At 74.8% G+C, this 115,343-nt stretch carries 81 protein-coding genes and 2 pseudogenes (2 of these 83 cut by a window edge); 32 read left to right on the plus strand and 51 right to left on the minus strand.

Annotated elements, in window-relative coordinates; translation table 11 throughout:
* The 8 genes from ACN20G_RS28270 to ACN20G_RS28305 all read right to left on the minus strand — a co-directional run.
* Positions 1-44 carry the 5' portion of a helix-turn-helix domain-containing protein gene (locus tag ACN20G_RS28270; protein ID WP_424216046.1) on the minus strand. 151 nt of this gene lie to the left of the window's left edge, so 44 of the gene's 195 nt are visible here — the first part of the coding sequence; the start codon lies at positions 42-44; the stop codon falls past the left edge of the window.
* Positions 45-145: 101 nt separating this feature from the next.
* Positions 146-367: a hypothetical protein gene (locus ACN20G_RS28275; protein ID WP_424216047.1), complete on the minus strand. Its 222-nt coding sequence runs from the start codon at positions 365-367 to the stop codon at positions 146-148.
* Between the two features lie 79 nt (positions 368-446).
* A complete protein-coding gene (locus tag ACN20G_RS28280) occupies positions 447-803 on the minus strand; it encodes a hypothetical protein (RefSeq protein WP_424216048.1) in 357 nt (118 codons plus the stop codon).
* A 116-nt stretch (positions 804-919) separates the two neighbouring features.
* Positions 920-1,825, minus strand: a complete 906-nt coding sequence (locus tag ACN20G_RS28285) for a hypothetical protein (protein ID WP_424216049.1) — start codon at positions 1,823-1,825, stop codon at positions 920-922.
* The gene (locus ACN20G_RS28290) at positions 1,822-2,409 is read right to left on the minus strand and encodes a hypothetical protein (protein ID WP_424216050.1); all 588 of its coding nucleotides are present in this window, start codon (positions 2,407-2,409) and stop codon (positions 1,822-1,824) included. The genes ACN20G_RS28285 and ACN20G_RS28290 overlap by 4 nt, the downstream gene beginning before the upstream one ends.
* Entirely contained in the window at positions 2,406-2,966 is a 561-nt protein-coding gene (locus ACN20G_RS28295) for a hypothetical protein (RefSeq protein WP_424216051.1), read from the minus strand. Before ACN20G_RS28295 ends, ACN20G_RS28290 begins: the two co-directional genes overlap by 4 nt.
* Complete coding sequence (locus tag ACN20G_RS28300) at positions 2,951-3,214, minus strand: hypothetical protein (RefSeq protein WP_424216052.1); 264 nt, start codon at positions 3,212-3,214, stop codon at positions 2,951-2,953. The genes ACN20G_RS28295 and ACN20G_RS28300 overlap by 16 nt, the downstream gene beginning before the upstream one ends.
* Entirely contained in the window at positions 3,211-4,239 is a 1,029-nt protein-coding gene (locus ACN20G_RS28305) for a tyrosine-type recombinase/integrase (RefSeq protein ID WP_424216053.1), read from the minus strand. Before ACN20G_RS28305 ends, ACN20G_RS28300 begins: the two co-directional genes overlap by 4 nt.
* A gap of 183 nt (positions 4,240-4,422) precedes the next feature.
* Here ACN20G_RS28305 and ACN20G_RS28310 point away from each other — a divergent pair.
* Positions 4,423-4,743, plus strand: a pseudogene (locus tag ACN20G_RS28310) (chitinase); the annotation flags it as partial.
* A 138-nt stretch (positions 4,744-4,881) separates the two neighbouring features.
* On the opposite strand, the gene ACN20G_RS28315 reads toward ACN20G_RS28310, so the two are convergent.
* Positions 4,882-5,613 (minus strand): TetR/AcrR family transcriptional regulator, encoded by a 732-nt coding sequence (locus ACN20G_RS28315; RefSeq protein ID WP_424216054.1) that lies wholly within the window; start codon positions 5,611-5,613, stop codon positions 4,882-4,884.
* 165 nt (positions 5,614-5,778) lie between these two features.
* On the opposite strand from ACN20G_RS28315, the gene ACN20G_RS28320 reads away from it, so the two are divergent.
* The gene (locus ACN20G_RS28320; protein ID WP_424216055.1) at positions 5,779-6,297 is read left to right on the plus strand and encodes a nitroreductase family deazaflavin-dependent oxidoreductase; all 519 of its coding nucleotides are present in this window, start codon (positions 5,779-5,781) and stop codon (positions 6,295-6,297) included.
* Here the strand turns inward: ACN20G_RS28320 and ACN20G_RS28325 are convergent.
* The 6 genes from ACN20G_RS28325 to ACN20G_RS28350 all read right to left on the minus strand — a co-directional run bounded on the left by ACN20G_RS28325 (position 6,260) and on the right by ACN20G_RS28350 (position 13,330).
* The gene (locus tag ACN20G_RS28325) at positions 6,260-6,784 is read right to left on the minus strand and encodes a hypothetical protein (RefSeq protein ID WP_424216056.1); all 525 of its coding nucleotides are present in this window, start codon (positions 6,782-6,784) and stop codon (positions 6,260-6,262) included. The genes ACN20G_RS28320 and ACN20G_RS28325 overlap by 38 nt on opposite strands.
* 172 nt (positions 6,785-6,956) lie before the next feature.
* Positions 6,957-8,792 carry an alpha/beta fold hydrolase gene (locus ACN20G_RS28330; protein ID WP_424216057.1) on the minus strand — a complete coding sequence of 612 codons (1,836 nt, stop codon included), beginning with the start codon at positions 8,790-8,792 and terminating at the stop codon, positions 6,957-6,959.
* 236 nt (positions 8,793-9,028) lie between these two features.
* Positions 9,029-10,267: an LCP family protein gene (locus tag ACN20G_RS28335; protein ID WP_424216058.1), complete on the minus strand. Its 1,239-nt coding sequence runs from the start codon at positions 10,265-10,267 to the stop codon at positions 9,029-9,031.
* Positions 10,260-10,676: a hypothetical protein gene (locus tag ACN20G_RS28340; RefSeq protein ID WP_424216059.1), complete on the minus strand. Its 417-nt coding sequence runs from the start codon at positions 10,674-10,676 to the stop codon at positions 10,260-10,262. Before ACN20G_RS28340 ends, ACN20G_RS28335 begins: the two co-directional genes overlap by 8 nt.
* A 159-nt stretch (positions 10,677-10,835) precedes the next feature.
* Positions 10,836-11,906, minus strand: a complete 1,071-nt coding sequence (locus ACN20G_RS28345) for a terpene synthase family protein (RefSeq protein ID WP_424216060.1) — start codon at positions 11,904-11,906, stop codon at positions 10,836-10,838.
* Positions 11,907-12,127: 221 nt separating this feature from the next.
* A complete protein-coding gene (locus tag ACN20G_RS28350) occupies positions 12,128-13,330 on the minus strand; it encodes an MFS transporter (protein ID WP_424217382.1) in 1,203 nt (400 codons plus the stop codon).
* Between the two features lie 241 nt (positions 13,331-13,571).
* Between ACN20G_RS28350 and ACN20G_RS28355 the strand changes: the two genes are divergently transcribed.
* Positions 13,572-14,111: a hypothetical protein gene (locus ACN20G_RS28355; protein WP_424216061.1), complete on the plus strand. Its 540-nt coding sequence runs from the start codon at positions 13,572-13,574 to the stop codon at positions 14,109-14,111.
* A gap of 41 nt (positions 14,112-14,152) precedes the next feature.
* Here ACN20G_RS28355 and ACN20G_RS28360 read toward each other — a convergent pair whose 3' ends face one another.
* The 3 genes from ACN20G_RS28360 to ACN20G_RS28370 all read right to left on the minus strand — a co-directional run bounded on the left by ACN20G_RS28360 (position 14,153) and on the right by ACN20G_RS28370 (position 15,690).
* On the minus strand, positions 14,153-14,830 hold the full coding sequence (locus ACN20G_RS28360) for a restriction endonuclease (protein WP_424216062.1): 678 nt from the start codon (positions 14,828-14,830) through the stop codon (positions 14,153-14,155).
* Positions 14,827-15,036 carry a hypothetical protein gene (locus ACN20G_RS28365; RefSeq protein ID WP_424216063.1) on the minus strand — a complete coding sequence of 70 codons (210 nt, stop codon included), beginning with the start codon at positions 15,034-15,036 and terminating at the stop codon, positions 14,827-14,829. The genes ACN20G_RS28360 and ACN20G_RS28365 overlap by 4 nt, the downstream gene beginning before the upstream one ends.
* 201 nt (positions 15,037-15,237) lie before the next feature.
* The gene (locus ACN20G_RS28370; protein WP_424216064.1) at positions 15,238-15,690 is read right to left on the minus strand and encodes a VOC family protein; all 453 of its coding nucleotides are present in this window, start codon (positions 15,688-15,690) and stop codon (positions 15,238-15,240) included.
* A 124-nt stretch (positions 15,691-15,814) separates the two neighbouring features.
* Here ACN20G_RS28370 and ACN20G_RS28375 point away from each other — a divergent pair, with 124 nt between their 5' ends.
* Complete coding sequence (locus tag ACN20G_RS28375) at positions 15,815-16,111, plus strand: hypothetical protein (protein ID WP_424216065.1); 297 nt, start codon at positions 15,815-15,817, stop codon at positions 16,109-16,111.
* A 93-nt stretch (positions 16,112-16,204) separates the two neighbouring features.
* Here ACN20G_RS28375 and ACN20G_RS28380 read toward each other — a convergent pair whose 3' ends face one another.
* Complete coding sequence (locus ACN20G_RS28380) at positions 16,205-17,419, minus strand: hypothetical protein (protein ID WP_424216066.1); 1,215 nt, start codon at positions 17,417-17,419, stop codon at positions 16,205-16,207.
* A 258-nt stretch (positions 17,420-17,677) separates the two neighbouring features.
* On the opposite strand from ACN20G_RS28380, the gene ACN20G_RS28385 reads away from it, so the two are divergent.
* From ACN20G_RS28385 to ACN20G_RS28395, 3 genes are all read left to right on the plus strand, one after another.
* On the plus strand, positions 17,678-18,349 hold the full coding sequence (locus ACN20G_RS28385) for a hypothetical protein (RefSeq protein WP_424216067.1): 672 nt from the start codon (positions 17,678-17,680) through the stop codon (positions 18,347-18,349).
* 107 nt (positions 18,350-18,456) lie between these two features.
* Positions 18,457-19,029 carry a toxin-antitoxin system, toxin component gene (locus ACN20G_RS28390; RefSeq protein ID WP_424216068.1) on the plus strand — a complete coding sequence of 191 codons (573 nt, stop codon included), beginning with the start codon at positions 18,457-18,459 and terminating at the stop codon, positions 19,027-19,029.
* Positions 19,030-19,033: 4 nt separating this feature from the next.
* Positions 19,034-20,236 (plus strand): MAB_1171c family putative transporter, encoded by a 1,203-nt coding sequence (locus ACN20G_RS28395; RefSeq protein ID WP_424216069.1) that lies wholly within the window; start codon positions 19,034-19,036, stop codon positions 20,234-20,236.
* A gap of 17 nt (positions 20,237-20,253) precedes the next feature.
* Here ACN20G_RS28395 and ACN20G_RS28400 read toward each other — a convergent pair whose 3' ends face one another.
* The 3 genes from ACN20G_RS28400 to ACN20G_RS28410 form a co-directional block, all read right to left on the minus strand.
* Complete coding sequence (locus ACN20G_RS28400; RefSeq protein WP_424216070.1) at positions 20,254-22,188, minus strand: helix-turn-helix domain-containing protein; 1,935 nt, start codon at positions 22,186-22,188, stop codon at positions 20,254-20,256.
* 34 nt (positions 22,189-22,222) lie between these two features.
* Positions 22,223-23,611, minus strand: a complete 1,389-nt coding sequence (locus ACN20G_RS28405; protein WP_424216071.1) for an MFS transporter — start codon at positions 23,609-23,611, stop codon at positions 22,223-22,225.
* Between the two features lie 137 nt (positions 23,612-23,748).
* Complete coding sequence (locus ACN20G_RS28410; RefSeq protein WP_424216072.1) at positions 23,749-24,942, minus strand: alcohol dehydrogenase catalytic domain-containing protein; 1,194 nt, start codon at positions 24,940-24,942, stop codon at positions 23,749-23,751.
* A 286-nt stretch (positions 24,943-25,228) separates the two neighbouring features.
* Here ACN20G_RS28410 and ACN20G_RS28415 point away from each other — a divergent pair, with 286 nt between their 5' ends.
* The 8 genes and pseudogenes from ACN20G_RS28415 (at position 25,229) to ACN20G_RS28450 (ending at position 29,439) form a co-directional block, all read left to right on the plus strand.
* Positions 25,229-25,963, plus strand: coding sequence for a HemK2/MTQ2 family protein methyltransferase (locus ACN20G_RS28415; protein WP_424216073.1), 735 nt, complete (start codon positions 25,229-25,231; stop codon positions 25,961-25,963).
* Entirely contained in the window at positions 25,947-26,267 is a 321-nt protein-coding gene (locus ACN20G_RS28420) for a CDGSH iron-sulfur domain-containing protein (protein ID WP_424216074.1), read from the plus strand. Before ACN20G_RS28415 ends, ACN20G_RS28420 begins: the two co-directional genes overlap by 17 nt.
* Entirely contained in the window at positions 26,264-27,274 is a 1,011-nt protein-coding gene (locus ACN20G_RS28425) for an iron-containing redox enzyme family protein (protein WP_424216075.1), read from the plus strand. The genes ACN20G_RS28420 and ACN20G_RS28425 overlap by 4 nt, the downstream gene beginning before the upstream one ends.
* 98 nt (positions 27,275-27,372) lie before the next feature.
* Positions 27,373-27,726, plus strand: a complete 354-nt coding sequence (locus tag ACN20G_RS28430; RefSeq protein ID WP_424216076.1) for a PRC-barrel domain-containing protein — start codon at positions 27,373-27,375, stop codon at positions 27,724-27,726.
* 127 nt (positions 27,727-27,853) lie between these two features.
* Entirely contained in the window at positions 27,854-28,219 is a 366-nt protein-coding gene (locus ACN20G_RS28435; RefSeq protein ID WP_424216077.1) for a helix-turn-helix transcriptional regulator, read from the plus strand.
* A gap of 13 nt (positions 28,220-28,232) precedes the next feature.
* A complete protein-coding gene (locus ACN20G_RS28440; protein WP_424216078.1) occupies positions 28,233-28,643 on the plus strand; it encodes an STAS domain-containing protein in 411 nt (136 codons plus the stop codon).
* Between the two features lie 63 nt (positions 28,644-28,706).
* A pseudogene (locus ACN20G_RS28445) lies at positions 28,707-28,898 on the plus strand (ArsR/SmtB family transcription factor); the annotation flags it as partial.
* A 148-nt stretch (positions 28,899-29,046) separates the two neighbouring features.
* On the plus strand, positions 29,047-29,439 hold the full coding sequence (locus ACN20G_RS28450) for a VOC family protein (RefSeq protein WP_424216079.1): 393 nt from the start codon (positions 29,047-29,049) through the stop codon (positions 29,437-29,439).
* A 34-nt stretch (positions 29,440-29,473) separates the two neighbouring features.
* On the opposite strand, the gene ACN20G_RS28455 is transcribed toward ACN20G_RS28450, so the two are convergent.
* Positions 29,474-30,313: a hypothetical protein gene (locus ACN20G_RS28455; protein WP_424216080.1), complete on the minus strand. Its 840-nt coding sequence runs from the start codon at positions 30,311-30,313 to the stop codon at positions 29,474-29,476.
* A gap of 424 nt (positions 30,314-30,737) precedes the next feature.
* On the opposite strand from ACN20G_RS28455, the gene ACN20G_RS28460 reads away from it, so the two are divergent.
* From ACN20G_RS28460 to ACN20G_RS28480, 5 genes are all read left to right on the plus strand, one after another.
* Positions 30,738-31,421 (plus strand): HAD family hydrolase, encoded by a 684-nt coding sequence (locus ACN20G_RS28460; RefSeq protein WP_424216081.1) that lies wholly within the window; start codon positions 30,738-30,740, stop codon positions 31,419-31,421.
* Positions 31,422-31,724: 303 nt separating this feature from the next.
* Positions 31,725-32,960 (plus strand): hypothetical protein, encoded by a 1,236-nt coding sequence (locus tag ACN20G_RS28465; protein WP_424216082.1) that lies wholly within the window; start codon positions 31,725-31,727, stop codon positions 32,958-32,960.
* Between the two features lie 233 nt (positions 32,961-33,193).
* The gene (locus ACN20G_RS28470) at positions 33,194-34,171 is read left to right on the plus strand and encodes an acyltransferase domain-containing protein (RefSeq protein WP_424216083.1); all 978 of its coding nucleotides are present in this window, start codon (positions 33,194-33,196) and stop codon (positions 34,169-34,171) included.
* Entirely contained in the window at positions 34,168-36,060 is a 1,893-nt protein-coding gene (locus ACN20G_RS28475; protein WP_424216084.1) for a hypothetical protein, read from the plus strand. The genes ACN20G_RS28470 and ACN20G_RS28475 overlap by 4 nt, the downstream gene beginning before the upstream one ends.
* 694 nt (positions 36,061-36,754) lie before the next feature.
* Positions 36,755-38,935 carry a BTAD domain-containing putative transcriptional regulator gene (locus tag ACN20G_RS28480; protein WP_424216085.1) on the plus strand — a complete coding sequence of 727 codons (2,181 nt, stop codon included), beginning with the start codon at positions 36,755-36,757 and terminating at the stop codon, positions 38,933-38,935.
* Here ACN20G_RS28480 and fabD read toward each other — a convergent pair.
* The 6 genes from fabD to ACN20G_RS28510 are packed head-to-tail and all read right to left on the minus strand — an operon-like array spanning position 38,821 to position 46,806.
* Positions 38,821-39,690 carry an ACP S-malonyltransferase gene (fabD, locus tag ACN20G_RS28485; protein ID WP_424216086.1) on the minus strand — a complete coding sequence of 290 codons (870 nt, stop codon included), beginning with the start codon at positions 39,688-39,690 and terminating at the stop codon, positions 38,821-38,823. The two genes, ACN20G_RS28480 and fabD, sit on opposite strands and share 115 nt — an antisense overlap.
* Positions 39,691-39,728: 38 nt before the next feature.
* Complete coding sequence (gene car / locus ACN20G_RS28490) at positions 39,729-43,217, minus strand: carboxylic acid reductase (RefSeq protein WP_424216087.1); 3,489 nt, start codon at positions 43,215-43,217, stop codon at positions 39,729-39,731.
* 56 nt (positions 43,218-43,273) lie between these two features.
* On the minus strand, positions 43,274-44,467 hold the full coding sequence (locus ACN20G_RS28495; protein ID WP_424216088.1) for a cytochrome P450: 1,194 nt from the start codon (positions 44,465-44,467) through the stop codon (positions 43,274-43,276).
* Positions 44,468-44,510: 43 nt separating this feature from the next.
* Positions 44,511-45,323: an oxidoreductase gene (locus ACN20G_RS28500; protein WP_424216089.1), complete on the minus strand. Its 813-nt coding sequence runs from the start codon at positions 45,321-45,323 to the stop codon at positions 44,511-44,513.
* On the minus strand, positions 45,320-45,694 hold the full coding sequence (locus tag ACN20G_RS28505) for a nuclear transport factor 2 family protein (RefSeq protein ID WP_424216090.1): 375 nt from the start codon (positions 45,692-45,694) through the stop codon (positions 45,320-45,322). The genes ACN20G_RS28500 and ACN20G_RS28505 overlap by 4 nt, the downstream gene beginning before the upstream one ends.
* 23 nt (positions 45,695-45,717) lie before the next feature.
* On the minus strand, positions 45,718-46,806 hold the full coding sequence (locus tag ACN20G_RS28510) for a 12-oxophytodienoate reductase (protein ID WP_424216091.1): 1,089 nt from the start codon (positions 46,804-46,806) through the stop codon (positions 45,718-45,720).
* Between the two features lie 258 nt (positions 46,807-47,064).
* Here ACN20G_RS28510 and ACN20G_RS28515 point away from each other — a divergent pair, with 258 nt between their 5' ends.
* The 4 genes from ACN20G_RS28515 (at position 47,065) to ACN20G_RS28530 (ending at position 69,826) form a co-directional block, all read left to right on the plus strand.
* Positions 47,065-47,346 carry an acyl carrier protein gene (locus ACN20G_RS28515; RefSeq protein WP_424216092.1) on the plus strand — a complete coding sequence of 94 codons (282 nt, stop codon included), beginning with the start codon at positions 47,065-47,067 and terminating at the stop codon, positions 47,344-47,346.
* A complete protein-coding gene (asnB, locus tag ACN20G_RS28520; protein ID WP_424216093.1) occupies positions 47,334-49,325 on the plus strand; it encodes an asparagine synthase (glutamine-hydrolyzing) in 1,992 nt (663 codons plus the stop codon). The genes ACN20G_RS28515 and asnB overlap by 13 nt, the downstream gene beginning before the upstream one ends.
* Positions 49,322-69,301, plus strand: a complete 19,980-nt coding sequence (locus ACN20G_RS28525) for an SDR family NAD(P)-dependent oxidoreductase (protein WP_424216094.1) — start codon at positions 49,322-49,324, stop codon at positions 69,299-69,301. The genes asnB and ACN20G_RS28525 overlap by 4 nt, the downstream gene beginning before the upstream one ends.
* A 111-nt stretch (positions 69,302-69,412) precedes the next feature.
* Positions 69,413-69,826, plus strand: a complete 414-nt coding sequence (locus ACN20G_RS28530) for a peptidase inhibitor family I36 protein (RefSeq protein WP_424216095.1) — start codon at positions 69,413-69,415, stop codon at positions 69,824-69,826.
* An 81-nt stretch (positions 69,827-69,907) separates the two neighbouring features.
* Here ACN20G_RS28530 and ACN20G_RS28535 read toward each other — a convergent pair whose 3' ends face one another.
* From ACN20G_RS28535 to ACN20G_RS28555, 5 genes are all read right to left on the minus strand, one after another.
* Positions 69,908-73,255: a S41 family peptidase gene (locus tag ACN20G_RS28535; protein ID WP_424216096.1), complete on the minus strand. Its 3,348-nt coding sequence runs from the start codon at positions 73,253-73,255 to the stop codon at positions 69,908-69,910.
* 39 nt (positions 73,256-73,294) lie between these two features.
* Positions 73,295-74,935 carry a hypothetical protein gene (locus tag ACN20G_RS28540; protein WP_424216097.1) on the minus strand — a complete coding sequence of 547 codons (1,641 nt, stop codon included), beginning with the start codon at positions 74,933-74,935 and terminating at the stop codon, positions 73,295-73,297.
* A gap of 69 nt (positions 74,936-75,004) precedes the next feature.
* Entirely contained in the window at positions 75,005-77,143 is a 2,139-nt protein-coding gene (locus ACN20G_RS28545; RefSeq protein WP_424216098.1) for a TOMM precursor leader peptide-binding protein, read from the minus strand.
* 131 nt (positions 77,144-77,274) lie between these two features.
* Positions 77,275-77,433 carry a hypothetical protein gene (locus ACN20G_RS28550; protein ID WP_424216099.1) on the minus strand — a complete coding sequence of 53 codons (159 nt, stop codon included), beginning with the start codon at positions 77,431-77,433 and terminating at the stop codon, positions 77,275-77,277.
* Between the two features lie 135 nt (positions 77,434-77,568).
* Positions 77,569-79,911, minus strand: coding sequence for a TOMM precursor leader peptide-binding protein (locus tag ACN20G_RS28555; protein ID WP_424216100.1), 2,343 nt, complete (start codon positions 79,909-79,911; stop codon positions 77,569-77,571).
* 433 nt (positions 79,912-80,344) lie between these two features.
* Here ACN20G_RS28555 and ACN20G_RS28560 point away from each other — a divergent pair, with 433 nt between their 5' ends.
* Positions 80,345-81,967, plus strand: a complete 1,623-nt coding sequence (locus ACN20G_RS28560) for a thiamine pyrophosphate-binding protein (RefSeq protein ID WP_424216101.1) — start codon at positions 80,345-80,347, stop codon at positions 81,965-81,967.
* Between the two features lie 9 nt (positions 81,968-81,976).
* Here the strand turns inward: ACN20G_RS28560 and ACN20G_RS28565 are convergent, their stop codons facing one another.
* Entirely contained in the window at positions 81,977-84,751 is a 2,775-nt protein-coding gene (locus ACN20G_RS28565; protein ID WP_424216102.1) for a molybdopterin-dependent oxidoreductase, read from the minus strand.
* 171 nt (positions 84,752-84,922) lie between these two features.
* Between ACN20G_RS28565 and ACN20G_RS28570 the strand changes: the two genes are divergently transcribed.
* Positions 84,923-85,888, plus strand: coding sequence for an SDR family NAD(P)-dependent oxidoreductase (locus ACN20G_RS28570; protein ID WP_424216103.1), 966 nt, complete (start codon positions 84,923-84,925; stop codon positions 85,886-85,888).
* Positions 85,889-86,029: 141 nt separating this feature from the next.
* On the opposite strand, the gene ACN20G_RS28575 is transcribed toward ACN20G_RS28570, so the two are convergent.
* The gene (locus tag ACN20G_RS28575; protein WP_424216104.1) at positions 86,030-87,415 is read right to left on the minus strand and encodes a CoA transferase; all 1,386 of its coding nucleotides are present in this window, start codon (positions 87,413-87,415) and stop codon (positions 86,030-86,032) included.
* Positions 87,416-87,494: 79 nt separating this feature from the next.
* Positions 87,495-88,241 carry a TetR/AcrR family transcriptional regulator gene (locus tag ACN20G_RS28580; protein WP_424216105.1) on the minus strand — a complete coding sequence of 249 codons (747 nt, stop codon included), beginning with the start codon at positions 88,239-88,241 and terminating at the stop codon, positions 87,495-87,497.
* A gap of 152 nt (positions 88,242-88,393) precedes the next feature.
* Between ACN20G_RS28580 and ACN20G_RS28585 the strand changes: the two genes are divergently transcribed.
* Positions 88,394-90,130: an amidase gene (locus tag ACN20G_RS28585; protein WP_424216106.1), complete on the plus strand. Its 1,737-nt coding sequence runs from the start codon at positions 88,394-88,396 to the stop codon at positions 90,128-90,130.
* 13 nt (positions 90,131-90,143) lie between these two features.
* On the opposite strand, the gene ACN20G_RS28590 is transcribed toward ACN20G_RS28585, so the two are convergent.
* Positions 90,144-90,671: an NUDIX domain-containing protein gene (locus tag ACN20G_RS28590; protein ID WP_424216107.1), complete on the minus strand. Its 528-nt coding sequence runs from the start codon at positions 90,669-90,671 to the stop codon at positions 90,144-90,146.
* A 315-nt stretch (positions 90,672-90,986) separates the two neighbouring features.
* On the opposite strand from ACN20G_RS28590, the gene ACN20G_RS28595 reads away from it, so the two are divergent.
* Positions 90,987-92,627 carry an FAD/NAD(P)-binding protein gene (locus ACN20G_RS28595; protein ID WP_424216108.1) on the plus strand — a complete coding sequence of 547 codons (1,641 nt, stop codon included), beginning with the start codon at positions 90,987-90,989 and terminating at the stop codon, positions 92,625-92,627.
* Here the strand turns inward: ACN20G_RS28595 and ACN20G_RS28600 are convergent.
* From ACN20G_RS28600 to ACN20G_RS28610, 3 genes are all read right to left on the minus strand, one after another.
* Entirely contained in the window at positions 92,603-92,875 is a 273-nt protein-coding gene (locus tag ACN20G_RS28600) for a DUF5988 family protein (protein WP_424216109.1), read from the minus strand. The two genes, ACN20G_RS28595 and ACN20G_RS28600, sit on opposite strands and share 25 nt — an antisense overlap.
* On the minus strand, positions 92,856-94,925 hold the full coding sequence (locus ACN20G_RS28605; protein WP_424216110.1) for an acyltransferase domain-containing protein: 2,070 nt from the start codon (positions 94,923-94,925) through the stop codon (positions 92,856-92,858). Before ACN20G_RS28605 ends, ACN20G_RS28600 begins: the two co-directional genes overlap by 20 nt.
* Before the next feature lie 166 nt (positions 94,926-95,091).
* Positions 95,092-95,895, minus strand: coding sequence for a thioesterase II family protein (locus ACN20G_RS28610; RefSeq protein WP_424216111.1), 804 nt, complete (start codon positions 95,893-95,895; stop codon positions 95,092-95,094).
* A gap of 484 nt (positions 95,896-96,379) precedes the next feature.
* Between ACN20G_RS28610 and ACN20G_RS28615 the strand changes: the two genes are divergently transcribed.
* The gene (locus ACN20G_RS28615; RefSeq protein ID WP_424216112.1) at positions 96,380-97,696 is read left to right on the plus strand and encodes a hypothetical protein; all 1,317 of its coding nucleotides are present in this window, start codon (positions 96,380-96,382) and stop codon (positions 97,694-97,696) included.
* 220 nt (positions 97,697-97,916) lie between these two features.
* Here the strand turns inward: ACN20G_RS28615 and ACN20G_RS28620 are convergent, their stop codons facing one another.
* The 6 genes from ACN20G_RS28620 to ACN20G_RS28645 form a co-directional block, all read right to left on the minus strand.
* Positions 97,917-98,972: a ketoacyl-ACP synthase III family protein gene (locus ACN20G_RS28620; protein WP_424216113.1), complete on the minus strand. Its 1,056-nt coding sequence runs from the start codon at positions 98,970-98,972 to the stop codon at positions 97,917-97,919.
* Positions 98,969-99,406 (minus strand): PaaI family thioesterase, encoded by a 438-nt coding sequence (locus ACN20G_RS28625; RefSeq protein WP_424216114.1) that lies wholly within the window; start codon positions 99,404-99,406, stop codon positions 98,969-98,971. Before ACN20G_RS28625 ends, ACN20G_RS28620 begins: the two co-directional genes overlap by 4 nt.
* The gene (locus ACN20G_RS28630) at positions 99,403-100,383 is read right to left on the minus strand and encodes an amidohydrolase family protein (protein ID WP_424216115.1); all 981 of its coding nucleotides are present in this window, start codon (positions 100,381-100,383) and stop codon (positions 99,403-99,405) included. The genes ACN20G_RS28625 and ACN20G_RS28630 overlap by 4 nt, the downstream gene beginning before the upstream one ends.
* Positions 100,383-105,560, minus strand: a complete 5,178-nt coding sequence (locus ACN20G_RS28635) for a beta-ketoacyl synthase N-terminal-like domain-containing protein (protein WP_424216116.1) — start codon at positions 105,558-105,560, stop codon at positions 100,383-100,385. Before ACN20G_RS28635 ends, ACN20G_RS28630 begins: the two co-directional genes overlap by 1 nt.
* A gap of 130 nt (positions 105,561-105,690) precedes the next feature.
* Positions 105,691-106,782, minus strand: coding sequence for a methyltransferase (locus tag ACN20G_RS28640; RefSeq protein WP_424216117.1), 1,092 nt, complete (start codon positions 106,780-106,782; stop codon positions 105,691-105,693).
* A gap of 146 nt (positions 106,783-106,928) precedes the next feature.
* On the minus strand, positions 106,929-108,818 hold the full coding sequence (locus ACN20G_RS28645; protein ID WP_424216118.1) for an FAD-dependent monooxygenase: 1,890 nt from the start codon (positions 108,816-108,818) through the stop codon (positions 106,929-106,931).
* A 307-nt stretch (positions 108,819-109,125) separates the two neighbouring features.
* Here ACN20G_RS28645 and ACN20G_RS28650 point away from each other — a divergent pair, with 307 nt between their 5' ends.
* Both ACN20G_RS28650 and ACN20G_RS28655 read left to right on the plus strand, forming a co-directional pair.
* Complete coding sequence (locus ACN20G_RS28650; protein ID WP_424216119.1) at positions 109,126-110,049, plus strand: MBL fold metallo-hydrolase; 924 nt, start codon at positions 109,126-109,128, stop codon at positions 110,047-110,049.
* 221 nt (positions 110,050-110,270) lie between these two features.
* Positions 110,271-111,011, plus strand: a complete 741-nt coding sequence (locus tag ACN20G_RS28655; RefSeq protein WP_424216120.1) for a hypothetical protein — start codon at positions 110,271-110,273, stop codon at positions 111,009-111,011.
* Between the two features lie 11 nt (positions 111,012-111,022).
* On the opposite strand, the gene ACN20G_RS28660 is transcribed toward ACN20G_RS28655, so the two are convergent.
* Positions 111,023-111,418, minus strand: coding sequence for a hypothetical protein (locus ACN20G_RS28660; RefSeq protein ID WP_424216121.1), 396 nt, complete (start codon positions 111,416-111,418; stop codon positions 111,023-111,025).
* A gap of 164 nt (positions 111,419-111,582) precedes the next feature.
* Positions 111,583-112,491, minus strand: coding sequence for an alpha/beta hydrolase (locus ACN20G_RS28665; protein WP_424216122.1), 909 nt, complete (start codon positions 112,489-112,491; stop codon positions 111,583-111,585).
* A 153-nt stretch (positions 112,492-112,644) separates the two neighbouring features.
* Between ACN20G_RS28665 and ACN20G_RS28670 the strand changes: the two genes are divergently transcribed.
* Positions 112,645-113,703 carry an NAD-dependent epimerase/dehydratase family protein gene (locus ACN20G_RS28670; protein ID WP_424216123.1) on the plus strand — a complete coding sequence of 353 codons (1,059 nt, stop codon included), beginning with the start codon at positions 112,645-112,647 and terminating at the stop codon, positions 113,701-113,703.
* Positions 113,704-113,728: 25 nt separating this feature from the next.
* Here ACN20G_RS28670 and ACN20G_RS28675 read toward each other — a convergent pair whose 3' ends face one another.
* Together ACN20G_RS28675 and ACN20G_RS28680 are read right to left on the minus strand one after the other, a co-directional pair.
* Positions 113,729-114,838 (minus strand): sensor histidine kinase, encoded by a 1,110-nt coding sequence (locus ACN20G_RS28675; RefSeq protein ID WP_424216124.1) that lies wholly within the window; start codon positions 114,836-114,838, stop codon positions 113,729-113,731.
* A protein-coding gene (locus ACN20G_RS28680) for a response regulator transcription factor (RefSeq protein WP_424216125.1) crosses the window boundary here: on the minus strand, positions 114,831-115,343 show its 3' portion. Its footprint extends 249 nt past the window's final position; only the last 513 of its 762 coding nucleotides appear in the window; its start codon lies off the right edge, out of view; it ends in the stop codon at positions 114,831-114,833. The genes ACN20G_RS28675 and ACN20G_RS28680 overlap by 8 nt, the downstream gene beginning before the upstream one ends.

The raw sequence follows: 115,343 nt of genomic DNA on the forward strand, positions 1-115,343 counted from the left end.
AGGAGGGCGGCCAGCTTGGCGCGGGCCTCGGCCTTGAGTCTCATGATCGGCTCAACGACCGTGACCGGCTGGGGTCATGGGGCGGCCCCGCCACGGGGGGGTGTGGCGGGGCCGAGGGGTGCGTGCAGGGTTCGAGGGTAGCGGGTCAGCGGGCGCAGGGGCCGGTGAACCCGTACACCTCGCTGAGCGGGGCGATGCCGACCATGGGGGCGATGCCGCACACCTGCACGTCGTGAACGTCGAGGGCCGGGGCGATTCCGGTGTTGCCGGTGGTGTTGTGGTGGCCGGGGCCGTCGGCGGCGGCCGGGACGGCGGCGACGGCCAGGGCGGCGCCGGTGAGGGCCAGGGCAGCGAGGACGGTACGCATGGGGGTTCCTCCGTGGGGGGCGACAGGTGTCGACCGGCCCAACGAGCCGGGCGAGGAACCGTTTCAGCCATGGCCGGAATCAGGGCGTCTTGCCGTCGAGGAGGCCCCACATCACGTTCATGGCCTCGGTGCGCTCCTGCTCGGTGGCGTCGGGGTGCTCCCTGATCCGCCGGGCCTCGGCCATGGCGGCCTTGGCGCCGGCGGCCTCGGGGGTCTGCCCGTCAGGGTTGGCCAGGCCGTTGCGGTAGGCGCGGCGGATCTGCTCGACGACGCTGAGCCGGGGCTCACGGGCGGCGGTGACCGGTTCGCGGGATGCCGACGCCGAGGGGGTGGCCGGCGCGGGTGCGGCCTTGTCGGGGGCGGTGGTGCAGGCGACGACGGCCGGGCCCAGGAGGAGCGCGGCGAGGATGAGGGGGACGGTTCGGCGGGGGTTCACGGTTTCGAGGGTCAGTGGGGTGCCGGCTGTGCCGGTAGGGACGGGCGGCCTGACCGTTTCAGGACGGTCGGGAGGGTCGCGGCGGGACCAACGTCCCGCCGCGGGTGCTCGCACGGTCACACGAGGTGGTCGCCGTCGTGTCCGGTCAGCGCGGTGCGGCCGGTGCCGGTGCGGGACGCGAAGAACCCGTCCACCATGATGGCGTGCCCTATCCGCTCGGCGAGGTTGGCGCGGGCCATGACGGCCGCCTGGTCGTCGGCGTCGATGAGGTCGGCGCACGTGGGGCAGGCGTTGAACCAGCGGCCGGATCCGAGGACCATCGGGAACCCTCCGAACGCGGTGATCTCGACGACGAACGGGGTCACGTCGTAGTAGCAGACGGCGCGGTCCTTCTCGCACAGGTCGCAGACGACCGTGCCGCCCTTGGCCGGTACGAAATCCGGTAGGGCGCTGGCCTCTTCCGCCTCCTCCGGGGTGGCCGGGCGCCACCGCAGGGCCGGGCGCCACAGGTAGCGGCCGGTGTCCTCGTCGAGGAGGTAGGAGCCCACCGCGTAGGCGGTGGCCGGGTGCGGCTCCTCGAAGCGGATCGCGTCCGGCGGCGGCACGGCTTCCCGCCACTCCATCGCCTTGCCGTCCATCGGCCCGCCCACGTACGTGAACCGCTGGACCGGGCGCCGGGGTTCGGCGGTGACGGCACCGGTGATCGTGTTCTCGACGAGGTACCGGGTCCCGGCCTCGGCCTCGGCCTGCTCGGCCTCGGTCATGAGGGTGGCGGAGTGCTGGACGGCCGCGAGGAACTGCACCTGCGACAGGACGCGAGACCCCGCGCACTCGCGGTGCGACCACGCCACCAGCGTGGGGCGGCCGGGGGTGGCCTGCACGGACAGGGACACCACGTCGTCCGGGGGGCGGCAGGCCCGGCGGCACACTCGGCACTCGACGAGGCCGGGCGGGTTGGCCACGATGGCGTCGACTACTCGTTCGCCGAGCTGTCGGCGGACGGCCCCCGAGATTCTGATCACCGGGCCACCTGCTTCTCGGCGAGCGCTTCGAGGAGGGACCGCAGCACGTCCATGGCCGGGCCGACGAGGAACCCTTTCCTGCCGGGCGGGAAGTGGTTCTTCTCCGGGGTGCCCATGGTGTTGTTGGTGAGGCGGGTGCCGGACACGTCGTAGGCGTGGCCGTCGAGGGTGAGAGCCTGCACGTGCCGCTGCTCCAGCCGTCCGGGGATGGTCCGGAGCGGGGGCAGGCTCCCGCCCGCGACGAGTCGCCGGGTGGCCTCGGCCACCTGCGGGGTGTCCTGGCGGGTGGAGTCGATGGCGTACGACTCCATGCGCAGGGCGACGCCGACGGGCGGCCCGTAGGCGGTCGGGACGTGGCCGAGGAACGGCACGGAGCCGATGACCCGGATCGAGGCGGCGAGCGCGCCGACGGCCTGCTTGGGGTCGCCGGCCATGTGCCAGTACGCGCGGGGCAGGCCCATGGGCAGGACGACCGTCCCGGCCGGGGTGGTGTGCAGGGTGTACAGCTCGGCGTCCTCGTCCCACGCGGTCCGGGCGGTGAGCAGCGCGGCCAGGTTCTCGAGGACGGTGTGGTGGTCGGTCACTGCTGCTGCTCCCCGTCGGCGGGGGCGGTGCGGGCGCGGAGCGCGGCGTCCGTCCCGTCGGGCATGACGACGGCGGCGGCCTGCGCGAGGGCGGCCGACAGGGCGCGGGTGCGCTCGGGCTTGTTGTGGACCACGAAGGAGACGAGCGCGAGGAGTTGGGCGACAACGCGGGCCTGTTGGTGCTCGGAGACGATCCGGTCCCACACGTCCACGGGGGCGCCGTTCTCGGGGGCCCCGGTCGTCGCGGCGGCCACGTGGGACATGAGCAGCACCATGGCCCCGGTGGACCCGGCCGTGTCGGCGAGGAGGGGTTGGGCGCGGGTGAGGGTGTTCGGTCCGCCGGTCTCGGTGAGGAGGTGGCAGGCGCCGGCCGCGATCTCGCGCCAGGTGTCGGGTTCGTAGTCGGCGCCGGGTTCGTAGAACTCTTCGACGAGGTACCGGTGGTTCAGCTCCAGCGCGGCGGCCAGGACGTGACCGACGAGGGCGTGTCGGATGCTGTCGCGTACGAGGTCGGCGGATTCCGCGGTGCCGTCGAGGCGGATCATTCGGATGGCCAAGGCGGGGCTCCTACGGGCTTGTTGGGGCGTTGCGCCCCGAGTCGGTACAGGTGGGTGCTGCTGGTGATGAAGGCGCGTACCTCGGCGAGGTCGCTGTTCAGGTGGTCGGGGCGCACCGTGTGCCGGGGGCGTATGCAGCCCGGGGCGGGGGCGGCGAATTCGGCGACGAGGCGGCCGGGCCGCTTCCCGCTGGGGGTGAGGTCGAGGAGCACGGGGCCCTGCACGGTGGGCTGTTCGGGCGAATTCACGCGGCGCTCTCTAGGTCGAGGGTGCGGCCGTCGAGGAGTGTCCGGACGGCGGCGAGTTGTTGTTCCTGGCGTCTGTAGTCGGCATAGACGATGGCCATGTTCGTCAAGAATTCCTCAGCGTCGAGGGCGAGTTGTGCGCGCAGTTCGTCAACGTTCGGCGGGGTGACGCTGGGCACGATGACGAGCTGCCCGGCGCGGGATGCGCCGGGGAGCGCCGATGCTGTGGCGCGGGCCACGTCGGCGTCGGATTCGATGTAGACCTCGGTCGTGGCGACGGAATCGTGGCGGGCCTGGTCGCGGGCGGCGACGATGTCTTTCTTCACGCGATAGGTCCAGGTGATGAACCAGTGGCGGCACATGTGAATGGACGCGTCGATACCGGCCCGCTTCTTCGCCCAGTAGAGGAAGCGGCAGGAGACGAGGTTTCCTCCGACGAGTTTCCCGAGGACGTAGCCACCCGCCCGAATTTCCGGTTCGAGTTCTTGGATAAGGAAACTGTCAATAAAGACGTCGGCGGTCTTTCCGCCCTTCCCGTCGTAGACGGTGAGGATGCCTCCGGTGCCGGAGGGGTCGGGGATGATGTGCTCGCCACGGAGCCGTCCTATCTCGGCGGCCCGGAGGCCGGCGTACAGGGCGAGGAGTGTAGCGACGTACATGTGGCGGCAGTTCAGCCGGAAGAAGGAGAGTAGGTAGTCCCTTTGGCTTTCGGTGATGGGCTTCGGTCGGCGGGCGGTGCGGCGGGGGCGCCGGATGCCTGCGGTGGGGTCGGTGCCACCGGACCACTTTACGAATGCTTTTATCGCGCAGAGGTAGGTTCGGCGCGTGCCGGGGCCGCACTTCCGGTCCCGGAAATACTCGCGGATTCGATCGGCCGTTAGGTCGTGAGGGTCACTCAGCCCGTGGTGCCGACAGATTCGTTCGACCGTCGAGATGTATCTCTTGATCGTCAGGTCCGCGTATTCGTCTTGTGTGTCCGATCGCCACCGCTCATAAATATCGGTGCTCTGGAAATCGTGATCAGCCACATTCCCAATGTCCGATTTGACCCGTTCTTTGCCAAGGCACTGCGTGCCCGACTTTGTAGGGCCTGACGGCCCCTCATCTAGAGTCGAAGGGCTCGAAACCTCACAGGGTTCCCTTACCGCGTCCAGACACGTCGTCACGACATGCCACCGGCTATGGCTACGCGCTGCGTAAAGACGCGGCCATACTTCAACGGCAGCATGTACGGCTGCTCCGGCGACTCCTACTCCGCCGGGACCGTGCAGGGCTTCACCGCGCAGACCGACTGCCTGAACAAGGGCCTCGTGGTGCAGGGCACGACGATCAAGGTGCCCTACGACAAGCAGGTCCCCGGCCTGCCCGCCCAACCGGGCGCCGGCGGGGGCCACATGTCCCCCGCGCTGGTGGCCCAGGCGTGGAACAAGTACCAGGGCGGCCTCAAGGGGCTGATGACCTGGTCGATCAACTGGGACGGTGCCAAGAACTGGACCTTCGGCGACAACGTCAAGGCACTCCAGGGCCGCTGACCCCCGACGGACCCGGCCGGGCCCCTCGCACGATCGGGCCCCGCTCGTGACCGCACACCCGCCCGCGTGGGGCGGACGTCGGTCGCGGGCGGGGCCCGGTGCGTGTCCGGGGTCACGCGGCGTGGTCAATCGGGGCGGTCACGCGGGGCGGGCGTCCGTGCCGGTCGGTGTCTCCTCCGGGATCCCGGCCAGGGTGCCGAGCCGGGCCACCGCGTGCGCGAAGAACGCGTCGCGTTCCTCGACCACCCGCTGGAACTGGCCGAAGACCTCGAACGAGATCAGCCCGTAGAGCTGTGCCCACACCGCCGGCAGCGCCAGCGCCGCGTCGGCCGGCAACCCGCCGGCGAAGTCCGCGATCATCCGCGCCGCCTCCGCCTCCAAGCGGGTGGGCACCGGCTCCGGGGCGGGCGCGCCGGGACCCGCGTGGGCCCGACGGACCACGTCGATCAGGGCCTCGCCGCTGCGGGCGGCGGCGGGCACGGTGCGCTCGGCGGGGGCGTGGTAGCCGGGCACGGGCGAACCGTGGATCAGCGCGTACTCGTGCGGGTGGGCCAGCGCCCAGGCGCGCACGGCGCCGGCGACCTCCGCCCAGGCCCGCGCCGGGGACTCGGTCAGCGTGCGGTCCCGGGCCGCCTCGGCGGCGGCGCCCACGCTGTCGTAGGCGTCGACGATCAGCGCCGTGAGCAGCTCGTCGCGGCTCGGGAAGTAGCGGTAGAGCGCGGAGGACACCATGCCCAGGGCGCGGGCCACGGCCCGCAGCGAGAGCTTCGCCGCGCCCTCCTCGGCGAGCTGTCGGCGGGCCTCGTCCTTGATGGCGGTGGTGATCTCGGAACGGGCCCGCTCACGGGCCCCGCGCAGGGTGCTGGTCATGGGGTCAGTCTGACACGTTTTGGAGCGCCGAACCATTTCGAGAGCAGTGCTCTTGCTTTCGCGGGCGGGATGGGTGCACACTGATCTCACTGGAGAGCAGTGCTCTCGCGAAGGCAGTGAGCAGAGTCGCCGAGCAAAGCCGATCGATCCGCCGGGAGGCACCCCATGACGCACACCGAAACCCACGCCGACGCCCGCGCCACCGCCGGGGACGCGGGTTCCCACTACGTCCGCGCCGGCCGCGCCGCGGCCCTGTTCAACCGCTTCGTCGGGTTCCTGGCCCGGCGCGGGGTGAGTGTGGCGGGTTCGGCCGAGCTGACCGTGCTCGGCCGGGTCTCCGGGAACCCGCAGCGGATCCCCGTGAACCCACTGGAGATCGACGGCCGGCGCTACCTGGTCTCGGCGCGGGGGCACTCCCAGTGGGTGCGCAACATGCGGGCGGCCGGCGGCGGGGAGCTGCGGATCGGACGCCGGGTGCGCCCGTTCACGGCCACCGAGATCACCGACCCGGCGGAGCGGGTGGAGGTGCTGCGCGCCTACCTGCGGAAGTGGGGGTGGGAGGTCAACACCTTCTTCGAAGGGGTGACCGCCGACTCCGAGGACTCCGTGATCCTGGCCCGCGCGCCCAAGCACCCGATCTTCCGCATCACCGAGGGCGCAGCCGGTCGGCGGCGAGCACGGTGAGCGCGGGTCGGGTCGGGGTGTGGGTGTCGGCGAGCCGGTCGCCGACGGAGCTTCGGGCCCAGGGGGTGAAGGTGTGGAGACCCGGCACGGCGTCCTCCCTGATGCGGGTGTGGAGGGTGACGGTGGCGGTCGTGTGGCCGGCGATCCGGGTGTGGACGTGGTCCACCACGAGGGCGTGGCCGTCGGTCCCGATCCCGCAGGTGCTGGGAGCCGGGCCGGTGAACCGGCCGGGACCGGCGGGCGTGAAGGGGTTTCCGTGCTCGGCGTCGGGGGCCAAGCGGAGCAGCAGCGCGCGGGGTTCGGGGTCGTCGTTGTGGGCGGTGACGGTGAGAGTGAGGGGATCACCGGGGCACAGGGTGGTGGCGGAGACGGTGACGCGGTGGTGTTCCCCTCGGAACCAGAGCAGGTGTCCGGGTGGGACGGGAGCGGCGGGGGCCGGCTCGGGCCGGGGCCGCGGGGTGGGAGCGGTGGGACTCAGGGGGCGCACGGGGTGGCCCTTCTCGGTCGGGGACGCGGTGGTGGCGTCGACTGGTCGGGTCCGCGCGAGGACGTACGCCGGGACCCCGATGCCCAACGCGCGCGGCCCCCGACCCGGCCGCGTCCGGGGGATTCGATCATCCGAACGGGGGCGGGCGGGGGTGCGGGGAGCAGGGCGCGGGTCAGCCCAGGGGGAGGTCCAGGCGGGCCGCGGCGATCGCGGTGGAGCCGATGGTGGTGACGCTGCCGTCGACGCTCGCGTCGCGGTACAGGGGGTCGTTGCCGGTGATCACGAGCAGCAGGCGGTGGCCGGCGGGCACGTCGTGGCCGGCGGCCTGCAACCTCCAGCTCACGTTCCGATCCTGGCCGGGGGTCAGGTCGGTGAGGGTGACGGGTTCGTGGGTGATGACGCGGGCCGTGCCGTCGGGGGCCGCGTCGAAGAGGTAGGCGACGAGGGTGGTGGTCTCGACGGTGCTGCGCACGGCGAGGGTCAGCTCCGGGATGCCTCGGATCCGCCGGGCCGCGCCGCCGGCGCGCGGGGCGTCGAGGGGTTCACCGGCCCAGACCGCGAGGTGCCTGCGGTCGAACTTGTCGGTGGGGTAGATCTTCGGGTCGCCCTTCCACTCGGCCTGGCCGGTGGTGATGATCGCGTCGACGGCAACGGCCTCGGTGGGCCGTTCCACGGTGAACTCGCGCTTCCACCCGGTCTGTTCGGCGAGGGCCAGACCACCGTCGCGGCCGCCGGAGGCGGCGGCGGTGAGGTACCAGCGTTCCGTGGAGGTGGTGATCTCGGACCAGGAGGCGCTGGTCTCACGCCTGGCGGGCTCGGTGATCACCGGCTTGCCGGTGCCGGGGTCGGTACTCGTGGTGTAGGTGAACATAATCTGGCCTGCGACCGGGGACCACTGCGGGACCTCGTTGGGTGTGCCGAGGATGTGGTGGTCGAGCCAGGCGAGTGCCTCGTCCACCGGCTCGCTGGGGCCGCTGGAGGGGATAGTGAGGCCGGCGCCCTCGGGGGCGGCGTGGTCGCCGATCCACAGGTTGAGGTGCTTGGGCACGGTCAGTGCCTCGAAGTGCCCGACGAGTTGGTTGATCGGGAAGAGGGTCTCGTGCCAGGTGTTGGAGATGAAGGTCGGCACACCGCGCGCGTTGGTCTGCTCCACGTAGGAGCGCGGGGAGCGCTCACGGCCCCAGGCGATGACCTCGTCGAGGTTCTGGCCGGCTGCGAAATCGGCCAGGATCTGGCGGGTGGCGGGGTCGAACTTGCGCTCGGCCGGGCCGCCCGTGAAGGCCACGAGGGCGTCGACGGCGGCCGTGTGCCGGGTGTCGTTCTGGAGGAGGGAGTCGGCGAGGTCGCCCCAGGTGCTGAGGGCGACCACGGCGTCCACCCGGGCGGCCGGGTCGTGGGCGGCGACGAGCTGCCCGATGCCGGAGCCGTAGGACTCGCCGAGGAAGGCGATCCTGCTGGGGTTGAAGTGCTGCTGCGCGTAGTCGATGACGGTGGAGCCGTCGGCCCAGTCGGAGGGGCCGGCCACGTCGACGGTGCCGCCGGAGGTGAAGGGGGCGTCGATGAAACCGCCGCCGGGGATCGGGAAGGTGAGCCCGATGCCGCGCGGGGTGTAGGCGAGGACGTGGTAGCCGCGCAGGGCGAGGCGCAGGTAGGTGTACTCGAACAGGGTCCAGCCGAGGGGGGTCCAGCCGGCGGGGACGATCACCACGGGCCGGGGCTGGTCACCCTTCAGCTTGATCGTGTGGGCGGAGAGCCGGACGCCGTCGTCGGCGGTGATGCGCGGGAAGCCGATCGTGGCCGCCGCCTTCACCTTGTCGACGAGCTCCCGCAACTCGCCGGTGAGGACGGATTGTTCGGCGGACCCGTTGAGGGTGGCCACCAGGGCCTCGGACACGGCCGCGGCGGCCGGGTCGATCGAGGTGGGGGACGCGTAGACCCCCTGTCCGGCGATTTTGGCCAAGTGGGCCGGGGTGACGGGGGTGATCTGCTCGTCCTGCGGGTCGCTCACGTGCCGGTTCCTCTCCGTTGCTCCGCCCCGCGGACACGGGACGGCCCTGACGTGCCCGCGCCGGGACCTTCGACCGTCCCGCCGCACCGTGATCCTTGGGCTTCGGCCACCGGCGCGGACAGGGCGCACGGGATCGGACCGGAGGACCCGGCCGGCCGCGCGTGCCGCGGTGCGCGTGCGCGTGCACCGGCGCGGCCGGCCGGATCGAGAGGGTCCCGACTCCCTCTCGGTGGGCCTCAGTTGACGCAGGGAACCCCGGAGGACTCGACGGCCGGGCCCGCGGCGCCGTCCTGGTCCGCGTCGTGGGAGGGGGACGGGGCGGGCGTGGCGGGGGCTCCGGAGGGCGGCGCTGACGGGGAGGCGGTTTCGCCCGTGTCGGGCGGCGGGGTGTCGGCGAAGGCGTCCCGGACGATCTTCGGGAGTTTCTCCGCGTCCACGAGATTGACCGATTCCCCGCCCCGCGTGGCGTATCCGGTGATGGGCAGGGTGCGGAAGGCCACGTTGCCGCCGGTGAGGTTGGGGGCGCTGCGGGCGAAGTCCAGCACGTCCCAGGAGCTGTCGATGACGAGGTCCTTCTTCACCACGTCGAGCAGTCCGCGCAGTTTGCCGAGGTCCCCCCACACCCCTTGGCTCTTCAGCTGGTGCGTCACGGACAGCAGGAACGCCTGTTGCCGGTGGGTGCGGTCGAGGTCGCCGTTGGGCAGGTCGTAGCGCTGGCGGACGAAGGCGAGGGCCTGCCGGGCGTTGAGGTGGGAGACCCCGGCGGGGAAGTCGGCGCCCGAGTTCTTCTCCTTGACCGGGTGCTTGAGGCAGACGGTGATGGGCTGGAGGACCTGGGCGATGTCGTGGAAGCCGAGCAGGTTGGCCTCGGCGAAGTGGTCGATGGGCACGTCGAGCAGGGTGCGGACGGTGCGCAGGGTGGCCTCGCGGCCCGCTTCGCGGCTGCGGGCCTCCAGGTCGGCCCCGGTGACCCCGCGGGCGGCGAGTTTGTCGTGGGCCCCGCTGTAGGCGTTGCCGTATGCCTCCTTGATCTTGTGTTTGCCCTGGGGCGAGCCGTCGCCGTTGTAGGTCTCGACGTAGTCGTCACGAGGTATGGAGAACGCCTGCACCTTGCCGCCGCCGGCCGGGGTGTGCAGGAGTATGAGGGTGTTGGTGTTGTAGTAGCCGATCTTGCTGGATCCGGCGTGCAGCTCGTCCTCGACGAATTGTTTCGGCAGGTCGTTGCCGTTCATGTCCTTGCGGGAGTCGAGCCCTATGAGGAGCACGTTGACGGAGTTGTCGAGGTGCCGGGGACCGTCCCCGCGCAGCGCGTCGAGGGCGTCGGAGGTGGTGAGTCCTCCGACGAGGGAGTGGTAGGCGGCCCAGCTGACGCCGGTGACGGTCAGGACGGCCCCCGAGGCCGTCCAGACCAGGGCGCGGCGCAGTCGGCCGGGGCGGCGGGCCCGGCGGGGGCGTGCGGTCCGGCTCTCACGCATCGAGGGCCGCCTTCCGCCGGCGGCTGCCGGACCGTCGGCGGCGTCCGCCCGCCCCCGGGCGCAGGGTGTGCGCGGCGGCGGTGAGGAGGGCGGCGAGGATCCCGAGGCAGCCGGCGGGGAAGGAGTCGGTGGCCCAGCCGATGACGGCGGGGCCGTCGGGCGCCCCGTCCGCGATCAGGCCGACGCAGACGACGATGCCGGCGACGGCCAAGGGCGGGAACGGGACCGCGGACCAGGGGTCGCCGGCTCGGGCGGCCCGCCGGCCGGCCAGGCAGGCTCCGATGACGGCGCCGGCCGGCAACCACCAGGAACCGCCGACGAATCGTTCCGTCAACGCTCCGGCGAGGGCCGGGAGCACCAGGGCGGCACCCGTCGCGAGCGGTGGGGTCGTGGCCTGTCGTGACTGCATGAACGCACCTTCTGTGAGGCGGAAGAGGGTCCGGTGTCCCTGGCTTCCGCGCGTCGGTGCCCGTCCGGCACGCCGCGGCCGGCCGGGCCCCCCGGAAGTCAGAGGGCGCGCGCCCCGGGAAGGTTGCCCCGGTTCTGGATCTTTGACGTGGTTTTGACCTTATGGAGTGTTTGACGACTCCCCGGCCCGCTCGCCCCCCGCGTGCCGGGCGGTCTCGCCGAGCCATGCCGTGAAACCCGTGACCCAGTGCCGGAGGTCCTCGGCCCGGCGCACCAGGCGCGGGTGCGGCGGATGGGCGGCCAGGGTCTCGAAGCGGGCGGCCCGGGCGCGCAGCCGGCGGGCGACCCGACCGGCGGCCTCGGCGTGGTCCAGACCCCGCTCGCGGGCGAGCACGAGGACGAGGTTGTGGGTCTCTCCGGCGGCCAGTTCCCGGCGCCAGGACGCCAGGTCCCCGGTGTGGTCGACGATGTCGGCGGCGACCCCGCGCAGCTCCCGCTGCCATGAGCAGGCGTCCAGGTGGTCGGGGAGGCTGCGGTCGGCGAGGTGGTCGGCGATGTCGAGGATCTCGCGCAGGCCACCGATGACGCGGCGGGTGGCGAGGTAGGCGGCCTCGTCGGGGGCGATCCCGCGGCGCCGCCGCGTCTCCTCGTCGGCCAGGGCCTCGAAGTACTCCCGCAGCCGCCCGACCAGACGTCGGCGCACGGCGGGGGCCATGCCGCGCGCGGTGCGCGTCCACAGGTCCGTGAAGGCCCCGCGCAGGGCCTCGGCGGCCCGGTCGTGCGGGGCGGGCGGCGTGCCCTCGGGTTCCGGGCGCGGGTCCGGGATCCCGGCGAGGTCGTCGAGGAGTCGCAACGCGTCGGCGCCGCCCGGTCGGGGGCCGGGTCCCCGGTCGAGGTGGTCGTCGAGGAGGAAGCCCCACGCGTACCAGTGGGCGAGCAGGGTCAGCGCCTCCTCGTCCCCGTGCGGGTGGGCCCGGGCGGCGAGGGTCCCGTAGCGGGCCCGGCGCAGACCCTCGGCCGGGTTCGGGGCACCGGGGTCCGCGGGGAGCAGGAGGGAGTGTGCCCGGCACCAGTCCAGGACCCGCTCGTCGGCCCGGACCCCCCGGCCGCCGGGTCCGGCGACCACGCGCACCCCGATCCCGGGCCGGGGGTCGTCCGAGGGTCGGGGACGCGGGGTCAGGCCGACGGAACCCTCGTGGGTCGCCTGCTCGTAGGTCGACTGCTCGGACATGCCCCGCGCCCCCCGTGCTCTTCGTCCACGCGTCCGCTCCCCCGAACGGCCGGTGACCTTTCGTGGTGGAACGACGGCAGATCGTAGCGGAAGGTGACCGAAGGGGCGCACGCCCCGGCGCACCCCCGGGCCGCTGCCCTGCCGCCCCGGCGCCACCCCCGGGGCCCGGCACCGTCGGGGGACCGCACGATCGGGTGAGCCCCGCCCCGCGCGCGGGCTCGTCAGGGGGTGGGCGCCGGCTGCCGGCGGGGCAACAGGAAGGGGGTGGCCAGGGCGCACAGGCCGGCGGCCGCGAGGGCCGTGCGCGGTCCGCCGACCGCCGCGAGCAGCCCCCACAGGCCGGTGACCCCGGCGATGGCGGCCCGGCTCGTGATCGACCAGGCGGTCAGGGTGCGGGCGACCCGGTCCGGCGGGGTCCGTTCCAGGCGCCGGGCGGCCAGGACCGGGTTGAACACCCCGATGCACAGGATCATCCCGAACTCGACCAGGGCGACCAGCACGGGTCCGCCCGCGCCGGGCCCGACGAACGCGAGCGCGGGCAGCCAGCAGGCCCGCAGCACGCCGGCGGTGCGCAGCACCCGGTCCGCGCCGTGCCGGAGCACGAGGCGGGGGGCGAGTCGGGAGCCGATCAGGCCGCCCGCGCAGGGCAGCGCGAACACCAGCCCGTAGAGCCAGGGCGGCACCCCGTACTCGCCGAGCAGCAGCACGGCGAGCGGGGGTGCGGTGGCCATCACCAGGGCGTTGAAGAGCACCGCGTTCAGGAACAGCGGGCGCAGGACGGGATCGGACAGCAGGTGCCGCCAGCCCGCGAACAGGTCGCCGAGTCGGGTCCGGCGTGCCGGGTCGGGGGGTACGGGGCGGGGCTCGGGGCCGGGGACGGCCCGCAGGGCGAGTGCGGACAGCAGGTGACTGGCGGCGTTGGCGAGGACGGTGACGGCCGGGCCGAGGGCGCCCACGAGGGCGCCGCCGAGGGGTGGGCCGAGCATGGTCGCGGTCCAGGTGGTGCCCTCGAAGCGCCCGTTGGCCCGCACCAGTTCCTCGCCCGGCACGAAGGACTTCAGGAAGGCTCCGGCGGCGGCCGTGAACGCGATGTCGCTCGCGCCCACGACCACCGCGACGACCAGCAGCCACGTCAGGGAGAGCAGCCCGCAGGCGAGGGCGACCGGCACGCTGACCAGGGCCGCGGCACGCACCAGGTCCGTCGCGATCATCACCCGGCGCTTGCGCCGGAACTCCACCCACGGCCCCAGCGGCAGCGCCACGAGCGCGCCGACGGCCGGTCCGACGGCGGCGAGCAGCGCCACTTGGCCCGCCCCGGCGTGCAGGGCCAGGATCGCGACGAGGGTGAAGGCGTCGAACGCGAGCCAGGTGCCGAGCGCGCTGACCGCGTACGCCGTCCACAGCGCCCCGAAACCCCGGACCATCCGCTGTTTCGGCTGTTTCGCCCGCACCCGCGCGGTGGTGCCCCGCCCGTCGTCCTCGTCGCTCACGCCCGTCCCTTCCGTCGACCCGGGCCATCCCAGCGTGCCCCCGGCCCCGGGTCAAACCCGCCGGTTCGCAGCCGCGCCGAAATTCCCTGGGCAAACGGTGAAGATCATGTGAAACTGCAGGTCATTACGCCGGAAACACAGCTTCCGGTTGCTCGATCCGTGGTGGGGAAACTCCGTGAACAACAAGATCAAGGGGCTGCTGGCGGTCTCCGCCGGGCTCGGTGTCCTGGCCCTCGGCGGGCTGCTGAGCCCCGACCCCGAGGTGACGGTGGTCGACGACTCCGGGCTTCACGCCCTCGTCGACCCCTCGGACAGCGGGTGGCGCCCCGAACCGGAGGGCTCGGCCGAGGATGCCTCCTACACCGGGCCCGAGCCCGACGCGGACGCGGTGCTCGCGGACTTCGAGGGAGCCCTCGACGACGCGGAGGCCGGCCCGGGCACGGCCACGGCCGGGGCGCTGGACGTCGACGGGTGCGTGGTCGGCTGGACCGGCCTCCGGGCGCCGAGCGGCCCGGAGCTCACCGGGACGCTGGACGGGCTGGCCGAGCGGGACTGGCGCGTCATCCAGCGACGGAGCAACCCCGTTGCGGTGGAGTTGGTCAAGGGGGCCTGGCGCCTGCTGCTCACCCCCGAACCCCCCGGCGGCGGGTCCGTGCTCTCGCTGCTGGCGACGCACGGCACCCCCGAGTGCGAGGAACGCTGGGCGAACCGCTGAGCCTCGACCGCCGATCGGAGCCGGCGGTCAGGAGTCGGCGCTCAGGAGCCTCGGTGGGGGCGGCGCGGGGGCGGGATCGCGTCGAGCAGTTCCCACAGGGGACGGGTGTCGGCGGCCCACCGGGCGAGGACGGCGCGGTCCACGAGGTGCAGCCGCTGGGAGCGGGCGAAGGCGGCGGCGTTGGCGGTGACCCGCCCGTTGGTGACCAGCACGATCACGTCCCCGCCGTGCACGGGCCGGCCGGTGCCGTTCAGGACGTGCAGGTCGGGGGTGCCCACCGGGGACCCGGCCAGGCCCGCCCGCCGGTGCTTGCACTGGATGACCCAGAGCCGGCCGAGCGGGTCGGTGGCCTTCACGTCGGCCCCGTTGTCCCCCGCGCCCCCGCACCGGACGGCGTCGGCGCAGCCGTCACGCCGCATCAGGTCGCGGACGGTCTCCTCGAAGCGCGTGTGGTGCAGGGCGTCGATCTCGGGGAGGGCGTACCGCAGCCCGCGCAGCCGGGCCCGTTCGGCGCGGGCCGCGTCCCGCCGGCGGCGCAGCGCGATCGCCAGGGCGGTCAGTGCGGCGAGGACCAGGGCGACCAGAACCCCGGGGTGTTCTCGCAGCCACCGCAGCACCCCGATCAGCGCACCCGCCGCCAGGGCCAGGCCGCAGACGAACAGCGGCAGGTCCGGGGTGGGACGGCGGGGCGCCGGGCGGCGCGGGCGCCGGCGGGTCACCGGCTCGCCCGCGTGACGCCGTCGGCCACCTGCCGCACCAGGTCCAGGAGCGCCTGCCCGAAGGCGGTGGGCGCGAGCACGACACCGAGGGCGAGCACGATGAAGACCGTCAGCGCCTGGTCCCGACGGCTGCGGGCGTGCACCGTCCGCCTGATGCGCAACCACACGAGAACCGCCAGGACGAGCGCCACATCGAGTGTCAGCACCTCGCACCACTCCCCCGTCTCCGTGCGGTGGTGGCACGTGCCACCACCGTCGGTTCTGTGTAGCGGTCCGGCGAGGGCTCGCGCCGGCCTTCGGGGCGGAGTCGACGCGAACACGATCACCTGGCCGGATCCGGCGGGCGCGCGCCGCACCGGACCGCGCGCCCGGCGCCGCCCCGCACGCCCCGCCGAGCCGGGTCGCCCTCAGGCCGCGCAGAACTCGTTGCCCTCGGGGTCCGTCATGACCCACCAGTGCCCGGCGGGCCCCATGTCGACCTCGCGCACCCTGCTCGCGCCCAGGGACTCCAGCCGGGCCACGAGCGCGTCGAGGCCGCCGGGTTCGGCGTGCACGTCGATGTGCAGGCGGTTCTTGCCCTGCTTCGGCTCGGGCACGTCCGCGAACAACAGCCGCCGGCCGCGCCCGACCCCGCTGTTCTCGTCGTAGGGGTCCTCGGGGTGCCGGATGCCGGCCAGGCCCCGGAACAGGCGCCGGCCGCCGTGCTCCACGATCTGTTCCGGCTTCACGTGGCCCGCGGCCAGGAGCTGTTCGATGAGCTTGCCGGGGTCCTCCACCTCGTACTCCAGGGCGGCGGCCCAGAAGTCGGCGAGGGCGGGGGCGTCGGCGCTGTCGATCACGAGTTTCCATCCGAGTGTCATGCGCTCGTTCTACACGGGCCCACCGACAACGCGGTCCGCGGCACGGGCGCATCGCGCACCGCCCGGCGCCCGGTCCGCGCGATCCGGTCCGCCGCGACCGGGCGCGGCGCTACCGTGGGGACGGATGTCGGTCGAGAGCCCCCGGGAGTGGCGGATGAGCGAGCAGTCGGGTGCGGCGCGCGGCCGGCCGGCCCTCGATCCGGTCGGAGCGGCCTCGCTGCGCCGGTACGCGGCCGGGGTCGGGAACCCGGAGTTGGCGAGGGCGTTGACGGAGATCGCGGCGCACGGATATCCCGACCCGGCGACCGGGGTCGCGTGGGAGGTGCTGCGCGAGGCCCGTCTGGCGGCCGCGCGCCCGGCGAACGAACCCGACGTGCCGGGCGATTCGGGAGGTTCGGCCGTGGAGCCCCGCGACACCTGACGGATCGTGAGGCCGGCCGAAAATCGTCGGTCGGGCACGCGGATCGACCCGGGGCGGTCGGTTCGGGCCCGGTCGGTTCGGGGTCGGGCCCGGTCAGTTCGGGGTCGGGCGGGCCCGGGCGGGGCGGGGACGGGCGGCCGGGCCCTCGTCGTCCACGCGTCCGCCGGGACCCGTGCGCGGGTTCGGGATCGCGCGCGGGCGCGCGCCCCGGGTCTCGACGGCCCGGGAACGGGGCGGGGCGTCCGGGCGGGCCGTCTGGCCGGGCCTCAGCTCGCCGAACTCGTCGTAGCGGGCGGCGTAGCCGGGGGCGGTGTGCCGTCGGTCGGCGGGGGCCACGGCGGCCTCGACGGGCGGGGTGAAGCCGGCCCGGTGGGTGTGCCAGGGGGTGTCGGGTGCCTGCCAGCTCAGGCCGGTCAGGGCCACGGGGATGCCGGGCGAGGCGGTCCAGCGCAGCCAGCCGCCCTTGCGGTCGTGGGCGGGTTCGGGTTCGCCGGCCCGCCACCGGTGGGTGCGGACGCGGAAGACGAGGTGGGTGGCGGGGGCGTGCGGCTCGGGGTCGTCCAGGCGGGCGCGGACGCAGTCCTCGTAGGCGGCGCGGGCGGTGGTGTTCCAGCCCGCGTCGAAGGGCAGGTTGCCGTGGCCGATGTGGTGCAGCAGCAGGTCGGCGCGCTCCGCCGGGTCGCGGGCCGCGTTGTGGACGAGGCGGTGCAGGCGGCGGGGCAGCACGAGGCGCGCGCCCGCGTACAGGTCGCGGGCGTGCGGGTCGGGGCCGGGCCGGCGGGCCTCGCGGAAGCGGGCGGCGTGGGCGCGGACGGTGGCCTCGTCCTCGGGTCCGGGGGGTGTCGCGGGCGGCGGGCCGGCGAGGCCGAGGCGCTGTTCGAGGTAGGCGTTGGCGGCGCGCTGGCCCGCGACGAGGGGGGCGTCGAAGAGGTCGGCCCACCGGTCGGGGGGCGTGTTGTGGATGTTGCGGCCGGGGTCGGGGTCGCGGTAGCGGTGCCACCAGTGGGCGAGGTCGGGCGAGCGGGTGCCGTGGTCGATCCATGCCCCGGGGTGGGCCGCGTAGAGGGCGTCCATCAGCACCGAGGCCAGTCCGGTGCGCCGGTGTTCGGCTTCCACCTTGAGCATCCACACGGACAGCGCCAGGCCGTCGGGGTGGAGGAGGAACTCCAGGCGGCCGGCGGGGCGTCCGCCGACCAGGGCGAGCAGTTGGCGGCCGGTCCAGGGGCCGGGTCCGTCGTCCTTGCGGTCGGTCAGCCACAGGGCCAGTCCGGCCTCGTCGAGCCGCGCCTCGGCTCCGGCGCGGGTCATCGCGCCGTGCCCGCGCCGGCGGGTACGGTGTCCGCCGGCCGGGACGTCGGGAGCGGACGGTGTCCTTCCGCGGCCCGGTGTCGGATCATGGAGCCGAGCGGGTCGTGCGCGTGCCGCTCCTCGGGGTCCGAACTGCGCCGCCAGGTGCTGCCAACTGTGGTTCGTGCATAGCCAACCATGGTTGATCAGTGCAGGTCACCGAGATACTTTTTGTCCAGGCAGGATCTTGCCAATCCGCAAATCAGCCGGGGAGGCTGTGTGAACGACGGGCAGAGCCCCGATCCGGCCGGCACGGTGGCGAAGATCGAGCGCCTCCTGGCCCGGACCGGCCTCGACCGGGCCGACCACCTCGCCCCCGCGTCCCTCGCCGACCGGGCCGGATTGACCCGTGACGAGGTCGAACTCCTCTTGGAGGGTGCCTCGCCGCCCGAACGCACCGCCGGGGAATACGCCGTGGAACGGCTCCGCCGGCTGATCCGCACCCCCCGACCACGCCCCGACGGGACGGTCCGCCCGTACACTCTTCCCGAGATCGCCGCCGCCACCGCCATCAGCCGCAACGGCCTGGCCAAGGCCCTGGAGCGTCCCAGTTGGTCCAACCTCGAACACCTGGAGCCGCTGGCGGAGTTCTTCGACGTGCCACTGGAACGGCTCGTGGACTCGCCCCGGCGGGCCCTGGACCGGGTGTTGCGCGCCGTGCACACGGAACTCCTCGAACGGGTGCTGGGGGAACCGGAGGCGGCGGGCGAGGAGGACCGGGGGCTGCGTCGGCTCAGCGACCGCTTCCAGGTGGTCGGCATGGCCGCGCGCGGGGTGCCCGTGGCGGAGAAGCTGCTCGACGTGATCGGCGATGTCCTGCGGACCGCCGAGGAGGAGCGGGCCCGGGAACGGGCCCCGGAGGGACGGGGGAGGACACCGGGGCCGGCCTGAGGGCCCGCCGAACCGGACAGGGTCGCGCGGCGATCGCGATGGGCGCGGGCGCGGGACCGACAGGGGCGGCCGGCGGCCGCGCGGAGGGAACGGGCAGGGGGATGGGCGTGTCCCAGGACAGACGGATCGCGCGATTGTGCAGGGAGGTCGTCCGGCAGTTGCCGAGTCCGCCGCCCTCCGACCCCCGGGAGCTGATGCACGCCGTCTGCGCCCACTTCGCCCGCTGGCGCGGGGAGGTGGTCCGGCTCATGTTCCGGCCGTTCCCGCCGAACACCGTCTCCGGGGTGTGGATCCGGATCGCGCCGGCCGAGGGCGTCGAGAACCTGATCTGCGTCGAGGAGAACACCAGCCCCGAACACCAACTGGTGATCCTGGGCCACGAGATCTGGCACATGGTCGCCGAGGACGAGACCGGCCGCTGCTCGGGACGGCACCCGGCGCGCGCGGCGCGGGCCGTCGACCGGGACCTCGGACCCGGTCTCGACCCCGACCTCGTCGCCACGATCGACCTGATCGCGGCCGCCGCCGCGGCCCGCACCGACATCGGGGCCGACGACGAGGAGGCGTGGGCCGAACGCTGCGGGCTGGTGCTGGCCACGGCCCTGCGCCGGCGCCTCGCCGAACACGCCCCCGACGCCGACGGGGTCGCCGGCCGGATCCGCACCAGTCTGGGCGGCTGATCCGGTGGACGGACGGTACTACTACCTGCCCGCCCTCGCCTACGGCACGGTGTTCCTGCTGCGCCTGCCCGGCCGGATCCGGCACCGGCACGATCCGCAGGTCCGCGCCGTGAACCGGGTCATCGCCCTCGCGGTCCTGGCCTTCCTGCTCGCCGCGCCCCCCAGCATCTCCGCGATCAACCGGTTCACGGGCGTGCCGAACCTCGCGGCGCCGCTGGTGTACTCCACCCTGTGCGCGTTCGGCGGCGCCTGCCTGGTCCTCGTGGAGTACTGGCGGCACGGCGACGGCCCGCGGACCCGGCGTCGGGTCCGCGCGTGGTGCGGGGTGTACGTGCTCGTCGTGATCGTCCTGAACCTGTTCTTCGCGGTCGGCGACGCGCCCGAGGAACGGCTGCGGGACCTCGACACGCACTACGCCGACACCCCCGGCATCCGGGAGATGATCGTCACCTACCTGCTGGCCTACACCGGGGCCGCCGTCGTCACCACCGGCATGTGCCTGCGCTGGGCGCGCCGGCCCGACGTGCGGGGCTGGATGCGGGCCGGACTGCGGGTGCTGGTGGCCGGGTTCACCCTCGGGGCCCTGTTCGGGCTGGCGAAGTCCGCGGCGGTGGTGGCCCGCTGGTTCGGCCACGACCTGGACGCGCTCAGCACCTGGGTGGCGCCCCCGATCGTCTCCCTGGGCAGTCTCGCCCTGACCTGCGGGCTGTTGCTGCCGATGCTGGGCCCGAAGGTCGAACGCCAGTGGCGGGCCTGGCGCGAGCTGCGGGCCCTGCGCCCGCTGTGGGAGGCGATCCGACCGCACGGGATCGAGCCCGGGGCCCGTGTTCCGCTCCGGTCCGATCTGCCGCTGCGCCTGACCTACCGGCAGGTGGCGGTGGACGACGCGTTCCTGCGGCTCGGGGAGCGTCTGGACGACCGGGTGCGCCGCGCGGCCGAGGACCGGGCCTTCGCCCTCGGGCAGCCGGAGGAGCGGGCCCGCCGGATCGGGCTCGCGGTGATGCTGGCCGTCGCCGGCCGGCAGGGTCCGGGCGACCGGCCCGTGCCCGGGGAGGAGGCCGCCGCCGGGCGGGCCGCGCTCACCGCCGGCACCCGCAACCCGGGCGACCGGGCCCGACTCGCCGCCGCCCTCGCCTCCCCCGCGTACCAGCGGGCCCTGCCCGCGCCCGCGCCCGACGCCGGACCGAGGTCCCACGCCCGTCGCTGACCCGGGGCGGGCCCCGCTCAGGGGCCGCCGTCCTCGGCCAACAGGTGGAGTCGCAGGGCGAGTTGGTTCTCCACGGCCCGTTCCGCCGCGTTCCAGTCCGGGCCGAGCAGTCGCGCCACCCGGTCCAGGCGTTGCACGACGGTGTTGACGTGCACGTGCAGGGTGTCCTTGGCCCGGGTGTGGCTGCCGCCGGCGGCGTAGTAGGCGCGCAGGGTCCGTACGAGTTCGGTGCCGCGTCGGGCGTCGTAGTCCAGGACCGGCCCGAGCACCCGGCGCACGTACCCGGACACGTCCCGCCCCTCCCCCAACAGCAATCCGAGGAAGCCGAGTTCGGGCAGGGTAGCGCCGTCCCCGGCCCGTCCGAGGGCGTGCAGGGCGCGCAGGCAGCGCAGGGCGTCGGCGTGCGCTCCGGGCAGGGCGCGGGCGCCGGGGCGCTCCCCGGGGAGGGGCTCGGCCGCGCCGACCGTGACGGGCGTGCCCAGGGCCCGGGTCAGATCGCGGGCCAGGTCGCGGGGCGCGGGCGCGCCCGCGCCGACCGGTACGACGAGCACGACGTGACCCCGGCGCGGTCCCGACAGGCCGTCGAGGAGGCGGGCGCGGCGGGCCGCCTCCTCGCGCAGGCGCCGTTGCGCGCCGGGCTCGGCGTGCAGGACCAGCACCCGCTGCGGGTCGGCGAGGCGCACGCCCAGGCGCAGGGCCCGGCGGGTGGCGGCGGCGAGCCGTCCGGCCCGGTCCGGGTCCTCGGGCACGAGGTGCTCGGGGGCGAGGAGCTCGTCGAGGAGTTCGTCGAGGAGTTCGCCGCGCACCCGGTCCTCGGCCTCGGCCACGGTGCGACGCAACAGCAGGAGCAGGGCGGTGACCAGACCGGCGCGTTCGAACAGGCGCCGGTCGAAGGAGGGGAGTTCGGGCCGGCCGGTGAGGGTGATGCTGCCGAGGGGTTCGGAGCCGGCGGTGACGGCGCAGATCCAGGTGCCGTCGACGGGGGCGGCGCGGCCGGCGGCCCGCGCGGCGGCCAGGCCCCGGGCGGGCGGGGGCGTGGGGTCGGCGGCCACCCGGGCGAGTTCGGTGCCGTCGGTGTCGTGGACGAGGAGTCCGCCGTCGAGGAGGGCGGCTATCTCGGCGGCCACCTCCGTGAGCTCCGCGCCGCGCAGGACGAGGCCGGTGAGCCGGTCGTGGGCCTCGGCGGCGCGGCGCAGGGCCTCGCTGTGGGCGTGGGCGGTCTCGCCGGCGGTGCGGGTCTCCTCCAGCCGGCGGGCGCTGTCGATGGCGATGGCGGCGTGGTCGGCGAGGGAGGAGAGCAGGGCGACGGCGTCGGGGGCGAACTCGCGGGGCGTGCGGTCGGCGGCGTAGAGCACGCCGATCAGGTCCTCGCCGACCCGCAACGGCACCCCGAGGATCCCGCGCAGCCCCTCCTCGCCGACGCCCGCGTCGATGGCGTCGGTGTGGCGGAAGCGGGTGTCGGCGGGGTAGTCGCGGGTGTGGTGGGGGCGTGCGGTCTGGGCGACGAGCCCGCCGAGGCCCTCGCCCATGCCCAGGCGCAGTTGTTGGAAGCGGGCGGAGACCGAACCGTCGGTGACCCGCATGAAGGTGTCGCCGAGGGCGGGGTCGAGGAGGGTCAGGTAGGCCACGTCGGCGCGCAGCAGGAGGCGTGCGCGGCGCACGATGGCGCGCAGGACGGCGGCCGGGTCGCGCAGCCGGGCGAGGTCGCCGGCGGTGTCGAAGAGGGCGGCGAGTTCGGCCTCGCGCCGGTGGTGCTCGTCGAGGGTGCGGCGCACCCCGAGGGCGGCGGCCAGGGCCCGGTCGACGCGGGGGTCACGGTCTCCGGCGGCGGCCCGTGCCAGCGCCTCCGCCGGCGCCCCCCGGGCCAGCAGGTCCAGGAGGCGGGCGAACACGGCCGCGTCGTCACGGGGATCCTCGGGCACACGGCGGGTGTCGTCGGTCACGGCGCCCATCCTGACAGCGCCCCCGCCCGGGCCCGAGACCGGGTCAGGGCCGGGGCGCGGCCACCGGCCGGACCCCGGGGGCGCCCGTGCCCGCCGTGCCCGGCCCGGTGCCCCGCGCGCTCAGGTCGCGGCCCCGGGTCTCGCGGGCGACGAGCACGGTGAGGGTGGTGACGACGGCCGCCGCGCACAGGTAGCCGGCGACGGGCAGGCCCGAGCCGTGCTCCTTGAGGAGTTCCACGGCGATGATCGGGGCGAGGGCGCCGGCGACGATGGAGGCGACCTGGGAGCCCATGGAGGCGCCGGAGTAGCGCACTTCGGTGTCGAACATCTCGGAGACGAACGCGGCCTGCGGGCCGTACATGGCGCCGTGCAGCAGCAGCCCCGCGGTCACGGCGAGGGTGATGACGGCGGGTGAGCGGGTGTCGAGCAGTGCGAAGAAGGCGAAGGCCCAGGCGGCCATGCCGACGGAGCCGATCAGGGTGACGGGGCGGCGGCCGAGCCGGTCGGAGAGGGCGCCCCAGGCGGGAATGGTCACGAGGTGCACGGCGGAGCCGATGAGGACGGCGTTGAGGGCCACCGTCTTCGGCAGGCCGAGGTGGACGGTCACGTAGACGAGGAGGAAGGAGGTCAGGACGTAGTAGGAGATGTTCTCGCCGAAGCGGACCCCGATCACCGTGAGCACCTCGCGCCGAGACCGGCGCAGCACCTCGACGGCCGGCGCCGCGCCGACCTCCCCGCGTGCCGCGGCCTCCTCGGCCTTGGCGCGGGCGGCGAGGAACACGGGGGACTCGGAGACGGAGACCCGGATCCACAGGCCGATCACGACGAGGACGCCCGAGAGCAGGAACGGGATCCGCCACCCCCAGGCGAGGAACGCCTCCTCGGACTGCACGGCGGCCAGCAGCGCGAGGACCCCGGTGGCCAGCAGGTTCCCGCCGGGCGCCCCGGACTGCGGCCAGGAGGACCAGAACCCGCGGTGCGCGTCGGACCCGTGCTCGGACACGATGAGCACGGCCCCGCCCCATTCGCCTCCGAGCGCGAAGCCCTGGACCAGCCGCAACACGGTGAGCAGGACCGGGGCGCCGACGCCGATGGTGTCGTAGGTGGGCAGCAGCCCCATCGCGAAGGTGGCCCCTCCCATCAGCAACAGGCTCAGGACCAGCAGCCTCTTGCGCCCGAGCCGGTCCCCGTAGTGCCCGAACACCACCCCGCCGAGGGGGCGGGCGAGGAAGCCTATGGCGTAGGTGACGAACGCGATGAGGGTCCCGACGAGGGGGTCCCCGGTGGGGAAGAACAGCGTGTTGAACACGAGCGCGGCGGCCGAACCGTACAGGAAGAAGTCGTACCACTCGATGGTGGTGCCGATCAGACTGGCGCTGACGATGCGGGCGATGGAACTGCGGGGTGCGGGGGCGGGCGCTGCGGCGGCCATGGTCACCACTTCCGGCGGAGTCGGGCGGACGTGTCCTCGTGCCGCCACACCCTAGGAACCCCCGCTCCGCACATGTATGTGCGCGCACACCACACTCCCGCGCCCGCGCATCCCCCCGCCCACCACACCCCTCGCCGTTACGCGGCGGCCGGGCGGAGGAGGGTTTTGATCATGCCGTCCTCCTTGGCCCGGAAGCGGGCGTAGGCGTCGGGGCCGTCCTCCAGCGGGAGGTGGTGGGTGGCGAGGCCGTCGACGTCGAGGGGGTCGTGGTCGTCGAGGAGCGGCAGGATGTCGTCGGTCCAGGCGCGCACATTGGCCTGTCCCATGCGGAGTTGGACCTGTTTGTCGAAGAGGGTGAGCATCGGCAGGGGGTCGGCGGCGCCGCCGTAGACCCCGGAGATCGACAGGGTGCCGCCGCGTCGGACGAGGTCGATGCCGGTGAGGAGGGCGTCGAGGCGGTCCACGCCGGCGTGTTCCATGAGCGGGCGGGCCAGGACGCCGGGGAGTCGGGCGGTGATCCTCTGGGCGGCGCCGGCCGCGTGTGAGCCGTGGGCCTCCATGCCGACGGCGTCGATCACGGCGTCCGTGCCGCGCCCGTCGGTGAGATCGCGGACCGTGTCGCCGAGGTCGGCACCCAGCTCGCGCGGGTCGAGGGTGTGGGCGCCGTGGTCGGCGGCGGCGGAGAGCCGAGCGTCGACCCGGTCGACGCCGACGACGAGGGAGGCCCCTTGGTGCCGGGCCACCCGGCAGGCCATCTGGCCGATCGGGCCGAGGCCGAGGACCGTGACGGTGCCGCCCGGCGGGATGTCGGCGTAGGCGACGGCCTGCCAGGCGGTCGGCAGCACGTCGGAGAGGTAGACGAACCGGTCGTCGGGCGGGCCGGCGGGCACCTTGATCGGGAGGGTGTCGCCGAAGGGGACGCGCACGTACTCGGCCTGCCCCCCGGGTACCTGCCCGTACAGCTTGGTGTAGCCGAACAGGGCCGCGCCCTTGCCGTACTCGGTGACCTGGGTGGTCTCGCACTGCGAGTGCAGTCCCTGGTCGCACATGAAGCAGGCGCCGCAGGAGATGTTGAACGGCACCACCACCCGGTCGCCCCGGTGCAGGGTGCGCACCTGCGGACCGACCTCCGCCACGACGCCCATCGCCTCGTGGCCGAGGATGTCGCCGGGCTCCAGGTAGGCCCCCAGGACCGAGTACAGGTGCAGGTCGGACCCGCAGATGCCGGTGGAGGTGACCTTCACGATCACATCGGTCGGTTCCTCGATCCGCGGATCGGGAACCGTCTCGACCTTGACGTCCTCCCGCCCCTGCCAGGTGAGCGCACGCATGACGGACCTCCTGTGTTCGGTTGGGTGACCGGTCACGGGCGACGCGCGTCGCCGGGCGTCCGGCCGGCGCTCGGCGCCTTGCCCGTTTCGGGCCCCGCACACCTGCCGACCCGATTCTCCGGTCCCGATCCCGGCCCCGGTCCCGGTGGCCGTGCCCGTCCGCCCGGCTCCGCCGTCCACGGAACGAAACACAGCCCCCCCGGGTGTGGTGGCGCGCGCGGGGGCGGGTAGGCGCCGGCCACGGGCCGGTGCCCCACCGGCCCCTCGGACCCCGGAGGTGCCGTTCATGACCACCCAGCCCATCCACCCCCTGTCGGCCCTCGCGCCCCGGTGGTCCCGCCCCGTCTCCCGTCGCGCCGTCGCCGGTGCGCGAGCGCTGTTCGCGCTGCCGGGGGTGTACCGGCCGCAGGCGGACACCCGGATGCTGCTGGACGCCCTGGTCGCGGAGGCCCCCGGTCCCGCCGAGCGGGTGCTGGAGATCGGGACGGGCACCGGGGCCGTCGCGCTGGCGGCGGCCCGTCTGGGCTGCGCGGTCACCGCCGTGGACGTGTCCTGGGCGGCCGTGCTCAGCGCCCGTCTCAATGCCCGCCGGCAGCGCCTGCCCGTGGACGTGCGGCACGGGGACTTCGCCGCGCGGACGGGCGGCCGGCGCTTCGACCTCGTCGTCGCCAACCCGCCCTACGTGCCCTCCCCGCTGCCCGAACCCCCCGGTCACGGCGCCGCCCGGGCCTGGGAGGGGGGCGGTGACGGGCGGGCCGTCGTGGACCGGATCTGCGCCCTCGCCCGCCGGCTCCTCAACCCCGGCGGCCGGCTGCTCATGGTGCACTCCGCGCTCAGCGGTCCCGACGCGACGGTCGAGGCCCTGGGCCGGGAGGGCATGCGGGCGGAGGTCGTCGGAGTGCGGCACGTGCCGTGGGGGCCGGTGCTCCGCTCGCGACGGGACTGGCTGGAGACGCACGGCCTGGCCGAGCCCGGCTCCGCCACCGAACGCCTGGTGGTGATCCGTGGCCGGCGCGCCTGAACCTGGGCCCGCCCGCCGCGAGCGGGCCCGGCGGGTCCGCGTGGACCCCGAGGGGCCCGTCCTGGTGGACGGGCCGGTGGAGGTCGTCCGCGCGGACGGGACCGTCGCCCGCAGCGACCGGTTCGTCGTGGCCCTGTGCACCTGCCGGCGTACGCGCACCCCGCCGTGGTGCGACACCAGCCACCGCCCGCGCCGCCGACCGGACGGGCCCGCACCCGAAACCGGTGCCGCCCCGGGGCCCGGTCCCGCGCCCGAGACCCCCGCCGTGGCCGCCGTCGCCGATCCGCCGGAGGAACACCCGTGACCCCACCGCCCCGCCTGCCCGCCCCCGACCGGGGGCCGCTGACCGACGCCGTCCGAGGCGCCCTGCCCTCCCACGACCCCCGACGCCGGGCCCGGCTGCTCGACACGGTGGTCCGGTCCGCGCCCGCCGCCGACCCCTGGGGCGAGGACCTCCAGACCGCCCTCTACACCCTGTACGAACTGCACTACCGCGGCTTCGACGGGGTGCCCGACGAACGGGAGTGGGATCCGGAGGTGCTGCGGGCCCGCGCCGCGCTGGAGGCCCCGTTCCTCCGGGCCCTGCGCGACGGCACCGCCGGCGCGCCCCGGACGGCGGAGGCGGCCTTCGCCCCGCTGCTGGAGGAGCCCGTGGACCTGTCCGGCAGCGCCGGCCGCCGGCTGGAGGTCGACGGGGAACTGTGGCAACTGCGCGAGTACGCCGCCCTGCGCTCCCTCTACCACCTGAAGGAGGCCGACCCCCACGCCTGGGTCATCCCGCGACTGACCGGACGGGCCAAGGCCGCCATGGTCGCCGTCGAGTACGACGAGTTCGGCGCGGGCCGGGCCGAACGGATCCACGCCCGGCTCTTCGCCGACCTCATGGTCGACCTCGGCCTCGACCCCGCCTACGGCCACTACCTCGACCGGGCCCCCGCCCCCGCTCTCGCGACCGTCAACCTCATGTCGCTGTTCGGCCTGCACCGCGCGCTGCGCGGGGCGCTGGTCGGGCACTTCGCCTGCGTCGAGATCACCAGTTCCCCCGGCTCGCGCCGCCTGGCCCACGCCATGCGGCGCTGCGGGGCCGGCCCGGCGGCCGAGCACTTCTACGCGGAGCACGTGGAGGCCGACGCCGTCCACGAACAGATCGTCCGGCACGAGGTCGTGGCCGGCCTGATCGCCGACGAACCCGACACGGAACCCGACGTGGCCTTCGGCTGCGCGGCGACCCTGCTGACCGAGGACCGGCTCGCCGCCCACCTGAACCGGCACTGGAGCGCCGGCCGCTCCGCCCTCCGCCCGAACGCGTAGGGCGGGGGATCGGGGGCAGGCGAACGAACGTCGGGCGGTACGGCCCAGCGTGGTCGTCCCGTCGCAGAGCACACGGAACCGAAGGAGTTGTTGATCGCATGACGGAGAACGTGTGGGGCTACCGTGAGACCTCGGGCCGAGCGGCCGGTGTGGATCTGACGGGCTACAAGGTCGAGGCGACGGACGGTTCCATCGGCAAGGTCGACAAGCACTCGGACGAGGTGGGTTCCGCGTACATCGTGGTCGACACCGGCCCCTGGATCTTCGGCAAGGAGGTCCTGCTGCCCGCGGGCACGGTGTCCCGGATCGACACCCGGGACGAGAAGATCTTCGTGGAACGCACCAAGGAGCAGATCAAGAACGCCCCCGAGTTCGACAAGGACAAGCACCTCGGGAACCCGGACTACCACCAGCGGCTCGGCGGCTACTACGGCTCCCCCGACCAGCGGTAGCACCCGGCACCACCGGCAGGGGCGGGGACGACGGCGAAACGGCTGTCGTCCCCGCCCCTCCGCCGTGCCCACCGGTCCCGGGTTCCGGTTTGACGAAACCTGAATCACACGTCCTAGAATTTCGGACATGGACGCGGTCGGGCCCAGGACCAGCTGGACGTTCGTCACCCACCACGCCCGGATCCTCGCCATGATCCTGCGGGACCCCGAGATCCGAGTGCGCGACATGGCGGCGGCCTGCCAGGTCAGCGAACGCGCCGCGCAGGCCATCGTCACCGACCTGGAGACGGCCGGCTACCTCAGTCGCGCCCGCCACGGGCGCCGCAACCACTACGAGATCACCCCCGGCACCCTGTTCCGCCACCCGGCCGAGGGCCGGCACGAGGTCGCCGAACTCCTCGAACTCCTCGCCGACCTCGACCCGACCGGGCAGGCGCCCGCTCACGCCGCCCCCTCGAACACGACCGGTGACACGAGCCGCACCCGGCCTTGACGGGAGCAGAGCCATGACCAGCGATTTCGTCCCCGGCACCCCACCACCGCCGCCACCGCCGCCGCACGAACACACCGAGGACCTCCTGACCCCGTCGGCCCTGACCGTCACCGTCACCGTCGAGCCCGGCGCGCGGCACGCGCTGGCCACGGTGCGCGGGGAGATCGACATGGACGACGCCCCCGAGCTGCTGGCGGACCTCACCGCGGCCCTGGAGGCCGGCCCCACCGGCCTGGAGGTGGACCTCGCCGACGTCGGCTTCTGCGACAGCTCCGGCCTCAACGCCCTCCTCGTCCTGCACCGCAAGGCCGCCGAGACCGGCAAGACCCTCGCCCTGACCGCCCTCCCCCACCCCATCGAGCACCTCTTGGACCTCACCGGCACCAGATCGCTCTTCACCATCCGCCCCCGCCCGACCCCCTGACCGCCCGCGGCCGGGCTTCGCGCATGACGGATACGCAAGTGTGGACTTGCCTATAGTGAGGTGGTGGCCGACGACGAACTCTTCAAGGCGCTCGGTGACCCCACCCGCCGCGTCATCCTCGACGAACTCGCCCTGCGATCCGGACAGACCCTGTTCGAGATCTGCTCCCGGTTGAGCATGAGGCACGCGCTCGGCATCTCCCGCCAAGGGGTCTCCCAGCACCTGGCCGTCCTGGAGACGGCCGGGCTCGTCCGGACCCGTCGCGAGGGCCGCCACAAGTTCCACGACCTCGACACCACACCCCTGCGCCGGATAGCGGAGCGATGGCCTCCGACCGGACCCGTCCCCCCCCCCCCCCCCCCCCCCCCCCCGCACGCCCACCCGCAGCCACCGAGGAGACCCCGTGAAGATCCGACTGACGAGCGTTTTCGTCGACGACCAGGCCCAGGCCCTGCGCTTCTACACCGAAGTCCTCGGCTTCGCGAAGAAGCACGACGTACCGCTCGGCGGCACCGATCGGTGGCTGACGGTCACCTCGCCCGAGGACCCGCAGGGCGTCGAGCTCCTCTTGGAGCCCGCCGGACACCCGGCCGTCGGGCCCTACCGTGACGCGCTGGTCAAGGACGGCATCCCCCTCGCCCAGTTCGAGGTCGAGGACGTCCACGCCACCCATGAGCGCCTGAGCGCCGCCGGCGTGCGCTTCACCCAGAAGCCCATGGAGGCCGGCGGCGTCACCACCGCCGTCTTCGACGACACCTGCGGGAACCTCATCCAGATCGCCGACCAGTCCGGCTGAACGACCCGCGGTTCCCGGGCGCCCCGGCCCCGGATCACGCGGGTCCGCGGGGGCGGTCTCGGGGCGGTTCGGCCGTCGGGGTGGTGGGCCAGAGGGGGATGCGGCTGTCGGGGAGTCGGCCGCCCCGGCGCCACAGCGGCAGGGTGAACGCCGCGACGGGGACGAGGGAGCCCAGCCACACGAGCACGGTCCACGGGACGGACGGATCGTGGCGCATGGCCGGCACCCCGAACAGGAACGAGGTCACGCCGGCGGCGATGGCGCAGCGCAGGAGGTAGCGGGGCCGGCGGTCGGTCGGGACTCCGTCGCGGCCGGAGGTCCGCAGGAGGAGCGCGCAGCCGGCGGCGGTCAGGGCTCCGACGGTGCCGGCCGCGAGGCCGGCGAGGACGTGGTCGGCCGGGTCGTTGGCGGGGGCGGACCACGTCTTCTGGCGCCGGCCGGCCTCGTCGGTGATCGCCCACACCCTCCGGTCGCGCACCTCGGCGGTGACCCGGTCGCCGGGGCGTGCGTGGCCGGTGACGGAGAGGTCGGAGAGGAAGCCCAGGCGTACCGGCCCCTCGCGCAGGGCCACGGTGTGCCGCTGCCCGTCGTCCCGGGTCAGCACGGCCTTCTCGGGTCGTTTCGCGGAGTCGGAGCCCGGGAGGATCTCGGTGAGGACCGCGGGCAGGTGTGAGACGCAGTCGGTGCCGGTCGGGGTGTCGGGACCGCAGATCGGGGTCGCCCGCCGGTCGCGGTCGCGGGCGATCTCGCCCGGGACGTGGAGGGCGAGGAAGAGCACGGAGCCCAGCGTGACCAGTCCGCCCAGGACGAGGACGCTCCAGGCCGCCCCGCGCGACCGGAACGGGCTGAGCAGGGCGTAGGTGCCGACGTACACGCGGATCCGTTCCTGGGGGGAGGGGGGCGGTGGGTGGCCGCGGACGCGACCCCGACCGGGAGCGTAGACGGACCGCACACCCTCACGGTCGGGCATTTCGTCCCGATTCGGGTCCTTTCTTGGTCGGTGCGCGGTGGGTGGCGGCGCTGCCGGGACATGCCCGTGTTCCTTGGTGACCGACTCGAATGGAGGACACCGTGTGGCGGGTGTCACGAATTGGGTCTTGAGTGACGACAGTGACAAATGTTGTTCGTGTGCCGGAAACCGACAACCGAACAACATCGGGGAGGTCTCCGATCGCGGCCCCACGCGCCGCGGCTCTCACCTCGGACGGACCCGACGCTCACCCCGCCACCCGCTCCGACGGCGGCCCCTTCGCGGACCGTCCGTCCCGCGTCCACCACCCGACCCGAAAGGCGTTTCCATGCCCTGGGACTTCAGACCCCGAGCCATCGTGTTCGACAACGACGGCGTGCTCCTGAACACCGAGAGGTACTGCGCGGAATCCAAGCGGATCGTCCTGGAACGCCACGGAGTGGCCGTCGACGACGCGCTGATGGCCCGGCTCAAGGGCCGGCACTACTCGCTCGCCGGCGAGATCCTGGCCGAGGCACTCGGGCGTCCCGGAGAGGACGCGGCGTGCTCGGCCGAGGCCCGTGCCGAGCAGATCCGTCTCTACCACTCCGCCGGGATCGCCCCCCTGACCGGCTCCCTCGGCCTGGTGGCGGCGTGCGCGGCGCGACTTCCCGTCGCCGTCGCCTCGTCCTCTCCCCTGCCCGCCGTCCGACACGTCCTGGAACAACACGGATTCCTCGACCACATCCGGCCCGCGCACGTCGTCTGCTGCGACTCGCCCGGCGGACCGCACCCGCCGAAACCCGATCCGGACCTCTACCTGGAGGCGTGCCGCACGCTGGACGTCGACCCCGAACACGCCGCGGCCGTCGAGGACTCCGCCTCCGGGCTGCTCGCGGCCCGCGCCGCCGGCATGTACGTGATCGGCGTGGGACCCGCTCCCACACCGGAACTCACCGCCCTGGCCGACGAATGGGTCCTCGACCTCGCCGACCCCGGCCTCCGCGGCTGGATCGAGAAGGCGACCCCGTGAACATGCGAGGCCCTCTCCCGGTCGCCCGGAACGGCACCGAACCGCTCGTGCACCGCCACCGGCGGCACCGCGCGCGTCCTGCGGGACATCGGGCTGAACGAGGAGGCGATCGCCCGCCCCCGATGAGCCCTGCCGGGGAACCGCGGCACGCGGGCAGAAACGACACGCCTGCGCGGTTCCCCACCCCTTCGGTGAACATGTGGGTCGGGAGCCGAGGACCTCCGGAACGGCGGCTCCGTGCGCACGGCCGGGTCCCGCGCACGCGGGCCCGCGGCCTTCCGCCCGAAGGGGAGACAGCACGCCATGCGGTTACCGAACGCCTCGCTTCGTGGCGTGATCCGTGAAATGGGCTGGACCTACGCGGCGTTGGCCACGCGGGTCAACGAACGCACCCGTCAGCTCGGACACCACACCCGTTTCGACCGCAGCTCGGTCGCCCACTGGCTCCGCGGCGCCCACCCCCACGATCCCGTGCCCGAGATCCTGTGCGAACTGGCCTCGCACGCGCTCGGCCGCGTCCTCACCCCGCTCGACCTCGGCCTCACCCCCACCCGCCGCCCGTCCGCCGAGACGCCCGACCCACCCGACGTCAGGCGGGCGATCCAGGACATCCTCAACCGGAGAAGCCGCCCCGCGGCGGCGCACGCGCTCCCCAGCACCGGTCCGACCGGGCCGACCGCCGGCCCGACCTCGCCCGGACCCGTCCGGGCCCGGGCCGAGGGCTTCTTCATCGCCCATCTGGAGGTCTTCGGCGGCGCCGGCACCCTCCCCCTGCTCAGCGCCTACCTCGACGGACTGCTCACCCCGGCCGGCCCCGCCGACCCCCGCGAGCTCACGCACCTGGCCCGGGCCCTGACCGTGCTCGCGCGCGGCCAGCTCGACCAGTGCGCCTTCGCCGCCTGCGAACAGACCCTGAACTGCGCCGAACAGCTCGCGGGTCAGGCGCACGACCACACCGCCCGGGCCACCGCACTCCACCACCTCAGCCAACTCGCCGTCACCCGCGCCCGACTCGCCGACGCCTGGGCCCACGCCCGGAACGCCGAGGAGGCCGCGGCCGGCGCACCCCCCGCGATCCGTGCCCACGTGGCCGCGCAGACCGCCATCGTGCTCGCCGGCCGCCGCGACCCGCGCGCCCTGGCCGAACTCGACCGGGCGGTCGAACACCTCGCCGCCGACGACACCACCGCCCCGTCCGCCCCACCCGACCCCTACAGCCCCAGCGGCCCCCACATCCTGCACTTCCAACGCGCCACCGCCCTGCGCCTCCTGGGCCACACCGAGGCGGCCCACCGGGCGCTGGACGAGTCCGCCCGCCTGTGCCCGGCCGAGCAGGTCCGCACGACGCTCTTCACCCACATCGAACGCGCCCACGTGCACCGCGGCGAAGGCGACCACCCCGCCGCGAGCACCGCACTGCACACGGCCGCGACCCTCAACGACACGGTGCGATCCCCGCGCGCGGCGCGGGACATCGGCCGCCTGACCGCCGCGATCCGCGACGAGGGACGCGCCACGTCGCAGGCACCCGGGGAGTAACGCCCGCCCCGCGCACCTCGGATGGCGTACACCTGTGGCGGGTGTTGCGCATTGCGTCTTGAGTGATGGCAGTGGCGAATGTTGTTCGAGCGTCGGGTGTGAACGGACGCACAACACCACGTGCCGTCCACCGCCGAGCGGCCACCGCGCGCACGCGGACGCGAAGCCCGGGCCACGCCGCCGAACCACCGCCCCACCACGACCGTCCCCGATCCGTTTGGAGTTCCCCTCCCATGGACGACGAACCCGCCACCGTCTTTCACCTGTTCCCCGGCCAGGGGGACCCCGGCCTGGACTCCGTGCACCTCGCGGCGACCCGCTCCACCGTGCTCCGGGACGCTCTGGAGGAGACCTTCGAGGAGGTGCTGCACGTGGCCCGGGCCGAGGGACTGGACCACGGCGGGAGCGACCCCCACCGGTGGCGAACGGCGGACTTCGAACAGCTGGCCTCGGGCCCCGCCGGACTCCCCCAACTCCTCATGTACGCGACCGCCGTGGCCGTCCACCGTGCCCTGATCCGTACCGCGGGGCCGCCCGCGGGCCTGATCGCCGTGAGCTTCGGCGAGATCGCCGCGCTGACGGCGGCCCGGGCCCTGACCGTCGCCGACGGCACCCGCGTCGTGTGTCGGGCCACGGGAGCCTTCCGCGACTCCCCGGCCGGGGTGAACACCGTCCTGTGCGCCTCGTGGAGCGAGGTCACCGCCCTGCTGGCCCGGACCGGCAGACCCGATGTGGTCATAGCCTGCGAGAACAGCCCGCGCGAAACCGTCGTCTGCGGCTCCGCACCCGATGTCACGGAGGTCGAGAGGGCGGCGACGAGCGCGGGACTGCGCTGGACCCGCCTCCCCCTGCCCTTCCTCTCCCATCACCCCGCCCTGGCCCCCCACGCGGACGCGTTCGCGCGCGCGATCGCCGAAACGCCCTTCCGCCCCTGCCGGATACCGGTCCACTCCGCGGTGGCCCGGCGTGTCTACACCTCGGACGAGGACCTCGCGGCGGCGCTCGCCCGCTGTCTGGTGCACCCGGTCAGATTGCCCGACACCCTGCGCAGCGCGGTCGGCGCCGGACCCGCGGTGATCTTCGACACCGGAGGTCGCGGAGGCGCGGCCCGCGCCGCCCACCGTTGTCTCACCGACCTGCCCGCACGGGCCGTCACACCGGTCCGCGACCCGGAACACCCCTGGGAGCCCCGAACGGACCGCTCCGCATGAGCCGGCCCCCGACCGACCGACCCTCGGACGAACCGGTCACGAGGGAGCTGAGGGAGTTCGTCGAGAGTCCCCGACCGACGGACCCGGCCGGCCGCGTACGGCGGGCCATGGCCGCGGCCTACCGGCCGGACCCCCGGGACGCCGCGGTCGACGACCCCGACACCCTCCTCTACCGGCGGCTGCGCCGGCTGGTCCGGGCCCTTCCCGACGGTCGCACGGTCTTGGCGGACACCCCGCTGCTGACCGCGTTGGTGGAGGTCACGGCGGTACGCGACCCGTCCCTGTGCATCGCCGTCCTCGCCCACTACGGCATGGCCCTGCAGTCCCTGCTGACCCTGGCCGAACCCGACGCGCTCGCCGAACACCGCGCGGCCCTGCGCGACGGCACGGCGCACGGCGCCTTGCTCCTGACCGAGATCGGGCAGGCCGGCAGCCACCTCGCCCTGCGCACCACGGCCACCCACGATCCGACCGGCGGGGGCTTCGTCCTCCACACCCCCGACGACGGGGCCGCGAAATTCGCCAACGTCACGGCATCGGGTCATCGGACGATCGGCGTCGTCCACGCCAGGACCATCGTCGGCGGCCGCGACCGCGGTGTGTTCCCGTTCCTCGTGGACCTGGTGGACGAGTCCGGAGTCCGTCCCGGCGTCCGCATGTCCGATCCGGCGGAGCTCTCCGACATCGAACTCGGCTTCTCCCTGGTCCGGTTCGACCACCTGAGCCTGCCCGCGGCGCACTGGCTGAACGACGGTGCGCGCATCGACGCCGCCGGCGATTTCCACGATCCGCTGCCGACCCCCCACGCCCGCCTGCGGCGGAGCCTCTTCGCTCCCCGGATCCTGTGGACGGCCCTCCCCGCGGCGATGGCCGCGATGGCCCGGGCCGCCGTCCACGCCACGACCGTCCACTCCCGACACCGCCCGTCCAACGGCCCCCACTCCCCCGGTGAACCGGTCCTCCACCAGCGGTCGCAGGCCGAGTCGATCACCTCGGCCTGGGCGGACGCCTTCGCCCTCACCTGCGTCGCCCGAACCGGCGCGGCCCTCCGAGAAGTCGACGCGACCACGGACCCGGGCCTCCCGGCCGCCGCTCCGGGATTCACCGCGTGGGGAAGCGCGGGGCAGACCTCCGCCGCCCTCAAGGCCGGATCGGTCGCCCTCGTCGACCGCCTCCTCACCGAATGCCGGGCCCGCTGCGGATTCGCCGGAGCCCTCACCGTCAACCGACTCTCCGCCTACCACGGAATGGCCCGGGGCTTCACCCAGTCCGGCGGTGACAACCAGCTCATCCTCCACGAACTGGGCCACACCCTGCACCACGCGGCCCCCACCTCGGGCGACCCCGACCCGACCGACCGACCGGCGGTCCTCGCTCCCGACCACGTCGACTGGTGGCCCGACCTCGCCCGGCGGTGGACCGCGTCCGTCCTCGCCATGCCGGCGCTCCCGCCCGGACAGGAACACGAACGGTTCCCGGACCTGGGGACGGCCCACACCGCGCGCCTGATGGCCGACAGCGTCCGCGCCGAACTGCGTTTCGCGGGCAGCACCTCCACCCTGGACGTCCTGGCGGCCCTCGCCGCCCTCCACGGGATCAACGAGGCCCTCCGACACGGCACGGCCCTGGTCGCCCACGGGCTTCTCGACCGGGCTCGGCTCCAGGCCATGGCCTCCGCGCGCCGACGCCTGTGCGACCGGCTCCTGCCGACCCTGCCCCTCCTCGAACGGGCCTGGTGCCCGACGCACACGGCCCCGGGGCCACCGCTCGGGCGGGTCGACTATCCGGCCGCGCTCTGGACGAGCCTCGCGCCACGACACCTCGTCCGCCGGGCGTCACCGGGTGTGGGCACGCGGGAGACGGGCGCCGCGCCGGGCTCCGGTCGGTGACCGAAACCAGGTGGCGTCTCGGCGGCCCGGGATCCGCTCGGGGCCGGCCGTGTGCCCGCGAGGATCCGGGGCCGGGCTCCGCCCGGTCGGTGCACGAAGGCCGGTCCCCGCGCCCGTACCTTGTGGTTTCCGGCCTCGGGCGCCTCCTCCGTCGATACCGGGGCGCCCGGGTGGCGTGGTGTTCGACCTGGTGAGGCGGGGAGGTCACGGAGAGGGCAAGGGTGATTTCCGGCCTAGTGTGCCGGTGCCGGCGAGGTGGCTGGTTTCGCCCCTGCCAACAGCCGATATCGTCACCTAGCGTGACACATGTCCTACTCAACCGTGATTTTCGGGGAAGGTGCTGTGATGCGCGAGAACGCCGCTGTGCGGTCGGTGCCCGGGCAGGTGCACACGGTCGTGTCGGCGGTCCCCGGAAGACGGTCCGGCGCCGCGTTCGGGGCCGCGCGGAGACCCTCGACGCACCGGGGCTGATCGGGCACCGCGCCCCCGTGTGAGCCCCGCCGACGAGCCCGCCGACGAGCCCGTCGGGGTACGCGCGGTGGCGCGGCGCGCCCCGGCCGGCGGTCCCGCCCGGGGTGTCCCATGCCTCGGGTTCGGGCGCCGCCTCGTGACCGCACCGGGCGGGACCGACATGCCGTCCGGGCGCTGAGCGACACCACCGACCGTCCGACCGCACTCGGAAAAGAGCACCACGATGCCCGCATCCCTGGCACCCCGTCCGACGCCGCCCCCGCGATCGCCGGATCCGCACCCGCTCGTGCTGCACGTCCTGGGTCGGATGTCGGTGTGCGGGGGCGGGCCGGAGGTGGCGGTGGGACCGCCGATCAGAAGGCTGTTGCTCGCCCTGCTGGTCGCCGCGTCCCATCAGGTGGTTCCCGCCGATGTCCTCATCGAGGAGCTGTGGGGGGACAAACCGCCGAAGAATCCCCTCGCCGCCTTGCAGAGCCACGTCTCCCACCTGCGCGCCGCACTGCCCCGGCGGCCGGCCGGCGGCGGCCCGGACCACGCCCTGCGCCACCGGGCGCCCGGGTACGTGCTGCTGTTCCCGCCGTCCCAGGTCGACGTGCACCGGTTCGAACGTCGGGTTCACGCGGGGCAGTCCGCGCTGCGGGAGGGCGACGCGCGCACCGCCCGTGCGTGCCTCGCCGAGGCGCTGGCCCTGTGGCAGGGGTCCCCGTACCTGGAGTTCGACTCCTGCGCCCGGCTCGCCCAGGAGTCCGTCCGCTTGGAACAGCTCCGGCTCACCGCGCTGGAGAACTGGGCCGACGCCTGCCTGGAGTTGGGGGAGGCCGAGCAGGTGGTCGTCGAGTTGGACGGCGAGGTGCGCCGGCATCCGATGCGCGAACGGCTGGCGGGACGGCTGATGACCGCGTTGTTCCGGATGGGTCGGCAGGCCGATTCGCTCGCGGTGTACTCCCGGACCCGCGCGTACCTGAGCGAGGAGCTGGGGGTGGGGACCGGCGCCGAGCTCCGGCGCGTCCACTTGGCGATCCTGCGCCAGGAGATCGGCCCCGGACCGACCCGGACACCGCTGGGGAAGGGGCCGCGCGGCGTCCCGCCGGACGGCGGTGGGGACGGTGACGGGGGCGATGACGGGGACGGTCCTGATCGGGCCGCTGGTGGCGCCGAGTTCGGCGTTCCGGGGCCGCCGGCCCCACTCGTCGGCGTGCGGCCCGAGCTGCGGCGGCTGGTGAACGAGGCCCGGGGTGTACTCGACGGTCGGGAACACGTGACGTGCGTGGTCGGGCCCGTCGGGGTCGGCAAGACGCACCTGCTGACGGAGTTCGCCGCGCTGATGGCGGTGGAGCACCGGAACGTGGAGATCGTGACCGTGCAGGCGATCCCCGGCGAGGACGTCCCCCCTTACTGGCTGTGGACCCAGGTGCTCCGGCGTCTGTCGACCACCCGCTCCGACGCGCTCCGGGACGCGGCCGCGCCGCCGTTCGACGCCGTGCTGGGCGCGTTGGCGACCGGGATCGGGCCGGGATGCCCGGAGGACCGGGGACCGACCCCGTTCCTCGTGCACGACGGCGTGTGCGAGCTGTTGCGGACCCTGGCCGCGCGAAAGCCGATGGTGATCTGCGTGGACGACCTGCACTGGGCGGACCCGGCCTCGCTGGAGCTGCTCGACATGCTCGCCCGACGCCGGTACGGCGGGCGGATCGGGCTCGTGGTCAGCGCCTGGGACTGGAAGGTCCTCGGCGACGAGGGGCTGCGCCGGGTACTGCCCGAGATCCTCAGCGGCCCCAGGACGGGCGTGCTCAGGCTGAGCGAGCCGGATCGCGCGGTCGTCGATCCGGTGCCGGAGCGGACCGGGACCGCCCCGGGGGTGCCAGGGCCGCGTCGGTCCTCGCACCGGTGCTACTTCGCGGAGCGGGCCCTGCTGTGGGGGGCCTGCTCGGCCGAGTCGGATCGGGGTCCGGCGGGCGCCCACTGTTTACGTTCCCGTGCGGGACTGTCCGAGAGCCTGCGCCCGCTGCTGGCCCGGATGCCGGAACGGCAGCGGGCGCTCGTCCGGCTGTGCGCGTTGCTCGGCACGCAGATGGACCTCGGTCTGCTGCGCCGGCTGGCGGCGGACGAGCCGGTGGACACGGTGCTGGACCGGCTGCTGCGGGAAGGTCTGCTGCGAGGGGACCAGCACGACCCGGGCCGGGTGCACTTCGTGTGCGAGACGGTCCGGGAGGTGCTGGTGGCCGGCCTCACCGGTGAGGAACGCCGGCGGATGCGGGAGCGGATCGCCGCCGAGCTCTCGGACGGTGATCAGGCGGCGACGGACGAACGGGGCCCGGGGGCGGTGAGCTGTTTGACCATCCCGAGGAGGGACCGGCCGCCCACCTCCTCGCACTCCAAGGGCGAGTCCAGGCCCAGCAGATGACGGATGCTGTCGGCCCACCTCACCGGCCGGACCAGTTGTTCCCCGAGGGCCCGCACGAGATCCGCTCCGGTGTGGGGCCTCCCGGTGGTGTTGGCGATGACCGGGGTGTGGGGTTCGTGGAAGGCGAACCCTCGCAGGTACTCCTCGAATTCCCCGCGTGCCCCTTCCATGTACCGCGAGTGGAAGGCCCCGCCGACCCGGAGGGAGACGAAGCGCACGCCCCTGCGGGAGAGTGCTTGGTGGGCGAGGCGCAGCGCCCCGTCCGGGCCGGCGATCACGGTCTGGACGTCGGTGTTGAAGGCCGCCGGGTCGACGCCCTCGATCCAGTCCTCCTCCAGGATGTCCAGGAGTTGGTGTTCGGACAGGCCCATGACGGCGGTCATGCCTCCGGCGGGGGCCCGTGCCATGAGTTCGCCGCGCTTCTTGACCAGGCGCAGGCCGGTGCGGAAGTCGAAGACCCCGGCGGCCAGCAGGGCGTTGTACTCCCCCAGGCTGTGCCCGAGGCAGTAGTCGGGGCGGCGTTCCTCGCGGCGTTCCCGTTCGAAGGTGTGCAGGGCGTTGACGACGAAGAGCGCGGGCTGGGTGCACTCGGTACGGGCCAGCATGTCGTCCGGGTTGTCGCGGCACACGGCGGCGAGGTCGTAGCCCAGGAGTTCGCGGGCGAACTCGGTGAGCGCGGGGTACAGATCGAAGAGGTCTGCGCCCATCCCCCGGAACTGGGTCCCTTGTCCGGGGTAGAGGAGGGCGAACGGCATGGTGTCTCCCTGGGCGGGGTGTGGGGGCGTCGGGTCGGTCAGCCGGTGGCGGGGACGGATCGGGGTTCGTCGAGGAGCCCCAGTCGGCGCAGGTCGGTGACGTATTTGCGCACGAGGTCGGCCGACAGGTGGGGGATGTCGTGGTCGGGGCCCACCCGGGCGGCTCGGACGGCGGCGCGGAACCGCTCGGCGGGGACGCCCGACCCGGCGATGGCCGGCAGGGGGTGGGCGAGGGCGGGCAGCAGGGGCAGCGGGGAGTGTCGGCGGCGTGCCTCCGGCAGGGCGCGGAGCGCGGCCGTGAAGCGGGTGAGCCAGGTGGCGTGGTCCTCGACGCGTCGGATCGGGTGGCCCGCGTCGACGAGCCAGTCCACGAAGGTGTCCAGCGAGATCCCGTCGTCGTGCGGGTTCACCACGTGGAAGGTGTGGTGGCCCTCGGTGATGCCGGCGCCCAGGGTGGTGATCGCCTCGGCGGTGAAGTCGACGGGCAGGCCCTCGTGATGGGGCCGGGGGCCGGGGCGGTGGAAGGAACGCGGGGCGATGCCCGTGGTGAGGATTCCGAGGAGGAGTCGGGTGAGGAGGTCGGAGGTGTTGAGCTGGCCGCGATAGCGGCGGTGCGCGAGGACGAGGTCGGACCGGAAGACGGCCACCGGCAGGTCGAAGGAGTCGTGTGCCTCGCGGAGCAGGACCTCGCCGGCCCATTTGCCGGTCGCGTATCCGCCGGCGTGGCCCGCGTCGAGGGGCCGCGCCGGGATGGTGTCCCGGATGTCGGCGTCCTCGTCGAGGACGCCGGGCCCGGCGCCGGATCCGACGGCGACGGTGGAGACGTAGGTGACCGGTTTCCTCCGGGTGGTGAGCGCCAACCGGATCATTTCGGCGGTGCCGGCGACGTTCGGCCCGAACAGCTGGTCGTAGGGGAGCACGTGGTTCACGAGCGCGGCCGCGTGGACGATCGTGTCGACGGTGCCGGCCAGCCGGTCCCAGGTGTCCTCGGTCAGGCCCAGTCGTGGTGCGTCGATGTCCCCGGCGAGGACCTCCAGCGTTCCCTCGGCCGCCGCGCGGTAGCGGTGCGGGAGTTCGTCGTCGCCGCTGTCGAAGGCGGCGTCCAGCCGTTTCCGCGCGGTGTCGGCGTCCGCCGCGCGGACGAGGCAGATGAGCCTGCCGCCGTCGGCGGCGAGGCGCTCCAGCCATTGCAGGCACAGGAATCGGCCGAGGTAGCCGGTGGCCCCGGTGAGCAGCACGGTCCGCGCGGGGGTGTGGGCCCGGGGCGTGGTCGGGGCGGCGGCGAGTGTCCTCGGGTCGAGGAACGCGTCGAGCGCGAGGTCGCCGGCGCGGATCTCGCCCGTGGGCTCTCCGTGGACGGAGGCGAACGTGGCGCGCCGTCGCCCGGTGTCGCGCGCGGACTCGATGTGCCGTGCCACCGCGGCCAGGTCGCCGTCCGGGGCGATGATCACCGGGACCGGGACGGCGACGTGGAAGATCTCCTCCAGCAGCCGGGAGAAGGAGAGGGCGGACAGGGAGTCCCCGCCGAGGTCGGTGAAGCGCGTACCGGCGTCCACCGCGCTGTCCGGGCCGCCCAGCAGGGCCTGGGCGGCCCGGCCGACGGTCTCCGCCACCGGCCGGTCCGGGCCGGCCGACCGCAGGTCGAGCAGCCGCCGGTCCCGTCGCTCGGCGAGTTCCTCGTAGAGCCTCTCCAGGGCGTCGCCGTAGCGTTCCCGGAGTCTGGGGCGCAGGGGTTTGTGGCTGTCGGTGAGCAGGCCGTTCTCGGGGCTGAAGGGTTCGGTCTCGATCAGGAAGTCGCGGGGGATCTCGTACGGGGCGAGTCCGGCCTCGCGGGCGGTGCGCCGCAGCGCTCCCCGGATCAGCGGGTCGAGGGCCTCCGGGTCACCTCCGCAGCGGGCCACCGCGTCCTCGGCGGGCACCAGCACGGCCAGGAGGTGGGCGCGCTCGCTGTTGGCGTACACGTATGCCTGCCGGATGAGGGGGTCGCCCTGGAGGACGCACTCCAGGCTCGACACGGCCACGAACTCCCCCTGGGAGAGTTTCACGGTGTCCTTCACGCGGTCCACGTGGCGCAGGCGGTCGGGGCCGATCTCGGCGAACACGTCCCCGGTCCGGTAGTAGCCGTCCGCGTCGAAGACGGAGGCGGTGAGTTCGGGGCGCTTGTGGTAGCCGGGGAAGAGGGTGTCCGATTTCAGCAGGAGTTCACCGCGGGGGAACGGCAGGTCGGTGCCGTGGTAGCCCAGTTCGGGGACGTCCACGAGCTTGTAGTCGCGCACGGGCGGGCGCTGCACGACCTCGTCCAGGAGCACGCCGCCGGCCTCGGTGGAGCCGTAGCCGGTGTGCAGGGGGAAGCCGAGGCAGGACTCCATGAAGGCCGCCAGTTCGGCGGAGAGCGGCGCGGAGCCCACGAACGCCTTCGTGACGCGCCCGCCCAGCAGGCTCTCCCGCAGTTCCTCGCGGATCGCGTCCGTCGCGTCGCCGGGGTGGGCGGCCCGGCGGGCCAGTTCGCCGCGATACCACTGGAAGAGCATGTCGCAGACGCGGGGGACCATCGTCAGCTCCGTGGGGCGGACCAGCGCGATGTCCTCCAGCAGGGTCGACAGGTCGGCGCGGGCGGTGCAGTGGCCGACCCCGCCCCGGACCAGGGATCCCATCAGGGCGTAGCGGCCCGCCAGGTGGCTCTGCGGGAGGTAGAGGACGCTGACGGGGCTCTCGTCCGCCCCGCCGTAGCTGAATCCGTACCACGCGGTGCCGACCATCCGGTGGGTGTGCACCGCGCCCTTGGGGGCCCCGGTGCTGCCGGAGGTGTAGATGAGCAGGGCCGGCGGGTCCTCGTCCGGGGCGGGGGCGAAGAGGGGTGCGGGCGGGTGGGCGGCTCCCCGGTCGATCACCTCGGCGAGGGTCTCCACGACCACGGGGGCGCCGGCCTCGGCCAGTCGGCGACGGGCGAAGGCCACGGGGTCGGGACGGGCGCCGGGCCACCGGTCGTGGTCGCGGTCGTGGTCCAGCACGATCAGGTGGCGGACGGAGGGCGCGTCGAGGACGGCTTCGACGGCGGTGTCCAGGCGTTCGACGCTCGCGGCGAGGACGCGTGGCTCGGCCTCCGCGATGATCGGTCGCAGGGCCGACGGGGAGCCGCCGGTGGGCAGGGGCACCGGCACCACGCCGAGGTGCATGCACGCCAGGTCCAGGGTGGCGTGGTCGATGCCGGTGAAGCCGAGGGTGCACACGCGCTCGCCCGCGTCCAGCCGGTGCGTCGGGTCGTGGTGCCAGCGGGCCGCGACCGCACGGACCCGCCGCCACAGTTCCCGGTAGTCGATGGTGTCGAAGCGCGGGAGCAGCGCGCCCGTGGCCGGGTCCACGGCGCGTTCACCGAGGGCCGGCCGGTCCGCGTACCGCTCCATGACCGAGGCCATGACCTCGGCGAGCGTCCGGCCGGGGTCGACGTCCGCCAGTGCCTCGGCGAGTCCCCCGCCCGGTGCGCGCGCCGGCGCCGGCCCGTCGCTCGTCTCCGGTGGTTCGGCCATGATCGGTTCCCTCCTGTGGCGTCTCGGGGTGAGGCGTTCGGGTGTCGTCGGCGGGGTCACCAGCGGACGGGCAGTGCGGCCACTCCGCGCACGAGGCGTTCGGTCCGCCAGGAGAGCTCGTCCGCCGGAACCGCCATGGCCAGCCCGGGCAGGCGTCGGACCAGGACGTCGAGCACGACGCACAGCTCGGTCCTGGCGAGTTGGGCGCCCAGGCAGTGGTGGACGCCGTGTCCGAAGGTGACGTGCGGGATCCGGTCCCGGTGGAAGTCGATCTCGTCGGGCCGGTCGAAGACCTCGGGGTCGCGGTTGGCCATGCCGAGTTCGGCCACCACCGCGTCCCCGGAGCGGACGGAGCGTCCGCCGAGTTCCACGTCCTCGGTCGCGATCCGGGTGAAACCCGCGGTGGCGCTGATCGGGATGAAACGCGACAGTTCCTCGACCGCGGCGGGGACGAGCGAGGGATCGGCGACGAGCTGCGCCCAGAGCTCGGGGCGGGTCAGGAGGGTGTAGACGAAGTTGCCGATCTGGTTGGCGGTGGCCTCTTGGCCGGCGGAGAGCAGGCTGACCCCGAGGCCGATCAGCTCCTCCTCGCCGAGCGGGTCCTCCCCGTCGTCGGCGAGCAGTTCGCCGAGCAGGTCGTCGGTGGGGGTGGTGCGACGCGCAGCGATCAGGTCGGAGAGGTAGGCGTCCAGGTGGTGTCGGGCCCGGGCCGCGCCCGCCGGGTCGGAGAGCATCAGCAGGCCGTCGACCCACTCGGTGAACCGGTCCCGGTCGGTGAAGGGCACACCGAGCATCTCGCAGATCACCGTGATGGGCAGCGGCCAGGTCAGGGCCGCGGTCAGGTCGGCCGGCGCGCCCGCGGCCGTCATGGCGTCGACCAACCCGTCGACGATCTCCTCGATCCGGGGGCGCAGTGCCTTGATCCGGCGGATCGTGAACGCGTTCGCCACCCGGCGGCGCAACCTGGTGTGGTCGGGCGGGTCCATGCTGAGCATGGAGGTGGCCGGCAGGCCGACCGCGACCGTGCGCGGGATCTCGTCGCCCACGGCGGCGGCGCGGCTGAACCTGGGGTCGGACAGTACCGTGCGCACGTCGGCGTACCGGGTGACCAGCCAGCCCTCGCCCCCGTAGGGCAGGCGTACGCGCAACACGGGCTGCTCGCCGCAGACCCGGATCAGTTCCGGGTCGAGGTCGAGGCCCCGGACCGAGCCGAACGGGTAGACCCGCGCGGCCTCCTCGGTGGCGGTCATGACAGGAATCCTTTCGGGACGGGACAGAACGGGGGCGCGGTCCTCAGGCCAGGCTCGCGGTCTTGCCTCCGTCGATGACGATGTTGCTGCCGGTGATCCAGGAGGCGCGGGGGGAGACCAGGAAGCCCACCGCGTCCGCGATGTCACGGGCCTCGCCCATGCGTCCGAGGGGGATCTCGGCGGCCCATCGCGCGGCGAGTTCCTCGGGCGAACCGGCGTCCGCGCCGCCCGGGTGGTCGAGGATCCTGCGGCGGGCCGTCTCCGAGGCCGGCGTGTCCACGTTGCCCAGGCACGCGGAGACGACGCGGATGCGGTCCGGGGCCAGTTCGGCGGCGAGCCCCTTGCTGTACGTCTCCAGCGCGGACTTGGCGGCGGCGTAGTGGTAGAGCATCGGGTAGGCCGCGATGGTGGCCGTGGAGGAGAGGTGCACGACGACCCCGCCGCCGTTCTCCCGCATGGTGGGCACGAGCGCGGCGTTGAGGCGCACCGGGGCCAGGAAGTTGATGTCCATCGTGTACTGCCAGTCGGTCTCCGTGTCCAGCACGCTGTGGAAGGAGCGGCAGCCGCCCGCGTTGTTGACGATGATGTCCACGCCGCCCAGCAGGCCCAACGCGGTGTCCGCGAACTCGCGTACGCCGTCGGCCGTGCTGAGGTCCGCGGTGACGAACCCGGCGGCGGACGGCGCTTCCGCGTCCGCTCGGCGCGCGGTGGTGACCACGGTCGCGCCCGCGTCGAGGAGGGTGCGCACGATCGCGGCGCCGATGCCCCGGGTGCCACCGGTGACCACCGCGCGTTTCCCCGCCAGTTCCCCGGGGACCGGGACCGCGTCCGCGCCGGGTCCGTTGTGAGCGGTCACGGGGTCCCCTGCTCTGCGGGCACGGTGTACAGGCACTCCTCGACGCGGTCGATGAGGTCGCCCGTGAAGCGGAAGTACACCGTGGCGGGGCCCTCGCTGGAGGTGCCGTCGGACAGGGTCAGGTGGAGTACCTGCTGCTGGAGCACCTCGGTGGGTTTGGGGAACTGGCGGAGCACCTCGTAGCGCATCGACACGACGCCCTCGGCGAAGGACTCGAACCGGTTCAGCCTTTCCCTCAGGGGCTGTTCGCCCTCTCCGTCGTTCTGCCAGACCACGGCCGCTTCGGCGCACATGGCCCGAGCGGCGTCGAAATCACGGCTCTCCAGACATCGCAGGAAGAGGTCCGCCTGCTTTCCGGTGTCGTGCGGCATGGAATTCCTCTCTCCGGGGTTCTTCACAGCAGGCTCCGCAGGACGGAGGGGTGATAGGGAACGGCCCGCGCCAATTCGCCGCGCAGGGCGAGATCCGCCCAGTCCGGATTGGCCAGCAGTGACCTGCCGACGGCGACCAGGTCGAACTCGTCGCGGGCCAGCCGGGCCATCAGTTCCTCGATTTCGGTGGCGTCGGAGGGCCCCGTGAAACCCGAGGTGAAATCGCCGGTGCCGTACTGCTGGACCATCCCGACCGAGCCGACCGTCACCGCGGGTTTGCCGGTGAGCTTTCGCGCCCAGCCGGCCAGGTTGAGGCCGCTGCCCTCGAACTCGGGCAGCCAGTAGCGGCGGGTGGAGCCGTGGAACACGTCGACCCCGGCGTCGGCCAACGGGGTCAACAGTCGCGCCAGTTCGTCCGGGGTCCGCGCCGTGCGGGCCTCGTACCGGCCCAGTTTCCACTGGGACAGGCGGAAGAAGACCGGGAAGCCGGGGCTCACGGCCGCGCGGACGGCCCGTACGACCTCGGCGGCGAACCGGGCCCGCGAGCCCGGATCGCCGCCATAGGCGTCGGTGCGCCGGTTGGTGACGCTCCAGAGGAAGTTGTCGATCAGGTAGCCGTGTCCGCCGTGCAGTTCGACCCCGTCGAAGCCGAGTCGTTCCGCGGTGGCCGCGCCCGCCGCGTAGGCGGCCACGGCCGCGTCGATGTCCCGTGTGGTCATCGCTCGTCCGGCCGGCGCGCCGTCCAGTCCGATCCCGGAGGGGGTCTCGGCCGGCGGGTCGGTCGCGGTGCGGGCCGCCCCGGTGTGCCAGAGCTGCGGGATGATCCTGCCGCCGGCCTCGTGCACCCGGCTCACCACCCGGGCCCAGCCCGCCAGGGCCCGTTCGCCGTGGAAGTGGGGCACGTGGTCGTAGGCCCCGGCGGCGGGCCGGTCGATGTAGGTGCCCTCGGTGACGATCAGCCCGACGCCGTGGGCCGCCCGGCGGGCGTAGTACTCGGCCGCGTCCTCGCCCGGGACCCCCTCGGGGGAGGCCGTCCGGGTCATCGGGGCCATCACGATCCGGTTGGGCACGGTGAGCGTGCCCACGGTGAACGGTTCGTCCAGAGCGGCCATCGTTCTCCCACCTCGTGCCGGGCCGCCGCCCCCTCGGCGACGCGTCCGACACCAGCCTGCGGCGCCCCCCTTGCCGTCCCCTGTGCCCGCCGCCGGCGGCCCCTTGCCGATTTCCTTCGCTTTCCTTGCCGCCGGATTTCCGGGGCCGTGGCAGGGGTGTGATCCACTCGCGGACGAGGCAAGATGCACGCATCGGTGCGGGCTTTTCCGGGCCCCTCCGGACCGGGCCCTGACATTCGACGATCCGAGGAATGTGCCATGACCAGAACCGAGAAGATCACCCGCTTCATCGAAGAGCAGTTCCTGATCGAATTCGATGACGAAGTGACCCCGCAGAGCGATCTCTTCAAGGACGGGATCATCGATTCCTTCGGGTACATCCGGCTCATGGGCTTCCTGCAACGCGAGTTCGCGCTGGACATCAGTGGCGAGGAGTTCCTGCTCGACGTGCCCGCGACCCTGGAGGCCATCGACCGGTTCGTGGCCGACCGGCTCGACGACACCGGTCCACGAGTCGGGGGTGCCCCGTGTGCGGGGTAGCGGGCTTCCGCTCCACCTCCCCGGACGGCGACGACCGGGCCGGCGTCATCTCCGCGATGCTGGCTCGGATCGGGCACCGGGGCCCCGACGAGAGCGGGTACTACCTCGACGACACCCTGGCGATGGGCACGGTGCGGCTGTCGATCGTCGACCCCGTCACCGGGTCGCAGCCCATGTCCGATCCTTCCGAGCGGTATTGGATCTGTTTCAACGGCGAGTTGTACAACCACGTCGAACTGCGCGCGGAGCTCCGTCGGCTCGGCCGTTCCTTCCGTACCCGGTCGGACACCGAGGTCGTCCTCCAGGCGTGGCTCCAGTGGGGGCCGGACTGCCTGGGCCGCTTCAACGGGGCCTTCGCCTTCGCGGTGCGCGACGCCGCGGCCGACGAGCTCTTCCTGGCCCGTGACCGGTACGGCAAACGGCCCCTCTTCTACGTCGCCCGCCCCGACGGGCTGCTGTTCGCCTCGGAGATGAAGGCATTCGCGGCCCATCCCGGGTTCCGGTTCGCACTCGACCCGCACGAGCTGAAGTCGATCTTCGGCACCTGGACCCCGCTGCCGGACCGGTCCCCGTTCAAGGGCGTCCGGCAGCTCCCGCCCGGCGCCGTCCTGACGGTCCGGGGCGCGGAACACACGGTGCGGGTCCACGAGGAACTCGCCCTCGACGCGGCCCCGTTCGCCGGCACCGCGGCCGAGGCGGCCTCCTTCGTCCGCGACACGGTCCGCGCCGCCGTCGAGGTGCGGCTGCGCGCCGACGTGGAGGTCGGCGTGTACCTGAGCGGCGGCCTCGACTCCTCGATCGTCACCGCCCTCGCCGCCGACCTCTCCCCCTACCAAGTGCGGACCTTCTCGGTGGAGTTCGAGGACCGCGCCCTGGACGAGTCGGGCAGCCAGCGCTCGGTGACCGAACGGCTCGGCACCTCCCACTCCTCCGTCACCATCTCGGCCGCCGACATCGTGGAGAACTTCCCCGCCGCCGTACGGCACGCCGAGGTCCCCGTGTTCCGCACCGCGATCGTCCCCATGTACCTGCTGTCGCGCCACGTCCGCGAGGCCGGCGTCAAGACGATCCTCAGCGGGGAGGGCGCCGACGAGGCGTTCCTCGGCTACTCGCTCTTCCGCGAGACCATGCTGCGTGCCTCCTGGAACCGGCTGTCCGACGCGGAGCGGGACCGGCGGATCGCCGTGCTGCACCCCGAACTCGCCCACTTCGGGCCGGAACACCGGGGGCACGTGACGGCGCTGCTCGGCCGGTTCTCCGAGGAGCGGCTGCCGGGCCTGTTCTCCCACGAACTGCGCCACCAGAACGGCCGGTTCGTCCAACGGCTGCTCAAGGACCGGGACGAGCCCTTCGCGGACCTGCTCGCCCTGGTCGCGGACGCGCCCGGCTACGCGACCCTGTCCGCGGTCCAGAAGGCACAGTGGTTGGAGTTCAAGACCCTGCTCGCCGGCTACCTGCTGTCCAGCCAGGGCGAGCGGATGAGCCTGGCCCACGGGGTCGAGAACCGCTGTCCCTTCCTGGACCCGGCCGTCGTGCGGGCCGCGGCCTCGGTCAACCTCCGCTTCGACGACGGGTGGGAGGAGAAGGCGATCCTCAAGGAGGCGTTCCGGGACCTCCTGCCCCCGGACGTCCTGGCCCGGCGCAAACAGCCCTACCGCGCCCCGGGCAGTGCCGCCTTCCACGAGCACCGGCCCGACTACCTGGAACTCGTGCGGTCCGAGGCGGAGCTGGCGACGATCGACGGCATCGACCCGTCCTTCGCGAAACGGCTGGTCGACAAGGTGCTGTCCACTCCTCCGGCCGAGATCGGCACGAAGGAGGACCACGCGTTCGTCCAGTTGCTCTCGACCGCCCTGCTCAACCAACAATTCGTGAGGAACCGGGACGACTCGATGCGGACCCCATCCGACAGTGAGACGAAGCCGACCACCGTGGTCGACCGACGCGGGAGCCGGCTGCCCGCCGGGGGTCGGCGATGAGCGCGGACGCACGACCCGGGGCCGCGGGCGAGGACATCGCGATCGTCGGGCTCGGGCTGCGCCTGCCCGGCGCGGAGACCCTGCGGGAATTCGCCGGGCACCTGGTCGCGGGACGGTCCCTGATCTCCGAGGTGCCGCCCGAACGCTGGTCGAGGGAACGCTGGTTCGGCAGCCCCCGGCGCGGCGCGGAGAAGACCAACAGCGTGTGGGGCGGCTTCGTCGAGGGGGCCGACCGCTTCGACGCGGCCTTCTTCTCCGTCTCCCCCCGCGAGGCGGAGAGCATGGACCCCCAGCAACGGTTCGCCCTGGAACTCGCCTGGCAGGCGGTCGAGGACGCCGGGTACCGGGCGGGGGACCTGGCGGGCACGAACACCGGTGTCTTCATGGGGGTCTGTCATGCGGACTACCCGGAGCTGATGGAACGGGACGGCGCCAGGACCGACGCGTACTTCCCGACCGGCACCGCCTACTCGATCATCTCCAACCGGGTCTCCTACTTCCTCGACCTCCAAGGGCCCAGCATCACCAACGACACCGCGTGCTCCAGCTCGCTGGTGGCCGTCCACGAGGCGGTGTCCGCCCTGCGCAACGGCGAGTGCGGGCTCGCCCTCGCCGGCGGGGTGAACCTGTGCTGGTCCCCCAAGCACTTCGTCGCCTTCAGCCAGGCGGGCATGTTGTCGCCCACCGGTCGCTGCCGCGCCTTCGACCAGGGCGCGGACGGGTACGTGCGGGGCGAGGGCGGGGCGGTGCTGCTGTTGAAGCCGCTGGCCCGAGCCCTCGCCGACGGCGACGCCGTGCACGCCGTCGTCAAGGGCGCCGCCACCAACCACGGCGGTCGGACGGGCTCGCTCACGGTCACCAACCCGATCGCGCAGGCGAACCTCGTCGAGGGGCTGTACACCCGGGCGGGCATCCGCCCGGAGACCGTGTCCTACATCGAGGCCCACGGACCGGGCACACCGGTCGGGGACCCCATCGAGGTCCTCGCCCTCAAACGGGCCTTCCACAGCCTGCACCGGGCCCAGGGCACCGTCCCCGAGCCCGGCGCCACGGGCATCGGATCGGTCAAGACCAACATCGGGCACCTGGAGGGCGCCGCCGGGGTCGCCGGGATGCTCAAGGTCGTCGCCGCGTTCGCCGGCCGGACGCTGCCCGCGACCGTCGGGTTCAGCGAGCGGAACAAGCTGATCGACCTGGACGGGAGTCCCTTCCGGATCGTGCGCGACACCCAACCCTGGCCCGAGCCGCCGGCCGGCCCGGACGGCGCCCGGGTGCCGCGACGGGCCGGGGTCAGTTCCTTCGGCTTCGGCGGGACCAACGCCCACGTCGTCCTGGAGGAGCACCTGCCCGCCGACCGGCCGGAGCGCGCGCCGCGACACCGGGGTCCGCACGTGGTCCCCCTGTCGGCGCGGACCCCGGAACGACTGCGCGAGGTGGCGCGACGACTGCACGCGTTCCTGGAACCGCCCGCGGGCGAGGACCTCGCCGACCTCGCGTACACCCTGCGGGAGGGGCGGGAGTCGATGACGGCGCGCGTCGCGTTCCTCGTGACGGATCCGACGCGACTGCGCACGGCCCTGGCCGCGTTCGCGGACGGCGCGCTGCCCGAAGGCGCCGTCCACGACGTGACCGGACCGGAGGCCGAGGGCCCGGACGCCGGGATCGGGCCGGTCGCGGCCCGGTGGGTGGCCGGCGAGGACGTGGACTGGTCGGCCCTGCCCGGCCACGACGAGGGACGCCGCGTGCACCTGCCCACCTATCCCTTCGCCCGGGAACGCCACTGGTTCCGCCCGCGCCCCGCCGGGGAGGCGGGCCCGGCGGCCCCGGCGGTCGGCCCGGCGCACCCCCTCGTGCACCGCAACACCTCCACCCTCGCCGAGCAGCGCCACAGCTCCGTCTTCACCGGTGACGAGCCCTTCCTCGACGCGCACCGGGTCGAGGGCGCCCGGGTCCTGCCGGCCGCCGCCCAGGTGGAGATGGTCCGCGCGGCCGTGTCGTACGCCACCCGGCCCGAGGACCACTCCGGCACGGGGATCCGCGTGACGGACACGACGTGGCCGCGCCCGGTGGTGGTGGACGGGCGGCTCGTCGAGCTCCACGTGGTGATCACCGCCCGGCCGGACGGCACCCTCGGCCACGAGATCCGCTCCGAGCCCGAAGATGGGCCGCCGGTGGTGCACAGCCGGGGCACGGCCTCGGTGCTGCCGCCCGCGAGCGGGGGCACGCCCGAGGTCCTCGACCTCGACGCGCTGCGTGCCGCCTGCGACACCGCCCACGATCCCGCCCAGGCGTACGCCGCTTTCCGTCGGGCCGGCCTGGCGTACGGTCCGGCGATGCGGGGGCTCGACGAGATCCGGCTGGGCTCGGGCGAACTGCTCGCCCGGATCCGGCGGTCCGGCGCCGACGCCGCCGTGGCCCTGCCGCCGAGCGTGTTGGACGCGGCGTTCCAGGCCACGCTGCTGCTGCGGTCAGGAGCCGAGGCCGGGGCCGAGGCGGCGGGCCTGGCCCTGCCGCTGGCCCTCGACCGGCTCGACGTGTCGGGCCCGTGCGAGGAGGTGATGTGGGCGTGGGTCCGGCGCCGGACGGGCGGCAAGGGGTTCGACACCTTCGATCTCGACCTGTGCGACGACACCGGCACGGTGCGGGTCGCGCTGCGCGGGCTGACCCAGCGGACCGTGGCCGCGTCCTCGGACGCCCCCGCTCCGGTGCCGGGCGCCGGACCCCGCGTGGTGGCCGCCGCTCCCCGTTGGGTGGCGGCGCCGGTCGGGGAGGCGGGCGGGCCGGTCACGGTGCACGCCTTCCTCGCCGACGGGCCGGGGCCCTCGCCGGCGGCGCTGCGCGAGGCCGCGGGCATCGGGTTCACCCCGCTGCCCGCGGTCCGCCCCCGGAGCCTCGCGCAGGACGTGGACGCGGTCCTCGGGCTCGTCCTGGGGCGGGTGCGGGAGGTTCTCGGCTCCAAGCCCCGGGGAACCCACCGTTTCCTGGTCCTGGTCGACGAGCGGACCCCGCGGCACTTCCACGCCGCGCTGGTCGGCCTCTTCTCGACCCTGCACCTGGAACACCCGGCCCTCGCGGGTCGGGTGGTGCGCGTCGGCGGGCTCGCCGACGCCGACGCGGGGCGGGTCGCGGAACTCGTGCGGCGGGAGGCGGCCGATCCGGTCGTGACGGACTGCGAGGTGCGGCTCGCCCCGGACGGCACCCGGCGGGTGCGGCGTCCGGTCGACCTCGCGCGGGATCCCGGGCCGCGCGTGCCCGCCCTGCGCGAGGGCGGGGTGTACTGGGTGACCGGCGGCCTCGGCGGCCTCGGGCGGCACGTGGCGCGGTACTTCGCGCGGTGTCCCGGGGTCACCGTCGTCCTCAGCGGCCGGCGGGCCGCCGGGGAGGAGACCGCCGGGGCGCTCGCGGAGTTGCGAGCGGCCGGGGTGGACGCGCACTACCTGGCCGTCGACCTGGGCAGCGCGCGGGACGTGACGCGCGCGGTCGAGGCGATCACGCGCGAGCACGGAGCGCCGTGCGGCGTCGTGCACGCGGCCGGGACGCTGCGGGACGCCTACCTCCTCACCAAGGACCCCGGGGACGCGGTGGAGGTGCTGCGGCCGAAGGTGAGCGGGGCCCTGCACCTGGACGCGGCCACCCGGGACCTCGATCTGGACTTCTTCGTGCTCTTCTCCTCCGTCGCGGGGTTCTACGGCGGCGCGGGGCAGGGCGACTACGCGGCGGCCAACGCCTTCCTGGACGCCTTCGCCCGGCACCGGCGGGCGCTCGTCGACTCCGGTGAGCGGGCCGGGCGGACGGTGTCGGTGGGGTGGCCGCTGTGGGCCGACGGCGGCATGACGGTCGACGCGGTGACACGGGCCGCGACGGCGCGGGAACGCGGGTGGGAGCCGCTGCCCACGGAGGACGGCCTGCGGTTCCTCGGGGGCGTGCTGCTCGACGCGCCGGAGCACGTGGTCCTCGCGTACGGCTCCGACCCCTCCCTCGTGCCCGAGCGGCGCGGCGTGCCCGCTCCGCCGGCCCCCCGACCGGCCGGTGATCCCGGGCCCTCCGGGACGACGGTGGATCCGCCCGGCGACGAGCGGCTCACGGCGTACGCCACGGAACTGCTGCGCACGGTCCTGGGCGAGGTGCTGCACCACGATCCGGCCGCCCTCGGCACGAACGTCGGGCTGGTGGAGTACGGGATCGACTCGATCGGCATCCTGGAGGCCACCGAGCGCCTCTCCGACGTGTTCGGGCCGCTGCCCAAGACCCTCTTCTTCGAGTACGTCGACATCGAGGGGGTCGTGGGCCACCTGGTGGCCGAGTACCGGCCGGCGCTGGAGTCCCGGCTCGGTGCCGGGACTCCTCCCCCGGTCACCGCGCGGGAGTCGGGACCGGAGCCCGGCGGCGAACCCGAGCCCGAACCGTCCGTCGCCGAACCGGCCGCCCTCGAACCGGCCGTCCCCGAACCGGCCGTCCCCGAACCGGCCCGGGCGGGGCGCGGCGTGTCCGAGGACCGGCACGACATCGCGATCGTCGGGGTCTCGGGCCGCTACCCCGGCGCCGACACCCTCGACGAGTTGTGGGAGGTGCTGGCCGGTGGGCGCCACCTGTTCGAGCCCGTGCCGCGCCGCCGTTGGGACCATGACGCCGTCCTCAGCCCGGATCGCGAGGTGCCCGGCAAGAGCGCCATCCGGACCGGCACCTTCCTGCGGGAGATCGACACCTTCGACCCCCGCTATTTCCGTGTCTCCCAGCGGGAGGCGGAGCGGATGTCCCCGGAGGTCCGGCTCTTCCTCCAGGTCGGGGTGGAGGCCCTGGAGGACGCGGGGTACTCCCGGGAGACGATCCAACGACGGTACGACGGGGACGTGGGCGTGCTCGTCGGCACCATGAGCAACCACTACGGGCTGTACGGCTTCCAGAACGCCCTGACCCGCGGCGCGCCGGCAACCGGCAGCTACACGGCGACCATCCCCAACATGCTGTCGTACTTCTACGGGTTCACCGGTCCGTCGATCTTCCTCGACACCATGTGCTCGGGGTCCTCGACGTGCATCCACCAGGCCGTGCAGATGCTGCGGGCCGGGGAGTGCCGGATGGTCGTGGCGGGGGGCGTGAACCTGCTGCTGCACCCGTACAACCTGATCACCTCCTCGCACGAGCACTTCACCACCGCCACCTCGGACGTGATCCGCAGTTTCGGGCTGGGCGCGGACGGCACGATCCTCGGCGAGGGCGTGGGCGCCGTGGTGCTCAAACCGCTGGTCGACGCCGAACGCGACGGGGACCGGATCCACGGGGTCATCAAGGGCACCGCGCTCTCCAACGCGGGCGTCCGCAACGGGTTCACCGTGCCGAACCCGCGCATGCAGGCCCGCGCCGTCCGCAAGGCCCTCGCCGACTCCGGCGTGGACCCGCGCACCATCGGCTACGTGGAGGGCCACGGCTCCGGCACCTCGCTCGGCGACCCGATCGAGGTCCGGGCCCTGACCACGGCCTTCGCCGAGCACACCTCGGACACCGGGTTCTGCGCCCTGGGGTCGGTCAAGTCCAACCTGGGCCACCTGCTGCACGCGGCCGGCGTGCTCGGTCTGACCAAGGTGCTCCTCCAGCTCCGCGAACGCACCCTCGCGCCCTCGCTGCACAGCGGGGAACTCAATCCGGACATCGCGTTCGCGTCCACGCCCTTCCGGGTGCAGCGGGAGCCGGCCGCGTGGGAGCCGGTGACCACGACGGTCGACGGTGTCCGCACGGTGCACCCGCGCCGGGCCGGTCTGACCTCCATCGGCGCGGGCGGCATGAACTCGCACATCGTGATCGAGGAGTACGTTCCCGGGGTCGGGTCGGGGTCCGGGGGCGAGGAGCGGACCGAGCTGTTCGTCTTCTCCGCGATGACGGACGAGGCGTTGACGGCCGTCCTCACCCGGTTCCGGTCCTTCCTGGCGGCGTCCGAGGAGGTGGACCTGCCCGCGGTGGCCCACACCCTGCGGGTCGGGAAGAACGAGCTGCCGCGCCGCTGGGCCTTCCTCGCCCGGGGTCGGGAGGCCGTCCTGCGGGCGGTGGACCGCCGTCTCGCCGGGGACCTCGACCAGGCCGCCGCGCTCGCGGACCCTGATGCGCCGGCCCCGGCCGCCGACGAACCGGCCGCCCGTGACCTGGCCCTCGCCTGGACCGGGGGTCGGTCCGTCGACTGGGCCCCGCTGTCCGGGGCGCGCCCGCCGCGCCGTGTCTCGCTGCCGGCCTATCCCTTCGCCCGGGTGCGGTGCTGGACGGAGCCGGAGCCCGGCGCCCCCTCGGTGATCGCGCCGCTGGCCCTGAGCACGAAACCCCATCCGTTCCTCGGGGCCAACCACTCGGACGTGGCCGGGGTGCGGCACGTGCTGGACGTGCACCTCGCCGACCTGGCCGACTACGGCTGCCGGCAGGACAAGGTGCGCGGGATCGTCCCGACCTTCGTCATCGACCTGGCCCTGGCCGTCGCGAAGGTCTCCGGCTTCGCCGGCGCCCCGCGCGTGAGCGACCTGAGGTCGTACGGTCCGGTGCCGTGGGCCGAGACCGTCCGGCTGGTCACCACGCTCACCCCGGTGGGCGGGGACGCGGCCGAGGGTCTCGTGTCCCGCGAGGACGCCGACGGCGCCCGCACACCGGTCGCCGAGTTCACCGTGCGCTCCGACGCGGGGCGACCTCCGGCCGTGGTCCCGGTCGAGGACCTCGACGCGGGCGGGTCGGACCGGGACACGACGCGTGTGCTGGACCGGGAGGGGGTCCTGGCGGAACTCGCCGAGGGCGGCAGCACCCCCGATCCGCTGTCGTTCGGGATCCTCGGTGCCCGCCGGCCGTCCGCCGGACGGCTCGTGCTGGCCGTCGGCGTGCCCGAGCTCCGCCACGATCCGACGGCGCGGGGGATCGGGATCGCCCCGCACGTGCTGGCCGCCGTCGCCCACGGAGTGCACCTGGTCGCCAAGGGGCACGGCGAGTCCGACTGGTGGCGGAGCTTCCCGCACACGATCGGCGAGGTGCGGGTCCACGATCCCGCGCACGAGGCCGACGACGTGGCCCACGTGGTGCTCGACCTGCCCGCACGGGCCGGCGCGGACGGCGGCCGGATCCGGTTGACGGACCGGACCGGGCGCGTCCTGGTCGAGTTGCTGGGCGTCCGCTGGGGCCCCGGCGACACGGTCCCGGCCCGGCCCGCACGGGTCGCGGAGCAGACCGCTCCGACCGAACCGGCGCGGGAACCGGCGGGAGAGCCGGCGCGGGAGCCGGGCGAAGACGCGGGGCTCGTCGCGTTCGCGGCCGAGGAACTGCGCGTCCTGGCGGCGGGCCTGCTCAAGTTCGACGCCGCCGAACTCGACGCCCACACCGGGTTCGACGCCTTCGGCTTCGACTCCATCTCGCTCGTCGCCTTCGCCAAGCTCGTGAAGGAGTCCTTCGCCATCGACCTGACCCCGGCGGTGTTCTTCGACGTGACCACCCTCGGCGCCCTCGCCGCGCACCTCGTCGCGGGCTCCGCCGACCGGGTCCGGGCGCTCCGGACGGCGCGGGCCGGCGCCGGCGCCGAGCAGGCCCCGCCCGCCGGCACGGCTGTCGCGGGCCCGTCGCGGTCCGCGTGGGAGGCGCCCGGTGCCGAACGCGCCGGCGGCCCCGTGCCCGTCGCGGTCATCGGCGCCGCGGGCCGTTTTCCCGGCGCCCCCGACCTCGACGCCTACTGGTCCCGGCTGGTCGACGGCGAGGACTGCGTCTCCGCGTTCCCCGTCCACCGCTACGGCGAGGGCTACGCCCGGATCGTCCGGGAGGCCGACTTCCCGCACCACGCGGGCGTCCTCGACGAGGTCGACGCCTTCGACGCGTCCTTCTTCCGGATCCTCCCGCGCGAGGCCGAACTCATGGACCCCCAGCACCGGATCGCGCTGGAGGCGGTCTGGAGCGCCGTCGAGGACAGCGGTCACGCGCCCACCGGCCTGCCCCGGAACACCGGGGTCTTCCTCGGGGTCTCGGGCACCGATTACGCGCACCTGCTCACCGCGCACGGCGTCGCGCCGGACGCGTTCACGGCCACCGGCAACGCCCACTCCATGCTCGTGAACCGGATCTCCTACCTGCTCGACCTCCGGGGCCCGAGCCAGCCCGTGGACACGGCCTGTTCGAGTTCGCTGGTCGCCGTGCACCGGGCCGTGGAGGCCGTCCGATCCGGCACCTGCGATCTCGCGATCGCCGGCGGGGTCAACCTCCTGCTCGGCGTGGACACCTTCGTCAGTGCCCACCGCGCCGGCATGTTGAGCCCGACCGGCCGGTGCCGGACCTTCGCCCGGGACGCGGACGGCTACGTGCGGGGGGAGGGCGTCGGCGTCGTCGTCCTCAAGCCGCTCGACGCCGCCGAACGCGACGGGGACCCGATCCTCGGCGTGCTCGTCGGCAGTGCGGAGAACCACGGCGGGCGCGCCAACTCGCTCACGGCGCCGAACGCGGACGCGCAGGCCGAACTCGTCGCCGCCGCGATGCGCGGGGTGCCGGCGGACGGCGTGGACTACGTCGAGGCCCACGGCACCGGCACGGTGCTCGGCGATCCCGTCGAGGTGCGGGCGTTGCGCTCCGCGTTCTCGCGGCTGGGCGCCGGCGCCCGGGCGGACGTCGCGCTGGGCTCGGTGAAGACGAACATCGGGCACCTGGAGGCGGCGGCCGGGATCGCGGGGCTGCTGAAGGTGCTGTTGGCGCTGCGGCACGGGGTCCTCCCGGCCTCGCTCCACTGCGCCGAACCCAACCCCTACCTCGAACTGGACGGGGGGCCGTTCCGTCTCCTGCGGGAGAACGAGCCGTGGCGCGGGCACGAGGACGGCTCCCCGCGACGGGCCGGGGTCAGCAGTTTCGGCTTCGGCGGCACGAATTGTCACGTGGTGGTCGAGGAGTACCGGGCGACCGCCCCCGACGGCGCGGCCGGGCGGGAGCAGGGGCCCGCGAGGGTCGTGGTGCCGCTGTCGGCCCGCACTCCCGAGCGCCTGCGGGTGCTCGCCCGGGCCATGCTCGACCGCCTGGAGTCGGGCGGGACACCGCCCGCCCTGCCCTCGCTGGCCTGGACCCTCCAGAGCGGGCGGGAGGCGATGCGCGAGCGCGTGGGCTGGGTGGTCGGCTCGCACCGGGAACTCGTCGACCGGCTCCGGGCCTTCACCGGGGACACGGACGAGCTCGGCGACGGCTGCCGGGGCACCGTGACCCGACCCGCGAACCCGGCGCCCGTGCACCCGGACGGGGACCCGGCGCGGGCGCTGGCCGACTGGGTCGAGGGGGTGACCGTGGACTGGCGGGCCCTGTACGGGGGGTCGGCGCCGCGCCGCGTGCACCTGCCGACCTATCCCTTCGCCCGGGAGCGGTTCTGGATTCCGGAGCCCGACGGGCCCCGGCCACAGGCGGCGGCCGAGCCCGCGCCCGCGGCCCTCAGCCCCCGGACCTCTCTGCTCCTGCCCCGGTGGACCCCGGCGGCGGCCCCGGCATCGGGCAGGCCGCGGGGCGCCGCCCCGGACCGGCGGGTGGTGGTGCTGTGCGGGGCGCTCGCCGGTGCACGGGACGCCGTCCGACGGCGGGTCCCCCAGGCGCGGTGCCTGACCGTGGAGACCGACAGACGACGGATCGAGAACCGGTTCGAGGACGTGTCGCGCCAGGTGTTCGAGATCGTCCGCGAGCTCGTCACCACCGCCGCCGGCCGCACCCTCGTCCAGGTGGTGGCCCCCGCCGGAGGTGACGACGCGGTGCACACGGCCCTCGCCGGCCTGCTGCGGACCGCGACGGCCGAGGACCCCGGGTTGACCGCGCGGCTCCTCTGCCTCGATCCGGCCGGCGGGCCGATCCCCGACGGGGAGACCGTCGCGGACCTGGTGGCGCGGAACGCCGACGCCGAGGAGGACCTCGTGCTCCACCGCGACGGGGTCCACCGCGTGCGCTCCTGGGAGCGGGTCGAACCGTCCGCGACCGAGGACCACGGGCCGCCGTGGCGTGACGGCGGCGTGTACCTGATCACGGGCGGCGCCGGCGGGATCGGCTCCGCGGTCGCCTCGGCCGTCGCCCGGGACGTGGCAGGTCCCACGCTCGTGCTCACCGGCCGCTCGCCCCGGGACGCGCGCGTCGACGCGCTGCTGGCACGGTTGCGGGCCGCCGGCGCCGACGCCCGGTACGCGCGGGCGGACGTCTCGCGGCGGGAGGAGGTGCGTCACCTCGTCCGCGCCGTCCGGGAGGAGTCGGGGGGCCTGCACGGCATCGTGCACGCGGCCGGGGTGTTGCGGGACGCCGCGCTGGACCGCAAGACGCCCCGGGAATGGGAGGAGGTGCTGGCGCCGAAGGTGGCCGGTCTCGTCCACCTCGACCACGTCGTGGGCCCGGACCCCTTGGAGTTCCTGCTGGTCTTCTCCTCGGGCTCCGCGATCACCGGCAACCCCGGGCAGGCGGACTACGCCACCGCCAACGCCTTCGCGGACGCCTTCGCCGACCTGCGCAACGCGCGTGTCGCCACCGGGGAGCGTGCGGGGCGGACACTGTCGATCGCCTGGCCGCTGTGGCGGGAGGGCGGAATGCGGTTGGACGAGGCGGGGCTCGCACGGCTCCGGCGGAGCCGGGGGCTGGTGCCCATGGAGTCAGCCGACGGCATGGCGGCGCTGGCCCACGCCTGGGGCCTGGCCGTTCGGGGCGGACGGCCGGGCCCAGGGCAGGTGTGGGTGCACCACGGGGACCCGGCCCACCTGCCGGCCGCGCCCCGACCGGCGCGCACCGCCGACCCGACCCCCGACCCCGACCCGGCCCTCGCCACGGGCCCGGCCCTCGTCACGGGCCCGAGCTCCGGCACCGTCGAGGACGGGCACGAGGGCGAGTCGCTGCGGCTGCTGACGGAGGTCTTCGCCCGGATCACCGGGCTCCCGGCCGGCGCCCTCGCCCCCGACGACCCGCTGCACGCGGCGGGACTGGACTCGATCACGGTGGTGCAACTCACCAGGGAGCTGGGCCGCACACACGCCGAGGTGCCCAAGACCCTGTTCTACGAAGCGCCCACCCTGCGGGCGGTCGCCGCGCGTCTCGCGGCCGGCGGTCCCGCACGGCGCCCGGTCCTGCCCCGGCCGACCACGACCCCGCCCCCGCCTCCACACCCGGTCCCGGCCCCGCATCCGACCGCGACCGCGACCGGGCGGCGGGAGCCGATCGCCGTGATCGGCATGAGCGGGCGCTATCCGGGCGCGCCGGACCTCACCGCGTTCTGGGCGGACCTCAAGGCCGGGCGGGACCGGATCCGTGAGGTGCCCCCGGACCGCTGGCCGTTGGAGGGGTTCCACGAACCCGATCGCGCGACCGCGATCGCGACGGGCCGCAGCTACGGCAAATGGGGAGGGTTCCTGGACGAGTTCGCCGCGTTCGACCCGTTGTTCTTCCGGATCGCCCCCCGGGACGCCTACGCGATGGACCCGCAGGAGCGGTTGTTCCTCCAGGCATGCTGGGAGGTCCTGGAGGACGCGGGCCACGCCCCGTCCGAGTTCGCCGAGCGGCAAGGGCACCGGGTCGGCGTCTTCGCCGGGGTCACCAAGTCCGGGCACGGCCGGTACGGCGCGCGCCGGCTGCCGTCGGGGGAACCGGTCGTGCCGGCCGTGTCCTTCGCCTCGGTCAGCGCCCGCGTCTCCCACGTCCTGGACCTGCGCGGGCCGAGCCTGACACTCGACACGATGTGCTCGGCGTCGCTCACCGCGATCCACGAGGCGTGCGAGCACCTGTACCGGGGGTCTTGCGAGGCCGCCATCGCCGGCGGGGTCAACCTGTACCTGCACCCGCTCGACTACGTGGAGCTGTGCCGTTCCACCATGTTGTCCACGGGCCCCGAACCGCGCAGTTTCGGCAAGGGCGGCGACGGGTTCGTGCCGGGCGAGGGCGTCGGGGCGGTCCTGCTCAAACCGCTCTCCCGGGCCGTGGCCGACGGCGATCGGGTGCTGGCCGTGATCCGGGGCAGCAGCGTCAACCACGGGGGTCGCACGCACGGCTACACGGTGCCCAACCCCCGGGCCCAGGCCGAGCTGATCCGGGAGGCCCTCGACCGGGCCGGGGTCTCGGCCCGTGACATCGGCTGCGTGGAGGCGCACGGCACCGGCACGGAACTCGGGGATCCGATCGAGATCGCGGGGCTGAAGCTCGCCTTCGCCCGGGACACCGACGACCGGGGGTTCTGCGCGCTCGGGTCCGTCAAGTCCTCGATCGGGCACCTGGAGGCCGCCGCCGGCATCGCGGGCCTGACCAAGGCCGTCCTGCAACTGCGCCACCGCCGGCTCGTGCCGAGCCTGCACGCCGAGGAGCCCAACCCCGATCTGGACCTGGAGCGGAGCCCCTTCTTCCTCCAGCGCACGCTCGCCGACTGGCCCGGGGACCGCCCCCGGCTGGCCTCGGTCTCGTCGTTCGGGGCCGGCGGTTCCAACGCCCACGTCATCTTGGAGGAACACGTGCCCGAGTCCGACCCGGGTCCCCTGCCCGCGTCCGCGTCCGTCGGGGCGTCGACGGGGGGCGCGGCCGAACAGCTGATCGTCCTGTCCGCCCGCACCCCCGGGCAACTGCGCGCCCAGGCGGCACGGTTGGCGGACCACCTCGACGGGGCCGGGGCCGGGGTCGCCCTCCCCGACCTCGCCTTCACCCTCCAGGTGGGGCGGGAGCCGCTGGAGGAGCGGCTCGCCGTGGTCGTGTCCTCGGTGGCCGAACTCCGCGAGGTGCTGCGCGCGGATCCGGCGGGCGACTCCGGGGCCGCGCCCGGCGTCCACCGGGGCACCGTCCCCCGGGCGCACGGCGCCCCGACACGGCTCGCGGAGAGCGGCGACCTCGCCGAACTCGCCGCCCTGTGGACCGAGGGCACGGCGCCCGACTGGGACGCCCTGCACGCGCCCGCCGCACCCCGCCGGATCTCCCTGCCCACCTACCCCTTCGCCCGTGACCGGTACTGGGCCGGGGACCTCGAAGCGGTGGACACCCTCGCCCCGGACCGGCCGGCCGTGCCCGCCTCCGCCGGAACGCCCGGGCCGACCCCGCCGGTTCTCGACGCCGTCGGCGGGCCGGGGCCGGCGCTCGACGAGCGGGTGGGCCGGCTCGTGCGCGAGAACCTGGCCGCCGCGCTGGCCATGGACCCGGCCGAGATCGACGGCGGGCGCGCCTTCGCCGAGTACGGGCTCGACTCCATCCTCGGGGTCCGGTTCGTCCACACGCTCAACGAGGCCCTCTCCCTGGACCTGACCACGAGCGTGGTCTACGACCACAGTTCGGCCGACCGGCTCGTCACCCACCTGCTCGACGCCCACCGCGACGCCCTGACCCTCCCGGAGCCCCTCACCACACCGGCGCCCACATTCACGTCCACGCCCGTGCCCGCGCCCGTGCCCGCGTTCGCGCCGGTCCGCCCGGCTGCCGGTCCTCGCGAGCCGATCGCCGTCATCGGGATGAGCGGCCGGTTCGCGGGCTCGGACTCGCTCGACGAGTTGTGGGAGCACCTCGCGCGAGGCCACGACCTCGTCGGCGAGGCCACCCGCTGGCCCCTTCCGGACCGTGACCCGGCCGGGAACCCGCTCTGCACCCGGGGCGGGTTCCTGAACCGGATCGACGAGTTCGACCCGTTGTTCTTCAACGTCTCCGGGGTCGAGGCGGCCGTCATGGACCCCCAACAGCGCCTGCTCCTGGAGGAGTCCTGGAAGGCGCTCGAAGACGCCGGTCACGCCGGCGAGGCCCTCGCCGGCCGCACCTGCGGGGTCTACGTCGGCTGCTGGGAGGGCGACTACCGGAGGTTGATCGACGAGGACGCGCCCGCCCAGGCGTTCTGGGGGAACCTGGCGTCCGTCATTCCCGGCCGGATCGCGTACTTCCTCGACCTCAAGGGTCCGGCGATCGCGGTCGACACCTCGTGCTCCAGTTCCCTGGTCGCCATCGACCTGGCCTGCAAGGACCTCTGGTCCGGTGAGACGGACACCGCGCTCGCCGGGGGCGTGTACCTCCAGACGGGCCCGCGCCTGTACGAGCTCGCCGGCCGGGCGGGCATGCTCTCCCCGACCGGCCGGTGCCGGTCCTTCGACCGGCGCGCCGACGGGTTCGTGCCGGGCGAGGGGGTCGGCGTCCTCGTGCTGAAGAGGCTCTCGGACGCCCTCGCCGACGGCGATCACGTGCACGGCGTGATCCGCGCGTCCGGCACCAATCACGACGGGGCCACCAACGGGGTCACCGCCCCCAGTTCCCTCTCCCAGGAACGCCTGCTGAGCACCGTCCACGAGAGGTTCGGCGTCGACGTCGAGACCGTCCAGGTGGTCGAGGCGCACGGCACCGGGACCAGGCTCGGCGACCCGATCGAGTTCCAGGCCCTGACCCGGGCCTTCCGCAAGGGCACCCGGAAATCCGGCTACTGCGCCCTGGGCTCGGTCAAGACCAACCTCGGGCACACCCAGTACGCGGCCGGCGTCGCCGGCGTGATCAAGCTCCTCCTCGGCCTCCGGCACCGGCGGATCCCCGCCTCGCTCCACTTCGAACAGGCCAACGAGGCCATCGAGTTCGAGGGCAGCCCGTTCTACCCGAGCACCCGCACCCATCCCTGGCCCGCCCCCGCCGGCGGCGGTCCGCGCCGGGGCGCCGTCAGCTCCTTCGGCGCGAGCGGGACGAACGCGCACCTCGTCGTCGAGGAAGCGCCCGCGCTCCCCGCGCCGCGCACCCCACGCCCCTCCCCCGCGCCCCGGCTCATCGTGCTCTCGGCCCGCTCGCGCGAGCAACTCGCGCAGCAGTTGGCCCGTTTGGCCGCGCACTGTCGCCGCGACGGCACCCTGGACCACGGGGACGTCGGCCACACCCTCGCCGTCGGCCGCGCCCACTTCCCGCACCGCTACGCCTGCGTCGTCCACGACCTCGACGACCTGGTCCGGGTCCTGGAACAGGGCCTCGACGGGCCGCGCGCCCACACCGGCGAGGCCGGTACGTCGGGGTCGTCCGACCCGGCCGATCACGCACGCCCCGATGATCTGTCCGACCTCGCCGAGCGGTTCGTGCGGGGTGCGCGGATCGAGTTCGCACGGGTCCTGCCGGGTCCGGAACAGGGGCTGCGCCGCGTGCCGTTGCCCCCGTACCCCTTCGCCCGCGAGAGCCACTGGGCGACGCCGACCCCGCCCCCGCCGGCGGCCCCCCTGCCCCCGGCGGCGGAGACGGAGACGGAGACGTCCGACCATCCCGTACCGACCGGTACGGCTCTCGTTCCCGACGGCTCCGGCGCGGTGCGCGGGGTCGCGAGGTTGGCCGGCGACGAGAGCTTCCTGCGCGACCACGTGGTGCGAGGCCGACGCGTGCTGCCCGGGGTGGTGCACCTGGAGCTGGCCCGCGAGGTCGTCGTCCGCGCGCTCGACGCGGACCCCGCCGCCCCGTTCACGATGCGCGACGTCACCTGGGTGCGGCCCCTGGTCCTGGACGGCCCGGCCCGGGAGGTGGAGGTGGTGGCGCGACCCGCCGGGGCGGGCGCGGGGTTCACCATCGGGTCCCCCTCCGACGCGGCGGGCCCCTACTGCGAGGGCCGCGTGCTGCCCGCCGGCGCCGCCCGTCCGGACCCCGTCGACCTCGCCGCGCTCCGCACCGCCTGTCCGAGGCGCGTGGCGGGCGCGCGGATCACCGAGACGCTCGTGGCCGCGGGCATCGAGCACGGCCCGACGCTGCGCGCCGTCGAGGAGGCGTACGTGGGCCCGGGCACGGTCGTCGCCCGGTTGAACGCCCCCGAGGGGGCGGCCTCGTTCGTGTTGCCGCCCGCTTTGTTGGACTCCGCGATCCAGGCGTCGGCGGCCCTGTCGGCGGAGGGTGAGGCAGCGGGTGACGCGGCGGTGGGGCGTGCGGTCCTGGTGCCGTTCGCGCTGGACGAACTGACCGTGCTGGGCCCGTGCGCGCCCCGGATGTGGGCCGTGGTGCGGGCCGCGGACGGTCGGGGGCCGGGGAGCGGTCTCGGCCGGCTGGACATCGACCTGGTCACCGACGCGGGGGAGGTCCGGATCCGGATGGTCGGCTACACCTCGCGTGCCGTGCCCGAGCCGGTCCCTTCGTTGTTCGCCCCGGTGTGGGAGCCGGTGCGCACGGCCGTGAACGGGACGGCCTCGAACGGAACGAGGCCGGACGGGACGGGGCCGGACGTGAGCGGTCCGTCCTCCGGGGACCGGGTGCTCGTGGTGGGGGCGTCCGACGCGCGGTTCGCCGAGATCGCCCGAACCCACCCCCGCGCCCTCGCCTGGACCCCGTCCCCGACCGCCGACCCGGCGGAGCGGGCCGCCGCCCTGCGGTCCCTCGGCCCGATCGACCACCTGGTGTGGATCGCGCCCGACACGGCGCCGCGCGCGCTGGACGGCGACGGGTTCGGCGGCGCGTTGGAGGGCGGGGTGATCGCCGCGTTCCGCACCGTCAAGGCGCTGCTGGCCACCGGCCACGAGACGCGTCCCCTCGGCGTCACCCTCGTCACCCGGGGTGCCCTGCCCGGTCGCGCGGACGAGGCGCCGCGTCCCGCCCAGGCCGCGCTGCACGGCCTCTTCGGGTCCCTGGAGCAGGAGTACGGGCACTGGACGGTCCGTCGCGTGGACCTCGACGACTCCGGTGACGGGGTCGCGTTCGCCGACCTGCCCGCCCGCACCCCCGGCGGGCCCTGGGTCCGCCGCTCGGGCCAGTGGCTGACCCGGCGGCTCGCCCCCTGCGTCACGGCGCCCGCCGCGACGGCCCCGTACCGGGAGGGCGGCGTGTACGTGGTCGTCGGCGGGGCCGGGGGGCTCGGCGAGGCGTGGACCCGGCACGTGGTCGACCGCCACGGGGCCCGCGTCGTCTGGCTCGGTCGCCGCCCCTCGGACCCCGACATCGAGGCCCGGCTGCGGGCCGTCCGGGGCCGCGGCGAGGTGAGCTACCTCACCGCCGACGCCACCGATCCCGAGGCCCTGCGCGCGGCCCGCGAGGAGATCGTGGCCCGGTACGGACGGATCCACGGGGTCGTCCACTGCGCGCTCGTGCTGCGCGACCGGAGCCTGGCGGGCATGTCCGAGGCGGAGTTCCGCGCCGCCCTGGCGGCGAAGGCCGACACCAGTGTGGCCATGGCCCGGGTCTTCGCCCGGGAGCCCCTGGACTTCGCCCTCTTCTTCTCCTCCCTGCAGTCCTTCACGCCGGCCGCCGGGCAGGCCAACTACGCGGCCGGTTGCGCCTTCGCGGACTCCTACGCCCATCTGATGGCCGAGGAGTTGGGCTGCCCGGTGAAGGTGATGAACTGGGGTTGGTGGGGCTCGATCGGCAGCGTCTCCTCCCCGTTCCACCGGCGCGGCATGGCGCGCTGGGGCCTGGAGTCGATCGAACCACCGGAGGCCATGGCCGCCCTTGACACCCTCCTCACCGGCCCCCAGCCGCACCTGGGCTTCGTGCGGCTGAGCGATCCGGCGGCCCTCGCACCCGTCGACCCGACGCTGCGCACCACCGTGTACGGGCGGGCCGCCCACCGCGTGCCCGCGGCTGCGGTCACCGCCGCCGCCGACGCGCCCGAGGCGGACGACCGGCTGTTGCGCGCCACGGCCGAGTGGCGGCGCGCCGAACGCGATCCGCTGCTCGGCCGACTGCTCCGCGCACACCTGGAGGACCTCGGCGCGGTCCGCCCCGGGGACCCGCGCGGAACGGGCGCCGACGCCCCGCGGGACCCGCGCGCCCGCGCCGGGATCGCCGAACGGTACACGGCGTGGCTGGCCCACTCCCTGCGCGTGATGCCGGACGAGGCACCGCCCCTGGAGGTCCTGCGGCGCGAATGGGCGCGGCGGTGCGCCCAGTGGTCGACCGATCCGGACAAGGCGGCGGAGCTCGGGCTCGTCGACGCCACGCTGCGGGCGCTGCCGGCCGTCCTGACGGGTCGCGTCCCGGCGACGGACGTCCTGTTCCCGCGCGGCTCGGTCGAACTCGTCGAAGGCTGCTACCGCGACAACAGGGTGGCCGACGCGTTCAACCGGACCCTGGCCGCCGCGGCCTCCGGCATCGTCGCGGAGCGGCTGCGCCGGGCCCCGGGCGCCCGGATCCGGATCCTGGAGATCGGCGCCGGGACCGGTGGCACCAGCGTCGGCCTGTTCGCCGCGCTCCGGCCCTTCGGGGACGCGATCGAGACGTACACGTACACCGACCTGTCGAAGGCGTTCCTCGATCGGGCCCGGAGCCGCTTCGGACCGGAGGTCCCCGCCCTCGACTGTCGCCGTTTCGACGTCGAGCGGCCCCTCGCGGACCAGGGCATCGGGCAGGGCCACTACGACCTGGTCGTGGCGGCCAACGTCCTGCACGCCACCCGCGACATCCGGGCCACATTGCGCAACGCCAAGGCCGCGCTGCGCGACAAGGGGTGGCTGCTGCTGAACGAGCTGACCGCCTTCGACGTCTTCAGCCACCTGACCTTCGGGCTGTTGGAGGGGTGGTGGTTGGCCGAGGACGGGGCGCTGCGGGTGCCGGGCTCCCCCGCGTTGGCGCCGGAGGCATGGCGGGACGTGCTGCGCGACGAGGGCTTCTCCCCGGTGCTCACCCTGCTGCCCCGGGCGCGGGAGTTGGGCCAGCAGATCATCGCGGCGGAGGGCGACGGCGTCGCACGCCAACGGGTCCCGGCCCGAACACCGGCCGCGCCCCGGGCCGGCGTCCCGACGGTGCCGGTCCGAAAGCCGGTCGAAGTGCCGGTGCAAGTGCCGGTCCAGTCGCCGGTCCAGTCGCCGGTGCGGGCGGCTCCGGTCCAGGCGGCACCCGTGCCGGTGCCCGTCGCCGTGCCGGAGCCGTCGGCCCCGACGCCGGGCGTGACCGCCGTCGCGGCCCTGTCCGACCACCTCGTGGAGACGGCGGCCCGGATCCTGCGGATCCCGGTCGAGAAGATCGACCCGGCGACCCCCCTCACCGCTTACGGCATGGACTCGATCCTCGTCCTGCAGTTCACCAACGCACTGCGCCGGGATCTGGGCGAGCTGTCCTCCACCCTGCTCTTCGAACAGGACTCGATCGCGCGGCTCGTCGACCACCTCCTGGCCGACCGGCCCGAGGCGGTGACCGCCCTGGTCGGACCGGGGCCCTCGCAACCGCTGCCGGACCCGCCCGGGCCCGTGCCCCCATCCCCGCCCGCGCCCGGGCCCGTGCACCGGCCGGTGGACGAGGCGAACGTCCCCACGCCCACCATCGGGACGCTGTTCACCGAGGCCATGACGGCGGGACGCCCGGACCTGGCCGGGTCCCTGCTGCGGGCCGCCGCCCGGATGCGCCCCGGCTTCACCGCCCGGCCCGCCGGCCTGGCCCCGGACCTCCTCCACCTCGCCGAGGGCACGGAGGGGACCGCGCTGGTCTGCCTGCCGTCCCTCATCGCCCCCACCGGGGTCCACCAGTACCTCAGGTTCGCGATGGCCCTGCGCGGCCTGCGTTCGGTCTGGGCGGGCGACATGCCCGGCTACGCGGCGGACGAGCCGCTGCCGCGCACCCTGCCGGCGGCGGTGGACGTCTGGGTCGCGGCCTTGCGGGAGCGGTTCCCCGAACGGCCCTTCGCCATGGTGGCGTACTCCTCCGGGGGCTGGCCGGCGCACGAGATCGTGCGCCGGCTGGAAGCCGACGGCACTCCCCCGGCCGCCCTGGTGCTGCTCGACTCGCCCGCCAGGGCCCGCGCCGGTCTGAGCGCCGACATGAGCACCATCACGCGCCGACTCGTCGAGACGCACCCGCGGTTGCCGCTGGACGACGAACAACTCACCGCGATGGCCCGGTACGCGGAGCTCTTCGACGGCTGGCGACCGCTGCCCGTCGCCACCCCCACCCTGTTCGTCGGCGCCGCCGCGCCGGGCCCCCTGCGCGAGGTCCTCGGCGAGGACGCGGAGCCGCTGTGGCGGCCCGACTGGGAGGTCGAACACACCCGGGTCGAGGCCCCGGGCAACCACTTCTCCCTGCTGGAGGAACACGCGGAGTCCACCGCACACACGGTCCACCAATGGCTCCTCCACCCCGCCCGCCCTTGACCCGCAGGATCGGCCCGATCATGCGGACGAAAAGATTCCGGTATGGCTTGTTTATGATCATCGCCGCGACTCGGAGACGCCAAGTCCCCTGCCACCGGAAGGACTCCCACGATGGGTTGGAAGAAGATCGTCACAGGCATCACGGCACTGATGACCGCAGCGGGGGGTCTGATCGCGACCGCTCCCGCCGCCTCCGCGGCGGAGGCGTGTCCGGCCGACAGGCTGTGCCTGTATCGGAGCACCCAGTTCCGTGAACTGTCCTTCGTGGCCGCGAGCACGTCGGCGTGCTTCGATCTGGAGGGCTACGGCATGGGCCGGCTGTCCAACGGCATCGTCGCCTACAAGAACAACCTCCCGGTCAAGGCGACCACATACGCCTGGCTGAACGGGAAGACCCCGCGCCTGGAGGAGTTCTGGGCACAGCGGTACGTGATAAACCCCGGCAGTTCCTCCAGCGACACCGGTATGCGGTACAAGGGCGACCGTGCCTGGGTCTGCACGGGCAACCTCAAGCCCTGGGAGTAGCGGGGCCGCCCCGGGCGCGCCCGAGAGGCGCTTTCCGGGGCGTCGCGCCACCTCACCTCCCGCCGTCGGGCACACCGGGGGTCACGGGTGTCGTGGGCTCGGGGGTGGCAGGGGTGGGGGGGTGTGGGGTGGGGTGTGGGCGAGGGTGTGCAGGGCCAGTGCGATCGCCCGGTCCAGGGCCGGGTCCGCGCCGGCGGCGCGTTCGTGCGGGGTCGTGACGATCTCGATGTCCGGTTCCACGCCCCGGTTCTCCAGTTCCCAGCCGCCGTGTTCGGTCCAGAACGCGCCGCGCGGGTGGACCAGGCGGGTGCCGTCGACCAGGGTGTGGGCGATCTCCATGCCCCGGACGCCGCCCCAGGTCCGGGCGCCGACCACGGGGCCGAGGGCCCGGGCCCGGATCATGGCGACGGCGTTGTCCCCGTCCGAGCCGCAGAACTCGTCGGCGAGGAAGACCAGGGGGCCGCGTGGGGCCGGGTCGGGCATCGGGAGCGGGGTCGCGCCCCGGCGCGCGTGCCAGCCGAGGGGGGTGCGGGCGAGCAGTTCGAGGACGTGGGGCGCGAGGTGGCCGCCGCTGTTGCCGCGCAGGTCGACGAGGAGGGCGTCGGCCGTCGTCTCCGCGCGCAGGTCCCGGTGGAGTGTGGCCCAGCCCGTGGCGAGCATGTCGGGGACGTGCACGTAGCCGAGACGGCCGGGGGCGGCGGTGTGCACGCGGGCCCGGCGGGTCCGGATCAGGTCCTGGCCGCGCAGGGCGGTCTCGGAGGCCAGGGGGGTGACGGTCACCGTGCGTTCGGGGCCTGCGTCGGCCGGTCGGACGGTGAGTTCCACGGGGCGTTCGGCGGTGCCCCACAGCAGGGGCGCGGGGCCGGCGGCGGGGTCCACGGGCCGGCCGTCGATCCTCAGCAGGGCGTCCCCGGCGCGCAGTCCGGTGCCGGGCGCGGCCAGGGGGGAGCGGGCGGCGGGCACGGAGCTGTCGCCCGGCACGATCCTGAGGATCCGCCAGTGTCCGTCGGCGTCGGGGGCCAGGTCGGCTCCGAGCAGTCCGGCGCGCGGGCCGTGGTGGGGGGTGGGGCGGGGCCAGGCGTAGGCGTGGGAGGTGCGCAGGTCTCCGTGGGTGTCCCAGAGGAGGTCGAGGAATTCCTCGGGGGTGCCGATGCGGTCCAGGAGGTGCCGGCGGCGGGCCCACGGGCCGGGGTCGGGGCCGGGCCGGCCGGTGCCGAGGGTGGGGAGGTCGGGGTGCCAGACGTTGTCCCGCATCAGGCGTTCGTCCTCGGCGTGGCTCGCGGCCCATTCGGCGGGCGGGTCGACGGTGGTCTCGGTGCGGGCCAAGTCGACGGGCCGGGGTTCGAAGCACCGGGGTTCGGCGGGCCGGGCGGGGGGCGGGGTGAGGGGCAGCAGGGTGAGGGCGGCGCCGTCGCGGATCAGGACGGCGCGTCCGGCGTCCGTGACGGTGAACGCGTCGAGCCCTTCGTGACGGACGGTCACGGTCCGGGTGTCGGCGTGCCAGTGTTCGAGGACGGGGCGCGGCGGGGGTCCGGCGGGGGCCCAGCGGTCGCCGGTGGTGCCGGTGAGGGGGGCGCGGGTCCACAGCAGTCCGTCGGCGGTGCGGTCCAGGGCCGTGTAGGTGGCGCCGGGGACGGGGAAGGGCACGATCCGTTGGTGCAGGTCGGTGGTGTCGACGTCGGTGCGCGGCGGGCCGGGGGCGGGGGGCTCCGTCCTCGGCAGGGGGGTGAGGAGGGGGGAGGGGGTGTGGGCGGTGAGGGTGAGCAGGTGGGGGCGGTGGCAGTCGACGAGGGCGAGTCCGAGGATGTGGGTCTGGTACTCGGGGTCGAAGACGCGGTCGGAGAGGAACGCGAGGTGGGCGCCGTCGGGTGTGAACGCGGGTGCCAGGTCGCGGAATCGGCCGTCGGTGGCGTCGATGACCTCGGGGGTGCGGCCCGGGGTCGCGTCGGCGATCCGGAGGATTCGGATGCGGCGCAGGCCAGCGGGTCCGGGGTGGGACCAGGCGAGCCAGGAGGAGTCCGGGGAGTAGGCGAGGCCGGTGACCTCCTCGTGGGCGCTGTGGGTGACCTCGGTGACGGTGCCGGTGGTGGTGTCGACCAGGAGCAGTCGGCCGTCGTGGGCGGCGACGGCGGCGGTGCGGCCGTCGGGGGCCGGGCGCAGCTCCAGGACCCGGCCCAGCCGGCCGGCGGCCAGTACGCGGGGGCTCGGGGCGGGGGCCGGTGAACGCGTGGGGTGGGGGCCGGGGGCGGGGGCGATCTCCAGGGCGTCCGGGCCTGCGGTGTCGGAGACCCAGATCAGTTCGCGGCCGGTGTCCCCGAGGGCGGCCGGGAGTCGGCGGCGGACGCCGGGGCGGCCGGCGACGGCGTGGGCGGGGGCGTCGGGGTCGGTGAGGAGGTGGACGGTGCCGCGGACCTCCAGGACGCCGACGGTGCCGGGCGGGCCGGCGCCCACGGTGGTCGAGGGGTGCGCGGCGCTGACCCGGTGGGGTGCGCGGCCGGGTCGCGGGCCGGGGAGGCGGAGGTCCACGCGAACCGGTCGGGTGCCCTCCTCGGCGTCGGGCAGGAGCCAGATCTCGCCGGCGCTCTGGTAGACCACGCGGGTGCCGTCCCCGGCCGCGTCGCGGGCGCCGGTGTCGGGGTGGGCGTCGGTGGGGGTGTGGGGGCGGGGGTCGGTGCCGTCGGGGCGGCAGGACCACAGGCGGGAGCGGCCGTCGGCCTCGCTGAGGAAGCCGACGCGGGGGCCTTCGGGGTCGGCCCACCACACGGGGTGTTCCAGCCCGGTCGGGTACGGCCCGCCGTGGCCTTCCGGGACGAGGGGGCGGAACCCGGGTCGGTGCGGGCCGTCGGCGGGGTGGAGGGTGGGGTCGGTGATCCAGAGCCGGCCGGCGGCTCCGCCCCGGTAGCCCTTCCAGTGGGCGTTGGCGGGGAACATGGTGACGGTGCGCAGGACCGTGCGACCGTCGGGGCCCGCGGCGAGGTCGCCGACGGGTCCGTAGGGCAGGGGACGGGGGGCGCCGCCGGTGGGCGGGAGGGTCCAGGCACGGGTGTCGAGGGGGGAGACGCCGTGTTGGGCGGAGAGGACGAGGAGTTCGCCGTCCGGGGTCCAGCCGGCGACCCGGGTGCGGGGGTGTCCGAGGTGGGTGAGGCGACGGGCGGGCGCGGAGCCGTCGAGGGGGGCCAGGTACGCCTCGGGGGCGCCGTCGCGGTCCCAGGTCCAGGCCAGGAGCCGGCCGTCGGGGGAGATCCGGGGGTGGCCGACCTTCCCGGGTGCGCCGTCCGTGACCCGGTGGGCGGTGCCGCCGGTGAGCGGTGCGTGCCAGACGTGGCCGTCGGCGGTGAAGACCAGGTGGTTCCCGTGGAGGTGCGGGTGCGCGGCGTAGGGGAGGTCTCCGGCGGTCGGGCGGGGCCGCGCGGGGGTGGGTGAGGGCACGGGGTGGCTCCTGGGGCGGCGCGGGTGGGGTGGGGCGGGTTACGGGAGGCGGAGGTCGAGGGCCGCTTCGCCGGGCAGGGGGCGGCCGAGGAAGAGGCAGATCAGGGTGCGGGTTCGGGGGGCGTCGCCGGTCAGCAGTCGGTCCATGGCGCGGGCGTCCATGCCGAGGGCCGGCCCGCAGCCGAGGGCGTGTGCCCGGGCCGCCAGGTGGGCCGCCTGGGCGCGGGCGCCGGCCTCGGCGAGCGCCGCCCGGTGGGCCCGCGGGCCGTGGGCGGCCATGGCGGGGCCCGGGGTCCAGCCGAGCACCGGCAGGGCGGCGGCGTGGGTCACGGCGTGGTTGCGCAGGGCGTAGTCCCGTTGTTCGGGCAGCAGGGGTTCCTCGTCCGGGGCCGGGAGCCGGATCAGCGCGCGGGACTCGGGGTCGTAGCGGTAGCCGCCGGCGGGTACTCCGTGGACCCGGCGGACGGCGACCCGGAGCGTGGTGAGGGGGGCGCCGGACTCCAGGGCGCCGGTGCCGGTCGCGGCGGCGTGCAGGACGGCGCCGAGTTCGGCTGCGGTGAGGGGTGCCAGCGGGTCGAGTCGTCCGTTGACGGAGTGGCGTCGCGGGAGGAGGTCCGCCGGGTCGAGGCGGGGGGCCGGCGCGGGGACGGGGAGGGGCACCGGCGGTGCGGTCGGGGCGGTGGCGGTGGTGCGGGTGGACGGTTCGCGGGGTGCGGGCGGTGCGGGCCGCGTGGTGGGGGTGGTCTCGGCCTCGGCGCGGCGGACGGCCTCGGCGCGGGCGAACGTCCGGGTGCGCAGGGACCGTTCGGCCGCCCGGGGGCGGTCGGCGCGGTCGGCGCGGTGGGGGTTCGGGGCGGGGGCGCGCGCGCCGGCGGCGGTGCGGTCGGTGGGGTCCCAGGGCAGCGGGAGGACCACGTGCGCGGATTCCTCGGCGGGCAGTCCCAGGGCGGTGTCGAGGGCTTCCTGGTCGAATCGGAACCGGGGCGTGGCCCTCCGGGCCGTGCCCGCCGTCAGTGCCTCCCAGCCGCCGAGGAGGGCGCCGATGTCGTGGCAGAGCACGTGGTGGGAGAAGGAGCCGTACTTGAAGGCGGTCTTCCAGGGGCGGGCCGTGACCACCAGGTACCCGCCGTCGCCGGCGGGCGGTGGCTCGTGCGGGGCGGCCGGGTCGAGGGCAGCGCGGACGGCGGGGGTCAGGTCGCCCGTGACCAGGCGTTCCAGGGCGTGGTGGCCGCTGTCGTAGTGCAGCAGTCCCGGGGGCAGCGGCAGTCCGGGCGCGGGTGACCAGTACAGCTCCCAGGGGTGGTTGGCGCCGCCGGACGGGGTGCCCCGGCTCCACACGGCGGTGCGGAGTCGGGCGCGGGTGCGGTGGTCGAGGTTCCAGTCGATCTGGGTGCGGCGGGCCAGGGGGCCCGCGAGGAGGTGGAGGGTCTCGGCGAGGCGGTCGAGGGTGAAGCCGGCGTCGCCGGCGCGGGCGCCGAGTCCGGGGCGGGCCGGGGGCAGGGGCAGGCGGGGGGCGCCGGGGTGGCGGGTGTGGGGGGAGGGGCGGTCCTGCCAGTCGGGGGTGTGGTCGGCGTCGGCCATCGCGCCCCGGGCCCGGTCCCGGACCTCCTCCGTGTAGGCCAGTACGGTCCGGACGGCGGGGGTGGTCGGGGCTTCGTCGCCGGTGGGCCGGTGCGGCACGGTGTTCCTCTCGGGTCGGGGCGGGGTCCTCGATGCGGGTCCTCGGGGCGGGTCTTCGGGGCGGGGCCGTCACAGGAAGGGGTGGGGGTACCGGTGGATCTCGTGCTCGGCGAGGGGGGCGGCGCGTTTCCCGGCCCGCCAGGCGGCGGTGCGGAGCCGTTCGGTGTGCGGGGCGCGTTGGTGGGCCTGGCCGAAGTCGATGGGCAGGAGTCCTGGGGCGATGACGGCGGCGGTGCGCACGCCGACCGCCTCCTGTTCCGTGCAGGTCTGGTCGACCACGACCACGTCCCGGGCCTGGCGGCGGACGAGGTCGACGCAGGTGCGCAGGGTGTCGGTCAGGTCGGTGTGGCGCGGCGGGCTCCAGTCGGCGAAGGTCTCGTCCAGGGAGCGGGGGCGGGCGGCGGGCGTGCGCGGGCGCAGGAAGGGCACGTGGGCGGCCATCTCGGGCAGCCCGTACAGCATGCCGTGGTCCTCCAGGGCGGTGACCAGGGAGTGGTCGGCGGCGAGGGTGCGCAGCCGATCGAGGTCCTCGGTGACGCGTTCGTCGAAGCCGGGGAGGAAGCTGGCGACCTCGCGGACGGCCGTGCGGACCGCCGCGCGCGGGTCGAGGTCGACGCCGGCGGAGAGCACGAGGTTGCCGGGGCCGGGCACGGTGCGGACGGCCGCGCACAGGGCGACCGGGATCGGCAGGTCCAGGCGGAGGTCGAAGAGGCGGACGTGGTGGCCCAGGGCGCGCATCCGGTCGACGGCGGCGGCGGTGGCGGGGTCCGCGCAGGTCGCGGGGTCGATCTCGGGGAGTTCGGCGGCGGCGAACCAGGCGGCGGTGAACGCGTCGCGCTCGACGAGTTCGAGGAGGCCGTGGAGGGCGGCCTCCTCCAGGGTGGTGCCGGTGGCGCAGCCGTTGGAGGAGCCGAGGAGGAACTGTTCGCCTCGGCGTTGCGGGCCGTAGTAGGCGAGTTGGGCGGGCACGAGCACGGGCCCGCCGCGCGCGAAGGAGTGGCCGGGGACCCAGTCGAGCACGAGGTCGGGGTGGAAGGCCACGAGGGATCCGGGGCCGCGCTCGGGGTCCGGGCCGGGCGGGTACCCGACGGTGTCGCGGGGGTCGAGGACGGGGCGGCCGGCGGCCCGGAGTCCGCTGAGGCTCGCGCGGGTCAGGGCGGCGCGGCCGAGGGGGCGTTGGCCCGCGTACCGTTCGAGTCCTTCGAGGAGGCCGAGGGCGAGGCTCTCGCGGTAGGTGTCGGCGTGGCCGCCCCAGGTGGTCTCGTAGAGGCCCGTGTTCTCGGTGGTGTGGCCGCCCAGGCGCAGCCGGCCGCTGACGGGGGCGTTGACGCCGACGGAGATCCGGTTGTGGGCCGTGGAGCCGGCGATGGCTCCGCAGAGCCGGTTGGTCAGGGCGTCGACGGGGAGCGGGAGGTCGCTCCAGTGGCTCTGGCGGGCGGCTCCGGGGCGGGGCACGGGGCGGGGCCGGGGGAAGCCTTGGGCCGAGGGGGGTGCGTCGGGGCGGGGCGGGGCGCAGTCGGGGCAGGCGCGGTGGGCGAGGAGGGTGAAGCGGGTGACGGCGCCGGAGCGCAAGTCCACTTCCAGGACCTCGGCGAGGTCGGTGGGGCGGGCGGTGCCCGCGGGTGTGCCCGGGCCCTCGGCGGCCGGTCGGGGGTGGGGGTGGGTGCGGGGTTCGATCAGGCGGCGCAGGGCTGCGGCGACGGCCGGGGCGCCCCATTCGGGGGGTATCGGGCTGCCGGGGCCGGCCGTGACCCGGCCCGTGGCGCGTTCCAGGGCCCGGCGTTCGCGTGCGGGGCGCAGTGCGGTCCAGCGCAGGCGCAGACAGCGGGCGCAGGGGCGGGACCCTCCGGTCGGGGTGGGGGCGGGGCCGATGAGCGCGGTGTCCCCGTGCAGGTGGACGGGGAGGACCGGGCGGGTCGAACGGCTCGGGGCCGGGTCGCCCGTGCCCGTGCCCGTGTCCGTGCTCGTGTCCGTGTGCGCGGGGGACGGGGAGGGGGCGGGCGGGAGGCTTCCGGTGGGTCGGACCGGCTCGGCCGCGAGCCCCAGCGTCGCGAGGCTGATCTCGACGCCGTGCAGGGGGTCGGGGAGTTCGGCGGCGGGGCCCGGCCGGTACGCCAGGGCGGCGCGGAGCGCGACGCGGAACCGTTCGAGCCCCTGGTCCAGGGTGGTTCCGGTGGGACGGGTGGTGAGGACGGTGTGCTCGGTCACGGGCGGCGGGCCGGTCCCTTCGGTGTGGGCGTCACCGGACCCGCCCTCCCCCGGAGGGGAGGACGGGTCGTCTGGCGCGTTGCAGGGGGGTGCCGGACCCGGCCGGTGGGCGCGGGCCCGACACCCGCGGATCAGGCGTCCTCGCCGGCCGGGGTCCCGCCGGTCGAGCAGCAGCTGTTGGTGCTGCCGGTGCAGACCCAGGCCAGCAGGGTCGGGTCGTTCTCGGCGGTGACGAGCTCGATCTGGAAGGTCTCGGCGGGCAGGTCGGAGAAGTCGCTGTTGGCACCCATGGTGGATCTCCTTCGGGAAACGAACGGATACGGGTACAGGCGGTGTTGCCGGTCCGGAACGTCTGCGTGCCGGACCGCGCCCCGTGCGGGCACGGGGACGTCGTGGGGAGGGCGGACCCGTGCGGGTCCGGGCCCTCAGGTGAGCAGGACGCGGCCGATGAGGGCGGTGGGCGTCCCGTCGGGGCCGGTGGGCAGGGCCGCCGGGGCGAGGGGCAGGAACAGCGCGTCCCGGTTCCGGGCGGCGAGCGCGGCCACGATCCGCTCGGGGTCGGACTCGGCCCGCGTCCCGGTGTCCTCGTCGGGGCCCGGGCCGTGGCCGTGGGCACGGTCGTCGACGGGGACGGGGACGGGGACGGGTGGGGCCGGGTGGGGCGGCAGGTCCGGCGTGGGCCAGTCCTCGGGGCAGCGGACGGTGGTGGGCCCGCCGGGGGCGCCGGCGGGGTACGGGCCGAGCGCGGCGACGAGTTCGACGAGGGCCGCGCCGACCGCCGCCGACTCGGTGGCGCCGATCGCCGCCACCTGGTGGGACGGCCCGGTCCCGGGCCGATCGGGCTCGTGACGGGCCAGCACCACGTGCACGGGAAGGGACGGCGCCGTTCCGTCCCGCGGGTCCGGGAGACGGCCGAGCCTCAGGGTTCCGCCGCGGTTCAGGGCCCGGAGCAGTGGGGTGTCGAGGGCCTGGAGGCCCTGGGTCGAGCGAAGCGGGGCGGGGCGGGCAAGGCCGGCGAGGAGGGCGTCGAGGCGTTCCGTCAACAGCGCCGAGAGCAGGGCCGAGGTGAGGGTCGCCCGCGCCGAACACCCCACGCCCACTCCGGCGGGTGCGCCGGGGCCGGTGGGCAGGGCCCGCTCGACGGGGACCCAGACGGTGGCGTCGTCGCGCAGCCGCAGGGTCGGGGTCCACGGCCTCGGGTGGTCTTCGAGGCCGGCGAAGGCGACCGGGTCCCCCTGTTCGACGCGCAGGGCGGCGGCCGTGGTGTACCGGGTGGGCGGGGGCGCCGGCGCGTGGGCCGCCGCGTGCCGCAGGGCCCGTTCCACGGCGAGGGCGCGGGCGTCGAGCGAGGTGCCCACCGCGTGGCCGAGGACCTCGGTTCCGGCCGGGTCGGCGACCCGCAGCCGGGCGGCCCGGACGGGGAACTGCGGGAGGTCGTCGTCGTCGAAGGCCCGCAACAGGCCGGTGGTCGGGGCGAGGGCGGCGGCGTGTCGGGAGGCCCGTTCGACGGGGTCCTCGGAAAGGTCTGCGTCTCCGGCGCGAAATGATTTCACGGCGGTCATCACCTGCCGCGTTCCCTCGGATCCGCCGTCCGGGCCCGGCCCGCAGGCCGGGCAATCGAGGCGTCGGGGAATCCATTCGCGGCGCGATTCGAGGGATTCCACGTCCTGGAGGACGACGGCGCCGAGCAATTCCGAGGAAAAGGCCCCGGAGACGTGCAGGAACATTTCCGCGGCGAGTTCGTTGCCGGTCATGGCGTCGAGGAGCGGGGTGAACGCCGAATCGCCGGGGGTCCGGCCGGAGAACACGCGTCGGGGGCGCTCGTTCTCCTCGTCGCGCAGGAACGCGGCGAGGAGTGCGTCGTCGGCGGTGTCGCCCAGCTGCCGGCGCAGGCAGTGCCGGCAGGCGCCGGCCGCGCCGGGGTCGACGAGCGGCCCCTTGAGCAGGGTCTCCCCCACGAGCCTGACGGCGAGGAAGGGCGCGGCCCGCCGTCGGGCGAGGTCCGCGAGGGCGGTGACCGCCGTTCCGGTCAGGCCCTCGGCGGTGACCAGGACGGCGGTGGGGGCCCAGTCGGAGATCCGGGTGTCCTCCGCCCGGAGGTCGCCGGGGATCGGCAGCTCCTCGACGCCTGCGTCGACGCCGGCCGCCGTGAGCTCGCGGGCCTCGGCCCGGACGGAGGCCGCGGCCTCCGGGTCCCCGGCCCCGTCCGGACGCAGCAGCCCGACCCGTCCGAACCCGTTGCGCAGCAGGGCGCGGGCGGCGGCCGGGGCTCCGTGCCCGGCGCCGGCCACCAGGACCCGGGCCCGACGGACCCGGCGGAGGGCGGCGGCCGGGGTGTCGGTGTGGTGGGCCAGATAGGCGAGTTGGGGGGCGAACCGGGCCCGCTCGGCGGGGCCGAGGAGCTCGTCGGGTTCCTCGGCGAGGCTCCGCACGAACCCGTGCCCGGCCAGGAGACCGACGAGGTGGGTGAGGGTCGCGGCCCGCGCGGGGTCCAGCCCGGAGCACAGTTCGCGCAGGGTGGTGCCGGCGGCGAGGGCGGGGGCCAGTCGGCTGAGCCAGGGGTAGGCGGAGGGGTTGTCGACGAAGAACTCGCCGTTGCCGCCCCGCAGGAACACTCCCCCGTCGGCCTCGATGAAGACGGCGTCCTGGCGCAGGAAGATCCGCGTCCCCTCGCCCGGGAAACGCGCGCCGCCGACCCCGTCGCGTTTTTCTCCGACTTTCGTCGCATCGACGGTCGCAGCGGTTCCCCGCCCGTTTTCCGACGCCACTCTTTCCCCCATTCGATTGCCTTGGCGAACCGGTACGAAGGAAACGTAACACCGAATTCACGAACCCCGCTCAGGGAGCATCACACGAATCCGCCCCCGCCCCGGACTTCGATTTCGGAGGAACCGACGGAGCCCGGAACATCGGATTCCGCTGTACAGCATTATCGAATTTTCCCGTTTACCGGGAAGAGCTGCACGATCGATCCTCCATGACGTGTCCACCCGGGCACAACCGGCTCGGACGCGGAACCTCCCACGCCCCGGGCCCGTCGCACCGGCGCACAACCAAAGCCCTCCGCGTTCCGCATCCGGACCCCTCCTCGGGGGGTGAAGGGAATGTCGGCGGCTCCGAGGAGGGGGCGGCCCGCCGTTCGCCCGACACGCCGACGGCGTACCTCTCACGCTCCGACGGAGCGGGAAACGGAAGAAGCACGTGAGGACGACAACTCAAGGGACCTCCGCGCGGACCGGCGCCGAGATCCTGATCGAGGTACTGCGCGAGGAGAACACGCGGCACGTGTTCGGGAATCCCGGAACCACCGAACTGCCCCTGATCCGAAACCTGGTCGGACGCACGGACATCGAGTACGTCCTGGGGTTGCAGGAGGCGTCGGTCGTGGCCATGGCCGACGGGTACGCGCGGGTCACGGGCCGACCCGCCTTCGTCAACCTCCACGCCGCCGCCGGACTCGGCAACGGAATCGGCGCCCTGACCAACGCGATGGCCGCCGGCGTTCCGATGGTGGTGACCGCCGGACAACAGGACCTGCGGCACCTCTTCCACCGTCCGGTCCTCGCCGGTGACCTCGTGGGACTGGCCGGGCCCACGGTCAAATGGGCCCACGAGGTCACCGGCCGGCACGAACTCGGCGAGGCCCTCAGGCGCGCGTTCCTCCTGGCCCAGGCGCCACCGGCGGGCCCGGTGTTCCTGTCGCTGCCCATGAACCTCCTCGACGAGCCGGGACCCGAGGCGCCCGGGGCGACACGGGTCAGGTTCGCCTCGGCCGCGCCCGTGGAGGAGCTCGCCGCCCGCCTGGCGGCGACCCCGCGCGCGCAGACCGCGCTCGTCCTGTGCGACGAACTGGCCCGTCAGGCCCCCGAAGAGGGCCTGGCCCTGGCCGAGACCCTGGGGGTGGCGGTCTGGGGATCGGCCTGGCCGGCCACGAACCCCTTCCCCACCGCGCACCCCTTGTGGCGGGGGTACCTCCCGGCGCACACCACCGGGATCCGCGAGGCCCTGGCCCCCTACCGGCTGGTCCTCGTCACCGGCTCCGGGGCGCTGCGGCGCTACTTCCCCTACGCCCCCGGCCCCCTGCTGCCGGAAGGCACCCGGATCGTCCAGATCACCGAGGACCCCGCCGAACCCGGCCGGGACGCACCCGCCGAAGAGGTCCTGCACGGGCAGTTGCGGCCCACCCTCCGTCGGCTCCTGGACCTGCTGTCCGCGTCCGCGTCGACGCCGGCCGGCCCGCCGCTCCCCCGCCGCGTCACCGTCCCCACACCGAGCGAGGGCTTCGACATGGCCGCCATGAGCCAGGCCGTCGCCAAGGCACTCCCCCGTGACGTGCTGGTCATGGACGAGTCCCCGCAGGCATCCCGCCACCTGCGGGCCGCCCTGCGCCTCGACCGCGCCGGCCGCTACCAGTGGGTCTCGGGCGGACTCGGCTGGGCGATGCCGGCGGCGATCGGCGCCTGCCTCGCGGGGGAACGGGAACCGGTGCTGTGCGCCGTCGGGGACGGCGCCGCCATGTACTCGCCCCAGGCCCTGTGGACCGCCGCCCATCTGCGGTTGCCGATCGGCTTCCTCGTCGCGAACAACAGGGAGTACGGCATCCTGAAGGACAACTGGCCCGTCCACCGGCCCGGTTCCGAACGGTTCCTCGGCCTGGACCTCTCCCGCCCGCCCATCGACTACGTCTCCCTGGCCGACTCCATGGGAGTGCCCGCGCGGCGCGTCACCGACGCCGCGACCCTCTCCACAGCGATCGAGGACGGCCTCGCGACCGGCGGCCCCTTCCTGGTGGAGGCCGTGTTGGACGCCCGGCCCGACGCCTGACCCCGGCGGTCACGCCCCTCGGCCCTCCTCGGCGGGCGTCCCGGGCGGGGCCGCCCGGGCGATGGCCCGCCAGACGCGGTCGCGGGTCAGGGGGAGTTCGGTGAACCTGACGCCGGTCGCGTCGCGCAGGGCGTTGGCGAGGGCGGGGGCGACCGGGAGGAGGGGGCTCTCGCTCATCGGTTTGGCGCCGAGCGGGCCGATCGTGTCGGTCGTGGCCGCGAAGTGGACCTCGGTGCGGGGCACGTCGGCCAAGTGCGGCAGGTGGTAGTCCCGGAACGAGTCCGTGCTCACCCCGCCCCGCGCGTCGAGCCGGACGGCCTCGAAGAGCGTGGCGCCCAGGGCCTGCGCGATCGCGCCCTCGATCTGGCCCCGGCACCGGTCGGGGTTGATCACGGTGCCGGCGTCGGCGGCGTGGACGCTGCGCAGGATCCTCGTCTCGCCGGTGTCCGGGTCGACGGCGACGCGGAACCAGTGCGCGTTGAAGGCCACCGAGCGCGGCGTTCCGTCCGCGTGTCCGCGCGCCGTGAGCGCGTCGAGGGCGCCCGCGGCCCGGGCCGCCTCGTGGAGTTCCGCCAGGGGGAGGACCCGGCCCGCGCAGTCCACGGCCCCGGCGCCCAGGGCGCAGTGTTCCTCGGCCACCCCCGTGTGCCGGGCCGCGAACGCCCTCAGGCCGGCGGCGAGGGCCCGGGCCGCGAGCAGGACGGCCCGGCCCGCGACGACGACCCCGGTCGAGCCGTAGGCGCCGGTGTCGTGGGCGACGGCGTCGGTGTCGGCGTGCCGGACGGTGATCAGGTCGACGGTGGTGTGGAGGGCGTCGGCGGCGATCTGCCGGTGGGCGGTGACGGCTCCGCTGCCGAACTCAACTGTGCCGACGGCCAATTCACATCTCCCGTCGGGGTGTAGGGTGACCGTCGCGTCGGCGTGGTGGCCGCCCGGCGGGCCCGCGGCCACCATGGACAGGGCGGCGCCCTGGCCGACCGCCCATCCCGGGGGCGCGTCGTCGGCGGCCCGGTCCTCGGCGGCGGCCGCGCGCAGGGTGGCCAGGCACTGGTCGAGGCCGTACGAGCCGATCCGCAGGTCCGGCGCCGCGCCGACCGGGCCGCACGGCCGTTCCCCGGGCCCGATGAGGTTGCGTTCCCGCAGGAGCAGCGGGTCCATGCCCAGCCGGCGGGCCAGTTCGTCCATCGCCGATTCGAGGGCGAACGTCACCTGGGCGAGCCCGTACCCCCGGAAGGCGCCCGCCGGGACGGTGTTGGTGTACACGCAGTACGCGTCGACCCTCTTGTGCGGGGCCCGGTACAGGGCGAGGGACTCGTCGACGCTGTTGGCCAGCACGGCGGGCCCGTGGTTGCCGTAGGCCCCGGTGTCGGCGAGGACGCGGAGCCGGATCGCGGTCAGGGTGCCGTCGGCGCGGGCGCCGAGTCGGACGGTGACGGTGAACGGGTGGCGGGTGGTCGTGGCCCGGAACTCCTCGGCGCGCGTGAACTCCAGCCTGACCGGACGGCGCAGCCGCAGCGCGGCCAGGGCCACGAGGTCCTCGGTGAGCATCTCCTGTTTCCCGCCGAAGCTGCCGCCCACCCGCCCCGCCACCACCCTGACCTCGTCCTCGGGCAGCCCGTACAGCGCGGCGATCGCGCGGCGGGTCAGGAAGGGGGTCTGGGTGGCGGAGCGGATCGTCAGCCGTTCCCCGGCGCCGTCCCGCCCCGGTTCGAACCACGCGACGCTGCCGTGGGTCTCCAGGCTCGCGTGCTGCACCCGCTGGGTGCGGTAGGTCTCCTCGTGGACGCACGCGGCCTCGGCGAACCCGTCCTCGACCCGGCCGGTCTCCTCGTGGATCTCCGCGACCACGTTGTTCCGGGCGGCGTGGAGGGCCGGCGCGCCGGGCGCCATCGCCTCCTCAGGGTCCAGGACGTGGGGCAACGGCTCGTACTCCACGCCGAGCGCGCGGCAGCCCTCCTCGGCGGCCCGCTCGTCGTCGGCGACGACGGCCGCGACGCGTTGGCCCACGAACCGGACGGTGTCGTCGAGGACGCGCGTGTCGTCCGGGTCCAGGGCGGGATCCTCGTGGCAAGCCGAGGAGTAGGTGGTCGCGGGCGCGTCCTCGTGGGTGAGGACGGCCCGCACCCCCGGCACCCGAAGGGCGCGGGAGGTGTCGACGGACCGGACGCGGGCGTGGGGGTGCGGGGAACGCAGCAGCTTCATGTGGAGCGCGCCCGGCACGTCGAGGTCGAGGGTGAAACGGGCCGTGCCGGTGACCACCCGCGGGCCCTCGGGCTCGGGCGCGTTCGAGCCCACGGCCGGGGTGGTGCCGGGTGCGGCGGTGGTTCGCACGCCTCGGACGGCGTCCTCGACGCAGCGGTAGCCGGTGCAGCGGCAGAGGTTGCCCTTGAAGGCGCGCGGCAGGTCGTCGAGCCCGCCGTCGTCGTGGTCGGTGTCGCGTGCGGTGTCGAGGGCGGCCGCGGTCATCAGGAAGCCGGGGGTGCAGAAGCCGCATTGGAAGGCATGGGCGTCGAGGAACCGCTGTTGCAGCGGGTGCGGCGCGCCCTCGGGGGAGACCAGGCCCTCGACGGTCAGCACCGCGCGTCCGTCGGCGCGGACGGCCGGGTACACGCAGCCGTGGACCGCCATGCCGTCCACGTGGACCGTGCACGCCCCGCAGTCCCCGGTGTCGCAGCCCTTCTTCACCCCGAACAGGCCGTGCTCGCGCAGGTAGGTCCGCAGGCACTGGCCGGCGCGCGGCGGCGTGTCGAGACGCCGCCCGTTGACGTGGACGCCGAAACCCATCGGGCGCCTCCTCGGGCGGGTTCGTGGTCACCAGGATGGCCCTCGGCGGGCGGGCCGGGCGGGCGACGTGGCCGCGGGACGGGAAACCACCCCCGGGCGCGGGCGCGCCGTCGGGTCGGCGGTGGGAACCCGACGCGTACGGTGGGCGCTGTCCACCAGGAGGGGCCTCCCATGTCGACGATCCTGATCACCGGCGGGCATTCGGGCATCGGCCTGGCCGCCGTGCGCGAGCTCGCCGCCGCGGGGCACGAGATCGTGCTCGCCGGTCGTGGCGAGCCGCGGATGCGGCCGGTCGCGGACGAGCTGCGGGCGCGGTACGGCGTGCCGGTGACGACGCTGACGCTCGACACCTCCTCGCTCGCCTCGGTCCGCACCGCCGCCGCGCGGCTGCGCGCGTTGCGCGAGGCCGGGGAGGTCGGCGGGCTCGACGCGCTGGTCTGCAACGCCGGCGGGCGTTTCGACGGGCCCGTCTCCGCGAGCGCCGACGGGTACGAGACCACGTTCGCGACGAACTGCCTGGGGCATTTCCTGCTCGTGGAACTGCTGCTGCCGAGCCTGTCCGAGGGCGGCCGGGTGATCCACACCGCCAGCGGCACCCACGACTCGCGATCGGTCGACGGCAGGCTGGTCGGGGCCACCGTCGAGCCGGACGCCAAGGCCCTCGCGTACGCCGGCGTGAACGGGGCCGGGGCGCCGAGCGCGGGCACACGCTACTCGACCTCGAAGCTGTGCACGGTGATGTACGCCTACGAGCTGGACCGGCGGCTGCGGAGGTCCGGGAGTTCGGTGGGCTCGATCGCGTTCGACCCGGGCTCCGTGCCGGGGACGGGCTTCCTGCGGGGGATGCCGAAGCCCGTGCAATGGCTGTCGCGGACAGCGGCGATGGCGTGGGTGTCCAAGCGGATCGGGGTCACCACGTCCGACGTGACGTTCTCCGGCGCGTCCCTGGCGGCGCTCGCGACCGATCCCGAGTACGCGGACCGCTCGGGCGAGTACTTCCAGTGCGACGACGGGAAACTCACCGCCGTGCGCTCGGCGCAGCTGTCCTACGACAAGCGGCGCGCGGCGAGGCTGTGGGAGGACTCGAAGACCCTCGTACACCTGACCCCGACCGAGGAACCCCCGTCCCTGCGCTGACGGACCACTCGGTTCGTCACGCGGGCGAACCAGGCCGCGCACCCGCCCCACCGCTCGGAACCCAGGGCGTGGGACGGGTACGGCACCCGGGCGCGTCGATTCACGGGTCGATCCTCGCAGGGGGCCCGCTCGTGGGTTCGGTCAGGGCCAGTGGGGTGGGTCCGTGCCCCAGCGGGTCGGGGGGTGGTCCCAGGTCGAGGGGGCGCCGGCGCGGTGGATCGGGGAGCGGGCGTGGCGCAGGAGTCCGTAGGGGGAGGCGGTCTCGGTGAGCCAGGGCCCCGGGTCGTGGGGGTCGCTCGCGCCGGGTGTGGGGTCGGGGTCGGGGCGCATGGTCAGCAGCCAGGCCGCCGTGCCGGCCAGGGAGAAGTGGAGCCGGCGGCCGGCGCCGGTGTTCCGCCGCTCGGTGAGGGCGCGGAGCACGGCGGCGGCGAGGAGGTATCCGGTTCCGTGGTCCAGGGCCTGGGCGGGCAGTACGCCGGGGCGGCCGTCGGGCGCGGCCTCGATCGCGGCGATTCCGGTGGCGGCCTGGACCAGGCTGTCGAAGCCTCGGCGGGCGGCCCACGGGCCGGCGGGGTCCCAGGCGGACAGGCTCGCGACGATCAGGCCGGGCCGGCGGGCCAGGAGGGTGTCGGGGGCCAGGCCGTGGCGGTCCAGGGCGCCGGGGCGGTAGCCGGTCACGAGGACGTCCGCCCGGTCGAGCAGGTCCTCGAAGAGGAGTCGGTCGGTGCGGTCGTCGAGGTCCAGGAGGGTGGAGCGCTTGCCGGGGCCGGTGTCGGCGTGGGCGTCCCCGTCCTCGCGCAGTCGCGGGCTGTCGACGCGCAGCACGTCGGCCCCGAGCAGGGCCAGGGTGCGGGTGGCGACGGGGCCGGCGATGACCCGGGTCAGGTCCAGGACCCGGATCCCGCGCGCCGGGGAGGACGCGGGCCCGAGGAGTGCGGGGGCGCCCCCGTGCCCCGCGCCGCCGGCCCGTGTCGTCACGAGGGGCGGGCCGGACGCCGGGGGCGGGGGGACCGGGGCCACGGCCACGGCCAGGCCGGCCGCCGCGTAAACGGTCTCCTGGATCTCGTGGGCCGGGCGGGCGGCGAGCTCCGCCGCCAGGGCCTCCTTCAGGGCCTGCTCCGGGCCCCGGTCCGGGATGCCGAGGGCGGCGAGGAGGCGGGCGCGGTGGTGCGGGTAGTTGGCGTGGGTGCGGACCCAGCCGTCGGCGGCCCGCCAGAATCCCGACAGTGGGGCGAAGGAGGTCGGGGCGCGGCCGTCGATCCGCAGGTGTCGCTCGCTGACGAAGGCCGTGGCCACCGCCGCCTCGTTCACCCGTATCGGGGGCACCGGCGCGCCGTCGCGGGCCGCCGCCAGCTCCGCCGCCGCGAGCGAGGCGACCGCGACGGTCGCCCGTGCGAGCTCCCGTACCGGCAGCCGGGAGGGCAGGCCGGTGGCCGGCCCCTCGAAGGAGACCTGGCGTGCCAGGTGTTCCGGGCCTCCCAGGGCGGCCCAGGCGTACACGGTCGTGGTGTCCTGCGTGTGGGTCACCCAGCCATTGTGCGGTGCGCCCCGGCGGGTGTCACGGGTGGTGTCGGGGCTCGGGGCGCGGCCGGTGTCCCGGCCGGGGTCAGGGCCCGGCCGCGGGGCGCAGTTCGCGCAGGAGGGCGGCCAGGGCGAATTCGCGGGCGGATGCCTCCCGCCAGCGGGCCCGTCCGAGCATCACGTCCTCGGAGAGCCCGCTCAGCATGGCCACGGCCCGGACGACGAACTCGGGAAGGTCGACGTCGGCGAAGTGGCCCAGCTCCCGGCCCTCGCGCAGGACGGCCTCCAGGCGCTCGTCCCAGCCGTCCAGGAGTTCGGTGAGGACCTGCCGGCCCACCTCGTCGTGCCGCTGGGCCAGGATCTGGGTCCACAGCGCGTAGCGCTCGTCCCCCGGGTGTCGGGGCAGGTAGAAGGTGACGAACAGGTCGAGCCTCTCGGTGGGGGACGCGGCGCGGGCGGCGGCCCGGCCGAAGCGTTCCCAGAGGTCCCGCTGGCTCCACACGAGGACTTCGAGCAGGAGCCGGTCCTTCTTGCCGAAGTGGTAGAGGATGTGGCCGGTGCTCATGCCCGCGCGGGCCGCGATGTCCGACATCCGCAGGGCCGCCGTCCCCTTCTCCGCGATGAGGCCGATGGCGGCGGTCATGGCGCGCCCGCGCGCCTCGTCCCCGCTGGGTTGACGCTTCCGGTCGAGCGGGGCCCGGAGCCCCGATCGGGAGGCTGCGCCGGCGTCGGTGCCCGCGGGGCCGGCCGGGTCCTCGGGCGGGTGGGGGTTCTCGGGCGGCACGGGGCCGGTCTTCGCCATCGACAGGGGCTCGCTTTCCGTTCCGGGCATCCGGGTGCCCAGTCTATTCCGAAAACCCCGACCCCTGATCTAGACTAAAAATCAAGTCAGTGCGGCGGGGTGTCGCGGGTTCCCGTTCTCCCCCGCCGAGGACCGGCCGACGGCCCGCCCCGTCCCACCCCCACCACTCGGGAGACACCCTCATGACACGCGGCTTCGACGTCGTCGAGACCTGTATCGCCGACCTGCGTGCGGCGCTGGAGAAGGGCGAGACCACGGCGGTCGAGCTGCTCGACGCCTACCTCGCCCGGATCGGGGCCTACGACGGGCCCGACACGCCCACCGCCCTGAACGCGATGGTCGTGATGAACCCCGAGGCCCGCGCGGAGGCTGCGGCCTCGGACGAGCGCCGCGCGCGCGGCGCGGCCCTCGGCCCGCTCGACGGCATCCCCTACACCGCGAAGGACAGCTACCTCGCGAAGGGCCTGACGGCCGCGGCCGGCTCCCCCGCCTTCGAACACCTCGTGGCCCGGCGCGACGCCTTCGCCATCGAACGCCTGCGCGCGGCCGGGGCCGTCCTGATCGGCCTGACCAACATGCCGCCGATGGCGAACGGCGGCATGCAGCGCGGCGTGTACGGCCGCGCCGAGAGCCCGTACAGCGCCGACTGGCTCACCAGCGCCTACGGCTCCGGCTCCTCCAACGGCTCCGGCACGGCGACGGCGGCCTCCTTCGGCGCCTTCGGCCTCGGGGAGGAGACCTGGTCCTCGGGCCGGGCGCCCGCGTCGAACAACGCCCTGTGCGCCTACACGCCCAGCCGCGGGGTGATCTCGGTCCGCGGGAACTGGCCCCTGGTGCCGACCATGGACGTGGTCGTCCCGCACACCCGCACCATGGCCGACCTGCTCGAACTCCTCGACGTGATCGTGGCCGACGACCCCGACACGCGGGGGGACCTGTGGCGCGCGCAGCCGTGGGTGGAGCTGCCCCCCGCCTCGCGGGTGCGGCCCGACTCCTACCCGGCCCTCGCCCCCCGCGACCTCGGGGCGGCGCACGAGGCGCTCACCGGCAAGCGCGTCGGCGTGCCCCGGATGTACGTGAACGCCGACCCCGACGCGGGCACCAACCCCGACGGGGGCATCGGCGGCCAGACCGGGCAGCGGATCGAGACCCGCCCCTCGGTGATCGCCCTGTGGGAGGCCGCCCGCCGCGACCTGGAGGCCGCCGGCGCCGAGGTCGTCGAGGTCGACTTCCCCGTGGTGTCCCGCTACGAGTCCGACCGCCCCGGCGAGCCCTCCCTGTTCACCCGCGGCCTGGTGAGCCGCGAGTACCTCGCCTTCGAGATCGAGGACCTGTCCGCCTGGGCCTGGGACGACTTCCTGCGGGCCAACGGCGACCCGGCGCTGTCCACCCTCGGCGAGGTCGACGGCGCCCTCATCTGGCCCAAACGGGAAGGCGAACTGCCCGACCGCTACGACGGGTTCGAGGACACGATCGGCGAGTACCCGCGCTTCGCCCGCGAGCGCCCCTACGCCTCCCTCGCCGAGATGCCGCACCTGGAGCAGGGGCTGCGCGGGCTGGAGGAGACCCGCCGGATCGACCTGGAGCTGTGGATGGACGACCTGGGGCTGGACGCCGTGGTCTTCCCCGCCGTCGCCGACGTGGGCCCCGCCGACATGGACGTGGACCCGGCCTCCGCCGACCTCGGCTGGCGCAACGGCGTCTGGGTCGCCAACGGCAACCTGGTCCCCCGCCACCTCGGCATCCCGACCGTGACCGTGCCCATGGGCACCATGGCGGACATCGGCATGCCCGTCGGGCTGACCTTCGCGGGCCGCGCCCACGACGACAACGCCCTGCTGGCCCTCGCCGCGGCCTTCGAACGCACCGGCGCCCGCCGCACCCACCCGCCCCGCACCCCCCGCCTGACCGCCCACTGAGCCGACGGGGGCCTCAGCCCGCGCCGGGGCCGGGGCCCACCAGGTGCTCGCCCACGGTGGCCAGGAGGTACTGGGCCAGGGAGGACCGGTCGTCGGCGCGGAACGGCCACGCGTGCAGGGCGTCGCGGAGCTCGGCGACGGTGACCCACCGGGTGGCGAGGACCTCGGCCGGGTCGGGGCGCAACCGCTGGTCCAGGCGGGTCTCGTAGACGGACAGCCAGTACGGGTGGATCTCGCCGTGAACCAGCGTCTTGGTCACGTAGGTCAGGTCCGCGGCGATGCCGAGTTCCTCGCTCAGTTCCCGTCGGGCCGCCGCCTCGTACGTCTCGCCCACGCCGACGGCCCCGCCGATGAAGATCTGGTGCCGGCCCGGGAAACGACGCTGTTCGTAGGGGCGTTGGCAGATCAGGATGCGTCCCTTCCGGTCCCAGCAGATCGTTCCCGCCGAGCGGTGGATCCATCCGCGCCGGACCACGGTCTCCCGGTCGGCGATACCGAGCACCCGGTCGTGCTCGTCGACTCTTTCGACCATCTCTCGCATGTCGTGCTCCTGACGGGTGGACCCGTGCGTCCCGCCCGGCACCAGTGAAGCCCGCCGCGAGGCCCCGCGCCGTCCTCGGAGGCGGGGGACCGGCGCACCCGGAGCGCGTTCGTGAACGCGTGAAGAGGCCGAGGGCGGCGCCGGCGCGCGGGGGCGCACAACGCACAAGCGCGGGACGTGTTCACCGTCCCACCAGGAGGCGACCGGTGACACGGCAGTCCGCCGCGTGACCTACTGACGGTGTGCCGGCCCCGGGTCACAACGGTGGCTCCCGTCCCGCACGCAACGTCTCCCCCGTCTCGGACAGGTGATCTCGTGAACGGTTCCGGTGGCGAAACCACCCGGCCCCTGCCCCGTGTTCGTGCCCCGCTTCCCCTGCCCCGCCCACCCGATCCGGGTCTCGGGGCCGGTTCGGGGGGCGGCCCGCGGATCGCTCTCGTCGGCGCCGGGACCGCGGGGGCCGCGCTCGTCAACGCCCTGGCCTGCGCGCCCCCGGCGGGCGGCGGGGAGCTGCTGGTCGTGGATCCGACCGAGGATCCCTGGCGGGGGCGCGTGTTCCGCGCCGACGGGGCCTGGGTCATCTGCAATTCGCCGCTGCGGGGCATGTCCGTCCGCCCCGAGGACCCGGACCACGCCGTGCGGTGGCTCGACGCCCGCCGCCCGGACGCGGGCCCCGACACCCCGCCCGCCTCGGCGACCTTCGTCCCGAGGGCCGTGTACGGGGACTATCTGCGCGAGGCCACCGCCGACGCCGTCGCCCGGCTGGGCGGACACGGTTGGACGGTGTCGGTCCTGCCCCGGCGGGCCGTGCGGCTGCGGCGGGAGGAGAGCGGTCTGTGGCTGGACACGGACGACGGACGACGCACGCGCTGCGACACCGTCGTGCTCGCGCCCGGGGGCGACGCCGGAAGCGACCCCTACGGTCTCGCCGGGTCCCCCGGATACGTCGATCCCCCGTACCCGGTGGACAAGGCCCTGGCGGATGTGGCGCCCGGCGCCTCGGTCGGGGTCGTCGGGACGGGCCTGACCGCCGTCGACGTCGTGCTCGGCCTGGCGGAGCAGGGCCACCGGGGGCCCGTGACCCTGTTCTCACGGAGCGGGCTGCTGCCCGGGGTGCGGGCCTCGGCCACCGAGCCGGTGCCGCTGACCGTGCTCGTGCCGGAGCGGATGGACCTGCTCGCCCGACGGTCCCCGCTGTCCCTCGACGCCGTCCGCGGCCTGCTCGACGAGGAGCTGCGGCCGTTCGGCTGCGATGTGCGGCGGGTCGCCGGGGACACCCGGGGCGGGACGGCGCTCGACCGGATCGACCGCCGGCTGTCGAGTCCGCCCGACGGCCGGGATCTCGGCCTGCGGGTCCTGCAACAGGCCCTGCCCGCAGTCGGGCAGGACCTGTGGTACCTGATGTCCCCGCAGGCGCGGCGCTGGACCCGCGAGCACCTCCAGCGGGTGATCTCCGCGTTGTGCTGCCCCATGCCGCGCGTCAACGCCCGGCGCCTGGCGGCGCTGTTGGGCGAGGGACGGGTCCGGACGGTCTCCGGGGTCGGCTCGATCCGGCCCCGCCCGCCGCACGGATTCACCGTCGTGTCGGGCGACGGCGCGAGGGTCGTGGTCGACGTGGTCGTCAACGCCGTCACCCCGGCCCGACGGCACGTCCCGCGGGCCGCCCGGTCCTTGGTGGAGCGGGCCTCGGCCGACGGCCTGCTCCTGCCGCACCCGTTCGGCGGCGTGTGCGTGGAGCGCACGACCAGTCGGGCCCTGGACTCGACCGGCCGCGCGCAGTCGGACGTGCACGTGCTGGGTGAACTCACCTTCGGCGCGTTCCACTTCGTGTCCGGAGTGCCGGTCCTGGTGAACCGGGCCGCGCAGATCACGGCCGACCTGGGAGCGGCCGTCGGAGGGTGCGGGCCGGACCGGCGGGCGTCCGGCCGCGGCTACTCCGCGATCCTCGTGGAATAGCGCCAGCGGTAGCGGACGGTGGCCCCGACGGCCGGGTCCCCGTCGGGGGGCGGCACGGCGAGGTAGTGCTCGTGCCGCCCGCAGTAGGCCACCGTGATCTTGTCCCCCGCCCCCTTCCCGGCCCGGGGCACGGCGATGAGGCGGGGCAGGTCGGCGGGCCCGCCCTCCAGCTCCACGAGGAACCCGAACTCGTACACGCGGCGTTCCGGGTTCCACAGCAACACGGAGTCACGCGGGGTGGTCGTCATGTCTGCTCGCTTTCTTCACGGTCGAGGGCGCGGTCGAGGGCGGGGACGGACACCGGTCGGGGGCCTGCCGCCACGTGCGCGGCGGCAGGTCCAGCAGTTCTCCGGCGGGGTGTTGACACGACCAGTCCAGGGACGAGCCGTGCGAGTGCAACAGGGCCAGGTTGGCCAGCAGGGTGCCCTGCTCGGGCCGGCCCCGGCGCAGGCTGTGGGTGATCAGGGGGTGATCCGCCCCGGCCTCGGCCAGGGTGCGGGCGAGCAGGTCCGCGAGGACGGGGTGGGGGGAGATCTCGGTGAAGAGCCGGTGCCCGGCGACCGCGGCCGCGGTCACGGCCGCGCGGAAGGGGACGCGCGGCGGGCGCGGCAGGCGGAGCGCGGGTGGTGCGGCGGGGCGGGCCCGGGTCCCCCGCGCACCCGCGAGGAACCCGGCGCGCCGACAGGCGAGCCGGCCCGCCTCCTCCCGGGTGAGGGTCCCGGTGATCACGGCGGCGGAGATCCGGCCGGCGTACCGGCCGAGGACCGCGGCGGGCCGGATGCCGTGGGCCGCCCACACGTCGGCCAGGGCGACCTGGAACGGCGGGGTCATCGCCTCGACCCGCGCCGGGTCCGTCCAGTCTCCGGCGGCGACGGCCTGCCGCGGGGTCATGCCGTACTCCCTCGCGTAGACCTCGGCGAAGGAGTCGAGCCCGGCCAGGAAGGCGGGCTCCTCCGTCATCAGCGCCCCGCCCATGTCGGTCCACGGCGTGCCCCGGCCGGGGAAGAGCCACACGGGGCCGCGCGGCGCGGCGAGGCGGTCCGGGGCGACGACTCCGGGCAGGTGCGCGTGTCGCAGTGCGGCGGCGAGTTCCGCGAGGGTCCGCGCCGGCACGGTGACGCGGTGCGAGAGGTGGGGCCGGCGCAGGGCCAGGGTGTGGCCGACCGAGTCGAGGTCGGTGTGGGGCCGGGCGTCGAGCCACTCCGCGAGCCGGTGGGCCTCGGCCCGCACCCCGGCCTCGGAACGGGCGGAGACCGGGAAGAGCCGGGGCCGGTCGGCCGGTGTGTCCGCTCGCGCGGGGCGGACCGGGCCGGGCCGGCGGGTCGCGGGCGCCTCTTCGAGGACGGCGTGGGCGAGGGCCGCGCCCGGCCCGAAGCAGGAGACGGCGGCGCGTCGCGGTCGCGGACCGCGCCGCCACGGTGTGGGACGGGCGATCGTCCCGAGTCCTCGGACTTCGGGACCGAGGAGGTCGCGGGCCCCGATCCCGGGGGTCGGCGGCAGCGTTTCGTGCCTCAGGGCCAGCACGACGGAGATGAGGCTCTCGACGCCGGTCGCCGCCGTCGGTCCGGGGCGCGGGGTGACGGCGGCGACCACGCAGGGCGCGTCGGCGGGGCGGCCCCGGCCGAAGACCCGGGCGAGCACCGCGATCTCGGCGCGATCCCCGTCCGGGTGCCCGACGCCGTGGGCGGCGATGACGTCGACACTGCCGGCCGTGATGCCGGCCCGGGCGTACACGGCGCGCACCCCGTGCTCCCGGGCGAGGGCCCGGGATTCGATCGAGGCCCCGGTGTCCCCTTCGTCGAGGGTGTCGGTGCCGCGGATGAGGGCGAGGACGCGATCGCCGTCCCGCCGGGCGTCGGCGAGGCGTTTGAGCACGAGGATCCCGGCCGTCCCGCCCGGGGTGACGCCGCCGGCCAGGGCGAGGGGGGCGGCCCGGCGGAGCAGGGCCCGGCAGGCGAGGTCGACGGCGGCCAGCGAGCACATCGGGGCGGTGTCCCGGCCGGTGCCGGGGCCGCGCAGGTCGAACAGGGCGGACACCCGCTCGGCCGGTTCGCGGGGTGCCGCGACGAAGAGGGCGGTGTCGGTGCCGCGCAGGGTGTCGGGGGCGAGGCCGGCGTGTTCGCATGCCTGCCAGACCAGTTCGAGGAGCGTCCGCTGTTGCAGGTCGACGCCGGCGGCCTCGGCGGCGGGGATGCCGAAGAACCCGGGGTCGAACCCCCGGGGCGCGGCGTCGGGGTCCCCGGGTGGGACAGGGGATCGGCGGCTCGTGCCGATGACGGCGATCGGTTGCTGGGGCATGCCGGTCCTTCGGGAGGGGGTCACGGCGCTGGTGGCCCCGTCACGGACGAGGCCGGGGGCGAGGTCGCTCCTCTTCCATGGGACCGTGCGGGAGTTCCGCGCGGGAGCCGGGCGGAGGCCCGGGCCCGTGCGGGCGTCGCACGCTTGCGCGCTTGTGAACGGACCGTCAGCGGGCTCGCCCGTGGACGGCCAGGCGCCGCGCGGACCTCTCCAGCCGCAGCAGTGCGCGGAGTTCCGCCGCCAGGGACCAGAACTCGCAGGCACGGGCGGGGTCGAGGAGGCCGAGGTGACCGCCGGGGACCGTCCGGCCGGTGAACTCGCGCGTGGTCCAGGCCCGCCACGAGCCGGTCGGCCTCGTCCCGTCGTGCAGGGGGTCGTCGGCCCCGACGACCGCCGCGACGGGGCAGCGCAGCGGGCGGGGCCGTTCCACGGGGTGCGCGGTGAGCAGCGCGAGGTCCATGCACAGCAGGCGCTTGGCGTGGGCGCGCAGGTCGGGGTCGCGCAGCCTGCCGCTCTCGTCCAGCAGTGCCTCCAGGCCCGCCTGATCGGGCCGTTCGGCCGACGGGACGCGCCGGTGGGGGGCGGTGGCGCCGACCACGAGGAGCAGGGCGGGGCCGCTGCCCGCGCGGGCGAGGGCTCGCGCGGTCTCCAGCGCGAGGAGGCCGCCCATGCTGAACCCGGCCACGACCGTGCGACCGGCCTGTCCGGTGAGGACGACGTGTCGCGCGCACTCCTCGGCCAGTTGGCGCAGGGTCGAGGGCATGGGGGTCTCGCGGCGGGTGCCGCGTCGCGGGTAGTGGACGACGCTGACGGCGACGTCCTCGGGGGCGGTGACGGCCAGAGGGGCGATCATGTCGGGTGTGCCGCCGGCCGGGGGGAAGAGGATCCAGGGTGTGGGCGCCGCTCGGCCCTCTCTCGCGGGCGAGGGCATGGGGGTGGTGAGGATCCGGTCGCCGGTGTCGGTCTCCATCGGTTCTCTCCCGGGCTCGTGCTGCGGGCGCGTCGGTCGCGTCCCGTTTCGATGGTGCTCGGGCACCGGGGCGCTGGAAAGGAGCGCGGGGGCGTACGGGAGCGCGCACGGGGGCGCTTGATGCGGAGCGGGGCAGCGCTCCCGCGTCGGGCGCCGGAGCGGCGGGGTCACCCGAGCCCCTCGGGACCTTGGACGACACTTCCGTAACGGCCTTTCCGAACAGGCGTGTTGACGCACAAGCTCACAAGCGCGGGACGCCCGCTCGGGTTCGCTCCGCGTCGCGCGGCGGCGGTGTCGTGGGCGAGCACGTGCCCGGATCGTGGACTGAACGGTTCCGGCCGGGGAAACCTCCCAGGAGAGCGAAGGGCCCGTCGTGGACTCCGCAGTCCGTTCCGGTCCCGCTGGGGCCGTGCCTATCGATGGAAGGACGGCCCCCTTGGCGCCCAGGGTTCCTCGACAACCCAATCAGAGACTGCGTTCCCTCTTGGACGAATCCGGCTGGACCGCCGGTCAGTTGACCAATGCCATCAGAGCCCTCGGCATGCAACAGGGCCTGGACCTGGCCTACGACCGCACCGCGGTGGGGCATTGGATGGCCGGTTCCAAGCCGCCGGCGCCCGTGCCGCGTCTGGTGGCCGCCGCGTTCGAGCGGAAACTGGGGCGGGTGGTCACCCCGGAGCAGACCGGTCTGACGCTCTGGGACCCCGACCTGTCCCGGCCCGGCACCCCCTCGGTGCCCGGCCCGGTCGACTTCGCGGCCGAGGTGCACCGGGTGGGCATGGCCGAGGTCCAGGGTTCCCCCGGCGGCGCGGGCACCGCCAGGGCCTATTCCCTGCGGGGCCTGCCCGGTCCGTGGCCGGCGAGCACGATCATCGCGCCCCCGGACGAGAACAGCGCGGAACGGGAGTCCGTGTTGCGGGTCGCCTCGATGGTGGAGATCTTCGGCGCGCTGCCGGAACGATTCGGCGGGGCGCACGCGCGGACCTCCGTGGCCGCGTACCTCACCTGGGACGTGGCCCCCCTGCTGCGCAGCGTGCGGCACACCGGGCACCGCGTGGAGATGCTGCGGCTGACGGCCCAGCTGACGCACGTCCTGGCGTCGATGTCCCGGGACTCGGGACGCCACGGCGCGGCCCAGCACCACCTCCACGTGGCCCTGCAACTGGCGCACCTGGCCGGCGATCGGGCCCTGGGGGCGATCCTGCTGCGGTCCATGGGCACGCACGCCCTGCAACTCGGTCAGGTCGTGGCCTCGGTGCGCCTGTCCGACGCGGCGGTCGAGGTCGCCGGGGCCGACGCCTCGCCCGCCGTGTTCAGCTACGTGCTGGCGGGGCGGGCCGAGGCGCACGCGGCGGGGCGGCAGCGCACGGCGGCCCTGGCCGACCTGGCCCGGGCCGAGGCATACCACGAACGGAGCGTGGATCTCGTCTCGGCGGGGCAGTTCCACCGGTACTCGCAGGGTTCGCTCGCCTATCAGCGGGCCAAGGTGTTGGCCGCGTTGTGCGATCACGACACGGCCATCCGGGCGTTGGAGGAGTCGATCCTGACGCGTCCCGCGGACCTGCGGTGGTCCGTGGCGCTGAGTCGGGCGGAGATGGGCATGCTGCTGCTGGCGGAGCACCGGTTGGACGACGCGTGCGAGCAGTGGCGGGCCTTCCTCGCCGACTACCACACCCTCCGCTCGGAACGGGCCCGGTTCGCGCTGGCGGACATCCGCAGGGCGCTCGGTCCCTTCCGCCGCAGCGCCCCGGCGTTGCGACTGTTGCGACACATCGAGGAGATCACCCGGGACGGGACGTGAGCGCACAGGCCCGTGGGCCGACACCGGGAGCGGCGTCGGCCCACAGGGGCGGCATCAAAGGTGCCGTCACGGTCCTTCAGACGCGCGCCGGCACGTGCCGGAGACGGAGGCGGACCGGAGTCCGGAGCCGGCGGGCGTCATCGGAGTGGAGCGGGTCGTGCATGGTACCCATCCTGGTCGGTGAGCGGTGTGAACGATCGGGGCACGACGTGCGCGGTGGTCAGCCGGCCGGTCCGGGGCCGGCGGGCGGGTGGTCGGTGACGACGGCGATCAGGCAGGTCCAGTTGAAGCCGCCGCCGATGCCGACGAGGGCGACGCGGGCGCCGGGTCGCAGGGCCCGCTCGCGGACGAGGTGGTCCAGGCCCGCGAGCTGGTCGACGGCACCCGCGTGCCCGATGCCCGCGCCCCAGGACCACGTGGTGCGGGCGATGTCCAGGCCGAGCGGCTCCAGGCACTGTTCCCGCAGCAGCGAGCGGCCGAAGTTGGGGAAGACGAGGTGGTCGACGGAAGACAGCGAACAGCCGGCCTCGGCGGCGGCGCGGGTACACGCCTCGATCAGCCCCTCTTGGAGCCGCTTGCGGATCTCCTCGGGCGGCATGACGTCGAAGAACTCCTGGCTCCGGTCGTACAGGCGGACCGGGTGGTCCGCCGGGTCGGACCACGTCAGGAGGGGGTTGCTGCCTCGTTGCATGGCTTCGAGTGTGGTGTCGCTGACGCTGACGATGGACTCGACACGGGCGAACCCGGTGTCGTTGGCCAGCACCACGGCGGCGGCGCCGTCGGCGAACACGAACCCCCGGTTGGCGCGCCACCGGTCCCAGACGGGCGGGGAGAACCGGTCCGCGGCGACCACGAGCACGCAGGAGCTCGGGGGCGCCTTGGCCAGCCACGCGTCCCCCGCCTCGATGGCGGTGAGGGCGCCGTTGGAGAGCTGGCGGACCTCGTAGGCGCCGCCGTGCCCGTCGAGGACCTCGTTCTGCAGGTAGGCGGCCGCGTTCCATCCCTCGGCGCCGCTGAAGCCCGTGGTGACGAAGAGCAGCCTGCGGTAGGAGGCGTGGGCCCGTCCGGCCCGCTCCACGGCGAGGCGTCCGGCCTCGCGGGCCATCTCGGGGGCGATCGGACCGTGCTCGGGTTCGCAGATCGCGACCCGTCGCAGGCCGGTGGTGGCCGCCCAGGGGGCCGGGAGGGCCCCTCGGGTCACGGCTTCGTGGACGGGTCTGGTGGCGGGGAACCAGGATCCCGTCGCCGCGAGGTGGAGCGAAGGGGTGGGGATCATCGTGGTGGGTCCTTCGGAGGGATGAGGAAGCAGGTCAACCGGGCCTCGCAGCGCGGGGTGCCGTCGCCGGAGGTGATCTCGATGCGGTGGACGGTCGTCCGTTCGCCCAGGTGGAGCGGGGTGGCGACGCCGATCCACCGGCCGTCCTCGGGCGGTTCGGTGCCCTCCCCCAGGTGGGAGGCGTGCAGGGTGCCGCCGAGCGGGAGCATCGCGGGGTGGGCGTACAGCATCGCCGCGACCGAGCCGAGGGTCTCGGCGAGGACGAGGACGGAGGCCGAGGCGGGTGCGAGGCCCGTCACGCGTTCCGCGCGGGCCTCGGTCACCTCGATGCCCAGGCGCCGCACCAGGCCGGGGATCGGGATGTCGGGGGTGCCCCCGAAGAGCGCCGCGAGGCGCTCCCCGGGGGAGGCGACCGCGCCGGGGTGGGTGGTCACGGGGTCGTGGCCGATCCGCCGCGGGCGGCGGTGACGCGGGCGAACCGGGGGAAGAGCCCTTCGGCGGCCTCGCGAGCGACGGTGCGCACGCGGTCCGTTCCGGGGGGCGACTCGTGCAGCGCCAGGACGGTGCGGAACTCGGCGCCGACGCTGTCGGGGAGGTAGGGCCAGTCGCTGCCGTAGACGACGTGTCCGGGGCGGGCGAAGGCGAGCAGGGTGCGCAGGGCCTCCGGTCCGACGAGGGCGGTGTCGAACCGGAACGCGCGCAGTTCCTCGGTCAGGGTCTCGGCCGTGACGCGGGGCTCGGCCATGATCGGGGCCAGCGCGGCGAACCGGGCGACGGCGTAGGGGAGGTGTCCTCCCCCGTGGGCGAGGATCACCCGGACCCTCGGGTGGGTGCTCAGGACCCGGTTCAGGGCCATGTGGACGGCGGTGCGGGTGGTGTCGTGGGGGAAGTCGACCATCGGGTAGGGGATGCCCGGGACCATGAGCGCGGAGGTGCGGATGGGGTGGACCAGGACGGTGGCGGCGTGTTCGTCGAGCGCCGCCCACAACGGGCGGAAGAGCTCGTCGCCCAGGTAGACGCCCAGGTGGTTGGACATCAGCATCACGCCGTCGGCGCCGAGGGTGCCGAGGGCGTGCTCCAGTTCCCGTCGGGCGGCGCCCATGCCCTCCGCGAGGGGCAGGGAGGCCAGGAAGCCGAACCGGTCCGGTCGGCTCTCGCGGACACCGGCCGCGTACTCGTTGACCAGCCGGGCCAGTCGGGCCGCTTCGCCTTCCCGGCCGGGCAGGTTGACTCCGGGGGCGGAGACGCTGAGGAGGGCGGAGTCGATGCCGGCCCGGTCCATCACGGCGAGCGCGGCCTCCGGGGACCAGGGGGCCACCGGGACGCCTCCCGAGTCGATGCCGAGCTCGCGCAGGTGCCGGCGGTACGCGGGCGGGACGACGTGGTGGTGGACGTCGATGAGTCCGGACATCAGAGCGCCTCCGTCCCGGGCTCGGGCGAGGGGTCGTCGCTCTCGACGAGGGCGGTGACGAGGTGGGCGGTCAGGGTGGCGACGCTGAGGCGTGCCCCGGTCAGCGAGGGCGGCAGGGCCACGCCGAAGCGGCGCAGGACCCGGGCCCGCAGGGTGGTGGTCATCACGGAGTCCATGCCGTGGTCGACCAGGGAACGTTCGGGACGGATCTCCTCGGCGGGCATCCGCAGCTCGCCGGCGACGAGCGCGAGGACGGCGTCCCGCACGCCCTCGGGGGTGAGCGCCGAGGCCCCTTCGGTGGAGTCCGGGTCCTCGGTGTCCACACGGGTGGGCGTCAGGTCGAGGGTGATCGGGAGGCGTGCGGGCGAGTCCACGACCCGGGTGATCACCGTGTGGGCTTCGCCCAGGCCCAGGGCCCGGTCCCAGGCCGCCAGTCCCTCCGCCACGTCGAAGCCGCCCAGGCCGCGGGCCTCGGCCTCGGCGAGGCCCGCCTCGTTGGACTCCGACATGCCCTGCCCGTGCCAGGTCATCCAGGCGAGGCTGACGGTGTCGGGGCGGCCGGCGGCGAACGCGTCGAGGAAGGCGTTGCCCGCCGCGTACGCGGACTGGCCCTTGACCTGCGCGTAGCGCCCGCTGGAGGAGAACAGGAGCAGGAAGTCGACGCTGCCGGGCGGGAAGGCCCGGTCCAGGGCGAGGGTGCCGGCGACCTTGGGGGCCAGGACCGTGTGCATCAGCTCCTTCGAGGTCTGTGCGGCGAGGGCGTCGCCGACGACGCCGGCGGCGTGCACGATGCCCCGGACGGGCGGCAGGTCCAGGGCCTCGGCGGTGAGGCGTCCGGCGACGGCCTCCGGGTCGCACACGTCGAGGGCGAGGACGCGCACGGTGACGCCGGCCGCTTCGAGCTCGCGGATCGCGGCGATCCGGTGCCGGTCCCGGGGGTCGGTCGGACCGTCCCAGTCCTCCCTCGGCGGCAGGGGGGTCCGGCCGACGAGGACGATCCGGCGGGCCCCCCGGCCCGCGAGGTAGCGGGCGGCGATCAGGCCGAGGGCTCCGAGTCCGCCGGTGACGAGGTAGGTGGCGTCGGGGCGGCAGAGCGCGGGGGCCCGGCTCGGTTCGGCGGGGGTGACCAGACGGGTGACGGCGGGTCCGCTCTCGCGGACGCGCACGGGTTCGTCGCGCAGGTCCAGGTGGAGCAGGGGCAGCAGGGTCTCGGGCGGCTGCTCCCCGTCGGTCTCCAGGTGTCCGCCCCACCATTCGGGGTGTTCTCCGGCCACGATCCGGGCCATGCCGGCCAGGGGGGCGTGGGAGAGGTCGTCGGCTCGGGTCAGCCACCACATCACGGCGGGGCGCTCGGCGCGGGAGTTGACGGCCACGGCGTCCAGGAAGCGGTTCGCGGTCCGGTCGATCGCCCCGTTCAGGGTGGTGTCGGGGGTGATGGGGTCGGCCACGAGGAGGATGGTCGCAGGGGTGTGGGCCGAGGCCGCGCGCAGGTCGGGGGCCGCGTGCGCCTCGACGTCGGCCTCGCGGAGCGCGGTCACGAGTTCCGCTCCGGGGCCGATGACGACGACGGGTTGGGCGAAGGCCCGGGCCGCCCGGTCCCCCAGGGGGCGCAGGCGCGGCACGTGGACGAGGTTGTCGGCGGGTTCGGTCGGCCGCCGGTCGGTGCCGGTCGTGCCGGCGCAGACCACCTCGTCCAACAGGGCGACGCGGGTTCCGGCGGGGTCGGTGGCGGTCACCCGGAAGGTGACGGTGCCCTCGTCGTCGTGGCGCAGGCGTTCGGCGTGCAGGACGGCCCGGGTGGGGGCGGTGCCGGTGAGGGCGAGGTGTCCGATCCGGGTGAGCATGCGGGAGCGGTCGTCGGGCCACAGGGGGGCGATGACGGTGAGGGCCGCGTCCAGCAGGGGGGCCCAGGCGCCGGCGTGGCGCGGATCGGCGGCGGGGTCCGGGGAGAGGTCGACCTCGCAGCTGAGGGTGGTGTCGGTGACGGTGGTGTCCTTGACGCGCCAGCGGAACCCGAAGCCGCCGATGCCGCGGCCGGTCATGGCCTTCTCGTGTTCGGCCCAGCCGACGGTGCGGACGGGTCCGGTGGGGGCCGGGTCGGCGTGCCGGGCCGGGGTCGGCGCGGCGGGCTCTCGGGGGGTGGGGGGAAGGGCGCGGGTGGTGGAGTGGGAGGTCCAGGGTCCGGGGGCGGCGTCGTCGAGGGCGCGGCCGGTGAGCCGGAGGAAGGAGCCGTCGCGGATGACGCGGATCTGGCGGGGGAGGTCGCTGACGAGGGCGGTGTCGAGTCGGACGTCGGCGAGGGCGTCGGTGTCGGCGGCCGCGAGGAAGGTGACGAGGTGGGTGGCGGCGGGGACCACGTCCACGTCGTCGACGAGGTGGCGGGCCGGGTAGGGGCGGGTCTCCGGGTCCAGGCGGGTGTCCCAGGTGGTCAGGGGGCGTTCGCCGTGGATCGTGCCGGGCCGGCCCAGCAGGGTGCGGTCCGCGGGGTCGTGGGCGGTGGTGACCCCGCCGCCGGTGGGGCGGGTCTCGGCCCAGAAGGGACGGCGCTGCCACGCCTGGGCGGGCAGGTCGAGGAGGGCGCCGGTGGGGTGGAGGCGGTCCCAGGCGAGGCCGGCGCCGGCGGTGAAGAGGGCGGCGGCGGAGGTGAGCAGGGTGGTGCGCTCGGGGGCTCCGCGACGCAGGCTCCGGGTGACGGTGACGTCCTCGACCCCGCGTTCGCCGGCGGTCTCGGAGACGGAGTGGGCCACGATGGGGTGGGTGGAGAGTTCGGTGAAGATCCGGTTGCCGTCCTCCAGCGCGGCCGTGACGGCCTCGGCGAAGCGGACGGGGGCGCGCATCATGTCCACCCAGTAGTCCGGTCCGCGCTCGGCCGGGGAGCGGGGGTCCTCGGTGACCGAGCTGTAGAGGACGGTGTGCGGGGGCCGGGGGCGCAGGTCGCGGGCGGCGGCGTGGATGCCCGCCAGTCCCGGTTCGACGAGGGCGCTGTGGAAGGCGACGTCGGCGGCGACCCGGCGCACGGTGCGGCCTTGGGCCTCCAGGGTCCCCAGGACGGTCTCCAGGCCCTCGTGGGAGCCGGAGAGCACGGTCCACGACGGGGAGGCGGAGACGGCCGCGTCCACGTCGGCGACCTCGCTCAGCAGTTCCCGGGCCTTGTCGAAGGGCAGGTCGACCATGGCCATGGTGCCGGTGCCGACCAGGGTGCCGACGATCTTCGCGCGGCGGCAGGCGAACCGGGCCGCCTCCTGCCGGTCGAGGGCGCCGGAGACGACGGCGGCGGCGATCTCCCCGACGGAGTGCCCGATGATGCCGGCGGGCTCGACGCCCCAGTGGTGCCACAGGTCGGCGAGGGCGATCTGCACGGCGGTGGTCATGGCCTGCACGCGGGCGGTGTCCTCCCACACGCCTTCCTCGATCGCCTCGCGGGGGGTGATGCCGAACTCCTCGCGGTAGACGGGGGCGAGGGCGTCGAGGGCGGCGGCGAAGACGGGTTCCTCGGCCAGGAGTTCGCGGCCCATGCCGGCCCATTGGGCGCCGTGCCCGGAGAACAGCCAGACCACCGGGGCACCCTGGTCGGGGTGGTCGGGGGGTGTGGTGGGGGCGTCGGCCTCGGCGAGGGCGCGCAGGGCGACGGAGAGTTCGGCGGGGGTGTGCGCGAGGACGCCGGCGCGGTGGGAGAGGTGGGAGCGGCCCAGGGCCAGGGTCCGTCCGATCGCGGGCAGTTCCGCCTCGGGGTGGGCCTCCAGCCAGTCGGCGAGGGCGCGGCCCTGGGCGACCAGGCCGGCGTGCGAGCGGGCGGAGACGGGGACGAGCAGGGGCCCGGGGGCGGTGGGGGGCTCGGGGTGGGGGTCGTGGCGCCAGGCCGGGTCCTGTCGGGGGGCCTCTTCCACGATGGTGTGGCAGATGGTGCCGCCCACGCCGTAGCAGGACACGCCGGCGCGGCGGGGTTCGCCGTCGGCGGCCCAGGGGGTGGCGCGGGTGACGACCCGCAGGCCATTGCGGTCCCAGTCGACGACGTCGGTGAGCCGGTCGAGTCGGGAGGGGGGCAGGGTCTCGTGGCGGAGGGCGAGGACGGTCTTGATGAGTCCGGCGACGCCGGCGGCGGCCTCCAGGTGCCCGATGTTGGGTTTGACGGAGCCGACGAGGAGGGGGGAGTCGGCGGCGCGGCCGGCCCCGAAGACGCGGGCCAGGGCGTTCAGTTCGGCCTTGTCGCCGGCCGGGGTGCCCGTTCCGTGCGCCTCGATGTAGTCGACGCTGCGGGGGTCGATGCCGGCGCGGGCGTAGACCGAGCGGAGCATGTGTTCCTGGGCCTGCCCGTTGGGGGCCATCATGCCCTCGCCGGTGCCGTCGTGGAAGATTCCGCCGCCGCGGATGAGGGCGAGCACCCGGTCGCCGTCGCGCCGGGCGTGGGAGAGGCGCTTGAGCACGAGGACGCCGCCGCCCTCGCCGCGGCCGTAGCCGTCGGCCGCCTCGTCGAAGGTCTTGCTGCGGCCGTCGGCGCTGGTGGCGCCGGAGGCGTTGAGGGCGAGGAGCAGACCGGGGCCGGACATCACGTTCACGCCGCCGACCAGGGCCAGGGGGGTCTCCTCGTTCCACAGGGCCTGGCAGGCCATGTGCACGGCGGTCAGGGAGCCGGCGCAGGCGGTGTCCGCGGAGACGGAGGGGCCGCGCAGGTCCAGGACGGTGGAGACGCGGTTGGCCAGGCCGAAGAGGTAGCAGCCGTTGACGAACCACGGTTCGAGGGCGACCGGGTCCGCCATCAGGAGGTCGCCGTAGTCGTGGGAGTTCCCCGCGATGAAGACGGCCGAGTCGCTGCCGCGCAGGGAGAGCGGCGGGATGCCCGCGTTCTCCAGTGCCTGCCAGCACAGTTCGAGGATCATGCGTTGCTGGGGGTCGAGCGAGAGGGCCTCGCGGGGGGAGACCCCGAAGAACGTGGCGTCGAAGCCGCTGATGTCGTCGAGGAACCCGCCGGCCCGGGGCGCGTCGCGCAGCGCGGCGACCACGCGGCCGTCGGAGCGGAACTCCTCCCACCGCTCGGCGGGGAGTTCGGTGACGGCGGACTCGCCGCCCGCCAGGAGCTCCCAGAAGCGGTCGGGGCTCTCGATGTCGGTGGGGAAGCGGCAGCTCATGCCGACGATGGCGAGGGGCTCGCGGGACTGCGGGTCGTGTGACACGGGCATGGTCGGGCCTTCTGTGTGGGAGGGGGTGGGGACGAGGGGCCGATCCGCGCGGTGGGGAGGGACGGACCGGCCCGACCGGGCCGCGCCGGGAAGACGACCGGGCGGCCGGCCTGTGGGGACGGCGGGGGCGTCAGGCGCGCCGGCGGCCCTTGAAACCCGCCACGAGGGCGTGGTTGAAGGGGAGGTCGGGCACGGTCTCGGTCCGGGTGAAGCCGGCGTCGACCAAGTGCTCGGCCATGTCCCGGGCGGTGTAGGTCATGCCCTCTCCGGAGGCGAGGCCGAGGAAGTAGGCGGAGAGGAATCCCGCGATGAGGGGGCCCCGCTCGTCGTCGTCGGCGACGAAGTTGTAGACGATCGCGGCGCCGCCGGGGGCGAGGGCCTCGTGGCATTTGCGCAGCAGCGCGGTGTTGCGCTCGGCGGACCAGATCTCGTGGATGTGGAAGTACAGGAAGCCGTCGACGCCGGTGGGGAACTCCGTGGCGAAGAGGTCGCCGGCGACCGTGTCGATCCGGTCGGCCAGACCGGCCCGCTCGATGTTGCGGCGGGCGATCGGCAGGACCTCGGGCTGGTCGAACACGGTGACGCGCAGGTGCCCGAAGCGCCGGGCGAGTTCGATGGCGTTGGTCGCGTCGCCGCCGCCCAGGTCCACCACGTGGGTCAGCCGGGTGAAGTCGAAGGCGTCCAGGGCGAACCGGAAGGTCTTGCGGGAGGCGTCGCCCATGTTGTCGTAGAACAGCTGCTGGAGTTCGGGGTGTTCGACCAGCCGCGCGTAGAGGGTGTCGCCCCCGCCGGAGAGGCGGCGCAGACCGGTGTTGGTGTTGTCGCGCAGGGACTCCAGCAGGTCCGGCATGGCGGGGTTGATGACCTCGGACTGCATGCGGATCAGCGGGCCGAGGTACTCGGGGGAGGCGGCGAGCAGCTTGCGGCGGACGATCTCGGTGTTGCGGTAGCGGGATCCGTCCTTGTGGAGCAGCCGCAGGGAGGTCAGACCGAGGAGGAGCACGCGGGTCGGCTGCGGTTCCAGGTCCAGGGCCTTGGCGATGGTCTCGGGTTCGGCGTCCGGCGTGAGCTCCAGGTACTCGAACAGGGAGCTGCGGACGCCCGCGTCGAGGAGCGCGAACGCGGTCGCGCCGTGGACGAGGACGCGCAGCCAGCTCCCGTCGGACAGGTCACCGGCCAGGGGGCTCGGCGTGTGGTGGGTGGAGTCGGGGCGAAGCGTCATGGGTGCCCTCCGGGCCGGGAGACGGTGTGGTGCGCGTGTCTCCCGCTGTCACGGGAGCACGACCATCACACCGCCACCGCCGGCGTCCGGGGAGGGGTTCCAGGGGGGTGACGCGCACGCGCGGCGCGTGCTTGTGAACGTGTGATTCAGCGGGGCGGCAACACGATCGCGTCCGCTCGCCCGCTGACCAGCGCGGAGTGCAGGAGCGTTCCGGCACTCGCCCGGTCGACGGGGGGACCGGGTGTCGCGGACAGACCGGCGGTGGCCGGCGCGGTCAGGAACACCGGCAGCCCGGTGGTCCGCCGCACCCGGTCGGAGAGCTCCACGAGCCGGTGCAGGGTGCCGACGGGATCGGGCTCCGCGTCGTCGTCGACCCACAGGTGCGCGGCCCTGACCCCCGACTCCCGCCATGCCTCGGCCCGGCGCGGGACCCACTCCTCCCAGGTCTCGACGGGCACGCGCGTCAGGTCGACGCCGGCGACGAGCACGATGCCCTCCGTACCGGCGGCGTCGGCGGGCCACGCGCGGGCGCCGGCCGCGACCCCTTCGGACGCTTCGAGGACCAGGGCGACCCTGGCACCGCCGCGCGCGGCCGCGCGCAGCGGGTCCGGCCCGGCATCGGCGTCGAGCACGACTCCGGGCACCGCGCCTCGGGCGGTCGCCGCGGCGAATGCCTCGGCCCAGGCCGCGGGCCCGGCCGGCCCGGACCCCGAGCGCCAGTCGGCGAGGACGAGCGCCTGCCCCGCGCGTTCGCAGTCCCCGGGGGTGCCGACGACGGCCCCGACCCGGTCCCGCAGGGCGAGGTCCTTGCCCAGGGCCAGGGGGGCGGCCAGCGCGTGCGTCCGGTCGGCGCCGACCAGTCCGGTGTCCCGTTCCGCCTCCTCGTGGTACGCCCGTTCCGCCCGCGCGACCTCGCGCGGGTGCAGCCGCGCCAGGCCGGGGTGTCCGATGGCGGGAACGCGGGAGAGGAAGTGCAGGGCGAACCGGTGGGGTTCGCGGTCGAAGAGGTCCCCGAACCGCTCCCACCAGCGCATCGACCGGGTGGCCAGGCTCTGGGTGCGGTGGGTCTTCGGCCGGCGCTCCGCCTCGTACCGGGACAGCGCGGCGGCCGGGTCGGCCTCCTCGGCCAGGGCCCGGGCGAGGCCGATCGCGTCGTTCATGGCGAGTTTGGTGCCCGATCCGACGGAGAAGTGCGCGGTGTGCGCGCTGTCCCCGAGGAGGACGACCCGGCCGTGCGTCCAGCGTTCGTTGACGACCGTGCGGAAGGCGGTCCACTGGCTCGCGTTGGCGATCAGGCGGTGTCCGCCCAGCGCTTCGGCGAAGACCTCCTCGACCACGGAGGTCATCGCCTCGTCGACCACCACGTCCGTGGGCAGGCCGGCGCGGGCGAGGGCCCGCGGGGTGGTCTCGACGACGAAGGTGCCCATCGTGTCCGTGTAGGGATAGGCGTGCGCGGCGAACGGGCCGTGGGGGGTGCGCACGAAGGGGAAGGTGACCCGGTCGAAGGGGGCGGTGGTGCCGTACCAGATGTAGCGGGCCTCGCCGAGGGTGACGGAGTGCCCGAAGTGCGCGGCGTGGCGGTCCCGGTGGGCCGAGCGGGAGCCGTTGGCGAGGACGACCAGGTCGTGCGCGTCGAGGAGTTCCTCGGGCTCGGCGGGGGTGGCGTAGTGGATCTCGGCACCGACGGCGAGGGCCCGGTCGGCCAACAGGTCGAGCAGGTCGGCGCGGGAGACGGCGGTGAAGGCGTACCCGTCGAGGGGTACGGCGGTGGGCGCGTGGCCGGCGCCGCCGGGTGTGCGCAGCTCCATGCCCGTCCAGGACCGGCCCGCCGCGAGGATCAGCTCGCGGACCTCGGGGTCGCTCTCGCCGAGGGTGTCCATGCAGTGTCCGGAGAAGACCACGCCGAACCCGAAGGTGGTGCCCCGGGGGTTGCGTTCGTAGACGCGGACGGTGGTGCGGGGCAGGCGTTGACGGACGAGTCGGGCGAGGAAGAGGCCCCCGGGGCCTCCGCCGATGATCGCGATGGACGAGGGCATCTCGACACCTCCACGGCAGCGGGCGGACCGTCTCCGGTCGCACACCGGTGACGGGACCCGGCGACCGCGCGGGGACCGGGGACGGCGCTGGCGCGGTGGGGAACACCGCGCATCCGAGGGCTGCCCAGGGCGTCCCGGCCGCACACCCCGCGGGCCACAACGGGGGCGCGTGCGGACACGGGCGGCGCGACGGCGCGCGCCGTCGCGCCTCCGCACACCCCGCGCCACCGCCCGTGGAATCCTCGGATACCGGGCATGTGACGCGTGGCGGAGTGCTCTGCCCCGTCATGACGGCGAAGGATCCACCATGGTGCTGCCCGACAGACCCGCTCATCCCGACGACGTGCCCCCCACCGCCGCCTCCACCGGTCGTCCCGTCCCCGCTCCCCCGCAGCTCATCGGTCCGGGCACCCACCTCGTCCGCGAGTTCCAACACTCGCTGGGCGCGCCCCTGTCCGTGCCCATCAATTCCATGGTCGTGCTCGGCGCGGAACCCCTGCTCGTGGACACCGGCACGGCCCACAACGCGGACGCCTGGCGGGAGACCGTGTTCTCCCTGGTCGATCCGGGCGATGTCCGCTGGATCTTCATCTCGCACGACGACAGCGACCACACCGGCAACCTGGCCGCCGCCATGGAACTGTGCCCGCGCGCCACCCTGCTGTGCAGTTGGTCCCTCGTGGAGCGCATGGCGCACCGCTACGACTTCCCCCTGCGGCGCCTGCGCTGGCTCGCCGACGCGGATCGGATCGAACTCCCCGACCGCACCCTGAGCATCGTGCGCCCACCCGTGTACGACTCGCCGACCACCCAGGGCCTGTACGACTCCCGCACCGGGATCTACTGGGCGGCGGACGCCTTCGCCACCCCCCTGCCCGGCGGCGCCGCGGCGGACGCGGTGGTCGACGAGATCGCGGAGCTGAGCGCGCGGCAGTGGTGGGAGGGCATGGTCCTGTTCGGCGTGCACGCGCTGGCGCCGTGGGTGGCCCTCGCCGATCCGGTCCGCTACGCGCGGACGGTCCGGGCGGTCCGGGCCCTGGACCCGACGGTGATCGCCTCCGGTCACTCGCCGGCGGTCACCGGCCGGCACGTCCCCGTCGCCCTCGACATGATCGGCCGGCTCGCGCAGGCACCCGTGCCGCCCTGTCCCGACCAGAGCCTCCTGGACGACGTGTTGCGCGCCATGGGCCACGAACCCGACGATCCGGCGGTGTTCGCACGCGGGGGTTGACGGAGCGGGTTCCCTGGTACGTTGGGCTCGCGGAACGGTGGCTCTCGTCCCCGTTCCCCCACCGCGGCCGCTCTGTCGGGCGGGGCCGCGGCGTTCCCCGATGACCTGCGGGGCCGGTCCGCCACGACGAGCCTTCGCCGTTCACCATCCCCTGTCACCGGGTTTCCCGTGTCACGCCGAACACCGCCACGGTGAGCGGCCGCACCGAAACGAGGACCGGTATGGACTCGACGCAAGGGTTCCAGCAGGCCGCGGCGCATCTCGATCGGGTCCTGGCCTCGGCCGGGGCACGCCTGTCGCGTCTGGACGAACCGTCCGGGGGGAGGGTCCGGTTGGAGGTCGCCGGGTTCGAGCCGGCCTCCGGCCGGGGCGAGACCCTGTGGCGACGCAGGGGTCTGGACGACCCCGCCGCCCTGACCTCCGTGGTACCGCCGGACACGGTGGTCGAGCGCGGACCCCGGCGGACCGCGCGGCTGCTCCACGTGACCCTGCCGGTGGGGAGATCCACCGGGGAGGCCGCGCTGCGGCTCCTCGCCAAGTCCGTGCGGGGGATCTTCGAGGGGGAACAGGAGAGAGCGCTGTCCCTCTCCACCGCCCTGGCCGAGCACCGCATCGACCTCGGCCGCGTCACCGCCCTGGAGGACTCGCTGGTCATCGCGCCGGTGACGGTCCCGGGGGCGGTGGAGCTCGGGAAGCACTGCCGCACGGCGGCGCCCGAGAGCCCGTGGGTGCGGGCGGGGAACGTCGGGTGGACGGAGGCCGCCGACTTCCGCAGCCTCCTCCAGGTGACCCTGTGGTTGCTGACGAACAGTCCCGAGGTGATGGTGGTCGACCTCGCGCCCTGCACGTGCTGCGGGCATGCCCGCCCGGACCGGGCCCGGGTGGTCGGCCTGACCCCGGCGGCGGCGGCGACCTTCGAGGACAACCTCCGCCGCTTCGCCGCCGCCGGCACCCCCCGCTGACCGCCGGTGGGTCAGTGGGTGGTGGAGCGGATGATGTCGTCGGAGTTGAAGTAGAAGTCGCCCAGGTTCTCGCGGCGCTCGGGGGTCTTGTAGAAGTACATGTACTTGCCGCCCCAGCCTGCGGTCTCCTGCCAGGAGTTCCCGTCGGCGGTGTACCGGCCTTGGACCGCGTCGAGCTGGGTCAGGCAGGTCCCGGCGGGCCAGCGTTCGTTGGTGTTCTTCATCAGGACCCCGCCCCGGTCGCTGGTCTTGTAGTACTTCGGCGCGCCGCCCGGCTTGACCGTGACCGCGCACGCCGCCGCGGCCTGCGGGGCGGCGTCGGCGGCGGTCGCGGTCGCGGGCAGCGCGGGCAGGGCGAGGGCCGCGATGGCGGCGACCGTCAGGACACGGGAACGGACACGGGACATGGTTCCTCCACGAGGTTTCGTCGAACGTCGGCTGCGACGTCGCCGACGCTGCCGGCCGTGCGGAGGACCCGCACCCGCCGAGAGCCGATCGGGGAACGACCGACCACCCCGACAGCCGAGCGCACGCGCGAACGAGCCCCCCTGTCCCCGCATGCGTCCCCGGTTCAGCCGGCGAGGTGTTGGGTGAGGAAGAGCGCGGCCCGGTCCAGGGCCTGGTCGGCCTCGTCGAGGAGGCCGGTGAAGGACTGGAAGACGTGGGGGACGCCCGCGGTGACGTCGAGGATCACGTCGACCTCCGCGTCCCGGGCGCGGGCGGCGAGGCGGACGGAGTCGTCGAGGAGGACCTCGTTGGTGCCGACCTGGAGCAGCAGGGGCGGGAAGCCGGTGAGGTCGGCGAGGACGGCCGGGGCGAGGAGTTCCTGGTGGGGGTCCTGTCCGGCGAGGTAGAAGGCGCCGGTGTGGGCCATGCCCTCGGGGGTGAAGAAGGGGTCGACGCCGAGTTTGGTGGTGACGGTCGCGCCGCTTCGGGTGTGGTCCAGGCCGGGCGAGAAGCCGAGGACGGCCCCGGGGAGCGGCAGGCCGGCTCGGCGGGCGGCGAGGGTGGTCGTCACGGTCAGTCCGCCGCCGGCCGAGTCCCCGGCGAACGCGATCGTGCGCGGGTCGGTGCCCTCGTCGAGCAGGGCCCGGTAGGCGGCGAGGCAGTCCTCGACGGCCGCGGGGAAGGGGTGTTCCGGGGCGAGCCGGTAGTCGAGCGAGAGGGCGCGCATACCGGTGCGGACGACCAGGCTCGCGGTCAGTCCCATGGCGGTCCGCGGGGATCCGAGGCAGAAGGAGCCGCCGTGGAAGTACAGGATGGTGCCGCCCGCCCGCGCGACCCCGGCGTCGGGCTCGGGTTCGACGAGGACCGCGGGCCGTCCCGCGAGCACGGTCTCGGAGGTGCGGACCGCCGGCACGGCGAACCGGGCCATCAGCGCCGCGAAGTTCTCCCGCATCTCCTCGACGGGCAGGGGTTCGAATCCCCCCGGCCCCTCGCGCAGCATCGCGTCCACCGCCGCACGCTGTTCCCGACTCATCCACCACTCCTCACCCACACGACGAACGCAGTCCCCGCAGGTTCTCACGCCGGACTCACGCCGACGGGGCCGCGCGCCGACGCGTCTGACGGAAGTCTTACGTCCGCGCGTGGGAGCCCCCGACCCGCCGGTGGCGTGCGTAGCGTTCCGGGCATGCGCGTACTCGTCACCGGAGGGGCCGGGTTCATCGGCTCCCACATCGTCACCGCCCTGACCGAACGGGGGCACGAGCCCGTCGTCCTCGACGCCCTGCTGCCCGCCGCCCATCCCGACCTGCCGCCCGTGCCGGACGCGGAGTTCCTGCGCGCGGACGTGCGGGACGCCGACGCCGTGCGGAGCGCGCTGCGGGGGGTGGACGCGGTCTGTCACCAGGCGGCCATGGTCGGCCTCGGGAACGGATTCGCCGACGCCCCCGAGTACGTCGGGTGCAACGACCTGGGGACGGCGGTGCTGTTGGCGGGGATGGCCGAGGCCGGGGTGGGCCGGCTCGTGCTGGCCGGGTCGATGGTGGTCTACGGGGAGGGCCGGTACGCGTGCGCGGCGCACGGCACGGTGCGTCCCGGGCCGCGCCGGGCCGAGGACCTGGTGGCGGGCCGGTTCGAGCCGCGCTGCCCCGACTGCGGGGCCGAACTCGCGCCGGGCCTGGTAGCGGAGGACGCGCCGACCGATCCGCGGAACGTGTACGCGACGACGAAGCTGGCCCAGGAGCACCTCGCGGCGGCCTGGGCCCGGTGCGCCCGGGGGCGTGCCGTGTCGCTGCGCTACCACAACGTGTACGGGCCCGGCATGCCGCGCGACACCCCGTACGCGGGCGTGGCCTCGTTCTTCCGTTCCTCGCTCGCGCGGGGCGAGGCGCCCCGGGTGTTCGAGGACGGGGCGCAGCGGCGGGACTTCGTGCACGTGACGGATGTGGCCGCCGCCAACGTGGTGGCGCTCGAAGCCGTCGGTGGCGCGGAGCGCGGGGCGTTGACGGCGTACAACACCGGCAGTGGACGGCCGCACACGGTCGGGGAGATGGCCTCGGCGCTGGCGGCGGCCCACGGCGGGCCCGACCCGGTGGTGACGGGCGAGTTCCGGCTCGGCGACGTCCGGCACGTCACCGCCGACTCCGCGCGCCTGCGGCGGGAGTTGGGCTGGCGTCCGCGGGTCGGGTTCACGGAGGGCATGACCGCCTTCGCGCGCGCCGAACAGCGCGCGCCCGCCGGGACCTGAGCGGGCGGGGGGCGGGGGGGGCGGGCTACGCCGGGGCGGGCAGGGTCAGTTCGAAGCGGCAGCCGCCGGGCACGTTGTGGACGTGGGCATGACCGGCGTGGGCCTCGACGATGCCGCGGACGATGGCCAGGCCGAGCCCGGCCCCGGAGGGCGGGGTGCGGGCGGGGCTGCCGCGCCAGCCGGTGTCGAAGACGCGGGGCAGGTCCTCCTCGGGGATGCCCCCGCAGGCGTCGGTGACGGACAGGACCACGGCGTCGGCGTGGCGTTCGGCGGCGATGGCGACGGTGCCGTCCGCCGGGGTGTGCCGGATCGCGTTGACGAGCAGGTTGGAGAGCACCCGGGTCATCTCCTTGCCGTCGACCTCGACGGGCAGCGGGGCGACGCCGGTGCCGTTCAACCGGACGCCGTGTTCCCGGGCGAGGGCGTCCGCGCCCGCGAGCGCGTCGTCGACCAGGTCGTGCAGGCAGAGGCGGGTGGGGTTGAGGGAAAGGGCGCCGGCGTGGATCCGGGACAGTTCGAACAGGTCGGTGACCATGGAGTTGAGGCGGTCCACCTCGGCGCGCATCCGCCGGTGGTAGCGGGCCGGGTCGACGGCCACCCCGTCCTCCAGGGCCTCCGACATGGCGCGCAGGCCCGCCAGCGGGGTCCGCAGGTCGTGCGAGATCCAGGCCACCAGTTCGCGCCGGGAGGTCTCCAGGGCCCGTTCCCGTTCGCGGGACGCGGCCAACCGGTCGCCGGTGAGGGTCAGTTCGCGGCTGAGCGCGGCGAGTTCGGCCGGGGCCGGCGGGGTGGGCGCGGTGAAGGTGCCGTGCTCGCCGAAGTCGTGGGCCGCGCGGACGAGTTCCCGGCAGCGCCGGACCACTTGGCGGCCCAGCAGCAGCGCGGTGCCCAAGGAGACGACGGCGGCCATCGCGACGACCGTGGTCACCACGAAGAGGTCGTGGGGGGAGAGGAACATCGCCCGGGCCACGGTGAGGGTCCCGGCCAGCATCGCGGACACGGCGACCGCCGCGAGGACCGCGAGGGACACGGCGACACTGCGCCGGCGCAGGGCCCGCAGGGCGACGGCGCCGAGGATCCCGGCGCCCGCCGCGCCGAGCAGGGCGTACAGGGCGATCAGCAGCAGGTCACGCACGGTCGTCCCCCACCGGGCCGGTCTCAAAGCGGTATCCGACGCCCCAGACCGTGCGGATGAGTCGTGGATCGGCCGGGTCCGCCTCGATCTTGGCGCGGAGCCTGCGGACGTGGACGGTGACCGTGGAGAGGTCCCCGAACTCCCAGCCCCACACCTCCCGCATCAGCAGTTCCCGGGAGCGGACCTGCCCGGGGTGCCGCAGGAAGTGGGTGAGCAGGTCGAACTCCCGGAGGGTGAGGGCCAGGTCCGCCCCGTCGCGGGTGGCGCGCCGGGCCCCGGGGTCGAGGGTGAGGCCGGCCGCCGCGAGGAGGGGCGCGTCGACGGGGGCGGCCCAGGCGGCCCTGCGCAGCACGGAGCGGACCCGCAGGACCAGTTCGCGCGGGCTGAAGGGTTTGGTCACGTAGTCGTCGGCGCCGACTTCGAGGCCCAGGATCCGGTCGTCCTCGTCGCCGCGCGCGGTGAGCATGACCACGGCCGCCGAGCGCCGCCCGTCGCCTTGGGCCCG

It is taken from the genome of Streptomyces dryopteridis, from assembly GCF_049606955.1.
Classification (GTDB): domain Bacteria; phylum Actinomycetota; class Actinomycetes; order Streptomycetales; family Streptomycetaceae; genus Streptomyces.

What these genes read in the sequence shown, in the direction of transcription:
- fabD (WP_424216086.1), bottom strand. Translation starts at nt 39,690, where the DNA reads ATGCCGTTCGCCCTCCTCTACCCCGGACAAGGGACCCAGTTCCGGGGG.
- ACN20G_RS28375 (WP_424216065.1), top strand. Translation starts at nt 15,815, where the DNA reads ATGTCGGTCGAGAGCCCCCGGGAGTGGCGGATGAGCGAGCAGTCGGGT.
- ACN20G_RS28440 (WP_424216078.1), top strand. Translation starts at nt 28,233, where the DNA reads ATGACCAGCGATTTCGTCCCCGGCACCCCACCACCGCCGCCACCGCCG.
- ACN20G_RS28590 (WP_424216107.1), bottom strand. Translation starts at nt 90,671, where the DNA reads ATGCGAGAGATGGTCGAAAGAGTCGACGAGCACGACCGGGTGCTCGGT.
- ACN20G_RS28630 (WP_424216115.1), bottom strand. Translation starts at nt 100,383, where the DNA reads ATGTCCGGACTCATCGACGTCCACCACCACGTCGTCCCGCCCGCGTAC.
- ACN20G_RS28370 (WP_424216064.1), bottom strand. Translation starts at nt 15,690, where the DNA reads ATGACACTCGGATGGAAACTCGTGATCGACAGCGCCGACGCCCCCGCC.
- ACN20G_RS28550 (WP_424216099.1), bottom strand. Translation starts at nt 77,433, where the DNA reads ATGGGTGCCAACAGCGACTTCTCCGACCTGCCCGCCGAGACCTTCCAG.
- ACN20G_RS28580 (WP_424216105.1), bottom strand. Translation starts at nt 88,241, where the DNA reads ATGCCCGGAACGGAAAGCGAGCCCCTGTCGATGGCGAAGACCGGCCCC.
- ACN20G_RS28525 (WP_424216094.1), top strand. Translation starts at nt 49,322, where the DNA reads ATGAGCGCGGACGCACGACCCGGGGCCGCGGGCGAGGACATCGCGATC.
- car (WP_424216087.1), bottom strand. Translation starts at nt 43,217, where the DNA reads ATGGCCGAACCACCGGAGACGAGCGACGGGCCGGCGCCGGCGCGCGCA.
- ACN20G_RS28315 (WP_424216054.1), bottom strand. Translation starts at nt 5,613, where the DNA reads ATGACCAGCACCCTGCGCGGGGCCCGTGAGCGGGCCCGTTCCGAGATC.
- ACN20G_RS28585 (WP_424216106.1), top strand. Translation starts at nt 88,394, where the DNA reads ATGACACGCGGCTTCGACGTCGTCGAGACCTGTATCGCCGACCTGCGT.
- ACN20G_RS28345 (WP_424216060.1), bottom strand. Translation starts at nt 11,906, where the DNA reads ATGTCCGAGCAGTCGACCTACGAGCAGGCGACCCACGAGGGTTCCGTC.
- ACN20G_RS28660 (WP_424216121.1), bottom strand. Translation starts at nt 111,418, where the DNA reads ATGTCCCGTGTCCGTTCCCGTGTCCTGACGGTCGCCGCCATCGCGGCC.
- ACN20G_RS28570 (WP_424216103.1), top strand. Translation starts at nt 84,923, where the DNA reads ATGTCGACGATCCTGATCACCGGCGGGCATTCGGGCATCGGCCTGGCC.
- ACN20G_RS28465 (WP_424216082.1), top strand. Translation starts at nt 31,725, where the DNA reads ATGCGGTTACCGAACGCCTCGCTTCGTGGCGTGATCCGTGAAATGGGC.
- ACN20G_RS28480 (WP_424216085.1), top strand. Translation starts at nt 36,755, where the DNA reads ATGCCCGCATCCCTGGCACCCCGTCCGACGCCGCCCCCGCGATCGCCG.
- ACN20G_RS28430 (WP_424216076.1), top strand. Translation starts at nt 27,373, where the DNA reads ATGACGGAGAACGTGTGGGGCTACCGTGAGACCTCGGGCCGAGCGGCC.
- ACN20G_RS28510 (WP_424216091.1), bottom strand. Translation starts at nt 46,806, where the DNA reads ATGGCCGCTCTGGACGAACCGTTCACCGTGGGCACGCTCACCGTGCCC.
- ACN20G_RS28605 (WP_424216110.1), bottom strand. Translation starts at nt 94,925, where the DNA reads ATGCCCCAGCAACCGATCGCCGTCATCGGCACGAGCCGCCGATCCCCT.
- ACN20G_RS28475 (WP_424216084.1), top strand. Translation starts at nt 34,168, where the DNA reads ATGAGCCGGCCCCCGACCGACCGACCCTCGGACGAACCGGTCACGAGG.
- ACN20G_RS28340 (WP_424216059.1), bottom strand. Translation starts at nt 10,676, where the DNA reads ATGCAGTCACGACAGGCCACGACCCCACCGCTCGCGACGGGTGCCGCC.
- ACN20G_RS28505 (WP_424216090.1), bottom strand. Translation starts at nt 45,694, where the DNA reads ATGCCGCACGACACCGGAAAGCAGGCGGACCTCTTCCTGCGATGTCTG.
- ACN20G_RS28470 (WP_424216083.1), top strand. Translation starts at nt 33,194, where the DNA reads ATGGACGACGAACCCGCCACCGTCTTTCACCTGTTCCCCGGCCAGGGG.
- ACN20G_RS28460 (WP_424216081.1), top strand. Translation starts at nt 30,738, where the DNA reads ATGCCCTGGGACTTCAGACCCCGAGCCATCGTGTTCGACAACGACGGC.
- ACN20G_RS28335 (WP_424216058.1), bottom strand. Translation starts at nt 10,267, where the DNA reads ATGCGTGAGAGCCGGACCGCACGCCCCCGCCGGGCCCGCCGCCCCGGC.
- ACN20G_RS28610 (WP_424216111.1), bottom strand. Translation starts at nt 95,895, where the DNA reads ATGGAGACCGACACCGGCGACCGGATCCTCACCACCCCCATGCCCTCG.
- ACN20G_RS28640 (WP_424216117.1), bottom strand. Translation starts at nt 106,782, where the DNA reads ATGACGCTTCGCCCCGACTCCACCCACCACACGCCGAGCCCCCTGGCC.
- ACN20G_RS28495 (WP_424216088.1), bottom strand. Translation starts at nt 44,467, where the DNA reads ATGACCGCCACCGAGGAGGCCGCGCGGGTCTACCCGTTCGGCTCGGTC.
- ACN20G_RS28665 (WP_424216122.1), bottom strand. Translation starts at nt 112,491, where the DNA reads ATGAGTCGGGAACAGCGTGCGGCGGTGGACGCGATGCTGCGCGAGGGG.
- ACN20G_RS28650 (WP_424216119.1), top strand. Translation starts at nt 109,126, where the DNA reads ATGGTGCTGCCCGACAGACCCGCTCATCCCGACGACGTGCCCCCCACC.
- ACN20G_RS28380 (WP_424216066.1), bottom strand. Translation starts at nt 17,419, where the DNA reads ATGACCCGCGCCGGAGCCGAGGCGCGGCTCGACGAGGCCGGACTGGCC.
- ACN20G_RS28565 (WP_424216102.1), bottom strand. Translation starts at nt 84,751, where the DNA reads ATGGGTTTCGGCGTCCACGTCAACGGGCGGCGTCTCGACACGCCGCCG.
- ACN20G_RS28515 (WP_424216092.1), top strand. Translation starts at nt 47,065, where the DNA reads ATGACCAGAACCGAGAAGATCACCCGCTTCATCGAAGAGCAGTTCCTG.
- ACN20G_RS28600 (WP_424216109.1), bottom strand. Translation starts at nt 92,875, where the DNA reads ATGACGACCACCCCGCGTGACTCCGTGTTGCTGTGGAACCCGGAACGC.
- ACN20G_RS28400 (WP_424216070.1), bottom strand. Translation starts at nt 22,188, where the DNA reads ATGGGCGCCGTGACCGACGACACCCGCCGTGTGCCCGAGGATCCCCGT.
- ACN20G_RS28635 (WP_424216116.1), bottom strand. Translation starts at nt 105,560, where the DNA reads ATGCCCGTGTCACACGACCCGCAGTCCCGCGAGCCCCTCGCCATCGTC.
- ACN20G_RS28530 (WP_424216095.1), top strand. Translation starts at nt 69,413, where the DNA reads ATGGGTTGGAAGAAGATCGTCACAGGCATCACGGCACTGATGACCGCA.
- ACN20G_RS28620 (WP_424216113.1), bottom strand. Translation starts at nt 98,972, where the DNA reads ATGATCCCCACCCCTTCGCTCCACCTCGCGGCGACGGGATCCTGGTTC.
- ACN20G_RS28320 (WP_424216055.1), top strand. Translation starts at nt 5,779, where the DNA reads ATGACGCACACCGAAACCCACGCCGACGCCCGCGCCACCGCCGGGGAC.
- ACN20G_RS28405 (WP_424216071.1), bottom strand. Translation starts at nt 23,611, where the DNA reads ATGGCCGCCGCAGCGCCCGCCCCCGCACCCCGCAGTTCCATCGCCCGC.
- ACN20G_RS28275 (WP_424216047.1), bottom strand. Translation starts at nt 367, where the DNA reads ATGCGTACCGTCCTCGCTGCCCTGGCCCTCACCGGCGCCGCCCTGGCC.
- ACN20G_RS28415 (WP_424216073.1), top strand. Translation starts at nt 25,229, where the DNA reads ATGACCACCCAGCCCATCCACCCCCTGTCGGCCCTCGCGCCCCGGTGG.
- ACN20G_RS28670 (WP_424216123.1), top strand. Translation starts at nt 112,645, where the DNA reads ATGCGCGTACTCGTCACCGGAGGGGCCGGGTTCATCGGCTCCCACATC.
- ACN20G_RS28350 (WP_424217382.1), bottom strand. Translation starts at nt 13,330, where the DNA reads ATGGTCCGGGGTTTCGGGGCGCTGTGGACGGCGTACGCGGTCAGCGCG.
- ACN20G_RS28655 (WP_424216120.1), top strand. Translation starts at nt 110,271, where the DNA reads ATGGACTCGACGCAAGGGTTCCAGCAGGCCGCGGCGCATCTCGATCGG.
- ACN20G_RS28645 (WP_424216118.1), bottom strand. Translation starts at nt 108,818, where the DNA reads ATGCCCTCGTCCATCGCGATCATCGGCGGAGGCCCCGGGGGCCTCTTC.
- ACN20G_RS28410 (WP_424216072.1), bottom strand. Translation starts at nt 24,942, where the DNA reads ATGCGTGCGCTCACCTGGCAGGGGCGGGAGGACGTCAAGGTCGAGACG.
- ACN20G_RS28435 (WP_424216077.1), top strand. Translation starts at nt 27,854, where the DNA reads ATGGACGCGGTCGGGCCCAGGACCAGCTGGACGTTCGTCACCCACCAC.